110 protein-coding genes, 1 tRNA gene and 2 pseudogenes (2 of these 113 cut by a window edge) are annotated in these 114,052 nt (G+C 68.1%); 55 read left to right on the top strand and 58 right to left on the bottom strand.

The features are described from left to right. The 3 genes from ACIA8G_RS27225 to ACIA8G_RS27215 form a co-directional block, all read right to left on the bottom strand. Positions 1–852 carry the 5' portion of a hypothetical protein gene (locus ACIA8G_RS27225; RefSeq protein WP_396421496.1) on the bottom strand. Its footprint begins 168 nt before the window's first position, so only the first 852 of its 1,020 coding nucleotides appear in the window; it begins with the start codon at positions 850–852; its stop codon lies off the left edge, out of view. A gap of 14 nt (positions 853–866) precedes the next feature. After that, a complete protein-coding gene (locus ACIA8G_RS27220) occupies positions 867–1,367 on the bottom strand; it encodes a hypothetical protein (RefSeq protein ID WP_396421495.1) in 501 nt (166 codons plus the stop codon). A gap of 176 nt (positions 1,368–1,543) precedes the next feature. Next, positions 1,544–2,041 (bottom strand): NUDIX domain-containing protein, encoded by a 498-nt coding sequence (locus ACIA8G_RS27215; protein WP_396421494.1) that lies wholly within the window; start codon positions 2,039–2,041, stop codon positions 1,544–1,546. An 82-nt stretch (positions 2,042–2,123) separates the two neighbouring features. Here ACIA8G_RS27215 and ACIA8G_RS27210 point away from each other — a divergent pair, with 82 nt between their 5' ends. Together ACIA8G_RS27210 and ACIA8G_RS27205 are read left to right on the top strand one after the other, a co-directional pair. Next, positions 2,124–3,497, top strand: coding sequence for an amidohydrolase family protein (locus ACIA8G_RS27210; RefSeq protein WP_396421493.1), 1,374 nt, complete (start codon positions 2,124–2,126; stop codon positions 3,495–3,497). A gap of 152 nt (positions 3,498–3,649) precedes the next feature. Next, the gene (locus ACIA8G_RS27205) at positions 3,650–4,483 is read left to right on the top strand and encodes a family 16 glycosylhydrolase (protein WP_396421492.1); all 834 of its coding nucleotides are present in this window, start codon (positions 3,650–3,652) and stop codon (positions 4,481–4,483) included. 81 nt (positions 4,484–4,564) lie between these two features. On the opposite strand, the gene ACIA8G_RS27200 is transcribed toward ACIA8G_RS27205, so the two are convergent. Both ACIA8G_RS27200 and ACIA8G_RS27195 read right to left on the bottom strand, forming a co-directional pair. Then, the gene (locus ACIA8G_RS27200) at positions 4,565–5,461 is read right to left on the bottom strand and encodes a dienelactone hydrolase family protein (RefSeq protein WP_396421491.1); all 897 of its coding nucleotides are present in this window, start codon (positions 5,459–5,461) and stop codon (positions 4,565–4,567) included. A gap of 279 nt (positions 5,462–5,740) precedes the next feature. Further along, a complete protein-coding gene (locus ACIA8G_RS27195; protein WP_396421490.1) occupies positions 5,741–6,352 on the bottom strand; it encodes a TetR/AcrR family transcriptional regulator in 612 nt (203 codons plus the stop codon). Between the two features lie 40 nt (positions 6,353–6,392). On the opposite strand from ACIA8G_RS27195, the gene ACIA8G_RS27190 reads away from it, so the two are divergent. Further along, positions 6,393–7,355: an aldo/keto reductase gene (locus ACIA8G_RS27190; protein WP_396421489.1), complete on the top strand. Its 963-nt coding sequence runs from the start codon at positions 6,393–6,395 to the stop codon at positions 7,353–7,355. 10 nt (positions 7,356–7,365) lie between these two features. Here the strand turns inward: ACIA8G_RS27190 and ACIA8G_RS27185 are convergent, their stop codons facing one another. After that, positions 7,366–8,571: an amidohydrolase family protein gene (locus tag ACIA8G_RS27185; RefSeq protein WP_396421488.1), complete on the bottom strand. Its 1,206-nt coding sequence runs from the start codon at positions 8,569–8,571 to the stop codon at positions 7,366–7,368. Positions 8,572–8,633: 62 nt separating this feature from the next. Here ACIA8G_RS27185 and ACIA8G_RS27180 point away from each other — a divergent pair, with 62 nt between their 5' ends. The 4 genes from ACIA8G_RS27180 (at position 8,634) to ACIA8G_RS27165 (ending at position 12,588) form a co-directional block, all read left to right on the top strand. After that, entirely contained in the window at positions 8,634–9,122 is a 489-nt protein-coding gene (locus ACIA8G_RS27180; protein ID WP_396421487.1) for a MarR family winged helix-turn-helix transcriptional regulator, read from the top strand. Positions 9,123–9,215: 93 nt separating this feature from the next. Continuing rightward, complete coding sequence (locus ACIA8G_RS27175) at positions 9,216–11,015, top strand: sigma-70 family RNA polymerase sigma factor (RefSeq protein WP_396421486.1); 1,800 nt, start codon at positions 9,216–9,218, stop codon at positions 11,013–11,015. A gap of 47 nt (positions 11,016–11,062) precedes the next feature. Continuing rightward, positions 11,063–12,070 (top strand): DUF1996 domain-containing protein, encoded by a 1,008-nt coding sequence (locus ACIA8G_RS27170; RefSeq protein ID WP_396421485.1) that lies wholly within the window; start codon positions 11,063–11,065, stop codon positions 12,068–12,070. Continuing rightward, positions 12,070–12,588: a DUF305 domain-containing protein gene (locus ACIA8G_RS27165; RefSeq protein WP_396421484.1), complete on the top strand. Its 519-nt coding sequence runs from the start codon at positions 12,070–12,072 to the stop codon at positions 12,586–12,588. The genes ACIA8G_RS27170 and ACIA8G_RS27165 overlap by 1 nt, the downstream gene beginning before the upstream one ends. Before the next feature lie 6 nt (positions 12,589–12,594). Here ACIA8G_RS27165 and ACIA8G_RS27160 read toward each other — a convergent pair whose 3' ends face one another. Beyond that, positions 12,595–13,329 carry a type 1 glutamine amidotransferase domain-containing protein gene (locus ACIA8G_RS27160; RefSeq protein WP_396421483.1) on the bottom strand — a complete coding sequence of 245 codons (735 nt, stop codon included), beginning with the start codon at positions 13,327–13,329 and terminating at the stop codon, positions 12,595–12,597. A gap of 145 nt (positions 13,330–13,474) precedes the next feature. Between ACIA8G_RS27160 and ACIA8G_RS27155 the strand changes: the two genes are divergently transcribed. Then, on the top strand, positions 13,475–13,774 hold the full coding sequence (locus tag ACIA8G_RS27155; protein ID WP_396421482.1) for a sigma factor: 300 nt from the start codon (positions 13,475–13,477) through the stop codon (positions 13,772–13,774). Here the strand turns inward: ACIA8G_RS27155 and ACIA8G_RS27150 are convergent. After that, on the bottom strand, positions 13,683–14,303 hold the full coding sequence (locus tag ACIA8G_RS27150; protein WP_396421481.1) for a response regulator transcription factor: 621 nt from the start codon (positions 14,301–14,303) through the stop codon (positions 13,683–13,685). The two genes, ACIA8G_RS27155 and ACIA8G_RS27150, sit on opposite strands and share 92 nt — an antisense overlap. Positions 14,304–14,415: 112 nt before the next feature. Further along, positions 14,416–14,685: a hypothetical protein gene (locus ACIA8G_RS27145; protein WP_396421480.1), complete on the bottom strand. Its 270-nt coding sequence runs from the start codon at positions 14,683–14,685 to the stop codon at positions 14,416–14,418. Positions 14,686–14,801: 116 nt separating this feature from the next. Between ACIA8G_RS27145 and ACIA8G_RS27140 the strand changes: the two genes are divergently transcribed. Further along, complete coding sequence (locus tag ACIA8G_RS27140; protein ID WP_396421479.1) at positions 14,802–15,419, top strand: LuxR C-terminal-related transcriptional regulator; 618 nt, start codon at positions 14,802–14,804, stop codon at positions 15,417–15,419. Between the two features lie 14 nt (positions 15,420–15,433). Here ACIA8G_RS27140 and ACIA8G_RS27135 read toward each other — a convergent pair whose 3' ends face one another. After that, entirely contained in the window at positions 15,434–18,250 is a 2,817-nt protein-coding gene (locus tag ACIA8G_RS27135; RefSeq protein ID WP_396421478.1) for a BTAD domain-containing putative transcriptional regulator, read from the bottom strand. Between the two features lie 222 nt (positions 18,251–18,472). Between ACIA8G_RS27135 and ACIA8G_RS27130 the strand changes: the two genes are divergently transcribed. The 3 genes from ACIA8G_RS27130 to ACIA8G_RS27120 are packed head-to-tail and all read left to right on the top strand — an operon-like array spanning position 18,473 to position 21,841. After that, a complete protein-coding gene (locus ACIA8G_RS27130) occupies positions 18,473–19,747 on the top strand; it encodes a glycosyltransferase (protein ID WP_396421477.1) in 1,275 nt (424 codons plus the stop codon). Then, complete coding sequence (locus ACIA8G_RS27125; protein WP_396421476.1) at positions 19,744–20,970, top strand: MFS transporter; 1,227 nt, start codon at positions 19,744–19,746, stop codon at positions 20,968–20,970. Before ACIA8G_RS27130 ends, ACIA8G_RS27125 begins: the two co-directional genes overlap by 4 nt. A gap of 1 nt (position 20,971) precedes the next feature. Continuing rightward, positions 20,972–21,841 (top strand): SGNH/GDSL hydrolase family protein, encoded by an 870-nt coding sequence (locus ACIA8G_RS27120; protein ID WP_396421475.1) that lies wholly within the window; start codon positions 20,972–20,974, stop codon positions 21,839–21,841. Between the two features lie 10 nt (positions 21,842–21,851). On the opposite strand, the gene ACIA8G_RS27115 is transcribed toward ACIA8G_RS27120, so the two are convergent. Next, on the bottom strand, positions 21,852–22,385 hold the full coding sequence (locus ACIA8G_RS27115) for a hypothetical protein (RefSeq protein ID WP_396421474.1): 534 nt from the start codon (positions 22,383–22,385) through the stop codon (positions 21,852–21,854). An 81-nt stretch (positions 22,386–22,466) separates the two neighbouring features. Between ACIA8G_RS27115 and ACIA8G_RS27110 the strand changes: the two genes are divergently transcribed. Together ACIA8G_RS27110 and ACIA8G_RS27105 are read left to right on the top strand one after the other, a co-directional pair. Then, positions 22,467–23,345 (top strand): ABC transporter ATP-binding protein, encoded by an 879-nt coding sequence (locus ACIA8G_RS27110; protein WP_396421473.1) that lies wholly within the window; start codon positions 22,467–22,469, stop codon positions 23,343–23,345. Next, entirely contained in the window at positions 23,342–24,172 is an 831-nt protein-coding gene (locus tag ACIA8G_RS27105; protein WP_396421472.1) for a hypothetical protein, read from the top strand. Before ACIA8G_RS27110 ends, ACIA8G_RS27105 begins: the two co-directional genes overlap by 4 nt. A 10-nt stretch (positions 24,173–24,182) precedes the next feature. Here ACIA8G_RS27105 and ACIA8G_RS27100 read toward each other — a convergent pair whose 3' ends face one another. After that, a complete protein-coding gene (locus ACIA8G_RS27100) occupies positions 24,183–24,830 on the bottom strand; it encodes a hypothetical protein (protein ID WP_396421471.1) in 648 nt (215 codons plus the stop codon). An 80-nt stretch (positions 24,831–24,910) separates the two neighbouring features. Continuing rightward, entirely contained in the window at positions 24,911–25,393 is a 483-nt protein-coding gene (locus tag ACIA8G_RS27095; protein ID WP_396421470.1) for a DUF6346 domain-containing protein, read from the bottom strand. A 438-nt stretch (positions 25,394–25,831) separates the two neighbouring features. On the opposite strand from ACIA8G_RS27095, the gene ACIA8G_RS27090 reads away from it, so the two are divergent. Then, positions 25,832–28,336 carry a CBM35 domain-containing protein gene (locus ACIA8G_RS27090; RefSeq protein WP_396421469.1) on the top strand — a complete coding sequence of 835 codons (2,505 nt, stop codon included), beginning with the start codon at positions 25,832–25,834 and terminating at the stop codon, positions 28,334–28,336. A 70-nt stretch (positions 28,337–28,406) separates the two neighbouring features. Here the strand turns inward: ACIA8G_RS27090 and ACIA8G_RS27085 are convergent, their stop codons facing one another. Further along, a complete protein-coding gene (locus ACIA8G_RS27085; RefSeq protein WP_396421764.1) occupies positions 28,407–29,039 on the bottom strand; it encodes a MerR family transcriptional regulator in 633 nt (210 codons plus the stop codon). A gap of 134 nt (positions 29,040–29,173) precedes the next feature. Between ACIA8G_RS27085 and ACIA8G_RS27080 the strand changes: the two genes are divergently transcribed. The 6 genes from ACIA8G_RS27080 to ACIA8G_RS27055 all read left to right on the top strand — a co-directional run bounded on the left by ACIA8G_RS27080 (position 29,174) and on the right by ACIA8G_RS27055 (position 36,244). Continuing rightward, positions 29,174–30,139 carry a hypothetical protein gene (locus ACIA8G_RS27080; protein WP_396421468.1) on the top strand — a complete coding sequence of 322 codons (966 nt, stop codon included), beginning with the start codon at positions 29,174–29,176 and terminating at the stop codon, positions 30,137–30,139. Positions 30,140–30,148: 9 nt separating this feature from the next. Further along, complete coding sequence (locus tag ACIA8G_RS27075; RefSeq protein WP_396421467.1) at positions 30,149–30,334, top strand: hypothetical protein; 186 nt, start codon at positions 30,149–30,151, stop codon at positions 30,332–30,334. A gap of 168 nt (positions 30,335–30,502) precedes the next feature. After that, positions 30,503–32,809, top strand: coding sequence for an ATP-binding protein (locus ACIA8G_RS27070; RefSeq protein WP_396421466.1), 2,307 nt, complete (start codon positions 30,503–30,505; stop codon positions 32,807–32,809). Positions 32,810–32,977: 168 nt separating this feature from the next. Continuing rightward, positions 32,978–34,231, top strand: coding sequence for a helix-turn-helix domain-containing protein (locus ACIA8G_RS27065; RefSeq protein WP_396421465.1), 1,254 nt, complete (start codon positions 32,978–32,980; stop codon positions 34,229–34,231). Positions 34,232–34,407: 176 nt separating this feature from the next. Then, positions 34,408–35,139 (top strand): IclR family transcriptional regulator, encoded by a 732-nt coding sequence (locus tag ACIA8G_RS27060; protein WP_396421464.1) that lies wholly within the window; start codon positions 34,408–34,410, stop codon positions 35,137–35,139. Positions 35,140–35,185: 46 nt separating this feature from the next. Further along, a complete protein-coding gene (locus ACIA8G_RS27055; protein ID WP_396421463.1) occupies positions 35,186–36,244 on the top strand; it encodes a hypothetical protein in 1,059 nt (352 codons plus the stop codon). A 40-nt stretch (positions 36,245–36,284) separates the two neighbouring features. On the opposite strand, the gene fdxA is transcribed toward ACIA8G_RS27055, so the two are convergent. Both fdxA and ACIA8G_RS27045 read right to left on the bottom strand, forming a co-directional pair. Further along, the gene (gene fdxA / locus ACIA8G_RS27050; protein ID WP_396421462.1) at positions 36,285–36,614 is read right to left on the bottom strand and encodes a ferredoxin; all 330 of its coding nucleotides are present in this window, start codon (positions 36,612–36,614) and stop codon (positions 36,285–36,287) included. A 16-nt stretch (positions 36,615–36,630) separates the two neighbouring features. Further along, the gene (locus ACIA8G_RS27045; protein WP_396421461.1) at positions 36,631–37,662 is read right to left on the bottom strand and encodes a polyprenyl synthetase family protein; all 1,032 of its coding nucleotides are present in this window, start codon (positions 37,660–37,662) and stop codon (positions 36,631–36,633) included. A gap of 284 nt (positions 37,663–37,946) precedes the next feature. On the opposite strand from ACIA8G_RS27045, the gene ACIA8G_RS27040 reads away from it, so the two are divergent. The 3 genes from ACIA8G_RS27040 to ACIA8G_RS27030 all read left to right on the top strand — a co-directional run bounded on the left by ACIA8G_RS27040 (position 37,947) and on the right by ACIA8G_RS27030 (position 43,226). Further along, positions 37,947–39,371 (top strand): cytochrome P450, encoded by a 1,425-nt coding sequence (locus tag ACIA8G_RS27040; protein ID WP_396421460.1) that lies wholly within the window; start codon positions 37,947–37,949, stop codon positions 39,369–39,371. 165 nt (positions 39,372–39,536) lie between these two features. Then, the gene (locus ACIA8G_RS27035) at positions 39,537–40,739 is read left to right on the top strand and encodes a cytochrome P450 (protein ID WP_396421459.1); all 1,203 of its coding nucleotides are present in this window, start codon (positions 39,537–39,539) and stop codon (positions 40,737–40,739) included. Between the two features lie 267 nt (positions 40,740–41,006). Beyond that, positions 41,007–43,226, top strand: coding sequence for an ATP-binding protein (locus ACIA8G_RS27030; RefSeq protein WP_396421458.1), 2,220 nt, complete (start codon positions 41,007–41,009; stop codon positions 43,224–43,226). Positions 43,227–43,232: 6 nt separating this feature from the next. On the opposite strand, the gene ACIA8G_RS27025 is transcribed toward ACIA8G_RS27030, so the two are convergent. Together ACIA8G_RS27025 and ACIA8G_RS27020 are read right to left on the bottom strand one after the other, a co-directional pair. Beyond that, positions 43,233–43,832: a hypothetical protein gene (locus tag ACIA8G_RS27025; protein WP_396421457.1), complete on the bottom strand. Its 600-nt coding sequence runs from the start codon at positions 43,830–43,832 to the stop codon at positions 43,233–43,235. 103 nt (positions 43,833–43,935) lie between these two features. Then, positions 43,936–44,370 carry an SRPBCC family protein gene (locus ACIA8G_RS27020; protein ID WP_396421456.1) on the bottom strand — a complete coding sequence of 145 codons (435 nt, stop codon included), beginning with the start codon at positions 44,368–44,370 and terminating at the stop codon, positions 43,936–43,938. A 116-nt stretch (positions 44,371–44,486) separates the two neighbouring features. Here ACIA8G_RS27020 and ACIA8G_RS27015 point away from each other — a divergent pair, with 116 nt between their 5' ends. The 4 genes from ACIA8G_RS27015 to ACIA8G_RS27000 all read left to right on the top strand — a co-directional run bounded on the left by ACIA8G_RS27015 (position 44,487) and on the right by ACIA8G_RS27000 (position 46,427). Then, a complete protein-coding gene (locus ACIA8G_RS27015; protein WP_396421455.1) occupies positions 44,487–44,852 on the top strand; it encodes a hypothetical protein in 366 nt (121 codons plus the stop codon). Then, positions 44,849–45,736 (top strand): WXG100 family type VII secretion target, encoded by an 888-nt coding sequence (locus ACIA8G_RS27010; RefSeq protein WP_396421454.1) that lies wholly within the window; start codon positions 44,849–44,851, stop codon positions 45,734–45,736. The genes ACIA8G_RS27015 and ACIA8G_RS27010 overlap by 4 nt, the downstream gene beginning before the upstream one ends. After that, the gene (locus tag ACIA8G_RS27005) at positions 45,733–46,176 is read left to right on the top strand and encodes a hypothetical protein (RefSeq protein WP_396421453.1); all 444 of its coding nucleotides are present in this window, start codon (positions 45,733–45,735) and stop codon (positions 46,174–46,176) included. The genes ACIA8G_RS27010 and ACIA8G_RS27005 overlap by 4 nt, the downstream gene beginning before the upstream one ends. Before the next feature lie 101 nt (positions 46,177–46,277). Continuing rightward, entirely contained in the window at positions 46,278–46,427 is a 150-nt protein-coding gene (locus tag ACIA8G_RS27000) for a hypothetical protein (RefSeq protein ID WP_396421452.1), read from the top strand. Positions 46,428–46,438: 11 nt separating this feature from the next. Here the strand turns inward: ACIA8G_RS27000 and ACIA8G_RS26995 are convergent, their stop codons facing one another. Together ACIA8G_RS26995 and ACIA8G_RS26990 are read right to left on the bottom strand one after the other, a co-directional pair. After that, a complete protein-coding gene (locus tag ACIA8G_RS26995) occupies positions 46,439–47,935 on the bottom strand; it encodes a hypothetical protein (RefSeq protein ID WP_396421451.1) in 1,497 nt (498 codons plus the stop codon). Positions 47,936–48,066: 131 nt separating this feature from the next. Beyond that, positions 48,067–48,957: a LysR family transcriptional regulator gene (locus tag ACIA8G_RS26990; RefSeq protein WP_396421450.1), complete on the bottom strand. Its 891-nt coding sequence runs from the start codon at positions 48,955–48,957 to the stop codon at positions 48,067–48,069. A 303-nt stretch (positions 48,958–49,260) separates the two neighbouring features. Between ACIA8G_RS26990 and ACIA8G_RS26985 the strand changes: the two genes are divergently transcribed. Then, on the top strand, positions 49,261–54,993 hold the full coding sequence (locus tag ACIA8G_RS26985) for an amino acid adenylation domain-containing protein (RefSeq protein ID WP_396421449.1): 5,733 nt from the start codon (positions 49,261–49,263) through the stop codon (positions 54,991–54,993). Between the two features lie 434 nt (positions 54,994–55,427). On the opposite strand, the gene ACIA8G_RS26980 is transcribed toward ACIA8G_RS26985, so the two are convergent. From ACIA8G_RS26980 to ACIA8G_RS26955, 6 genes are all read right to left on the bottom strand, one after another. Continuing rightward, on the bottom strand, positions 55,428–56,390 hold the full coding sequence (locus tag ACIA8G_RS26980) for an aldo/keto reductase (RefSeq protein ID WP_396421448.1): 963 nt from the start codon (positions 56,388–56,390) through the stop codon (positions 55,428–55,430). Next, entirely contained in the window at positions 56,362–58,044 is a 1,683-nt protein-coding gene (locus ACIA8G_RS26975) for a putative PEP-binding protein (RefSeq protein WP_396421447.1), read from the bottom strand. The genes ACIA8G_RS26980 and ACIA8G_RS26975 overlap by 29 nt, the downstream gene beginning before the upstream one ends. Beyond that, positions 58,041–58,685 carry a dihydroxyacetone kinase subunit DhaL gene (gene dhaL / locus ACIA8G_RS26970; protein ID WP_396421446.1) on the bottom strand — a complete coding sequence of 215 codons (645 nt, stop codon included), beginning with the start codon at positions 58,683–58,685 and terminating at the stop codon, positions 58,041–58,043. Before dhaL ends, ACIA8G_RS26975 begins: the two co-directional genes overlap by 4 nt. 62 nt (positions 58,686–58,747) lie before the next feature. Further along, positions 58,748–59,746, bottom strand: a complete 999-nt coding sequence (gene dhaK, locus ACIA8G_RS26965; RefSeq protein ID WP_396421445.1) for a dihydroxyacetone kinase subunit DhaK — start codon at positions 59,744–59,746, stop codon at positions 58,748–58,750. Beyond that, positions 59,743–60,498, bottom strand: coding sequence for an MIP/aquaporin family protein (locus ACIA8G_RS26960; RefSeq protein ID WP_396421444.1), 756 nt, complete (start codon positions 60,496–60,498; stop codon positions 59,743–59,745). The genes dhaK and ACIA8G_RS26960 overlap by 4 nt, the downstream gene beginning before the upstream one ends. 128 nt (positions 60,499–60,626) lie before the next feature. Further along, complete coding sequence (locus ACIA8G_RS26955; RefSeq protein WP_396421443.1) at positions 60,627–61,412, bottom strand: IclR family transcriptional regulator; 786 nt, start codon at positions 61,410–61,412, stop codon at positions 60,627–60,629. A 42-nt stretch (positions 61,413–61,454) separates the two neighbouring features. On the opposite strand from ACIA8G_RS26955, the gene dhaM reads away from it, so the two are divergent. Then, entirely contained in the window at positions 61,455–61,844 is a 390-nt protein-coding gene (gene dhaM, locus ACIA8G_RS26950; protein ID WP_396421442.1) for a dihydroxyacetone kinase phosphoryl donor subunit DhaM, read from the top strand. Beyond that, on the top strand, positions 61,828–62,118 hold the full coding sequence (locus tag ACIA8G_RS26945) for an HPr family phosphocarrier protein (RefSeq protein WP_396421441.1): 291 nt from the start codon (positions 61,828–61,830) through the stop codon (positions 62,116–62,118). The genes dhaM and ACIA8G_RS26945 overlap by 17 nt, the downstream gene beginning before the upstream one ends. Positions 62,119–63,379: 1,261 nt before the next feature. Here ACIA8G_RS26945 and ACIA8G_RS26940 read toward each other — a convergent pair. From ACIA8G_RS26940 to ACIA8G_RS26925, 4 genes and pseudogenes are all read right to left on the bottom strand, one after another. Continuing rightward, positions 63,380–63,733 (bottom strand): VOC family protein, encoded by a 354-nt coding sequence (locus ACIA8G_RS26940; RefSeq protein ID WP_396421440.1) that lies wholly within the window; start codon positions 63,731–63,733, stop codon positions 63,380–63,382. A 457-nt stretch (positions 63,734–64,190) separates the two neighbouring features. Continuing rightward, a complete protein-coding gene (locus ACIA8G_RS26935) occupies positions 64,191–65,150 on the bottom strand; it encodes a hypothetical protein (protein WP_396421439.1) in 960 nt (319 codons plus the stop codon). 78 nt (positions 65,151–65,228) lie between these two features. Next, positions 65,229–65,300: pseudogene (locus tag ACIA8G_RS26930) on the bottom strand (hypothetical protein); the annotation flags it as partial. A gap of 31 nt (positions 65,301–65,331) precedes the next feature. Beyond that, positions 65,332–65,862, bottom strand: a pseudogene (locus ACIA8G_RS26925) (transposase family protein); the annotation flags it as partial. Positions 65,863–66,335: 473 nt separating this feature from the next. Here ACIA8G_RS26925 and ACIA8G_RS26920 point away from each other — a divergent pair. Then, positions 66,336–66,818: a hypothetical protein gene (locus tag ACIA8G_RS26920; protein WP_396421438.1), complete on the top strand. Its 483-nt coding sequence runs from the start codon at positions 66,336–66,338 to the stop codon at positions 66,816–66,818. A 19-nt stretch (positions 66,819–66,837) separates the two neighbouring features. After that, entirely contained in the window at positions 66,838–68,085 is a 1,248-nt protein-coding gene (locus ACIA8G_RS26915; protein ID WP_396421437.1) for a hypothetical protein, read from the top strand. Here the strand turns inward: ACIA8G_RS26915 and ACIA8G_RS26910 are convergent. The 3 genes from ACIA8G_RS26910 to ACIA8G_RS26900 all read right to left on the bottom strand — a co-directional run bounded on the left by ACIA8G_RS26910 (position 68,019) and on the right by ACIA8G_RS26900 (position 71,479). Further along, complete coding sequence (locus ACIA8G_RS26910; RefSeq protein ID WP_396421436.1) at positions 68,019–70,091, bottom strand: NB-ARC domain-containing protein; 2,073 nt, start codon at positions 70,089–70,091, stop codon at positions 68,019–68,021. The two genes, ACIA8G_RS26915 and ACIA8G_RS26910, sit on opposite strands and share 67 nt — an antisense overlap. A 77-nt stretch (positions 70,092–70,168) precedes the next feature. Next, complete coding sequence (locus tag ACIA8G_RS26905; protein ID WP_396421435.1) at positions 70,169–70,603, bottom strand: hypothetical protein; 435 nt, start codon at positions 70,601–70,603, stop codon at positions 70,169–70,171. Between the two features lie 237 nt (positions 70,604–70,840). Beyond that, positions 70,841–71,479: a tyrosine-type recombinase/integrase gene (locus ACIA8G_RS26900; RefSeq protein ID WP_396421434.1), complete on the bottom strand. Its 639-nt coding sequence runs from the start codon at positions 71,477–71,479 to the stop codon at positions 70,841–70,843. A 917-nt stretch (positions 71,480–72,396) separates the two neighbouring features. Between ACIA8G_RS26900 and ACIA8G_RS26895 the strand changes: the two genes are divergently transcribed. The 3 genes from ACIA8G_RS26895 (at position 72,397) to ACIA8G_RS26885 (ending at position 73,998) form a co-directional block, all read left to right on the top strand. Further along, a complete protein-coding gene (locus tag ACIA8G_RS26895) occupies positions 72,397–72,774 on the top strand; it encodes a hypothetical protein (RefSeq protein WP_396421433.1) in 378 nt (125 codons plus the stop codon). A 114-nt stretch (positions 72,775–72,888) separates the two neighbouring features. Then, complete coding sequence (locus ACIA8G_RS26890; RefSeq protein WP_396421432.1) at positions 72,889–73,383, top strand: hypothetical protein; 495 nt, start codon at positions 72,889–72,891, stop codon at positions 73,381–73,383. A 117-nt stretch (positions 73,384–73,500) separates the two neighbouring features. Next, a complete protein-coding gene (locus ACIA8G_RS26885) occupies positions 73,501–73,998 on the top strand; it encodes a hypothetical protein (protein ID WP_396421431.1) in 498 nt (165 codons plus the stop codon). Positions 73,999–74,411: 413 nt separating this feature from the next. Here ACIA8G_RS26885 and ACIA8G_RS26880 read toward each other — a convergent pair whose 3' ends face one another. Then, positions 74,412–75,563, bottom strand: coding sequence for a hypothetical protein (locus ACIA8G_RS26880; RefSeq protein WP_396421430.1), 1,152 nt, complete (start codon positions 75,561–75,563; stop codon positions 74,412–74,414). Positions 75,564–76,614: 1,051 nt separating this feature from the next. Between ACIA8G_RS26880 and ACIA8G_RS26875 the strand changes: the two genes are divergently transcribed. Further along, positions 76,615–77,463 carry a hypothetical protein gene (locus ACIA8G_RS26875; protein WP_396421429.1) on the top strand — a complete coding sequence of 283 codons (849 nt, stop codon included), beginning with the start codon at positions 76,615–76,617 and terminating at the stop codon, positions 77,461–77,463. A 474-nt stretch (positions 77,464–77,937) separates the two neighbouring features. Continuing rightward, complete coding sequence (locus tag ACIA8G_RS26870; RefSeq protein WP_396421428.1) at positions 77,938–78,153, top strand: hypothetical protein; 216 nt, start codon at positions 77,938–77,940, stop codon at positions 78,151–78,153. Positions 78,154–78,796: 643 nt separating this feature from the next. Here the strand turns inward: ACIA8G_RS26870 and ACIA8G_RS26865 are convergent. The 6 genes from ACIA8G_RS26865 to ACIA8G_RS26840 form a co-directional block, all read right to left on the bottom strand. Further along, positions 78,797–79,222, bottom strand: a complete 426-nt coding sequence (locus ACIA8G_RS26865; RefSeq protein WP_396421427.1) for a hypothetical protein — start codon at positions 79,220–79,222, stop codon at positions 78,797–78,799. A gap of 240 nt (positions 79,223–79,462) precedes the next feature. Then, complete coding sequence (locus ACIA8G_RS26860) at positions 79,463–79,858, bottom strand: YbaB/EbfC family nucleoid-associated protein (protein ID WP_396421426.1); 396 nt, start codon at positions 79,856–79,858, stop codon at positions 79,463–79,465. A 7-nt stretch (positions 79,859–79,865) separates the two neighbouring features. Then, on the bottom strand, positions 79,866–80,321 hold the full coding sequence (locus tag ACIA8G_RS26855) for a hypothetical protein (RefSeq protein ID WP_396421425.1): 456 nt from the start codon (positions 80,319–80,321) through the stop codon (positions 79,866–79,868). Further along, on the bottom strand, positions 80,318–81,757 hold the full coding sequence (locus ACIA8G_RS26850; protein ID WP_396421424.1) for a hypothetical protein: 1,440 nt from the start codon (positions 81,755–81,757) through the stop codon (positions 80,318–80,320). The genes ACIA8G_RS26855 and ACIA8G_RS26850 overlap by 4 nt, the downstream gene beginning before the upstream one ends. Continuing rightward, positions 81,757–82,551 (bottom strand): hypothetical protein, encoded by a 795-nt coding sequence (locus tag ACIA8G_RS26845; protein WP_396421423.1) that lies wholly within the window; start codon positions 82,549–82,551, stop codon positions 81,757–81,759. The genes ACIA8G_RS26850 and ACIA8G_RS26845 overlap by 1 nt, the downstream gene beginning before the upstream one ends. Then, positions 82,548–83,066, bottom strand: a complete 519-nt coding sequence (locus ACIA8G_RS26840) for a hypothetical protein (RefSeq protein ID WP_396421422.1) — start codon at positions 83,064–83,066, stop codon at positions 82,548–82,550. The genes ACIA8G_RS26845 and ACIA8G_RS26840 overlap by 4 nt, the downstream gene beginning before the upstream one ends. 236 nt (positions 83,067–83,302) lie before the next feature. Between ACIA8G_RS26840 and ACIA8G_RS26835 the strand changes: the two genes are divergently transcribed. Next, complete coding sequence (locus ACIA8G_RS26835) at positions 83,303–83,659, top strand: Arm DNA-binding domain-containing protein (RefSeq protein ID WP_396421421.1); 357 nt, start codon at positions 83,303–83,305, stop codon at positions 83,657–83,659. Between the two features lie 213 nt (positions 83,660–83,872). Next, positions 83,873–84,274, top strand: a complete 402-nt coding sequence (locus tag ACIA8G_RS26830; RefSeq protein WP_396421420.1) for a hypothetical protein — start codon at positions 83,873–83,875, stop codon at positions 84,272–84,274. A gap of 82 nt (positions 84,275–84,356) precedes the next feature. Here ACIA8G_RS26830 and ACIA8G_RS26825 read toward each other — a convergent pair. The 11 genes from ACIA8G_RS26825 to ACIA8G_RS26775 form a co-directional block, all read right to left on the bottom strand. After that, positions 84,357–84,430: transfer RNA gene (locus ACIA8G_RS26825), tRNA-Pro, on the bottom strand. 173 nt (positions 84,431–84,603) lie between these two features. Then, positions 84,604–85,716 (bottom strand): sensor histidine kinase, encoded by a 1,113-nt coding sequence (locus tag ACIA8G_RS26820; RefSeq protein ID WP_396421419.1) that lies wholly within the window; start codon positions 85,714–85,716, stop codon positions 84,604–84,606. Next, a complete protein-coding gene (locus ACIA8G_RS26815; protein ID WP_396421418.1) occupies positions 85,713–86,345 on the bottom strand; it encodes a response regulator in 633 nt (210 codons plus the stop codon). Before ACIA8G_RS26815 ends, ACIA8G_RS26820 begins: the two co-directional genes overlap by 4 nt. 42 nt (positions 86,346–86,387) lie before the next feature. Next, positions 86,388–87,809 (bottom strand): ribosome biogenesis GTPase Der, encoded by a 1,422-nt coding sequence (gene der, locus ACIA8G_RS26810; RefSeq protein ID WP_396421417.1) that lies wholly within the window; start codon positions 87,807–87,809, stop codon positions 86,388–86,390. Next, positions 87,806–88,438, bottom strand: a complete 633-nt coding sequence (locus ACIA8G_RS26805; protein WP_396421416.1) for a lysophospholipid acyltransferase family protein — start codon at positions 88,436–88,438, stop codon at positions 87,806–87,808. The genes der and ACIA8G_RS26805 overlap by 4 nt, the downstream gene beginning before the upstream one ends. Then, entirely contained in the window at positions 88,435–89,121 is a 687-nt protein-coding gene (gene cmk, locus ACIA8G_RS26800; protein WP_396421763.1) for a (d)CMP kinase, read from the bottom strand. Before cmk ends, ACIA8G_RS26805 begins: the two co-directional genes overlap by 4 nt. Positions 89,122–89,250: 129 nt before the next feature. Then, positions 89,251–89,613 (bottom strand): chorismate mutase, encoded by a 363-nt coding sequence (gene aroH / locus ACIA8G_RS26795; protein WP_396421415.1) that lies wholly within the window; start codon positions 89,611–89,613, stop codon positions 89,251–89,253. A 45-nt stretch (positions 89,614–89,658) separates the two neighbouring features. Then, a complete protein-coding gene (locus ACIA8G_RS26790) occupies positions 89,659–89,991 on the bottom strand; it encodes an STAS domain-containing protein (RefSeq protein WP_396421414.1) in 333 nt (110 codons plus the stop codon). 8 nt (positions 89,992–89,999) lie between these two features. Beyond that, positions 90,000–90,746 carry an ATP-binding protein gene (locus tag ACIA8G_RS26785; RefSeq protein WP_396421413.1) on the bottom strand — a complete coding sequence of 249 codons (747 nt, stop codon included), beginning with the start codon at positions 90,744–90,746 and terminating at the stop codon, positions 90,000–90,002. Next, entirely contained in the window at positions 90,746–91,636 is an 891-nt protein-coding gene (locus ACIA8G_RS26780) for a hypothetical protein (protein WP_396421412.1), read from the bottom strand. Before ACIA8G_RS26780 ends, ACIA8G_RS26785 begins: the two co-directional genes overlap by 1 nt. A 152-nt stretch (positions 91,637–91,788) precedes the next feature. Further along, positions 91,789–92,889, bottom strand: a complete 1,101-nt coding sequence (locus ACIA8G_RS26775; protein ID WP_396421411.1) for a DUF1015 family protein — start codon at positions 92,887–92,889, stop codon at positions 91,789–91,791. Between the two features lie 18 nt (positions 92,890–92,907). Between ACIA8G_RS26775 and ACIA8G_RS26770 the strand changes: the two genes are divergently transcribed. From ACIA8G_RS26770 to ACIA8G_RS26730, 9 genes are all read left to right on the top strand, one after another. Continuing rightward, positions 92,908–93,381: a cation:proton antiporter regulatory subunit gene (locus ACIA8G_RS26770; protein ID WP_204766773.1), complete on the top strand. Its 474-nt coding sequence runs from the start codon at positions 92,908–92,910 to the stop codon at positions 93,379–93,381. 26 nt (positions 93,382–93,407) lie between these two features. Next, positions 93,408–94,559: a cation:proton antiporter gene (locus tag ACIA8G_RS26765; RefSeq protein ID WP_396421409.1), complete on the top strand. Its 1,152-nt coding sequence runs from the start codon at positions 93,408–93,410 to the stop codon at positions 94,557–94,559. Between the two features lie 326 nt (positions 94,560–94,885). Next, positions 94,886–96,040, top strand: coding sequence for a S8 family serine peptidase (locus tag ACIA8G_RS26760; protein WP_396421408.1), 1,155 nt, complete (start codon positions 94,886–94,888; stop codon positions 96,038–96,040). After that, positions 96,041–96,259 (top strand): hypothetical protein, encoded by a 219-nt coding sequence (locus tag ACIA8G_RS26755; RefSeq protein WP_396421407.1) that lies wholly within the window; start codon positions 96,041–96,043, stop codon positions 96,257–96,259. A gap of 94 nt (positions 96,260–96,353) precedes the next feature. After that, a complete protein-coding gene (locus ACIA8G_RS26750; protein ID WP_396421406.1) occupies positions 96,354–96,776 on the top strand; it encodes a DUF6319 family protein in 423 nt (140 codons plus the stop codon). 298 nt (positions 96,777–97,074) lie between these two features. Beyond that, positions 97,075–99,693: a LuxR C-terminal-related transcriptional regulator gene (locus ACIA8G_RS26745; protein WP_396421405.1), complete on the top strand. Its 2,619-nt coding sequence runs from the start codon at positions 97,075–97,077 to the stop codon at positions 99,691–99,693. Between the two features lie 326 nt (positions 99,694–100,019). Then, on the top strand, positions 100,020–100,643 hold the full coding sequence (locus ACIA8G_RS26740; RefSeq protein WP_396421404.1) for a LuxR C-terminal-related transcriptional regulator: 624 nt from the start codon (positions 100,020–100,022) through the stop codon (positions 100,641–100,643). 407 nt (positions 100,644–101,050) lie between these two features. Continuing rightward, positions 101,051–101,572 (top strand): hypothetical protein, encoded by a 522-nt coding sequence (locus tag ACIA8G_RS26735; protein ID WP_396421403.1) that lies wholly within the window; start codon positions 101,051–101,053, stop codon positions 101,570–101,572. 208 nt (positions 101,573–101,780) lie between these two features. Beyond that, complete coding sequence (locus ACIA8G_RS26730) at positions 101,781–102,092, top strand: hypothetical protein (protein WP_396421402.1); 312 nt, start codon at positions 101,781–101,783, stop codon at positions 102,090–102,092. On the opposite strand, the gene ACIA8G_RS26725 is transcribed toward ACIA8G_RS26730, so the two are convergent. After that, positions 102,089–103,060, bottom strand: a complete 972-nt coding sequence (locus ACIA8G_RS26725; RefSeq protein WP_396421401.1) for a zinc-binding alcohol dehydrogenase family protein — start codon at positions 103,058–103,060, stop codon at positions 102,089–102,091. The two genes, ACIA8G_RS26730 and ACIA8G_RS26725, sit on opposite strands and share 4 nt — an antisense overlap. Position 103,061: 1 nt before the next feature. Next, positions 103,062–103,862, bottom strand: a complete 801-nt coding sequence (locus ACIA8G_RS26720; protein ID WP_396421400.1) for an SDR family NAD(P)-dependent oxidoreductase — start codon at positions 103,860–103,862, stop codon at positions 103,062–103,064. Positions 103,863–104,001: 139 nt separating this feature from the next. On the opposite strand from ACIA8G_RS26720, the gene ACIA8G_RS26715 reads away from it, so the two are divergent. Together ACIA8G_RS26715 and ACIA8G_RS26710 are read left to right on the top strand one after the other, a co-directional pair. Then, positions 104,002–104,754 carry an SDR family oxidoreductase gene (locus tag ACIA8G_RS26715; protein WP_396421399.1) on the top strand — a complete coding sequence of 251 codons (753 nt, stop codon included), beginning with the start codon at positions 104,002–104,004 and terminating at the stop codon, positions 104,752–104,754. Between the two features lie 2 nt (positions 104,755–104,756). Then, positions 104,757–105,209, top strand: coding sequence for a MaoC family dehydratase (locus tag ACIA8G_RS26710; RefSeq protein WP_396421398.1), 453 nt, complete (start codon positions 104,757–104,759; stop codon positions 105,207–105,209). Between the two features lie 3 nt (positions 105,210–105,212). Here the strand turns inward: ACIA8G_RS26710 and ACIA8G_RS26705 are convergent, their stop codons facing one another. Further along, entirely contained in the window at positions 105,213–105,779 is a 567-nt protein-coding gene (locus ACIA8G_RS26705) for a TetR/AcrR family transcriptional regulator (RefSeq protein ID WP_396421397.1), read from the bottom strand. Positions 105,780–105,818: 39 nt separating this feature from the next. On the opposite strand from ACIA8G_RS26705, the gene ACIA8G_RS26700 reads away from it, so the two are divergent. Further along, entirely contained in the window at positions 105,819–106,868 is a 1,050-nt protein-coding gene (locus tag ACIA8G_RS26700; protein ID WP_396421396.1) for a DUF2855 family protein, read from the top strand. A gap of 19 nt (positions 106,869–106,887) precedes the next feature. Here ACIA8G_RS26700 and ACIA8G_RS26695 read toward each other — a convergent pair whose 3' ends face one another. Both ACIA8G_RS26695 and ACIA8G_RS26690 read right to left on the bottom strand, forming a co-directional pair. Continuing rightward, complete coding sequence (locus ACIA8G_RS26695) at positions 106,888–107,994, bottom strand: glycosyltransferase family 4 protein (RefSeq protein WP_396421395.1); 1,107 nt, start codon at positions 107,992–107,994, stop codon at positions 106,888–106,890. Continuing rightward, positions 107,967–109,124, bottom strand: a complete 1,158-nt coding sequence (locus ACIA8G_RS26690) for a lipopolysaccharide biosynthesis protein (RefSeq protein WP_396421394.1) — start codon at positions 109,122–109,124, stop codon at positions 107,967–107,969. The genes ACIA8G_RS26695 and ACIA8G_RS26690 overlap by 28 nt, the downstream gene beginning before the upstream one ends. Positions 109,125–109,290: 166 nt before the next feature. Here ACIA8G_RS26690 and ACIA8G_RS26685 point away from each other — a divergent pair, with 166 nt between their 5' ends. Genes ACIA8G_RS26685 through ACIA8G_RS26675 form a run of 3 tightly spaced genes read left to right on the top strand, consistent with a single transcriptional unit; the run spans position 109,291 to position 113,443 of the window. Beyond that, positions 109,291–112,056, top strand: coding sequence for an arabinosyltransferase domain-containing protein (locus tag ACIA8G_RS26685; RefSeq protein WP_396421393.1), 2,766 nt, complete (start codon positions 109,291–109,293; stop codon positions 112,054–112,056). After that, entirely contained in the window at positions 112,053–112,556 is a 504-nt protein-coding gene (locus ACIA8G_RS26680) for a phosphatase PAP2 family protein (RefSeq protein ID WP_396421392.1), read from the top strand. The genes ACIA8G_RS26685 and ACIA8G_RS26680 overlap by 4 nt, the downstream gene beginning before the upstream one ends. After that, entirely contained in the window at positions 112,553–113,443 is an 891-nt protein-coding gene (locus ACIA8G_RS26675; RefSeq protein ID WP_396421391.1) for a decaprenyl-phosphate phosphoribosyltransferase, read from the top strand. The genes ACIA8G_RS26680 and ACIA8G_RS26675 overlap by 4 nt, the downstream gene beginning before the upstream one ends. Here ACIA8G_RS26675 and ACIA8G_RS26670 read toward each other — a convergent pair whose 3' ends face one another. Together ACIA8G_RS26670 and ACIA8G_RS26665 are read right to left on the bottom strand one after the other, a co-directional pair. Then, positions 113,444–113,629: a DUF397 domain-containing protein gene (locus ACIA8G_RS26670; RefSeq protein ID WP_396421390.1), complete on the bottom strand. Its 186-nt coding sequence runs from the start codon at positions 113,627–113,629 to the stop codon at positions 113,444–113,446. Positions 113,630–113,637: 8 nt separating this feature from the next. After that, positions 113,638–114,052, bottom strand: partial view of a helix-turn-helix domain-containing protein gene (locus ACIA8G_RS26665; protein WP_396421389.1) — the 3' portion only. The gene runs 398 nt beyond the window's last position; the window shows 415 of its 813 coding nt (coding positions 399–813); its start codon lies beyond the right edge, outside the window; its stop codon occupies positions 113,638–113,640.

The following is a 114,052-nucleotide window of genomic DNA, read 5'->3' as shown; positions in this document are numbered from 1 at the left end:
CGACCGCAGTTCGGCCTGCGACCGGGCCAGATGCGTCGCGGCGGCGTGCATCTCGGCGCGAGCCCGCCTGCTCACGACCAGCCGGTGCGGCGCGAGCCGCGCCCGCCGGACCACGTGCGCCATCGTGTGCAACGAGGTCTGCGCGGACTGGTAGGCGATGTGTGCGGTGTCGGCGCACTGGTATGACTCGCGGTGGAACACGCGGACGGCGTGAAACTCGACCTCGGAGTCACGCCCCGCCTTCTTCGGCCTGCTCGGGCGTCCTGGCGGACCGGAGGCGCGCAGCTTCACCAGGCGCGCCTGCACTTGCTCGGCCTGGCGGCGCACCCGTTCGTTCTCGGCACGAACACGGCGCAACGCGCGATCGCTCTCCGCGGCCGCGGCACGCACTTCCGCGACGGTGACCCGGTTCGGGCGGCGATCCCACAGCACGATCGCGACGAGCGCGGCAAGACCGGTCAGCGCCGCGCCGACCAGCAGGGGCATCCCGTCTTCAACGACCTGATCGCCGGGTACGGCGGGTTCCATCCGCACGAAGGTGAAGGCGTTCATGGCTCCGAGCAGCACCACGCCGCGGACCAGGAACCCCCACCACCTCTTCAGCAGTGGTGATCCACCACGAAGCCGGCCGTTCCTGCGCAGCGCGGATCGGACCAGCAGCACGCTCAGCGGCAACGAACCGGTCGCGGCCCATTGCCACTCCGACAGGTGGGTCGTGTGCGCCGGCAGCCCGTTGACCACGATGTGCGCCGCGACAGCCGGTGCCACCAGCAGCAGCGTCAGCGGCAGCGCGAAGAACACGGCGAGCAGCGCGAGACCGCACCCACCGCACCCGTTGGAGTTGCGAGCCATGACTCAGCCCGCCGTCAGCGGCGCCGCCTGCCGGAGGCACGTGCTAGAGCGGCCGCGCCGGACCCGTTGAGCACCTTGTCGATGACGTCCGCGACGCCGCCGGTGAGGTCGGAGTGGTGCTGCACGAGCATCGTGGTGAAGTGCCCGGTCAGGTCGATGTACGCGCGGCGTTCCGCCAGCGCCAGTCCCGGTTTGACGGTCTCGCGCTGCATGTTGACCATGCACTCGCGCAGCGCCGACGCGCTCTTGCCGGCGTTGCCCAGCTCCTTCTGCAACTGGCGCAACGTCGAGGTGGACTCCCGGCGGCGCTGGTCCAGCACCGCCAGCTTGACCTCTTTGTCGTCCGCGACGCGAGCCTTCTCCAGGTTGATCCGGCTCATCTCGGTGACCAGCGCGTACGACTCGGCTACGCACCGGCCCGCGGGACCGAGCGGACTCAACGAGTCGGCGATGCGCGACACCGCCTCGCTGAACCTGACGTGGTTGCCCTCCACGCTGACCAGACCCTCCGGCACACCGACCACCTTTCAGGTTCTCCGCCGCGTCGGATGTCGTGCGGGGAGACTCGGTTCACGGCACGTTCATCCCACCGGCCGCGCGGGGCGTTACAGCGGGCGCCGAGGTGCCGATTTTCGCTGGTGGCGACCGCTATTTTTATCCACAATGGACTGTGCGATCTGCCTGGCGGGCCTCAGCGCGCTGCCAACCGGCGCAGGTACGCGCGGATGCGTTCGCGGTCCTCGGGGAACACGCTCTCCCACGTCTCGTCCAGGTCGACCCACTTCGACGGCTGGCCGGTCTCCCCGCCGAGCGGCATCTGACGGCTGACGACGGCGCCATAGGACAGGCTCAGCGTCGGCGCCCAGTCGGCACGGAACGAGCGGACAGCGACCGCGGCCGGCACCGGCAGTAGTTCGCCCACCACTCCGGCCTCCTCCTCGAGCTCACGGGCCGCAGCCGCCCTCGGCGTCTCGCCTGGCTCGACCGTGCCGCCAGGCGGGACCCACCCGCGCCACCGGTGCCGCACGAGCAGAACGTGGCGGTAGGCCGGGTCCGTGACCCAGACCTCGGCCGCGAGAGGCTCCACCAGCGTCGGACGGGCGCGCAGCCACGCCTGGGCGTCGTCGAACTCCATCGCGGCAACGCGCGCATCGGCGACCGCCGCCGCCATGGTCACCTCGTCGATCACCTGGCCCAGCCTATGCGCCGAGAACGGACCATAAGACCGGCCCAGCGCCCACAACGAGAAGGTTGCCGATACCGTCCCACGCGTGGCAAAACGACTGTTCGTGCTGACGTTGGCGCTGGTCATCGGCAGTGTGTTCCTCGTGAGGATGGGCCGGAACGACGGAGACGAGGCAGCCGCCGCCGGAAGAACGTTGATCCGCAACGCCTCCATGGTGCTCACGATGGACCCCGCCCTGGGCACGCTGGAGAACGCCGACGTGCTGATCGACGGCGACCGCATCGCCGCGGTCGGCCGGGGGATGAACGCCGGCGACGCCAGGGTGATCGACGGCCGGGGCAAGATCGTGCTGCCGGGCTTCGTGGACCTGCACACGCATCTGTGGCAGTCCCTGATCCGGGGCTGTGCCACGGACAAGGAGCTCAACGGCTGGCTCGGCGGCTGCGTCCTGCCGTTGCAGGGCTCACCGGTGAACGGCGCGGACGCCTACGCGGGCACCCGCCTGTCGACCCTGGACGCGATCTCCACCGGCGTGACGACGGTGACGGACTGGTCCCACGCGTTCAACCCGGACTTCGCCCGCGGCAACCTGCGGGCCCTGCAGGACTCCAGGCAGCGGTTCGTCTTCGCCTTCATGGCGGGCAAAGACGAGTGGATCGCCCCAGAGGTGCGCCGGATCAAGAAAGACGTGATCGACGCGAACCCGTTGGCACACCTGATGATCGGCACGCACCCGGCGAGCTGGAACGTCGCGAACGTGGAGGCGTCGGAAAAGCTGGCGAAAGAGCTGGGCGTGCCGTTGAACGTGCACCTGCTGGAGTCCAAAGCGGATCCGGCAACGGACCAGATGGGTGTGCTGCGACGAGCAGGAGCCCTGCGCCCCGGACTGCTGGCCAACCACGTGGTCCACGCGACGGACGCGGAACTGGACGAGCTCGCGGCGAACGACGTCCGCATCGCACACAACCCGCTTTCCAACATGCGCCTCGCATCCGGCGTGGCGAAGGTGCCGGACATGAAGGCCCGCAACATGAAGGTGGGCATCGGCCTCGACGGCGGCACGAACGACACGTCCGACATGTTCAACGACATGCGGGCCGCGGTCGGCCTGCAGCGGGCGCAGTCCACCGATCCGGCCCGCTACCCCACACCCGCGGACGTGCTGCGGATGGCGACGCTGGGCGGAGCGGAGGCGCTGGGACTGGAGAAGGAGATCGGTTCGCTGACTCCGGGGAAGAAGGCGGACCTGCAGGTGATCGACACGCAGGCGCTCAACTTCGCCCCCAGGGTGGACTGGGCCAGTCAGCTGGTCTTCAACACGCAGCCGGTGAACGTGCAGTGGGTGTTCGTGAACGGTGTGGCGCTGAAGAAGGACGGAAAGGTCGTCGGAGACACCGGCCGCGTGCTCGCGGACGCACAGGCAGCGGCGGACAGGGTGAAGTCGTACCTGGGCCGGTAAAAAGACCGGAACACCGCGGCCGTGAGAGCGCTCTTGCCCTCAATGGTCTAGTCCAGGCATACTTTTGTTCCCCGTCGCAACAAACCGTGTCCTGGACGCGAGCGCCGGTTCGCGTGCAGTGCACCACCAGTGCGCGAAGTGAGGTGACAACGATGTCGAACCGCTTCTCCCGCCTCGTGGTGATCACCGCGATGGCGTTGGTGACCGCGCCCGTCGCGGTAAGCCCCGCGAGTGGCGCTCCAGATGTCGGAACCCAGGCGATCACGTTCGCCGACGAGTTCAACGGTCCTGCCGGAACTCCGGTCGACGGCAACAAGTGGCGTGTCGAGACCGGCAACAACGGCGGCAACAACCGCGAATACCAGTACTACACGACCCGCACCCAGAACGTTGCCATGGACGGTCAGGGCAACCTGGTCATCACCGCCCGCCGGGAGAACCCGGGCAACTACAACTGCTGGTACGGCCGCTGCCAGTACACCTCGGCCCGGCTGAACACCTCAGGGAAGTTCAGCCAGACCTACGGCCACTTCGAGATCCGCATGAAGATGTCGCACGGCCAGGGCATGTGGCCCGCCTTCTGGATGATGGGCACCACCGGCGGCGGCTGGCCGAACAACGGCGAGATCGACGTCATGGAGAACATCGGCCGCGAACCGAACACGGTGCACGGCACGATCCACGGACCCGGCTACTCGGGCGCGGGCGGCATCGGCGCGGGCTTCACCGGCCCGCGGTTCGCCGACGGCTTCCACACGTTCCGGCTGGACTGGGCGCCGAACTCCCTGGTGTGGTCGGTGGACAACAGGGTCTTCCAGCGCCGCACCCCTGCCGATCTCGGTGGCAGGCAATGGGTCTTCAACAACCGGCCGTTCTACATGTTGCTCAACCTGGCTGTCGGCGGTGACTGGCCGGGCGCCCCGAACGCGGGCACACCGATGCCGAACACCATCGTGATCGACTACGTCCGGGTGACCACGCTCTGACGGCACGTGCCCCGGTGGCTCGTCGCCACCGGGGCACTCACGGGTTTCTCAAGCCAGGCAAGCATTTCCGGCCGACGGTGACTAGTGACGGCCGTCCGCAGCGTCGAACCAGTTCAGTGTTCTGCGCCAGGCCTCCGTCGCGCCGTGCGGGTTGAAACGCAGTCCGGTGTCGTTGAAGAAGGCGTGATCGGCCTCGGTGAACGTCAGGAGTTCGTGCTTCAGCCTCGCCGCTTCCAAAGCTGCCTTGGCCGCGGGCCGGGTGGCGTTGACCCTGGCGTCGAGTCCGCCGTACACCCCGAGCACGTCGGCACGGGAGCCCTGGAAGTTCCCGCCTTCGGGGAACGGCCCGTAGTAGGCGGCACCCGCGGCCAGGCGCGGCTCGTCCGAGGTGAGCAGGCGCCACACCATGTTGCCGCCGAAGCAGTAGCCGACCGCGCACAGCTTCTTGCCGCGCACGCGACTCTTGAGCTCGGTCAGGGCGGCTTTCATGTCCGCCACGAAGCGTTCCGGCGGGATCCGCGACAGCGCGGCCGCCACCTCGGCCTCACCGGGGAACGACCCGGTGCCGCCCTCCTCGGACAGCAGGTCGAGCGCCAGCGCGGAGTACCCGCTGGCGGCGAATCGCCCGGCGACCGCGCGGATGTGCTCGTTCAGCCCGCGGTTCTCGTGGATGACCAGCACGCCGCCACGGGGTTTTGCCGCGGCCGCCCACGCGGCCATCAGTGGTACGCGAGGTCCCTCGAAGGTGATCGACTCACGAGGGACGGGAGCCCAGTTCGTCTCGGACGGGGAACGCCCGCTGGTCTCCGGCTCGGCGGCCACGGCGCTACCGGAGGCGAACGTGGCCAGCAGCCCGCTCGCCGCCGCACCGGTCACCCCGAGCAGGCCGAGGCGGCGGATCGCTTCCCGCCTGTTGATGATGCCGTCGACGAGGTCCTCCGCGACCTCTTCGGCGAGATACCGCTGAATCTCCGTCATGGCTACTCCCAACAGACCCTGCGAGAGTGGCACCGGCCGGTGGCCGGCAGCCCACGGTGGCGCGGACGAGCATAGACCTCCCGGCCGACCACAAGCTGTCTGTTCGCTGTCGACCTGCCTGCCGCACTGCCTGACCAAGCGCCTTTGGTAGCATCAATTTAGAACGCGGTTTCAGTTTCTTCGACACGAAGTTCCGCGTTCGAAAGAGGCTTCTGAGGACAGGCTGAGCAGCGGGAGGCGCAGGTGAAACGCGGCTCTATCCAAGGACGCCGGCGTGGATCAGGCCGGGACGCGCCCGCGCAGCAGGATGTCGGCGACACCCTCGACCTGGGCAAGCGCCTCGGAGAAGGCGATTCTTCCGGTGGACATGCGCTTGATCGCGTCCCACAGCACGCAGTTGAGCGCGAGCCGCACCTGGAAGACCTCGTCGTGAGGCACACCGATCAGCAGGTCGTCGAACGCGGCGGACTGGGCGTTCTCGCTCTGCTCCACGAACCGGTACACGTCCGGATCGGACGACGCCAGCATCTGCATCATGACCATGGCCATGCCGGGGGCGCGGTCGAACGCCCGCAACGCACCCCGCAGGAAGTCTTTGACCAGCAGAAGCGCGTCACCGGCGGCGTCGCTGTTGGACGCCAGGATCCGGCGCGTGACCGTGCCCTGCCACTCCAGCATCGCGGCCGCCAGGAGGTGGTCCTTCGACTGGAAGTACCGGTACACGGTGCCCAGCGCCACCCCGGACCGCTCGGTCACCTCGCGCATCTGGATCGACGCCGAGCCAGACTCGGTGACGAGCTTGATCACGGTCTCGATGAGCCGGGCGCGGCGTGCGAGCTGACGGCTCGTCATCACCTCGACCGGCAACGGAACCGGTGAATCTGCTTTCACAACGATGAACCTACCGCACCCCAGCCGAAGGACTGTTCCCATGCAGCACAGGACACTTGGTCAGCAGGGCCTGACCGCGTCGGCGATCGGCTACGGCGCGATGGGCGTCTCCATGGCCTACGGCCCCAGCGACGAACAGGGTGGCATCAAGGCCATCCAGCGCGCCCACGATCTCGGCGTGACGTTCTTCGACACCGCCGAGCTGTACGGCTGGGGTGACAACGAGAAGGTCGTCGGCCGGGCCGTCGCGGGCTTCCGCGACGAGGTCGTGATCGCGACGAAGTTCGGCTTCACCCGTCAGGGCGGCCTCGACAGCCGCCCCGAGCACATCCGCGACGTCGCCGACGCCAGCCTTCGCCACCTCGGCGTCGACCACATCGACGTTCTCTACCAGCACCGCGTGGACCCCGCCGTGCCCATCGAAGACGTCGCGGGCGCCGTGAAGGACCTGATCGACGCCGGCAAGGTCACCTACTTCGGCCTGAGCGAGGCCGGCCCGCAGACCCTGCGCCGCGCCCACGCCGTCCAGCCGGTCTCCGTGCTGCAGACCGAATACTCCCTGTTCGAACGCGACGTCGAGCACCTGTTCCCCACCCTGCGGGAACTCGGCATCGGCTTCGTCGCCTACTCCCCGCTCGGCCGCGGCTTCCTCACCGGCACCGCCAGGCCCGCCGCCGAGTACGACCCACCGGACATGCGCGTCTACGACCCCCGCTGGCGGCCGGGCAACTTCGAGAAGAACCTCGAAGCCGTCCGGCGCCTGCGAGAACTCGCCGCCACCAGGGACATCACCGTCGCGCAACTGGCCCTGGCCTGGCTGCTCAGCCGTGACGAACACATCGTGCCCATCCCCGGCACCCGCAACATCGACCGGGTCGAGGAGAACACCCGCGCAGGAGACATCACCCTGACCGAAGCCGACCTCGCCACCATCCACGAGATCCTGCCCACGGGCGGATTCGGTGCCCGCTACATGGATTCGCTGATGCCCACCTGGACCTGAGGCGGGTGAACTACAGGCGGCTCACCAGGCTGGCCGCCGTCGCCCGGACAGCACCGGCCACGTCCTGCTGACGCACCTCGGCACCGCCGACGAACACCTTCTCGACGTTGCCGGGGTGCGCCGCCGTGACGACCGCCGCGACCGGATCGTGGGTGCCGACGAGGTTGATGTCGTTCGCCCGCAACACCACCAGGTCCGCGTGCTTGCCCACGCCGAGCGACCCGATCCGGTCCGCCATGCCGGCCGCCGCCGCGCCCTCGATGGTCGCCATCCGCAGCACGTCGGCGGGAGTCACGTGCACACCCTCGCTCATGTGCGCCGACAGCAGGGTCGCTCGCATGACCGAGAACATGTCCCCCGCCACCGCCGTCACGGTGTCCGTGGCGAGACCGGTCAGCACGCCCAGACCGCGGGTGCGGCGCACCATCGGCCCGCCGTGGCCCATCAGCGCCTCCAGCCCCGGTGCGATCGACACGCCCGCACCGGCCTCGGCGACCAGCTCGAGCTCGCCGTCAGGAAGCCCGTTGCCATGCACGAACGTGATCTCCGAGTGGAGCAGCCCCCGTTCCCGCAACGCCGTCATCGGCTTCTCCTGCCCGGCGATGTGCACCATCACCCGCAGCCCGAGCGACGAGGCGAGCCGCCACACCTCCTCGACGACGGCCATGTCGGAGAACGACGGCCCGAGCGGCGCCAGCGCGACCTCGACCACCCCACCGGCCAGCGCCGCGGCACGCGTCACGTCCTCGGCCACCATCCCCGATGCCTCGACCGGCTGTCCGTACCCGTGCATCGCCCGCACACCCGACGCGCGCAGCCCCCGCACCGCCGCCTCGGCGTGCTCGAAGGTCGGCGAGAACGAGTAGTCCAGCACCGTGGTGACCCCGGACGCGAGGCACTCCAGCCCACCGGCGAGGTTGCCGATCTCCAGGTCCTCTGGCGTGAGCACCCGCTGAATCGGCCAGAGCAGCTTGTCCAGGTACTCCCTCAGCGTCATGTCGGCGCAGAACGACCGCATCAGCCCCTGCCACAGGTGCCGGTGCGTGTCGACGAAGCCCGGCAGCACGATCCGGTCCGTGCAGTCGATCACGGTCCCCGCGGTCAGCCCGGCCCCCACCGCGGCGATCCTGCCGTCCGAGATCAGCACGTCCGTGCCCGGCCGGATCGTCACCGGGTCGGTGTCGATCACCAGCGCGTTGCGCAGCACCACGTCCACGGCATCCCCCTCGCTTGAAAGCTTTCTTAAAAGCTATCACGATGTGCAATACCCTCCGACCTGTGACGGATCGAGTGGATGACCTGATGACCAAGTGGCGGGCGGAGCTGCCGGAAGTCCTCGTCGACAGCACGGAGTTCGGCAAGCGGGTGATCCTGCTGGCCGCCGCCCTCAGCGAGGCCACCCGCGTCACGGTGTCCGGGTTCGACCTGACCGGCGCGGACTTCGACGTGCTCGCCGCCCTGCGCCGCAACGGCAAGCCCTACCGGCTCAAGGCGAACGAGCTCAGCCGCTCCCTGCTGCTGTCGACCGGCGGCACCAGCAACGTGGTCAACCGCCTCGTGAGCCGCGGACTGGTCGAGCGCGAACCCGACGAGTCCGACGGTCGCAGCACCTACGTGCGCCTCACGCCGCGCGGCAAGTCACTGGCCGAAGAAGTCACGCTGACGAACACCAAGGCCCACGAGAAGGTCCTCTCCGCCATCCCCGCCGACCTGCTGGAACGGGCCACGACCGCGATGCGCGAGGTGTTCGCCCACCTGCCGGAATAGGCCGGGCAAAAGCCGGCCAAGTATTTTGTGTTATCGCCGGGCGCCGGGGACATCTCCTGGTCAGACAACCCTGGACCGGCAAGTGAGGTGGGCATGGCGGCACCCGAGGAACCCGGCGTCGCGACGGTGGTGGCCGCGCGCGACGGCGACCAGCGCGCGCTCGACGACCTGGTGACCGGGTACCTGCCCCTCGTCTACAACATCGTGGGACATGCGCTCGGCGGTCACGCGGACACCGACGACGTGGTCCAGGAGACCATGCTCCGGGCCGTGGACGGTCTGGCCGCACTGCGCGATCCCGCCGGGTTCCGGTCGTGGCTCGTCGTGATCGCGATGAACCAGATCCGGCAGCGCCATCGCGAACGTCAACGCGTGCCGATCACCGGTCCGGTGCCCGACGACGTCGCCGATCCCGGCGCGGACTTCGTCGACCTCACGATCATGCGCCTGCACCTGTCGGGGCAGCGCCGCGAAGTCGTCGCGGCCACCCGGTGGCTCAGCGAGGACGAGCGCGAGCTGCTGTCCCTGTGGTGGCTGGAGGCGGCCGGGCGGCTGACCCGAATCGAGGTCGCCAACGCGCTCGAGCTGACCCCGCAGCACACCGCCGTCCGCGTGCAACGGGTGAAGGCCCAGCTCGACGCCGCGCGCATCGTCGTCCGGACGTTGGAGAGCACGCCGCGCTGTCCCGAGCTGGCCGACGTCCTCGCGGACTGGGACGGCGATCCCAGTCCGTTGTGGCGCAAGCGGATCGCCCGGCACAGCCGCAGCTGCGTCCGATGCGAACGGTGCGGGTACGACCTCGCGGCCGTCGAAGGACTGATCGCCCGGCTCCCACTGGTGCCGCTGCCCGCCGCGTTCGGATTCGAGCACCCCGCGCTCATCGGCTCGCAGGCGACCGTCTCCCCCGCCGCCGCGAGCAGCAAGTTCGGCCTGTTCCTCAAGGGTTCGCTGGCGAAACCCCTCGCCGCCGCCGCAGCCGCGGTAGTGGCCGCAGGCATCGTCGTGGCGGTGCTGCCCTCGGGCGAGGAGCCGCGCGCACAAGCGATCACCGTCACCACCCAGAGCACGATCACACCTGCTCCCCCGTCGTCGGCCCCTTCCTCGGCACAGCCAACGTCAACGTCGGCGTCCCCCACTGCCGCGCCCGCGATTCCCGTTGCGGCGCCGGCGAAGAAGGGCGTCAGCACCTGGAACTTCGACGGCGTGGGCAAGGCGCTCACCGACGTCCGGGCGGGGTGGTACTACAACTGGGCCGCGCACCCCGACGGCATCGCCACGCCGCCGAACGTCGAGTTCGTGCCGATGATCTGGGGCACGAAGTTCACCGACGACGCGACCCTCGCCCGCGCGAAGGCGAACGGCAAGGTGCTCCTCGGCTTCAACGAACCGGACTTCCCCAGCCAGGCGAACATGACGCCCGAACAGGCGCTCGACCTGTGGCCGAAGCTGGCGGCAACCGGGCTGCGACTCGGCAGCCCGAGCGTCGGGCACAGCGGCGACAAAGCCGGCGGCTGGCTGGACCGGTTCATGACCGGTGCGGCACAACGCGGTCTGCGCGTCGACTTCATCACGTTGCACTGGTACGGCTCGGACTTCAGCGAAGCAGCCGTCGGCCACCTGAAGAACTACCTCGACGCGGTGCACGCGCGGTACGGCAAACCGGTGTGGCTCACCGAATACTCGCTCATCGACTTCTCCAGCGGCACGCCGCGCTACCCGACCCAGGCACAACTCGCGGCCTTCGCCCGCGGCTCCAGCGCGATGCTGGAAAGACTCCCGTACGTCGAGCGCTACGCCTGGTTCGCCCTGCCCGCAGACAAGCCTGGCACCGGGCTCTACGCCCCCGGCGGCACCCCGAACCAGGCAGGCCAGGCCTACCGCGACGCGGGCTGAGTTCCCCCGCCCCAGTCCTGTTCCCCCTTGTCCGAAAGGACTTTGCCATGCCCAACGTCCTCCCCACGCGGTGGCGTATTCGCATCGCCGTGCTAGCCGCGGTCGGCATCGCCGCCTCCGCCGTGACCGCGAACGCGATGATCTCCGGCCCCGAGCCGGATCTGCTCTCGTCGACCACGATCACGACCACGAGCTCGGCCTCCTCGTCCGAGGCAACGAGTGACACGACCGTCCCGCCCCCGTCGGCCAGCACGCCCGTGCCAACGGAAGAAACCAAGGCCGCGGTGCCGCCGAACGCGGTGCGCGTGGCCGAGTTCGTCGCCGAGTGCCCGTTCACACACCGGCTGCCGGACGACCCGATCGTCTTCCCGAAGCTCGCCGGTGTCTCCCACCTGCACAGCTTCTTCGGCAACGTCTCCACCAACGCCCAGTCGGACATCAACACCCTGAGCAAGGCGAGCAGCACGTGCAGCCCCAAGGTCGATCTCTCGTCCTACTGGGTGCCCACGCTCCTGGTCGACGGCAAGCCGGTGGAGCCGACCGGCACGACCTTCTACTACCTCGGCGAGGGTGTGCGCCCCGACGTGACCGCGCGCATCCAGCCGCTGCCGTACGGACTGCGGGTGGTCGCGGGCAACGCCAAAGCCACCGCACCGGACGCCAGCACGATGTCACGCTGGTCGTGCCTGCACGCCGGTCACGTCGGGGCCTCCAAGGACTTCGTGAACTGCCCGGCGGGCACGATGATGGAGTCCTATCTGGACTTCCCGCAGTGCTGGAACGGCAAGGACCTCGACTCCGCGGACCACAAGAGCCACATGTCCTATCCGGTCGACGGCGGCTGTCCCGCAACCCACCCCGTGCCCGTGCCGAAGCTGCGCCAGGTGCTGCGCTACCCGGTGAGCGGCGACCCGGCGCGGTTCAAACTCTCGTCCGGCCCGGGGTACACGATGCACGGCGACTTCTTCAACGCCTGGCCGCAGGCCGAGATGGCACGACGGGTGCGCGACTGCATCAACCCGATCATCAAGTGCGGGCCGGACGGCCGACCCTAGTGAGGATCCTCGCCGCAATCCTCGCCGGCGCGGCGGCCCTGGCGGTGGCGACGGGCTGCGGCACGGCGCCACCGGCCGAGCCGACCACCACCGACCTGACCGCCACCGACCTCGCCTTCCTGGACCTGGTGATCCCTCAGAACGAGTCCGCGCTGGCCGCGATCGCCTTGGCAGCGGGCAAACCCGGCTCCACGCTGCGCCAGGTCGAGGCCGGCTACCGGGAAGAACTGGTACAGGCCGAAGAACTGCTCGCCAAGGCAGGCAGACAGGAGAGCGACCAGCACGACGGCCACGACATGCCCGGCATGATCACGGCCGCCGAGCTGAAGGCGATCGAAGACGCCCAAGGCACCGACTTCGACCGGCAGCTGAAGGCGTTGCTGCGCACCCAGTTCGAGGAAGCACGCACCGTCGCCCGCGCGGAACTCTCGTCCGGCACAAGCAAACCGGTGCTCGAACTGGCCTCACGCATCGACCGCACCCGAGCGGAGTTCTCGGCACTCCTGGACGCTTCGTGATCCGCACTACGACCCGAGCAACCCGGCAAACGCCTTGGCGAACAGGTAAGCATCCCCAGGCCACCGCGCCGACACGTAGTTACCATCCCGCACAACGAACGCCGGCGTGTCATCGCTGGCCGTGCCACGACGAGAAAGCTCGACCGGCCCGCGCTCGAACACCGCCCCAGCCGCCATCACCTCGTCCTGCACGTAGGCGGGATAGGTCCGGTAGTACCGGCCACGCCGCCAAGCAGTGAGAAAGTAGGCCGTCCGTTCCATGTACTTGGGCAGACACGTCGTCCGTCGCCCAGCGAGCAGGCTACGGCCCGTTTCCCGGTCCGCAGACCGAGCCAGCACCAGCACGCCATGGCAGATGGCACCCACCGGCCGGCCCAGCGCCCAGAACCGGGCCACCTTGTCCTGCAACACGGCCGAACCCAGATACTGGCGCATCCCGGGTGCGTGACCCCCTGGCAGCACAAGCCCGTCATACTCCGCAGGCTCGACCGCCGCCCACGCGATGGGCGCGCGGTACTCCGCGGCCTCGGTGAGCTGCGAGTAGAAACGCTTGGGCTCCGCCTCCGCGCCCAGCTGTCCGAAAAGGACACCGGTGAGAAGAAGGGGATCGGCCTGCGCCGGACGAGAGCCGTGCTCGGTCGCGAACACCACCTCGTGGCCGGCATCGGTCAGCACACGCCACGGCACAGCGACCTCGGTGACGTCGAAGTCGCGATCAGGCAATGGAATCAGGACTCGCATGAGACCCGATCATTCCCCAACATCCGCCCAGAAGGACCGCGGACTGGCGCCGATCGGGCAAAGTCTTGCGTCCAACGCGGCCGCCGGCCTGTTTCCGCGACCAGTGATGGCACTCTGAGCCCCAGCTGATCGAGGAGGCAGGCAGGTGAACGTGCGCGACGAGGCACTGGTCAGATCGCTTTACGAACTGCACGGCAGAGCCCTGCTCTCGTACGCGATGCGGCTTTCCCAGAACCGCCGGCTGGCCGAGGACGTGGTGCAGGAGACGCTGGTCAGGGCGTGGCGGCAGCCGCACTCGCTCGGCGACAGCAAGGCGTCCGCGCGAGCTCAGCTGCTCACCATGGCGCGGACCATCACAGGGCACCGAGGCGCATCGCGAACGCGACCGCGTGGGCGCGATTCTGCAGTTCCAACCGGCTCAGCAGCCGCTGCACGATGTTCTTGATGGTGCGCTCGGAGTAAGCGAGGCTGGCCGCGATCTCCGCGGTGTCGAGCCCGTCGGCGATCAGTGAGAGCACGTCCCGCTCCCGAGTGGACAGCAAGGCCGAGCCCGGCGCCTTCGGGTGCAGCGTCCCCGCCGCCGACCGTTCGAGCTGGGTCATCAGACGGGTGATCAGATCGTGCCTGGTGTGACGTCCCGCCAGCGCCTGATCCATCGCGGCGCCCAGGCTGGCGGCGTCCACCGCCGACCGGGACAACACCGAGACGACCCGGCACTTCACGATCTTCACCAGATCGTCCCCGGTCAGCCTGTCCGCGACGAGGACGATCACCGCGGACGACGACCGCGCCACGCGGGACATGAGGTCGTGCGAGTCGTCGTCGACGTCCTTCGCCACGACGACGGCCACCCGCGCCTCCAGCAGTCCGTCCGCGGGCAGCACCCGGTATCCCGGTTCCGCCCGCAGCAGGTGCTCGACCCCGAACACGATCAAGGGGTCCGTCGAGCAGACGGCGACTGTTGCCTGTTCCACGCTGGTTCCTCACGACACTGCGTCGACTGCCGAAGAGACCAGGGTGACCGAGCGCCCTTTCCGAAGTCTGTCCGCGCGTTTCAGTTGGCGAACAGGCGCAGGACAAGCACGTTCAGTTCGCTGGCAGAGACGGGTGCGGTTCCACCTGCTGCGCCGCTTCCAGCGAACGGATGGCGAGCACGACGTGATCCCTGAAGCAGGGCGAATCGGGCTCACGCAGCGCCTCGACGGACGCGCTGAGGCCGGCCAGGAGGTACAGGTCGGCAGGCTCGTTCGCCTGGTCCAGCTGGTCGCAGCGCTCGGCGAGCACGTCGGCCAGCACGCCGGCGAGCAGGCGCAGCGGATCGACCGGTCCGACGAAGGTCACGAATGGTGGTGGCATGTCCGTCCTCCTGCCACCACCGTGCTTGAGCAGCACAACGAGCGCCATAGAACCGCGCGAGCTGTGTCCTTTCAGCCCCACGATCTGTGCGTGCGGGGCAACCAGGAGAAGAAGACATGCAGACCACACGAGTGTCAGTGCACGCGCCCGACCCGATCACCCACGCGGGGCTGACCGCGTTCCTCGGCTCACGACCCGAGTTCACCACCGGAGAACCGGCGGGCGGGTGCGACGTCGCGGTGCTGGCGGCCGATCGGGTCACCGCCGAGGTGCTGACAGTGCTGCGCCAGTGGTACGACGACATCAGGGTGCCGGTCGTGCTGATCATCGACGACCTCTCCGACAGCGACCTGCTGACCCTGGTCGAGTGCAAGGTGGTCGGCCTGCTGCACCGCCGTGCGATGACCGGTGACCGGCTCGTCTCGGCCCTGCTCACCGCCGCCCGCGGCGGCGGGATCATGCCGCCGGACCTGCTCGGCGAACTGCTGCGGCACGTCGAGCGCCTGCACCGCGAAGTGCTGGCACCTCGTGGCCTCAAGGCGGCCGGGTTGAGCACCAGAGAGATCGAACTCCTGCGCCTGATCGCCGACGGCTGGGACACCAACGACATCGCCGTGAAGCTCCGCTACTCCGAGCGCACCGTCAAGAAGATGATCTACACGATGACCAGCAGGCTGAACCTCCGCAACCGGGCGCACGCCGTCGCCTACGCGTTGCGCTCAGGCAGCATCTGAGTGACCCATCACGATCAGATCAGCGCAGCCAGCGGCGTGGCATCAGGCCGTTCGGGCAACAGCCCCAACAGATCCCCGAGCCCCTCCGAGCCGCGCAGCAACGCGTGCAACGCAGCCAGATGCACCGGATCGGCGATCTGCTTCGCCGCCTGCACCGCCTCATCGAGCCACAACAACCCGTCCAGTGCGACCAAGTGAGCGGCGGCCACAGCAGTGCGAACCGGGCCGGCCCGCCCGGCCACCTCGCGGAAACAAAGAACCGCCGCCTCAGCCCGGCCCTGGCGCAGCAGAAGCAGCCCGAGCAGGTTCGCCGCCGCCGCACCGAGGTCATCGGCGGCGAGCTCACGTGCCTGCGCGCGGACCCGGTCGAGCCGGGTGGCCGCGGCGACAGGATCGTCGGCGAGGTCGAGGTAGGCGAGCCGCAGCTCGGCGTAGCCGCACTTGACCGGGGCGAACGAGGCGCGCGCGACGTCACGGGCCCGCGTCCACCTCGCACGGGCCTGCTCGCGGTGCCCGCTGAGCTCCTCGGCGTCACCGAGCCGCAGGTGGGAGTAGACGATGCCGAACGGGTCGCCGAGCGCCTCGAAGAACCGCAGGTTCGACGTCGCCGCCTCGACGGCCGCGGCCAGGTCGCCGTTGCGGCGGTGCTGTTCCGACCACAGGGCGTCGAGCACGCCGCGCACCCACGGCTCGTCGTCCAGGCCGGCGATGGCCGCTTCGGCTTCCTCCAGCACCTCCTGCGCCTCGGCACCCGGTCGTTCGTAGACGGCGACCGCCGCCACCGACGGCAACGCGATCCGCACGGCAGCGGGGTTCTCGCGGTAGAGGTCGCGGACGCGTTGCACGGACCGCCACGGATCCGGGTGCGCGCCCGACATCAGGCCGAGATAACCGTGCCAGCCCAGCACGATGGCGAGCGGCTGGTCGAAGCCGGGGACCGGTGCGGCGTCAAAGCATTCCACCGCGCGGCCGAGCCAGTGCGTGCCCTCCGCCTCGCGGCCGCTGATGTGCCAGAAATAGCCGAGCCGGCTGTGCAGGATGATCGCTTTGGCACCCTCGCCGCGGTCCAGCAGCCAGGCCGTGACGGCCCGCAGGTTCGGCAGCTCGGGCAGCATCCTGACCATCAGCTCGTGCTGCCGCGGTCCGGTGAGGCCGACGTCCACCTCGTGTGCCAACGCCAGCATCGCCTCGGCGTGCCGGGCGCGGAACACGCTGGTGTCCGTGGTCGACTCGGCGTAGCCGCGCACGGTGTCCAGCAACCGGAACCGGTCATCGGGGCCGGGAACGACGAGCGACTTGTCGACGAGTTGCGCGAGCAGGCCGACGGTGGCGCCGCACACCCGTTCGGCGTCGGCGAAAGTGCACCCGTCGCGGAAGACCGAAAGCCCGGCGAAGACGGCTTTCTCCTCCGGCGTCAGCAGATCGTGGCTCCAGGCCAGCACCGTGCGCAGCGAGTGGTGCCGGGCGGGCGCGTGCCGGGAGACGTTCGCGAGATCGTCCAGTTTGGACTCGATCTGGCGCAGCGAGAACAACCGCGTGCCCGCCGCGGCCAGTTCGAGCGCGAGCGGCAACCGGTCGAGCCGGTCGCAGAGCTGCGCCAGCACCTCGTCGTCGGGTACCGACGGCGCGCGGTCGCGGAAGAGCCGCACCGCCTCCTCCAGCGCGAGCGGCTGCAACGACGCCACGCGCTCGCCCTCGACGTTGAGCGGCTCACGGCTGGTGGCGAGCACGGTCAGCCGCTCGCACCGGCCGAGCAGCAGGCGGATCCCGGCGGCCGCGTCGTCGATGACGTGCTCGCAGTTGTCCAGCACCAGCAGCACTTCCCGGTCCCGCAGGTACGACAGCAGCCGGTCGCCCTCCTCGAACCCCAGCGTGGTCGCGATCGCGTCCAGCACGCTCGCGTCACGGGCGAGCGGCGCCAGCTCGACCAGCCACGCCCCGTCGCGGTAGTGGTCGCGCAGCTGGTGGCCGAGCTCGCTCGCGGTCCGCGTCTTGCCGACGCCACCGGGTCCGGTGAGGGTGACCAGGCGGTGCTCGGCGAGGAGCCCTCGAACGCCGGCCAGATCCGCGTCGCGGCCTATCAGCGTGCCGATCGGATGCGGCAGATTCCCGGTCGGGCGACCGGGATCATCGCGCAGCAGTTCCAGGTGCAGAGCGGCGATGTCGGGCGCGGGATCGGCACCAAGCTCGTCCGCGAGCCGTTCGCGCAGCTCCGCGGACACGGCCAGGGCTTCCGACCTGCGGCCGGACCGGAGCAGCGCGGTCATGAGCTGGCCGCTGAACCGCTCCCGCAACGGGTGCGCCGCAACCAGTCCGGTCAGCTCCGGCACCAGCGCCTGGTCGTGGCCCAGCGCGAGTTCGGCGTCCACCAACGTCTCCAGCGCGGTGAGCCGCACCTCGTCCAGCCGCGCCAGCCACGACTCGGCGAAGTCGTAGCGCACCGGCTCCTGCCACAACGCGAGCGCAGCGCGAATCACCCGCGCGGCCTCTTCGTACTGCTTCCCGGCCGCAAGTCGCTGTCCGCGTTCGCATTCTTCGACGAACACGTCGGCGTCGACCTCACCGGGCTCGGCGACCAACCGATATCCGCCGTGCTGCGACACCAGCCGTTGTTGCGGCAGCGCGGCCCGCAGCTTGGCGATCTGCACGTGCAGCGCGTTCGCCGGGTCCTTGGCGCTCTGCCCCGTTTCGAACAGCCGCTGCGGGCTCACCACACCGGGCCGCGCGAGCAACAGCATCGCGAGGATGGCGCGGGCCCGGCCGCCAGGTAGCGCGACGGGCACGCCGTCGTCGTCGCGCACCTCGACCGGTCCGAGCAGCTGGAAACGCATGCGCCGCAGTCTCTCATGAGAGCGCTCTGACCAACGTTCTCACCGATGCCGATTGAGACGGGAACTGGCGTGTTCCTCGAAGCACCCCAACTCGCCCTCGAATCGGGAACTTCCGGGCAACCCTGCGGAAACGCCCGGCCGCAGCGCCCTCGCCGACGTGATGGTGGAAAGACACCGCCGAGCCAGACCCTCGGCACACCAACACACCCTGAGAAGGAACACATGGCAGGCACCGCAGACCTCTTGTTCGCCACCATGCCCGTACCCGGCCACGTGGTGCCGCTCCTCCCGATCGCCCGCGCTCTCACCGCCCGCGGCCATCGGGTGCGCTGGTACACCGGGCGTGTCTTCGCCGACCGGATCACTGCGGTCGGCGCCGAGTTCGTCGCGATGGATCCGTCGATCGACCACAACGGACGCAACGTCGACGAGCTCTTCCCGCAACGGGTGAAGCTCAAGGGTGTCGCGAAGTTGCGGTACGACATGAACGCGGTGTTCCTCGACCCGATTCCCACCCAGGTCACCGGCCTTCAGCGCGTCCTGGCCGAGCGGCCGGCCGACCTCGTGCTGCACGACACCGCGTTCGTCGGGGCGGCCCTGCTCGAGCCGCTCGGCGGGCCGCGGGCGGTCAGCGTCGGGGTGACGCCGATGATGCTGCCCGCGCCGGACGTGCCGCCGTTCGGACCAGGCCTCAAACCAGGCAGCGGACCCCTCGCCAAGGTGCGGGACCGGGCCGTGCAGTTCCTGCTCGACAACGTGGTGTTCAAACCGGTGCAGGAGCACCGCGACCGGATTCTCGCCGCCCTGAACCTCCCGAAGGGCGAACGCGGCCTCGCGTCCGTGTCCGCGCATCTCCACCTGCAGAACGGTGTGCGCAGCCTGGAACACCCGCGCAAGCACATGCCGGCGCAGGTCGAGTTCGTCGGCGCGCTCGTGGACCCGGTCACCGGCGCCCCGTTGCCGCCCTGGTGGGACCGGATGATCGGGCGAGGCCGGCCGGTCGTGCACGTCACGCAGGGCACGGTCGCCGACACGGACCTCGGTCAGCTGGTGCTGCCGACGATCCGGGCGCTCGCGGACGAGGACGTCACGGTGGTCGCGAGCACCGGCTCGCACGCGGTGGGATCGTTGCCCGCCAACGCTTTCACCGCACCGTTCCTGCCGTACGACCGGCTGCTCCCGGTGACCTCGGTGATGGTGACGAACGGCGGCTTCGGCGGTGTGCAGCTGGCGCTCGCGCAGGGTGTGCCGCTGGTCGTCGCGGGGATGACCGAGGACAAGCCCGAGGTCGCCGCACGGGTCGAGCGCTCCGGTGCCGGGCTGAACCTGCGCACGTCCACTCCGTCCGAGAAGGCGATTCGCAAGGCGGTGCGCAAGGTTCTCGACGGCGAGACGTTCCGCTGGCGGGCGGAGCGGCTGGCCGTGGAATACAGCGGCCACGACGCGGGTGCCCTCAGCGCGGACCACGTCGAGCGTCTGGTGGGTGTGCGCGCATGAGGCTCGTGCTGGGCGTGATCGTGTCCTCGACCGGGCTCACGATCGGGCAGCTGGTGCCGATCCAGCTGCTGCTCCTGTTGCGCGTCGACCAGCTGACCGACAATCCGGCGCCCGTGCTGGGCCTCGTGACCGGTGTCGGCGCGGCGGTCGCGCTGGTGCTCAACCCGGTCGTCGGCCGGATCACCGACGCCACCGCGATGCGGTTCGGCAAGCGCCGCACGTGGTTGCTGTTCGGTGCGTTGACGACCAGCCTCGCTCTCACCGCGCTCGGACCGGCGGACGAGGTGTGGCAGGTCGTCGTGCTGTGGAGCCTGGTGCAGGCGCTCGGCAACTTCCAGGCCGTGGCCACGTCCGCGCTCTTCGCCGACCAGGTCGAGGAGTCGAAACTCGGGCGGGTGTCAGGCCTCAACAGCCTGCCGATGCTGCTCAGCCCGGTGATCGGGCTGCCGCTGGTCGGGTTGCTGCCGCCGGGATCGGCGCAGCAGTGGTACCTGATCGCCGGTGTCGTCGCGGTCGCCGGGCTGTTCGCGGTGTTCCTGATCCGCGACACCCCCGCGGTGACCCGGCCGAAGATCCCGTTCTCCCAGACGTTCTGGCTCAGCCCGCGCAAGCACCCGGCGTTCGCCGCCGCGTGGTTGCTGCGGTTCCTGACGACGTGCAGCCTCGCCACGATCGCGCTCAGCGGCGCGTTCCTGGCCGAGAAGTTCGACTTCACCCCGGAACGCACCACCGAGGCGATCACGCAGATCGTGCTGTTGTCGACGATCATCATCGTGATCGTCGGCATCGGCTCCGGCTATCTGACCGACCGGATCCGCAAGCAGAAGCCGGTGCTCGCGCTCTCGACCGCGTTGTGCGCGGCCGGATCGATGTTCGTGGCGCTGGTACCGACCTACGAGCTGGTGCTCGTGGGCGTGGCGGTGCAGTCGGTCGGGATCGGCGCGTTCCTCGCGATCGACTTCGCGTTGTGCGTGCGGTTGCTGCCGAACCCGGCGAACGCGGGCAAGGACCTCGCGATCTTCGGGCTGGCCGCGACGCTGCCGCAGTCACTGGTCCCGCTCGCCGCACCGATCCTGTTGCCACTGGGCGGGTTCACGCTCTTCTACGGCCTGTTCGCGGCCGCCGCGCTGGCCGGGTTGCCGGCCCTGCGGAAGATCCCCGAACTGGACCGGATCGAAGCCCCGGCCGTCCTGAACCATCACGCATCCACTGTTGGGAACTGAAATGAAGAGAACTCTGACTGTCGTGTTCGCTGTCCTGGCCACGCTGGGGAGCGCTCCCGCAGCGCAGGCCACCCCGCGTGCGTCGCTCGTCCTGCTCGGCGACTCGTACGCATCGGGCACCGGCGCCGGCGCCTACCAGGACGGCACCGCCGGCAACTGCTGGCGCAGCACCAATTCCTATGGCGAACTGGTCGCCGACCAGCTCCGCACGCAGGGCCGGCTCCGGTCGTTCGTCAACGCGAGCTGCAGCGGCGCCACCACCGCCGACCTGTCCCGTCCGTTCAAAAACCGCCCCGCCCAGCTGGACTCCCTGCGGCGCAACACCAATCTCGTCCTGCTCACCGCGGGCACCAACGACATCGGCTACGCCACCTATGGCGGCCAGTGCATCCAGTCCGACTGCACCGGCGCCCCCACCCAGGCCGTCCTCGCCAAGCTCCCCCAGATGCGCGGCAACGTGACCGGCCTGCTGACCGAGATCCGCAAGCGCAGCCCGTACGCCCGCGTCATCGTCGTGGGCTACGGACGCCAGGTGTCCACTTCGGACAACCCTCCCGGCGCCACCCTCGACCCGGTGTGCGGCAACGGCATCCTCACCGCCGCGGAACGCCGTGAGGGCAACGAGGTGACCGAGGGCCTCGACGCCACCCTGCGTCTCGCCGTGGCCGACGCCCGGCGCAAGTACGTGAACGTCACGTACGCCAGCCCCTTCGACCGGCCTGACCTGTTCGACGGTCACGCGTTGTGCGAGGCAGGGTCGCCGTTCCTGCGGGGGTTCGACGCACTCGCGCCGGGGCAGGAGGGACCGGAAGCGGTGTTCCACCCGAACCAGCAGGGCCAGGCAGCACTGGCGGCCCTCGTCCGGGCCTGAGGCCGCGGGGTCAGACGTCCGCCGGACGCGGCCAGCCAGGCACGGGTGCCGGGTCGTACTTGCCGTCGGTGTCGCAGACGTACGAGCCGGCGGTGAGCACTTCGGCACCATCCGGCTGCCACGCACGACAACCGCCCAGGAGGTCCCAGATCACGACAAGACCTGGTTCGTAGCTGATCTCCACGACCTGCGGGTGATCAGTCCACTCGACCCTCATCGGTCCGCGATCCGGCGGGATGTCCCCCTGGCCCCAAGGCTCCCACAGGGTGCTCAGCTCGGCCTCGGTGGCGTTGTGAATCCAGAACTCGCTCACGGTGCTCTCACCGGGAAGCGGCGCATCGGCGGCGGAGTCCACCACCACGATGCGCCCGCCCGGCGGGGTCGACAGCGAGATCCACCCGCTGCCGATGGTCAGGTCGGCGAACCCCGACCACGTCCAGTCGACCACGATGTCCTGGCCGGGCACCAGCGAGCGGCGCAGGTCCGCCTGCTCGGCGATGATCTCCACGGGTGACTCGTGATCGTTGGTGAGCGTGAACCTCATCTGCCCGACGTTACCGGGAATCGCCGGGGCCAAACGCCGATTCAGCCCGCGACGGACAGTGACTACCGCTACGGTGGGTAGGTGCTCACAGCGTGGGGGCTGACCAAGGCCTATGAAGGCCGCACCGTCGTTGATCAGGTGGGCTTCGAGCTCCAGCCCGGCACCGTGACGGCCTTTCTCGGGCCCAACGGTGCCGGCAAGTCGACGACCCTGCGGATGATCACCGGACTGACCCGGCCGGACCGCGGCCAGGCGATGATCGCGGGCCGCGCGTTCACCGCGTGGCCCAACCCGTCCCACGTGGCCGGCGTGCTCCTCGACGCGGCCGCCGTCCACCCAGGACGCAGCGGCCGAGGCCATCTGCGCATGGCAGCGACACTTTCCGGCGTGCCCGGCCGCCGCGCGGACGAGGTGCTGGAGATGCTGGGCCTGGCCGACGCGGCCACCCGCAAGATCGGCAAGTACAGCCTCGGCATGCGGCAGCGCCTCGGCATCGCCCACGCCCTGCTCACCAACCCGCCGCTGCTGGTGCTCGACGAGCCCATCAACGGTCTCGACCCGGAGGGCATCCGCGCGGTGCGCAACCTGTTGCGGGGACACGCCGCCAAAGGCGGCACCGTGCTGCTGTCGAGCCACGTCCTGTCCGAAGTGGACCAGACAGCCGACCGGGTGCTGGTGATCGGCAACGGCCGCATCGTCGCCGACGGCCCGCTGGCCAGCCTGACCACGTCCTCCCGCTCCCTGGTGCGCGCCAAGGACATGAACCGCCTGGCCGAGTCCCTGCAGCGGGGCGGCATCGCCATCCAGCCGGCACCGGACGGCTTCATCGCCGCGCACGCCCCGGTCGAGCAGGTCTCGACCGTCACCTTCAGCGCGGGCATCCCGCTGCTGGGCCTGCGCGAAGAGCAGATGAGCCTCGAAGACCTGTTCTTCCGTCTCACCAGTGGAGGCAGGCCATGACCCCCGGCTACCCGCCCCAGACCGTCCATCCAGGACAGCCCGTCCAGCACCACAACCACCCGCCCGCCGTGGTCAACGCCCCGTGGGCAGCCCGCGCGGCCCAGGGTTCGCCGTTCTGGCGGCTCGTGGCGGTCGAGCTGCGCAAGCTCGTCGGCACCCGGTCGGACAAGCTCGTGCTGGCCTTCTCCCCGATCTTCCTGATCGGCCTGATGATGCTGTTCACGCTCCCGCAGACGAACCTGTCGAGCGCGGGCAAGCAGATCAGCCCACTGCTGATCGTGGTCCAGCTCGGCCTGCTGCTGGTCTTCTCCACCGTGATCAAGCTGGTCGCGGGCGAGTGGCAGTACAAGAGCGTGCAGCCCACGTTGCTGGTGCAGCCCTCCCGAATGCGCTACTTCCTGGCCCAGGGCACGGTTCTCGCCGGCGTGTGGCTGGTGTGCTCGCTGTTCACGTTCATCGCGTTCCCGATCCTGATCAAGACCGCCGCGAACGGGAACAACCAGAACTACCTGCTGGGCATGCGACCGGGCTGGGTGCTAGGCGTGACCATGCTGGCCACCGCGCTGGTGCTGCTCACCGCGCTGATCGTCTCGCTGCTCGTCCCGAACACGGGCGGCTCGCTGACGGTGTTCTTCATCGTGGTGCCGATGCTGGCCGTCGCCCGGCTGAGCCTGCCGGAGGTCTTCGGCCTGATCTACCCGCTCGAACCCGCCTGGCACCTGGCAGGACAGGGCACGGGCTGGGTGCAGACGATCTCCGCGTCACTCCTCTGGCTGACCCTGCTCGGCATCGCACTGCTCCGGCTCCAGCGCCGCGACGCCGGCTGACCGCCCGCGCTCAGCGGGCCCGGCTGCCACCGTTCTCGTCGATCAGCGGCAACACCTTCTCCGCCGCCTCCGTGGCCCTGGGGCAGAAGTCCCGCAGTGCCCGGTCGATCGGCTGGTCGACGTCCTGGTCGCGCAGCCCGTCGGCCTCCTCGAAGTTCATCGAGGCCTCGACCTCGAACGGAAGCTCGGAACCGGTGTCCACCGTGACGGTGCAATGGTCGTTCACCTCGCCGGTGACCATCGTGGTCGCGTAGTAGCGCTCCAGCAGGATCGACCGCTGAAAGTAGTGAGGGGTGACGCGATCGCCGTTCCAGGCGTCGACGAAGTGCTGGGCCTTCGACTTCCGCCCGGCACCAGGACTGAACAGCCTGATGGCGAGGACACCCCAGTCCTCCCGCGCGAGGCAGCTGCCGCCCATACCGGTGACCGGCTTCTTCGCCAGGCCGAGCAGCGACTGCAGGTTCGGCGGCAAGGTCTCGCACGTGCTGTCGAAGACCTCTGGCCGAGCGAGGTTGAAGTCGAGGTTGTCGTACGCGATGGCCTGCGGATCCAGCTTCGGCCCCGGCGAGCCCATCGGCGGCTCCGGCGGAGCGGTGCAGGCCGTGAGGGCCGCGATGGTGGCCAGGAGTGCGGTGAAGCGAGTCGCGCGCGTGCCCATGTAGATCAGTTCAGCACATCCGGGATGTTCGCGTGCCGATTTGGGGCAGGTCACCAGGTGCACGACCGGGTGACCTGTGGTCAGGACGCGGGTGGCTCGTACCGGATGGGCACACGACGCTTGCGCCGCCCGCGGTCAGGCCACACCAAGCGCGCGATGCCGGCCCACGCGATGATGAAGACGACCGCGAAGACGAACGTGCACAACCAGCCCAGGAAGACCTGGGACCGCACGTCCGGCTCCAGCGACCTGCCCCGCCGCGTGGTGTGGACGCCGTACTCCTTGCCGACGTCCTCGGGCGCGAGCCAGCCCGTCACGGTCGACGTGCTGGTCGCTCCGCCCGACCTGACCCGGATCGCGGCCTCGCACTCGTAGTAGTAGCCGAAGCCCCGCCACGCCACCGGGCCATGGCGTTCGCAGGACCGGGCTACCGCCACCAGTGTGGCCTTCTGCAGGTCGCCGGGCTCGATCCTGTCCCAGAAGTGGTTGAAGATCGTCGCGCCGAGCAGGTAGCCGAGGAACGGGATGATCAGGGCGACGAGGACGCGGCGGAGAACGTGCACTCGCCGCGTTCCTCCTTCTTCTCGTCCTCCCGCAGTTCGCGCCAGGACTTCCAACCCACGTCCCAGGGTCGCCTGTTGCTCAACGCGACCAGAGGCTAGCGGACCGCGGTACTCCGCACAGGCTAACCGCGCCATTCGGCCGTTCAGGTGACAGAACGTTCAGCGTTGAGTCGGTCTCGCAACTGCTCGTCCCGGCTGCGTGTTTCGCGCCTCAGGCGGTGACGGCACGTCAACCTTGGTACAGGTCCGGCGCGTCCACGGACAGGGAAGTAGCCCAACGGCAGGAACGAGGTCGCGCTCCCACCAACCGACAATTGTTGCGCAGAGACTCGAAACAAAACACCCCGAGACGCGACAGAACTGTCTTGCGAAGGACGATCGGGCAGACTTCCGGACAACTCCTTGTCGTGATCGCGTGGTCACATTACGTTGCGGTACATGGGCTTCGTGCGCAAGCTGTTTGTGACATCGGTGGCCGTGGTGATGATCGGCGCTGTCGTCACGGAAGTCGAACCACCGGTGGTCACCGCGGCAGCCGCCGGAGCGACCGCCTCCGTGTCGGCGGACGGCACGTTCACCGTCACCTTCTCCCAGCCGTCGCAGAGATTCGGCGGCCGGGTGAGCGGGCCGGTGAGCGGGATCTCGCAGGCGTCCGGCACCGACCGGATCGGCAGGTACACGGAGATCAGGTTCGCCTACTCCGGCCGCACCGCGGGCATCCGGACCTACCCCGGCACCTCGGTGGTGCTGTTCACCACCACCTACGGCGGACCGAACACGGACGCGTTCCCCACCTTCACGACCTACCCGCGCCTGCCGTACCAGCAGACGTACACGAACTGCTTTGGCCGCAGCCAGTTCAACACCACGACGAACGCGGGCGACAGCCCATGGCTGTCCTTCGACGGCAACGCGGAGGGCTTCCTGCTCTCGCCCGCGTCCCACTTTCCGGTCGCCCGTACGTGGCGCGCCGGAGAAGGCGCTCTCGCGTCGGGTATCGATCCGGCGATCAGCACGGTTCCCGCCGGGACGACGCAGCAGACCCTGCTCGTCGCGAGCCGCGGGATCAACGCGGCGTATCGCACCTGGGGATCGGCGTTGACCGCGCTGCACGGCAAAACCCGGCCCGCCAACGACGCGGACGTCACCCTGAACAAGCTCGGCTACTGGACCGACAACGGCGCCACGTACTACTACCGCTACGACCAGAACCTCGGCTATGCGGGAACATTGCGAGAGGTCAAGAAGAGCTGGGAGGCCAAGGGCATCCCGATGGGATACCTGCAGCTGGACTCGTGGTTCTACCCCAAGGGGCCCAACGCGCGGTGGGAGGACAAGGCCGGCGGCGCATACCGCTACGAGGCCTCACCCGAGCTGTTTCCCGGCGGACTGCGGACGTTCGCGGATCAACTGGGCGCACCGCTGGTCACCCACGGGCGGTGGATCGACCCGGCGAGCCCGTACAACGCGGAGTACGCCAACTCCGGCAAGGTCGTCACGGATCCGGCGTTCTGGGACGACCGGATGCGGTACCTGGCCGCGAACCGGGTGGCGACCTACGAGCAGGATTGGCTGTGCAGCAACGCGCAGCCGGCGTACAACCTCACCGACCGGGACGCCTACCTGGACAACATGGCGCGAGCGGCGGCCAGGCACGGACTGACGGTGCAGTACTGCATGCCGTTGCCGAGGGACATCCTGCAGCAGTCCAAGTACTCCAACGTGACCACCACCAGGGTGTCGGAGGACCGGTTCGAGCGAGGCAAGTGGGATCCGGCCCTGTACGGCTCGCAACTGGCCGCGGCGGTAGGAACCTGGCCGTGGTTCGACGTGATGGCGAGCACCGAGACCAGGAACGTCGTCCTGGCGACACTCAGCGCGGGGCCGGTGGGGGTCGGCGATCCGATCGGCGGTGAGAGCGCTCCCAACCTGGTGAAGGTGGCACGACCTGACGGCGTGATCGTGAAGCCCGACGCGCCGCTCACGCCGACGGACGCCACGTATGTCGGCGAGGCGGCGGGGAGGAAGCCTGGGATGGTGGCGGCGACGTACACCGACCACGGGCCACGACGGACCGCGTACGTCTACGCCTACGGCCGCGATGTTCCGATTCCCACGCCGGAGACCGTTTATCAGGCCGAGGACGCGAAGGTGTCCGGTCCGACGTTCAGCACGGAGTACGCCGGCTACACCGGGCGCGGCTACGTCGATTTCCAGCACGACAGCGGCGACTACGTCGAATGGACGGTGCAAGCACCCGAGGAAGGCACCTACACGCTGCTCTTCCGTTACGCCAACGGGGGAGGCCACGAGCGAGCCGGTGACGTCGCCGTCAACGGCACGAGCACCGGGCAGCCGCGGTTCGCGGCATCCGGTGGATGGTCGGACTGGGTGGCCGAGTCGGCGGTGGTGCGGCTGCGAGCCGGGGCGAACACCGTTCGCCTGAGCGCGACCGGCTCCGGTGGCGGCAACATCGACTACCTGGGCGTGAGCGCCGGGGTGGTGAATCCTGGTGGGCGGCAAGATGTTTCGTTCACGCCGAGCACGCTCGGGGTCAACGGTCCGGCCTACGTCTACGACTACTTCGCGGGTACGGGCCGGGTGGTCGCGCCAGGCCAGAGCTACACCGACGCACTTGACCGGACCGGTAGCTACTACGTCGTCGCACCGATCAACCAGATGGGCATCGCCTTCCTCGGTGATCAGGGGAAGTTCGTGTCGATGGGGCGCAAGCGGGTCACCGAGGCGACCGGCAGCCTGTACTCGGCGTCCTTCGCGACGGGCGAGCGGGAGGTCACCATGCACGGCTACGCCGAACGCCCGGTGGCGGTGCAGGCCGTCAACGGTGGTGTGAGCGGCCTGACGTACGACCCGGTCAGCCGCCGGTTCTCCTTCCGGGTCAGCCCGGGGAAGTCCGCGACAGCCTCGTTCATGATCAGGTGACAACCGGAACATCCTGTGTGGACAGGCGGCCGATCACGGTCGCCTGTCCACACGCGCGAGCAGCCCGTAGTCAGGTGCCCGGCTCGTCCGCGGCGTAGAGCTTCCTCGATTCGTGCTGCTGCCCGAGCTTGCGCAGAGAACTGAACAACGCGTCCCCCAGCACGGTGCCGACCACCGCATGCTCCACAATGGACTCGTTAGTGGTCAGGTTCCGCAACGTGGCGATGTCCAGTTGCGCGACCTGGGCGGCAAGCCGGACGTAGCCGTCGAATTCCTCGAGCAGGCCACCGTGCCCGATCGCCCGGAACGTGCACAGCACGCCGATGATCGCCTCGGTGGACTTGTCGTCCGGGTCGACGACCCAGTCGACCTGCTTGGCAGCCTGCTCCAGCAGAGCCAGGGCCCACGCGCGGTCTTCGTCGTCAGCCTGGCTTTTCAGCGTGATCAGGCTGCTGTGCGCCACATCCAGGATGTCGATGGTGCGCGCCTGGGAATCGATGGCCCGCGCGACGTCGCGGACTTCCGCGACGGAGAGGCCGCCGATGTCGAGGAGTGCCCGGACCAGCTTGAGCCGCCGCACGTGGGTGTCGTCGTAGCGCGCCTGGTTCGGGCTGGTGTGCTCACCGGGCGGCAGGATGCCTTCGCGCAGGTAGTACCTGATCGTCGGAATGGCGACGCCCGACGCCTTGCTCAGTTCCGCCATGCGCACGCGCGCTCTCTCCTCACTGCGACCCCCACTCGGTGATCAGGTCAATCTACCCCGTTGCTTGCAGGCGAGTTATGGATAGTCTAACTTCTCACTATCGATAGTTCCACTACTCGTTTAGGCAGGTACCCATGAGCAGGTTGTTCGAGTTGCGCCAGCGCGTTCGCGGTTGGCATCGGCCGATGCTGGCGGTCGCGGTCGTCATGGCAGGGCTGGCCGTCGCGTCGGTCGTCGGGCTTCTCGTGGACCAGCGGGTGCTGCTCGGCGCGCCGATCTGGCTCAAGCCGTTCAAGTTCGCCGTGTCCAACGCGATCTACGCCGTGACCTGGTCCTGGCTCTTCTCCCTGCTCAAGAACAACCGCAGGATCGCCAACGTCACCACCAACGTGCTGGTCGCGATCATCTACATCGAGTTCGTGCTGATCCTGATCCAGGTCCTGCGCGGACGACCCAGCCACTTCAACTTCTCCACCCCCGCGGACTCGATCATCTACACGACCATGGCCATCTCGATCGGCGTGCTGTGGACCGGCGCGCTGATCCTCACGATCCTCGTGCTCCGCGCACCGATCGCCGACGCCGCCCAGCGCTGGGCACTGCGCCTCGGGGTCGGGATCTCCCTGGTCGGCATCAGTCTGGGCGCGCTCATGGTCACGCCCACGTCGTCGCAGGTGAACTCGATGAGCAACGGCACCTTCAACGGCATGGTCGGCGCCCACACCGTCGGCACCGAAGACGGCGGCCCCACCATGCCCCTCACCGGCTGGAGCACCACCGGCGGCGACCTCCGCATCCCCCACTTCGTCGGCATGCACGCCCTGCAAGCACTCCCGATCGTGCTCGCACTGCTCACCCTGCTCGCCACCCGCATCCCGCTGCTGGGGTTCGCCGCGATCCGCGCCCGCCTGATCATCGTCACCGCCGCCGGCTACGCAGGCCTCGTCGCCCTCGTCACCTGGCAAGCCGAACGCGGCCAATCACTCATCCACCCGGACGCGCTCACCCTGACCGCCCTGGGGGTGCTGATCGTCGGCGTGGCCATCGGGACGGCTTTCTCACTGACCCGGCCCGTGACGGCAGTGATCCAGTCCACGTAGCGTCGGTTCATGAGCAAAGGACTGTCGATCGGACTCGGTATCGTGCTGGTCCTCATCGGCGCGGTGTGGACCACTCAGGGCCTGGGTTATCTGGAGGGCAGCTTCATGACCGGCGAGAAGCTGTGGACCGCGATCGGACTGCTCAGCGTCGGCAGCGGACTGGCGCTGGCTGTCACCGGAGCGCGGAAGAAGTGACGCGGTTCCGCTCGGCGGATTTGCCGAGCGGACCGGTTTCCGCGCCTGGGCCGTTTGGGTGGCAGGAAGACGCATACGGGCGTGTCGGAGGCGCCCTGACCTACGCTCGTGCCGATTCCACGACAGTGGTGGTAAGCGACACCGGCACGGACACGGGGCATCGATCCCATGAGAGACCAGCGAACGCGACCGTCGCTGCCCTTGCTCGCCCGGACGACGCGCTTCATCGGGCGGACGGCTGAGCTGACGAGCCTGCGGACGGTGCTGACGACCGCCCGGTTGATCACGCTGACCGGTCCGGGCGGAGTGGGCAAGTCACGGTTGGCGCTCGAGGCCGCCTGCCAGGCGAACGTGGACGGGGTCGTGCTGGTACGCCTGGACACCGTCAGCGATCCGGGCCAGGTGGCGGCGGTGACGGCGGAGGCGCTCGGCCTGGGCAACACCGCGGGTGAACCGATGACGGCGATCATCGCTCACCTTCGTGACAAGAACCTCTTGCTGCTGCTGGACTCCTGCGAGAACGCCGTACCGGAGTGCGGCCACCTCGTCCGCACGGTGCTGGCGGCCGCGCCCGATGTCCGCGTCCTGGCCACCAGCCAGCGGCCGCTCGGTCAGCCGGACGAACTGGTGTCGCCGGTCGGGCCGTTACCGGTGCCCGCGATCCGCCGGCTGGCGGAGGCGAGGAACCTGGACGTGGTCAAGCTGTTCGCCGACCGGGCGCAGGCGCTGGTGCCCGGATTCGCGATCACGGACGACAACTGGAGGAAGCTCGTCGAGCTCTGCCGGCGTCTTGACGGCATCCCGCTGGCCGTCGAGCTGGCCGCGGCGTGGTTGCGGGTCGTGCCGCTGGACGAGGTTCTGTCCAGAATGGACGACCGGTTCGAGTTGCTGGTCCGCGGCACCAGGGACGGGCCGCCGCGGCAACGGTCGCTGCGTGCTGCGGTGAAGTGGAGCTTCGATCTGTGCGAGGAGCCCGAAAAGCTGCTCTGGTCCTGGCTTTCGGTGTTCCGCGGGACGTTCGACCTGGCCGCGGCGGAGGCGGTCTGCGCAGGCGAAGGCATCCGGCCGGTGGACGTACCACAACTGATGGCCGAACTGGTGGAAAAGTCCATTGTGGTCACGGAGAACGGCGCCACCGGCAAGCGTTATCGGCTGCTGGACGCACTTCGCGAGTACGGCGGAAATCTGCTGCATGAGTCCCACATGGACGCTGAACTGTCCGTGCGGCACGTCGAGTACTACACGCGGGTGGCGGAACGCGAGGAAGCCAAGTCGTGGCGCGGCGAGGACGAGCTCGGCGCGTTCGACAAGATCCACGCCGAGTTGGCGAACATGCGAGCGGCGTTGGAGTACTGCGCGGACACGCCGGGACAGGAGGCGGCCGGCCTGCGACTGGCCGTGCTGCTGCACTTCTACTGGCTGCCCTCGTGCCGTGCGGAAGGGCGGCGCTGGGTGATCAGGGCACTCGCCCGCAATCCCGGACCCGGCCGTGACCGGGCGATGGGGTTGTGGATGTCCAGCATGCTCGCCGCCGGTACGGGAGAACCGCCCGATCCGGAGCCCGCGCGGCAGGCCGCGGCGTGGGCGGTGGACAACCACGACGAGCGGGTGCTCGCGCACGCACTGATCACCCTCGCCAAATGTGCGTCCCAGCAAGGCGATCAGGAGGCCGCGCTGGCGTTCGCCGAGGACGCCGCCGCGTCGTTCGCCGCCGAGAGCACGGGCACCTCCGGACACCTGCTCAGCCTGGCGATGGCCGGCCAGGCGCAGATCTGGCTCGGCCACGTCGATGCCGGGATCATCACCGCGGAACGGGCTCTGGCCCTGATCGACGGTCAGGCCGGCGAGCGGCGGGTCCGTGCCTACGTACTGCTGGTGCACGGACTCGGTCACCTGTTCGCCGGGGATCTGCCCCACGCCGAGGCGAGCCTGCACCAGGCGTTGCGGGTGGCGGACCGGTTCCGCGACCGGTTCTGCGCGGCGCTGCTGCTCGAACTGCTCGCCTGGGTCGCGGCCGACCTGGGGCAGAACCCGTGGGCTGCCGAGCTTCTGGGCATGAGCGGGCGACTGTGGTCGCAGCTGGGTGAGGCCCGGCTGTTCCGCGCCGAGCCGCTGATGCGGCGACGCGACCGCCACGAGCAACGCCTCAAGGTCGCGCTGGGCGAGGCCGGGTACGAGGCGGCGGTGCGCAGGGGAATCGACCACGACGACAACCTCGGCGCGGTGGTGCGACGCGCTCTGAGTGGCCCCAGGTCCAAGGCCGGTCGGGTGGCACGGTCCCCGTCTCCGCTCACGGAGCGTGAACGGCAGGTGGCCGCCCTGACGGCCGAAGGGATGACGAACCGGGAGATAGCCGCCGTGCTGGGTATCGCCCAGCGCACAGCGGAGACGCACGTAGACCGCATCCTGCGCAAACTCGGTCTGACATCACGTACTCAGCTCGCCGCCTGGCTGTCGGCGGACAAAGCCGGTTGAGACGGTGTACGTATCCGTACGCAATCTACGTTGTCTGACTGATTGTCACTCCCTGTCGACTGACCGACGCTGGGGTACGACCCAGCACGGCAGCCGGCGAGGGGAGCAGGCGGTGATGGTCGAGCAGAGACTGGCCGGGGTGTTCGCCGTACCAGGAGAGTTGGCGTGATGCCCGATCCGAACGACGTGGTCACGAGCCTGCCCGGCGCGGCGCCCGGCACACGTACCGGAATCCGGCCGGATCTGGGCCACCGGCTGGCACTTCGTCGGCGCCAGCACGGCCTGTCCCGCAGAGTCGTGGCCAACCTGGTCGGCCGCAGCGAGGAGTGGTTGCGGCAGATCGAACGCGGCCAACGCCGGCTGGACAGCATCGAGGTCCTGCTGCACCTGGCCCGCGTCCTGCACATCGACGATCTCGGCGACTTCCTCGGCTGGGACAACGCGACCATGGTCACGTCGCGCACGACTTCGCTCACCGCGCAGATGCACGACGTGCTGCTGGACATCCCGTTGCCGGGATCGGTCCCGGCACCCGCCGACACCACGCCGCTGTCCTTGTCCCAGTTGGGAAGCGAGCTCTCCCTCGCCTGGGGGCTGTGGCGGAAGTCCTCCCACCGGCACGCGGAACTCGCCGCGGTCCTGCCCAGCCTGTTGTCACGGCTGCGGATCACCTGGGGCGCGGGAGAACACCGGCCCGAACTGGTGACCCTGCTGGTCCGCGCGCTGGGACTGGCCAGGTACCACGCGCACAGCCTCGGTGACGAGCATCTGGCCTGGGTCGCCGCGGAGCAGTGCCTGTCCGTGGCGCTGAAGTCCGGCAGTCTCGTGGAACAGGGGGCGGCGATCGTGCACCGAGCAGCCTCCATGCGTGCCATGCACTACGCCGAGCGCGCCCGAAAGCTGGCCGTCGAGGCCGCGGACTGTCTGACCGAGCCCGGGCATCTGCCGGTTCGCGGTGCATTGCTGTTGCAGGCCGCCGAAGCCGCAGCGGACACCAACGAACGCCTTGAGGCAGACCGGTTGCTGGACCTCGCCCGCGAAGGCGCGGCGGAACTGGGACACGACAGCACGACCGACCTCATCCACTTCGGCCCGTTCGAGGTCGGCATCCGGGAAGTGCGGATCGCGATGCGGCTGGGCCGCCTGGACCAGGCACTGCGCCTGGCCCGTGAGCTTTCCCTGCCACCGGATCTGCCCATCGACAGACGCGTCGGTCATCTCGTCACGATGGCGTACGGCTACACGCAGGTGCGTGATGACGTGGCCGCGGTGTTCGCGCTCAACCGGGCCGCCGAGCTGTCTCCTGACGACCTGCGGCTCAACCAGTTCGCCCGGAGCGCGATCCAGCGCCTGGCACAACGCAGGCACCTGCTCATCGCCGACGACATCAACAGGCTGAGCGCCATCGCCTGCGTCTCCTGACCGCACCCCAAAAAAGCTCGGTTCACTCGAACTGGTGCTTGCTATCGGCGCGCATGTCTTGGCGTCCAACAAAAGTTGGACACCACCGGCAGACAAGACAGGTGCCGCAACTGGGCGTGTGCCACCGGCAGTGACCGGCTGTGACGATTCCAACGCGTTCAGTACGGAGGTGCGGCATGGTCATCCAAAGACCGATCAAGTCGGTCAAGTCGGTCAACCGGGCACTCCTGGTGCTGTCGGAGTTGCAGAGCGCCGAGAGCCCGATGCGGCTCACCGAGCTCAGCAGAAGGCTCGGGCTGGCGAAGTCGACCACTCACCGGATGTTGTCCACCCTGTTGTCATCCGGCCTGGTCCTGCGGCTCGGCAGCTACTACCGGCCGGCCCAGATCACCGCGGCGACGCAGCCGGCGGACGACGCACGGCGGCTGCTGATGCGGCGGCTGGCCCCGTTCCTCGGGGACCTGCTGATCCGCACCGGGTTGTCGGCGAGCCTGGCGGTGCTGGACGAGACGGAGGTCGAGTTCGTGCACCAGGTCTACAGCCACAACGACATTCCGTCCCCGAGTGACGGTTCCGGCCGCTCCCCCGCCTGGCAGACGGCGGCGGGCCGGGTGCTGCTCGCGTTCGACAGGCTCGCCACCCGGCAGGTCGTGCAGCAGATGGCGCTGCCCGCCGACGAGGTGATCGAGCTGCTCGCCGAACTCGCCCGCATTCGGCAGCAACGGTTCTCGGAGGTGCGCAATCCGCGCGGCACGACCTGCGTCGCCGTGCTGTTGCGCCTTCCCCAGCTGCCCGCCACCGCACTGGTGCTCCGTGGCCTCAGCAGTCAGGTCGACCTGGATCGGGCCTTGCTCTGGCTGCGGCGGGTATCGGACGCCGCGACGCGCGACGCACTGCGCGCGGCATGACCCCCAACTCCCCCACCAGATTGGAACTCCTCACGTGGAGGATGTCATGACTATCCAAGACACAACCCTGCTCTGGTGTCCGCTCCCGCCGGGAATCCATCCCGCCTGGCGGCAGTGGGAGCGCAACACCATCGAGTGGCTGGAGAGTTTCGCGCTGGACGACGAGCAACGGGAGCGGGGCCGGCTTCGCGGCATCATCGCGGGCGAGCTCGCCGCCAGGACGATCCTCACCTCCGACGACCCACCGGGCGCGCAGTTCTCCACCGACAGCCTGATGTGGCTGTTCGCGTTCGACGACGCCTACTGCGACGAGGGCAGGTACAGCCACAACCCGGCGTCGATGGCGATCCTCGTCGCGGAGATGGGCCGCATCGCGGAGACCGGGCGGACGGACTCGGAGAGCCCCCTCGCCCGCGCGCTGGCGGAACTGCGGCGGCGCCTGGACATCCTGGCGAGCCCGGCGCAGACCGCGCGCTGGGTGCACGCCATGAAGGGCTATCTCAGTTATCAGGTCTGGGAGGCGGCGTACCGCAGCACCAGCACGCTGCCGACGCTGGACGAGTACGCGGTGGCGCGGATTCGCAACGGCAGCATGGAAGTCTGCGCGATGACGCTGGACATCGCCGAGGGATACGAGGTTCCCCCGGACGAGATCGACCGCCCCGCCGTCATGGCGCTCACCGAGATGGCGTGCTCGCTCGTCGGGTGGGACAACGACATCGCGTCGTACTACAAGGAACACAAGCGCAGCGGAGACCGGATCAACCTCGTCGACGTGATCGCCAACCAGAACGGCACGACCCCCGCCGACGCGCTGCCGTCGGTGATCGCGCTGCGCGACGCGGTGCTCGCCCGCTTCCTCGAGCTGCGCGACGACGTGGAGACCCTGGTCGGTCCTGACACCAGGCGCTACATCGGCGGTCTGTCGGCGTGGATCCGGGGAAACCTCGACTGGAGCGCGAACACGGCTCGCTATCGCCGGCCCGACGGCCCGACCGTCGCGGTGGTCGACGAGCTCGAGCACGGCCTCCAGGAGTACCTGCGGCCACCCGGTATCGCGTGGTGGTGGGCCGGTGAGCTGACCCTGGTCCCGGCCACCGCCTGACAAGGGCGCGCCCGGCGGTATCTCCGCCGGGCGCGCCCTTTCAGCTGTGGCTGTTGTGGCGCAAGGGAAGCGCGGTGATCACAGCCGGATCGCCGGCGGTCTTGCCGACGTTGCTCGCGCCGCCCGGCGAGCCGAGCTCGGCGAAGAAGTCGGCGTTGGCCTTGGTGTAGCCCGCCCACTGGCCGGGAACGTCGTCCTCGTAGTAGATGGCCTCCACCGGGCAGACCGGCTCGCAGGCACCGCAGTCGACGCACTCGTCGGGGTGGATGTAGAGCATGCGGTCACCCTCGTAGATGCAGTCGACCGGGCACTCCTCGACACAGGCCTTGTCGAAGACGTCGACACAGGGTTCGGCGATCACGTAGGTCACAGCTGTCTGTCCTGACTCAGTGGTTGCGCTTGACGACGAGGCTGGCCAGCTCGACGAGCCCGGCACGTGCGCCGTCCGCACACCCGGCCTTGTCGAGACACACCACGGCCTTGGACATCTCCTCGTCGGCCGCCCGCTGGGCCCAGTCCCGGCCACCGGCGTCCACGACGAGGGCGCGAGCCTGGTCGACGTCGACCGGCCCCTCGGCCGCGTACACGCGGGCAAGCTCCTCGCCCGCAGAGGTTTCTGAGGCGAGCGCGAAGGCCACCGGCAAGGACTTCTTGCGCCGCAGGAGATCCGCGCCGGCCGGTTTGCCGGTGACCGCGGTGTCGCCGAAGATGCCCAGCAGGTCGTCGACGAGCTGGAAGGCCATCCCGAGGTGAAGGCCGAAGCCGCGCAACAGGTTCACCTTCGCGACGCCGGCGTCACCGGCCAGCGCGCCCAGCGCGCAGGACGCGCCGAGCAACGACGCCGTCTTGCCCCGCACCATCTGCTGGCACTCGGCCAGTCCCACCTGTGCGCGGGTCTCGAAGGCGACATCGGCGTACTGACCGTCGCAGAGCGCGATGACGCTGTTGTTGAGCCACTGGACAGCCGGTGCCGTCCAGCGCGCACCGCCGTCCGCCAGGACCTCGCTGGCCAGTGCCACCATCGCGTCCCCGGCCAGGATCGCCGGTGAGACACCGAAAACAGTCCACGCGGTGGGCCGGTGCCTGCGGGTCCGGTCACCGTCCATCACGTCGTCGTGCAGCAACGAGAAGTTGTGCACCAGCTCGACCGCCACCGCGGCCGACGTGGCCGCACGCGCCGATCCACCCACGGCCTCGGCGGCCAGCAGGACGAGGGCGGGCCGGATGGCCTTGCCCGCGTTGGCCTTCGTCGGTTGCTCGTCGGCGTCCCACCAGCCGAAGTGGTAGCCGGCTATCCGCCGCAGCAGCGCGGGCAGCCGGTCCACCGCCGCCCGGAGCTCGCCGTCGATCATGTTCCGGCTCCACGTCAGGAGGTCGAGGGCAGTTGACGCCTGTGGTGCGATCGGATCCGCGGTCACGCGTTCACCTTCTTTTGAACAGTCGGGCGAAGTAGTGGCAGGTAGGCACGAGCGACTGTTTTCGACGGCGCTTCCGATTGCCGTCACAACATCAATACAGCGCCGAATGTCGTTCCTAGCAAGGTGCGTTCCGCTATCCGGAACTCGGCGTGCCAGAGCGCCGATCTGCCCACCCAGCAGCGTTTTTGCCACGCTGCGGAACAGTCGTGGACATCGTCATGCTTCCTGACAGACTGAGGTCGCCCCACCGTGACCAGCGGTTTAATCACCACGCGAGGGATTACATGTCGACCAAGTCAGCTATTCCGTTGGCCCCAGGATCGCTGCCGTTGCTCGGACACACGATCCAGCTTCTCCGAAATCCGCTGAGTTTTCTCGAGCAGCACCACAGCAGTGAAGGCATCGTGCACCTGCGCTTGGGGCCGTCCCACATCTATCTCGTCGCCAGCCCTGAGCTCGTCCGGACGATGCTGGTCAGCAACAAGCAGAGCTTCGACAAGGGCGGCGCGTTCGTCGACGCGATCCGCATTCTCATCGGCAACGGCGTGGGTACCTGCTCGAACGACGAGCACCGGCGTCAGCGCCCGATGCTGAACCCGGCCTTCCACCGGGACAGGGTCGCCGAGTACGGGACGATCATGCAGTCCTGCGCCGTGGAGATGGCGAGCCGGTGGGTCGACGGCACGACGGTCGACGTCATCGCGAACGCACGCGAGTTGTCGACCCGCATCATCTACCGCACGCTCTTCAACACGAAGGCGGGCAAGGAGACCGCGGAGGACGTCGAACGGTCGCTGCCGATCCTGTTCGACGGTCTCTTCCGCCGCATGATCCTTCCCCCTCTGCTCAACAAGATTCCCACCCGCGCCAACCGCCGGTTCGAGGCGGCGAAGAAGCGGGTGAGCGACGCCGTCTACCGGTCGATCGCCGAGAACCGGGCCAAGCCGGAAGGCACCGGCGACCTGTTGTCGGACCTGGTCCGCGCCCGCGACAAGGAAGGGCAGGCGCTCACCGACCTCGAGGTGCACGACCAGGTCATGACCATCTTCTTCGCCGGCACCGAGACCACGGCCGACGCGCTGGGGTGGCAGTTCTACCAGCTGTCCCAGAACCCCGACGCCCAGGACCGGCTCTACGCCGAGCTGTGCGACGTGCTCGGCGACCGCGACGCGACCGTCGCCGACCTGCCGAACCTGCCGTACCTGTACCGCCTCGTCACGGAGTCGCTGCGCATCAGTGCGCCCTCCTGGCTGCTGAGCCGGATGGCGAGCGCGGACACAGTCCTTGGCGGGTACACGATTCCGCGCGGGGCGAACATCCTCTTCAGCGCGTATTGCATGCACCGCATGGAAGATCTCTACGCCGACCCGCGCACGTTCGATCCGGACCGCTGGCTGCCCGAGCGGACCGATCGCCGGCAACGGGACCTGTACATGCCGTTCGGTGCCGGCACGAGGAAGTGCATCGGTGACAACTACGCGTTCACCGAGTTGTCGCTGTCCATGGCGGCCGTGATCAAGCGGTGGCGGCTCACGCTGGTGGGTGACGAGCACACCAAACCCATCCTCCGGGTGAGCCTGAGCCCTTCCGCGCTCTCCATGGTGGTCGAGCGCCGCGCGCCTGCGCCGCCCCGGTCGCCCGACGGTCAGCGTTCCCACCAGGACGCCACCAACGGGAGCTGCCCGGTGAGCCACACGCCGACCGGCTGACTGCAGTGATCGACTGACCGACTGCCACGCACCCAGCTCGGCGACCCACCAGGGCGTCGAGCTGGGTTCGTGTGTCCACAGTGGATCGATCGAGAGTTGTTGGCACCAAAGTGATTCCGGTGCTCAACACTTGCTCTGCATCGGCTGTCGTGCTTGTATCGCATCATGGCGACCGCGTTCGATCCAGAGCGGCAGTTCGATCACCTCGACCCCACGCTGGCCCAGCGGTTCAACGAGGATCTCGCCGCCAGGCGGCAGCGTTGTCCTGTTGAGCACAGCGACAACTACGGTGGCTTCTGGGCCGTCTACACCCACGACGCGGTACTGGCAGTCGCCTCGGACCCGCACACCTTCAGCAACTCCCAGGGCATCGACCTGCCGCGCTTCGTCGAGAACATCCGGCAGCCGCCGGTCGACTACGACCCGCCGGAGCACGGGCAGTACCGGAAGGTGATCCAGCGGCTGTTCACCCGGCAGGCCGTCGCGGGCTACGAGGACGTGCTGCGCGAGCTCACCGCCACGAGGATCGCCGAGCTCATGACAGCCGGGACGGCCGACCTCGTGCCGGGACTCGCCCGCTACCTGCCTCCGATCGCGATCGCCATCGTCCTCGGCCTGCCCCCGGAGGACGGCGAGCGGTTCGTCACGTGGACCACGAACCTGCTCATCACGGCCGCCACCGGCGACCAGGAAGCCAACCAGGCCATCGCCGCCGAGCTTCGGGCCTACCTGGCCGGGCACCTCGAACGGCAACGGCTCGCGGGAGACGACACCGTCATCAACTCGATCGCGCAGGGATCGGTGGAAGGGCGGCCGCTGACCGAGGACGAGCAGCTCGGCATGCTGCAGGCACTGGTCATCGCCGGGCACGAGACCACAGTCGCGAGCGTGGGCACGTTGCTGTACAACCTGGCCGTCGTGGACGGGCTCCGCGACGAGATCGTGCGCGACCCCGCGGCGTTGCCGAAGGCCGTCGACGAGTGTCTGCGCATGGAGGCTCCGGTGGTCGCCATCAAACGCACGGTCGTCGGCGAGGCCGAGATCGCCGGCCGGCGGCTGCGCGACGGCGACCGCGTGCTGATGGTGCTCAGCGCCACAGGCCGTGACGAGGCGGTCTTCGACCGGCCGGACGAGTTCGTCTGGAACCGCGAGAGGAACCCGCACCTGGCGTTCGGCTACGGCGTCCACCGCTGCGTCGGCGAGCACCTGGCCAGGCTCGAGATGCGGGTGGTGGCCGAGGAGGTCCTCCGCCTGGCGCCGGACTTCCACGTCGAGCCGGGCTTCACTCCACAATGGACAGAGGGCAGGCTGACGCGCAGCCCGGCATCGTTGCCGGTCGTCTTCAGCCGCGACGGAGCGGGGGGCTGAGCGGGTCGGCGCGAGGGCCGGGACGTCGGTGCGCGGTTGCGGGCCAGACCGGTTGTTTCCGGTTCGGCGACCGGGAGATACGCTCAGGCCATGTACGAGGAGTATCGGGCTAGCATGTATCCGTAATCAGGAATGGATGCGTGAACCATGGTCCCGAGCCCGCCGCTGAGCGCGTCCAACCAGCAGCCGAGCCAGCGGTTGCGTGCCGAGGCAACTAGTTTCGTCGGCAGGAGCGCCGAACTCGCTGACGCTCGCACCCTCCTGGCGATGGCCAGGCTGCTGACGCTGGTCGGGCCCGCCGGAGTGGGCAAGACCAGGCTGGCGCTGCGGATGACGCGCCAGCTGGCGCGCGGCTTCGCCGACGGCATCTACTTCATCGAGCTCGACTCCGTGCGCGACCCCGGCCTGCTCGTTTCGACGATCGCGACCGAGCTCGGCCTGCGCGACCTGCCGGACGAGCCGCTCGGCAAGATCGTCGACTTCCTGCAGCACAAGACGATGTTGCTGGTGCTGGACAACTGCGAGCACCTCGTCGACGCGTGCGCGGCGGTCATCGCCGGCATCCTCGCCGGCGCGCCGGGCGTCCGGGTGCTCACCACGAGCAGGCAGGTGCTCGGCGTCACGGGTGAGCATCTGCTGCCCGTGCCCCCGCTCTCGGTGCCGGCGGAGGGATCGGACGCCGACAGCGACGCGGTTACCCTGCTGACCCACCGCGTAGCCGCGGTCGACCAGGGCTTCGAGCTCGGACCGGCCAACCGTGCCGCGGTCGCGGGAATCTGCCGCAGGCTGGACGGCATGCCGCTCGCGATCGAGCTGGTGGCGGCGTGGTTCCGGGTGCTCGCACCACAGGAGATCCTCGAGCACCTCGACGACAGGTTCCGCCTGCTGGACGCCCGCACCGAGTCGCGACCGTCCCGCCAGCGGACGCTGTCGGCCGCACTGGACTGGAGCTACGGCCTGTGCAGTCCCGCCGAAAAGGCCATGTGGGCCCGGTTGTCGGTGTTCAGCGGCGGCTTCACGCTCGCCGCCGCCGAAGGGGTGGGGATCCCCGCCGAGCTGTCCGACGGGCGCCGACTGCTCGAGCTGATCGCCGATCTCGTGGACAAGTCGATCATCGTCCGGGACGACGACCGCTCGCTCGCGCGGTACCGAATGCTGGAGACGGTCCGCGAGTACGGCTTGACGAAGCTCGTGCAGACCGACGCGGAACATCGGGTCCGGCTGCTTCACCGCGACTACTTCCTCGCGATGGCCGAGGACTTCAACCCGAAGTGGATGGGGCCGCGACAGGTGGAGGTGGCCGCGGCGACGCGTCGTGAGCTCGCCAACCTCCGTGCCGCGCTGGCCTTCAGCCTCGCGCACCCCGAAGAAGCCGTGACCGGTGCGCGCCTAGCGTTCCTGCTGGGCTCCTTCTGGACCACCTGCGGGTACCTCGGTGAGGCCCGGCGATGGCTGGACTGCTTCATCGAGGTCCCGCGCCTGCCCGACAACATCCGGGTGGAGGCGCTCTTCGTCCACAGCTTCGCACTGGTCGCACTGGGAGAGCGGGAAGCGGCCGTCATCCCGGCCGCCGAAGCCGTCATGGTGGCCGGTTGCCTGCAGAACGACTACCTGCTCGGCGTGGCGCTGCTGGCTCAGGGCGGCGCCGCCTTCGTCGGTGACGACCTGGCCCGTGCCGACCAGATCTACACGAAGTCCGAGGAGTTGCTGATCAGGTCTGGCCGGGTGGATCTCAAGATCCTCATGTGTTACTCGGCCCATGCGATGGTGGTCGCCTTCGCCGGTGACGTGGTGCGCGCGGCGGAGCTGGCGCGCAGGTCCATCGAGATCGCCGACGGGGCCGGCGAGCAGTGGACGAAGAGCTACGCCACCTACGCGCTGGCGCTGGCCGAGTGGCAGCAAGGCCACCACAGCGAGGCCGCGAAGTACGCCGGCCAGTGCATCGAGATCAAGCACATCTTCAGTGACACCATCGGGCTCGCCATGGCCGTCGAGCTGCTGGCGTGGATCGCGGCATCGGCCGACGACGGTGAGCGCGCGGCCCGGCTGCTCGGTGCGGCGAGCCAGATCTGGCGGTACGGCGGCGGCAAGGCCATGCTCGACTCGCAGAACTGGTTGGTACCGCACGACAACTGCGTCGAGCAGGCCAAGCACCTGCTGGGTGAACGCCGATTCCGGGCGGTGTTCACCGAAGGGCAGGCCATGAGCCCCGACGTGAACGCGGCGGTCGACGTCGCCCTCGACCGCGAGCACTGCGTTCCCGTACCGGCCGGCACGCCGTCGGCGCCGGGAGACGTGCTGACCAAACGCGAGTACCAGATCGCCGAACTGGTCGCCGACGGCGCGAGCAACAAGGAGATCGCCGCGAGGCTCGTGATCTCGCCGCGCACGGTCGCCACCCACGTGCAGAACATCATGGGAAAGCTCGGTTTCACGTCCCGCATCCAGGTCGCGACCTGGATCACCCAGCTCCGCAACCGGACCTGATCGGCATCAGCTCGAAGCCGAGCGACCAGCACCGACTGCCTGCGCGGCGAGCTTCTGCCCGTCGAGCAGACCAGCCACGACCGTGCCCCACAACACCGCCGCACCACCGAACCCGGGCACCAACCGCCACGCCCACTCCAGCCCGGCCGCGCCGAGCCCGACCGCGAGCACACCCACACCGCAGAGCAACGCCGCCAGCAGCAGATACCGGTTGGAACCGAAGAGCTTCGCGAACGGCGCGAAGTGCGCGCCGACGACAAAAAGCACCCAGGCCGGCACCGCCTGCGGCAGATCGAGCACCGTCAGCAGCCGCGACCCCGCGAAGATCGCGACCACCATGAGCAGCACCGCGAGCCCGTACGTCCGGCCGAACGGGCTGTCCGCACGCCCGCCGCCGGGAGGCAACTGCCCCGAGAACCGGCCGAACCGGAACACCCAGCCCGCCAGGCCCACGGCGATCACCACACCCAGCACCACCAACACGGTCCCACCGCCGGAAACCGCGGCCACACCGGAGAACCACCATCCGGCGCCGAAACCCACGCCGATCAACGACGTGATCATCAGCGTGATCACGTGGCCCTTGGTGAACTGCTCGTCGGTCACTGTCGCCCCTCTACCGTAAGTCCACACGCGACTGAAGCGCCGACGGCCATCCTCCCCAACACCGCTGACAACTTCCTGACACGTCCGAGAGCAGCGCGCCCGACTACAAGTGTTCGATGCAGTCCTTCAGCCTCGCCAGGTCCGCCGTGATGCTCTTGCGCACCTGACGTGCCATCAACGGGGTGGCCCAACCGAAGAACCGGCCTGGCGACCCACTGGCCCGGATCGCGACGAGCGTGCCGTCCGGGTTGTCAGCCAACTCGTACCGCACAGTCATCGGAAACGGCCGGTCGACCTTCATCTCCACCAGCCGGTCCGCTTCGTGCTCGGTGACCACGTAGCCGTAGACGAACTCACGGCCGAGGAACCGAGCGGTGCGCTCGACGGTCGCGCCCTTCGTGAGCGGACCCGGTCGCGCCGGCCTGCTGGAGGTGATGCCACCGGTCCACTCGAGGTCGTGGGCCGGGTCGAACATGAACGCGGCGACCTCACCACGTGGCCGGTGCACAAGCACCTCAGGCCGAACGTCAACCGACATCTGTCACCTCCACGTCCAGTCTGAACCCCTGCCTCCATCACCGCACAGGACCCGGCCGTGATTCGAATTGCCTATTGGGCCAAATGCGACGGAACCGCACATTGGGCCCAGACGTCATGACCGCCATGGGAGAAGCGTTCCACGTCGTGCCAGATGAGCTGCGCGGCTACAGCGGGCTCCTCGAACGTCAGGCCGAGCACTTCCTGAGGATCCGCGAGCACGCGATCCTCAAGGGTGGGGACACGTCCGGATTCACCGGACTGCTGTCGCTGCTGGACCCCGTCGTAACCGGGGTCGCGCAGCTCTACGGCGAGACGCTGGACGCCGCCAACAAGAAGATGAGCCAGGACGCCGAGTCGTTGGTCAAGGCGGCCCACGCCTACGAAAAGGCGGACGAGGTAGCGGTCTGCCTGATCGACACCGCGGGCGGCAAGTCCGAGCCCCCGTCCTGGCTCGAGCGCTTCCTGGGGGTGGGCGAATGAACGGCGGAGTCTGCAACGGCTACCAGGACATTGAAGATCCGAATGTCGCACTGCGCGCCACACCCGACAACCGCCCCGGCCGGCAGACCGTCAAGGAGCTGATCGAGGCCGCCGGCTGGAAGATCCAGGGCGTCAACTGGATCTACCAACAGGTGACCGGCGACGACCTGGTGCGAGACCTGGTCATGCCCCTGGCAGGCGACTTCGAGAAGATCGACGCGAACGCCGCCGCCTGGGACCGAGTCGCCAAGGCGCTGGACAACGTGCGGCACAACGTGAACAACGGCATCGAGGAACTCGCGCCGAACTGGGACGGCGGCGCCGCGCAAAGCTTCGAGAACCGCATGCGCCGCACGTGGACCACAGCGATCGAGTGGGACTCGCAGGTAGCGAAGTTCATCGGCGACCGCTTCAAGAACATGGCGAGCTCCTGCCGTTCGGCCGCGAAGCTGGCGCTGACCCTGCTCGACAAGATCTGCGACAAGCTGATGAAGGCCGCGATGACCGCGTGGATCCCGCTAGTCGGCTGGGGTCGCGCCGTGTGGATGGTCTACGACGTCGTCAACATCGTCGACCAGGTGCGCAAACTGATCCAGTCCATGCAGACCCTGATCGAGGGCGTCCAGAGCATGATCAACGGCATCAAGCTGATGGGCACCGCACTGGCCAGGATCCCGGACGTGCGGGACGTCAACGACTTCTTCGACGTGGTCGACACGTGGCAGGACGGCACGGAGAAGCTGGGTGACGGCACAGCCGCCGTGGGCAGCGGCGCGTGGGGCATGGCCAAGGGCGGGTACAAGGCGCACGACAAGTACAAGGACGCGCTGAAGACAGATCGCTGGAAGGACAACGGTTCTTCGAGTTCAGGCGGTGAGGAATGACGTTCCCGTACGACAGCGCGCGCCAGCAGTTGCAGGCGTGGCAACAGGATCTGGACGCCAAGGGCTCGCGGCTGGAGCAGGTGGCTCTCGAAGCGTCCAAGGCGCAGACCCGCGGCGCCGACCTCTCCCCCGCGGACATCGCCGCGATCGAGAAGTTCGCCTGCTCGAAGGACGCGCCGAACGCGCTGAAAGACCTGCAGCGCAAGGTAGACGCGGACGAGATGTCCTGGCGTGACATCTCGTCCGGCAAGGCCGTCAACGATCCCGACGTGCAACGCGCGATGCAGACCAGCATGCCGTCGCTGAAGCGGGCGTACACGGCGATCAAGGAAGGCCAGAACCTCGACGAGATCGTCGCGGCGGGTCAGCAGCGTCCTAGGCCTTCGCGGGGCGACTTCGACGACGATGCGCCGAGCGACTTCACCGAGGACGCCTTCTAGCCGTCAGCGCCCCCGTCCCCTCCCCGCCCGCGGTGGTTGGAAACCAAATGATGCAGCGATCGAACGTTTGTCGCCGGGGGAAGTTCTTCTTCGTCATCACCATGTCGGAGACGAAGGACGGCCTGTGGGTCAGCGCGGACCCCTGTTTCAAGGTGCCGCTGGACTCCGCGCCCGCCGAGCTCGGGGCCATCGTGGCCAAGTCGCTGGAGCAGCGAGCACATCGGAGAGGCGGCCGCGTGACCACGATCTGAACGCACTGTGGTCACGCGCCGCAGACGCCTGCCAGCTGCTTCACCTGGTCGCAATATGTGCCGCCAGCAAGCGGCTCGGTGATGACGCCATCGGCGAGCTTGATGGTGGCGACCTGGCCCACTTTCGGTGCTGGTTTCGCACCGGTCCAGTCGTGCAGCTGCACCGAGGTGACCGTGATGGTCGCGGTCGCCGCGCCTGGGCTTCCCTGTGGGTTGGACAGCGTGAACGTGAGGTCGATGACCGCCCTGCAGCACCCATCATTCACGTGCTCGGTGGCTTTGCCGTCCGCGGTGATGGTCAGGCTCCGCGTGTGCCCGATCCATTGGCCCGCGAAGGCCGAGAGGCTCAGAGCCGGCTTCTCTCGAACAACCTCGACGCGGTAGATGCTGTTGCCGTTGAACTGGTCGACGATCGCGTTCCACTGGCTGTTGAAGAACGCGACGATCGGGCCCGCCACCATGACGGGTGCCAGCAACAGTCCCTTGTAGCCGAACGCGTCCATGATCTGCTTGGCGTCGAGGCAGCCCGAGATCATCGCTCCACTGCCTTTGCCCAGAGCGTCGAGACAGGACTTGCTCTGAAGCATCTTGTTGAACGTGTCGACAGCCTTGATGCCAGATCCGGCGCCGAAGCGGGTGAGGATCTGCAGGAGTGCCGTGACACCGGTCTGCAGGGCGTAGAGCGACTGACCGATCGCGTCGGCCTCGGTCGTGATGCGGGCGCTGGTACCGGGTGACAGGTCTGCGTTGAAGGCGACCGTCGCGCCCGGCGCGATGACCGCCTTGTCTCCGGCGATGACGCGGCTCAGCGAGGACAGCTGCCCGTAGTCGATGGCGTTGTCGATGACGTCCATGCCCCGGTGGGAGGCGAGCAGCGGGTAGCGGCGGTTGTTCGTCACCTTGAGGATCCGATGGCCGGCGTTGTCGGCTCCGAGGCACCAGAACAAGGTGTCCTTCGAGTCTGAAGTGACGGAGTACCCGTCACCCCGCGCGCGCTGTTCGTTGTCACACGTCGGCTTGTCCGCGGTCTGGGTCAAGCCTCCGGTCAGGCCATCGATGAAGTCGCGCTTGAACGCGTCGATCGCCTTGCCCAGGTCGAACCCGAGCAAGCCGAACTCGCTGAAGTGGTCCGTGGTGAACGAGACCGAGGCGCGGTCCTGGGCGACGGTCGCCGGCAGGTACTCCCACTCGCCGGCGCTCGTCTGTCTCCTCGCGACGACGACAACGTCGCCTTCCAGGACCGGGTTCTGCAAACGGATCGTGGCGGTTGCAGGCGACGGCAACGGGCCGGAGGGGCTCAGCTCGTAGAGGTTCGAGAGGAAGTGCACCTCCGGCGTCGGCGCAGTAGCTGCGCCAAGGTCTCGCGTCGTGACTTCGACACCGGGAGCAACGACCTCGAGCACTGCCGCTGGAGCAGCTGGCGGAGGTGTAGCCGCACAGCCGCTCAACGCGAGCAGGACGCACAGCGCAATCGCCGAGCGGCGCCGGAAGTTGACGGTTCCCACCACGGCGTCCCTCCACTCGGCGACTGAGGTCTCTGGTTATGGCGGCGAGCCACGAACCCGTTACATGTGTCCCCGCGGCACGGAATTTCCGGAGTTCTTGCGCGACATCGCAAGCGGACGGTCGAACCTGCCGATCAGAGCTCGGCCGCCACCTCGGCCAGACGCTGCCGCAACCACTGATGGGCGGGGAGGTAGATGAAGTGCGGGTGCCAGAACATGGCCAGTGACAGCTTCGGCACCTCGGTGGTCTGCGTGACCTCCCGCAACCCCAGGGCGGGACCCAGGTTCTCGAACAGCCGTCGCTGGGTCAACGTGATCAGGTCGGTGCCGGCGACCATCTGCAACGCCAGGGTGAAGCTGTTCACCGCGATCATGGTCGGCTGCCGGAGAAGTTGCTCGTTCAGCTTCACCTCGGACACCACCCTTCGGCCCCCGGCGCCGAACACGTGCACCCCTGGGGTGGTGGCGAGCGCCTCACCGGTCAGCGGTTCGGGCACGGCGGTGTTGTCCTGGTCCGCGACGACGATGAACTCGTCCTCGAAGAGCAACTGGTGCGGATAGGTCATCAGCTCATCGGTCTGCAACTGCAACGGCCAGATCAACAGATCGCATTGCCTCGAGCGGACCATGTCGACCAGGTCGGCGCGCAGCGGCTCGATGATCACCTTCATGCCCGGCGCTTCGGTGGCCAGCCCGCGCAACGCCGGCCGCAGCAGGATGGTGGCCGCGTAGTCGCTGGCCACGATGGTGAACGTGCGTTGGTCGGTACCCGGATCGAACGTCTGGCCCGTCGTGAGGACCTCTCTGGCGGAGAACAGCGCCGACCGCAACGGCCCCAGCATCGACTCGGCCAGCGGCGTGAGCACCATGGTGCGACCCTCACGCACCAACAGCGGGTCGTCGAAGTGACGGCGCAGCCTCGCCAGCGTCGCGCTCATGGTCGGCTGCGACACCTGGAACCGCTCGGCCGCCTTCGTCACGTTGCGCTCCAGCAAAAGCGCGTGCAGCGGGATCAACAGGTTCATGTCCAGCCTGTCCCAGTTGATTGCCAATGCCGTGTGCTTCCCCTCCAGCGCGAGCGCGGCAAAGAAACTGCCGCACCTTCCCTGCTCCTAACGCTACAGCAACGAATCACGGCTCAGCGTCCAGGTCGACACGACCACAACACTGACAGTTCACGCAGCTCAAGGCATGTATAGACGCGCGCGATGCCCCTCATATGAAGTGCCTTGCTTCCGGATCTCAAATTCCGCATTAACGTCATAACCAGTAATTGATCACCCTTGGTCCGTCGCCGAGGTCGATACCACGAAACCCCCGTGCGACGTATGAGTAATTCATTGGAGAAATCGATGTTCGACGATGAATCAGTCTCACTTCCGCTCACGAGCGCGCAGACGGGCGTCTGGTACGCACACCAACTCGACATGACGAAGGTGAGCTACAACATCGCCGAGGCCGTGGAGATCAAGGGCTCGCTCGATGTCGGCCTGTTCAGGACGGCGATGAAGAGACTGGTCGCCGAAGCAGAGTGCCTCCGCACTCGGTTCATCGACACCCCCGGGGGTGTGCGACAGGTCGTTCAGCCAGATCTCGAGTGGACGCTGACCTGTGCCGACCTGCGCGAGAAGCCGGACACAGCCGATGAACGGATCCAGGCGATCCTGAAGCGGCCGTTCGACCTCGAGCGCGGACCGATGTTCTCCTACTCACTGCTGCGTTTGGACGATGAACGCCATCTGTGGGTCCACGCTTACCACCACATCATCGCCGACGCGTTCACCGCGGCCATGTTCGCTCGCCGAGCCGGCGAGATCTACAGTTCGCTGGCCGCGGGTGAGCTGGTCGGTGAGTCGCCGTTCCGTCCGCTCGCCACTCTCGTGGCCGCCGATGTCGACTACCGGGCCTCGGAGAAGTTCCAGCGCGATCGCGAGTTCTGGCGCGCGTACACCGCTGACCTGCCCGAACCTGTGAGCCTGTCGCGCCGTCCCGCCGCGCCGGTCCAGCTCCCCGTTCACAGCACGTCCGTCCTGTCCGAGAGCGTCACGGTCAAGCTCGCCGCCATGGCCACCACGGCGAGGACCTCACCGATCGTGGTCATCGTCGGCGCGATGGCGGCGTTCCTGCGGCGGATGACGGGCAAGGCGGACCAGGTGCTGGGTCTACCGGTGACCGCACGCACGACTTCCGCCACTCGCGAGGCTCCTGGCATGTCCGCGAACGTCGTTCCGGTGCGGCTCGCACTGGACCCCGCGATGTCGGTCGCCGAGCTGTTCAAGCAGGTGTCCGCGCGCATCAAAGAGGTGCTGCCGCACCAACGTTACGGGTACGCGAACATGCGGAGGGACAACGACTCGTTGGAGGAGCAGCTGTTCAGCAGCCGCGCCAACGTCATGCGGTTCACCTACGACGTGAAGTTCGGCGAGTGCGTCACGAAGGCGCACTACGTGTCCGGCGCGGTCTCAGATGACCTGTCGTTGATCGTCTACGACCGGGGTGAGGGCAGCGGGCTCGAGATCACGATCGACGCCAATCCCGCGCTGTACACGGAAAACGACGTCGCCGCGCTCGACCAGCGCCTGCAGAGGTTCCTGGCGCAGTTCGTCGACCTGGGCGACGCTCCGATCGGAAGCGCTGACGTGCTCAGTGACGCGGAGTCCACACGGCTTCTGGACACCTGGAACGGCCGCACGAGCGACGCACCGCCGACCACGCTTCCCGCGGTGTTCGCCGTACCAGCGGCCGCCACGCCCGAATCCGAGGCGGTGAGCTGTGCGGAGGACAGGATCACCTACCGGCAACTGGACGAGCAGTCGAACAGGCTGGCCCGCCTGCTGATCGCCAAAGGCGTAGGTACCGGAGACATCGTCGCGCTGGGCTTTCCCCGGTCCGTCGAGATGATCGTGACGATGCTCGCGGTCGCCAAGTCCGGCGCCGCGTACTTGCCGATCGACATCTCCTACCCCGCGGACCGCATCCAGTACCTGCTCGACGACGCGAAGCCGGTGGTGGTGCTGGGTGAACTGCCGGACGCGCTCAAGAACACGGCTGAGAACCTCGCACAGTTCGCGACGACGGCGATCACCGACGAGGAACGGGTGCGGCCACTACGGCCGGAAGATCCCGCCTACGTCATCTACACCTCCGGCTCGACGGGGCAGCCCAAGGGCGTGCTGGTCTCCCACCACAGCGTCACCCGCCTCTTCAGCGCCACCGAGAAGCAGTATGGATTTCGCTCAGACGACGTGTGGACGATGTTCCACTCGTACTCGTTCGACTTCTCCGTGTGGGAGATCTGGGGCGCACTCCTGCATGGAGCCAGGCTTGTCGTCGTGCCACACGCCGTCACCCGATCCGCCCCGGACTTCCTGCGGCTGCTGGCCGATGAGCGCGTGACCATGCTCAGCCAGACGCCGTCCGCGTTCTACCAGTTGGCCGAGGCCGACCGGCAGGACCCACAGCTGGGTGACCGGCTGACGTTGCGAGCCGTCACGTTCGGCGGCGAGGCTCTCGACCTCACCCGGCTGAAAGGGTGGTACGAAAGGCACTCCGAGACCTCGCCGTTGCTCGTGAACATGTACGGCATCACAGAGACGACGGTGCACGTCACCCAGCTCGCATTGGGCGCAGCGGACTGCGAGTCCGGTGCGGGAAGTCTGATCGGCTGCGCGATCGACGACCTGCGGGTGTACCTGCTCGACGAGACGCTGGCACTCGTGCCTCAGGGTTCGGTCGGCGAGATGTACGTGGCAGGCCCAGGTGTCGCGATCGGGTACCTCAACAGGCCGGAGCTGACGGCCCAGCGGTTCGTCGACTGCCCGTTCGGCTCGCATGGCGAACGCATGTACCGCAGTGGGGATCTCGCGTACTGGTCCGACGACGGCAGTCTCGTGTACCTCGGCCGCGCCGACGACCAGGTGAAGATCCGGGGCTTCCGGATCGAGCTCGGCGAAGTGGAGGCCGCGGTCGCCCAGGCACCCGGTATCGCGCAGGCCGTCGTCGTGGTGCGCGACGACCGGCTCGTCGGCTACGTCGTACCGGAAGGCGGGCGAACCCCGGACGCGCAGGAGATCCGCGCGTTCGTCGCCGAGACGCTGCCGGAACACATGGTGCCGGCAGCGGTCGTCGTGCTCGAGCGGATGCCGTTGACCCGCAACGGAAAAGCCGACCGGCGCGCCCTGCCCGCACCGGACTACTCAGCCGCTTCGGACACTACCCGCACACCCCGCACCGACCAGGAACGCCTGCTGTGCGGTGTGTTCGCCGAAGTCCTCGGTCTCGGTGACGTCGGCGTGGAGGACAACTTCTTCGCGCTGGGCGGGGACAGCATCATCGCGATCCAGGTCGTATCACGCGCGAGGGCGGCCGGGCTGCGGATCTCAGCGCGCGACATGTTCGTGCACCGCACGGTAGAGGCACTCGCCTCGATTGCTGAGCAGATCGACGAGGTGCGCGCGGTAGAGCCCGCAGAGTCCGCGGAGACCAGTGACGTGCCGTTGACGCCGATCATCCGCTGGCTGGCCGGCCAGGGCGGTCCGATCGATGGCCACCACCAGTGGATGTTGTTGCGCACACCGTCCGAAATGGATGAAAGCCGCCTCGCTGAACTGTTGCAGGCCTTGGTGGACTGCCACGAGATGCTGCGCGTCCGGCTCACGCTCGACGGCGGCGAGTGGCAGCTGACCGTGGCGGATCAGGGCTCGATCCCCTTGCTGCGCGTGGACGACGCCCCGAACTCCTATCGAGCTGCGGCGGTGGCGGAGCTCGACCCGACCACCGGTGCCGTCGCCAGGGCTGTGTGGCGGCCAGGAGCACCAGGCTTTCCCGGTGAGCTTCTGCTCGTGGTGCACCATCTCGCCGTGGACGGAGTGTCGTGGCGCATCATCGCGTCCGATCTCGCTCACCTGTGGGAGACGGGCACCTCCACACTGCCCCAGCCAGCCACGTCGTTCCGGCGCTGGGCGGCAGCGCTGGCGCGGACGGACCGGACGCCGGAACTCCAGTGGTGGCAGGAGGTCCTGACCGTCCCCGATCCCGTCCTCGGCGCGCCCACCGGTGACACCGGCCGGGATCAGCTCTCGGTCGAGCTGCCGCCGTCCGCCACCACAAGGCTCCTGACGAACGTGCCGGAGGCGTTCCGCGCCGGGGTGGACGAGGTGCTGCTGACCGGCACCGCCATAGCGGTCAACCAGTGGCGCGGCACGCCGGGCGCTCCCGTGCTGCTGGACGTCGAGCAGCACGGCCGAGTCGAGGACGCGGTGCCGAACGCAGACCTGACGCGCACGGTGGGCTGGTTCACCGATCTGCACCCGGTAGCGCTCACGCCGGAGCACCGGTTCGCCGCCTCGGTCAAGGCCGTCCGCGAACAGCTGCGCGCGGTGCCTGCCGACGGCCTCGGCTACGGGCTTCTCCGCCACGGCACCGCATCCGCCGCGTTCGCCGACCTGCCCACACCGCAGATCCTGGTCAACTACCTCGGCCGGTTCGGTCTCACCGGAGGCGAATTCGCACCGGCGGGCACCGACTCCTTCGGCGGCGCGGCCGACAACCGCGCGACGCCCTCGCACACCGTCGAACTGAACGTGCTCACCGAGGAGACGCCGGCCGGCACCGTGCTCACCGCGCACTGGTCGTGGGATCGGTCGAAGCTGCCCACCGCGGAAGTGGAACGCCTGGCCCAGATGTGGCGGGAAGCGGTCCTTCTTCTCGCCGAGCTCACCGCGGACGCCGGCGGCCACACTCCGTCAGACTTCCCGCTCGTGCGGCTCGACCAGGGCGAGGTCGAGGAGATCGAGTCGGCTTACCCGGACGTCGTGGACATCCTGCCGGTGACGCCTCTCCAGCAGGAGATGCTCGGCCACACGGCCCGCGCGACGAGCGGCAACGACGTCTACAACGTCCAGGTAGTCCTGGATCTCGAAGGCGACGTCGATCCGGCCGCTCTGCGCCGTGCGGGACAACGTCTCGTCGACCGGCACGCGGCGTTGAGGGCATGCTTCCCGCGGCAAGACCTGCAGGTCGTGGTCGAGCAGGCGAATGTGCCTTGGCAGCGCACGGATCTGTCCGGCATGAACGCGGGTGCACGCACGTCCGCGCTCGACGCGATGTTCACCGCCGACCGCGCGCAACGGTTCGACCTCACAGATCCACCTCTCGTGCGCTACCACCTGTTCAGGACTGCGCAGGAGCGGCACGCGTTCGTGTTGACCGTGCATCACGCCGTGGTCGACGGATGGTCGTTGTCCCTGCTGCTGGAAGAACTGTTCAGCCTGTACGCAGATGAGGAGCTGCCGGCGCGAGCGCCGTCGATCGCGCACCACCTCCGCTGGCTCAGCGAGCAGGACACCGCCGAGGCGGCACAGGTGTGGTCGCAGCTGCTGGAAGGCGCCCCATCCGCGATGATCTCGCCGTGGACTCCCGCAGACGCGGACCTGTTGCCCAAGTCGACCGCCGCGCACCTCTCCCCCGACCTGACCGATGACCTGCGGACCCTGGCACGCATGCACGACGTCACGCTAGGCACGCTCGTCCGGGCCGCATGGGCGGCCACTCTGCACGACCTGACGGGCGCTGATGACATCGTGTTCGCCGCGACCGTCGCCGGCCGCTCGCCCGAAGTGCCCGCGATGGCGGAAATCGTCGGCCTGCACACCAACCTCGTACCGGTCCGCGCTCAGCGCCGGCCCGCCGAGACAGTGCTCGACCTGGCAAAGCGGTCGCAGCAACAACAGACCGAGACGTACGCGCACCAGCACCACGACTGGCGTGCCGGGCAGCGCGCTCCGTTCTCTGCGCACATGGTCTTCCACAACTACCCGCTGAACGACGAGTCGTTGTCCCGGATGGGCGCGGTGTCAGTGCGGGGGGCGGACGTCCGGGACGGCACGCACTATCCGCTGTCCCTGGTCGCCCGTCTCGACCGCGACTCTTTGGCGGTGCGGATCGACTACCGGCCGGATGTGTGGAGTGAGGAGAATGCGGACAGCATCCTGACGAACCTGCTGAAGCACCTGCGCCATGTCGCGCTGACGTCGGCCACGCGGTCTCAGCTTGCCGTGTAAGCGAGTGAGCCGTCCTGGTTGATCATAGAAGCGGCCCTTGGTCCGTGTTCCTCGTCGATGCGGGGATCATCAGCCAAGGGCCGCGTGATCGGTGTTCGTGGATGTGGCAACCTGGTGGGAGTCCGGGGATGTGAGCCCGATCTGTGCTGATCGCGACCCTTCTCGCCATGAGCGTGCCCTTCGTCCCGGCTCCCGCCACCGCACACACCGAGCGGTGGCAACGAGTTGGCACGGGGATCACCGTCAGCGGCCTCGGCGTGCCCGACGACCTCGGAGGCCACGCCGAGGCGCTCTCCGTGATGGACAACAAGAAGCCGCACCAAGAAGTCCTACCAATAGCTATCGCGTCCTGTGCCAGTAGTCACTCAATTAGTCACTCCCCGGCACCGCGGGTGGACAAGGAGTCTGCGATTCGGCGGTAGCAACCGCAGTGGTCAGCTCCAGGTCAGCGCGCCGCGCTCGGACCAGTACTCTGCCGCGGGCATCGCCAGCAGGGCGAGCTGGTGCAGATCCCGTTCGGTCAGACACACGGTTGCGGCGCGCAGGTTGCGCGACAACTGGTCAGTGCCGGCGGGTCCCAATAGGACGGTATCGGCCCAAGGGCGGGACAGCGCGGCGGCGATGGCGACGGCGTCCGGGCCTACGCCGTGCCGCTCGGCGATCTCGAGCAGCAGGGCCGGAGGTTCGACCGCCAGCCGGCCGTTGGCCAGGACCTCCTTGATCAGCACGTGAACACCGTTGCGGTGGGCTTGGGTCAAAGCCGGACCGGCTGAGGGCTCCAACAGGTTCCACGTCGACTGGACGGCGGTGAACACCGGTTGCCCCGCCACCTGCAGAGCCAGTCCGCGCTCGATGGTCTCCGCCTGTGCGGGACCGGATGTCGAGAAGCCCACCCGCACGCCCTGCGCAGTCAGCCCCGCCAACGCCTCCAGCAGAGGCTGATCGGCGAACACCGAACTGTCCGAGGTCAGCGAATGCACCTGGTACAAGGCGATTCGTCCACCGAGCAGTGCCCTGCTCTCAGACCACTGCTCGGTGAACCGGCTGAGTGAGTGCTCCTTGATCTCGTGCACGTCTACGTCAAGCTGCCAGCCGCCGACGTAGGTGTAGCCCCACTTGCTGGACACCGTCAGGTCCGGCACGTCCCGGCCGGCCAGCCATCCGGCGAGGAACGCCTCGGCCAGACCGTAGGAGCGTGCCACGTCGACCCGACGGATGCCTGCGGCGTAGGCGGCGTCGAGGACCTGGTGGCACCGGTCCCGCATCGCGTCCACGGTGCGTGCCTCCGGCAATGCGGCGTCACGCCCGAGGTTGATGTAGGCGGGCCGGCCCACCGCCGCGAGGCCGAGGCCCAGTCTCGGTGTGTGGTCAGGGAAGTCGCGGGGTGCAGTGTTCACGGACGACGTCCCAGACCTGTTCCGCGGTGGTGAGAGTGAGGGCGTGGTGCGCGATGTTCGCGCACGTCGTGTGGTCGAGGCGGCGGATGATCGCGCGCACCTGGTCCAGGTGGGCCGGCGCCGTCGACAGCACGTCGCAGTCGAGACCGACCAGTAGCGGCACGACAAGCGGGTGCGCGGCGGCGTCGCCGCACACGGACACGCGTTGGCGTTGGCGGTGTGCCGCGGCAATGGTGTCGGCGATGGCGCGCAACACCGCCGGGTGCGCGGCCAGTTGCGGTGTCAGGGCGGGATCGCGGCGATCCAGTCCCAGGATCTGACCGGTGAGGTCGTTGCTGCCGATGGACAGGAAGTCGGCGCGGGCGGCGATGTCGTCGGCGGCGGCAACGGCTTCGGGGAGTTCGATCATCGCGCCCAGCGGTGGTGGCGCGACGCCGAGGTCGTGCGCGACGCGGTTGAGGATGTGGCGGCACGCGTCCAGTTCACCCGGAGTCGCCACCATCGGGATCATGATGCGGACGTCACAGCCGCCGGCGGTGACCAGGACGGCCCGGAACTGACGGGCGAACGCGTCGGGATCGGCGAGCATGAGCGGCAGGCCCCTGCCCAGCCGGCCGGCTCTGCCCCTGGACAGGAACGGCGGCAGCTTGTCGTCGGCGTAGTCGAGGGTGCGCACGGTGACCGGTCGCCCCGCCAGTGCCTGCAGAACGGGCCGGAGGACGGTGCCGTGCTGGGCTTCGCTGGGCCATTCCTCGGCATCGAGGAACGGGAGTTCGGTGCGCAGGAGACCGACCCCGTCGGCGTTCGCGGTGACTGCGGCGCGAGCATCGATTGCGGTCGCGACGTTGGCGCGTAACGTGATCGTGTGGCCGTCTTGTGTCTGCGCGGGCAGATGCCGTTCCGTGGCAAGGGCTTCCCGGCGTTGCCGGGCGGCGCGCATCGCCTCGCCCGCGGCGGCCTGCTCGGCCGGGTTCGGGTTGATGACGATCTTGCCGCGCACGCCGTCGACGGCCACGGGTGCGCCGTCGGCGTGGTCGAGCACGGCGGCATCGACGCCGACGAGCAGCGGGATGCCCAGCGAACGCGCCACGATCGCGGCGTGGGAGTTGAAGCCGCCGGTGACGGAGACGGCCGCGGCCACCGTGCCGGCTCGCTCGAGCAGATCGGCCGCGCCGATCTCGCCGGCCATCAGAACGACCGGGCCCTCGGGGTCATGGCCGTGGTCGTGGCCGTGCAGCCGGGCGATCACGCGTTTGCCGACCTGGCGGACGTCGGCCGCTCGTTCGGCGAGCGTCGGATCGGGTAACGCCGCCAGCACCGCGGCGTGGTGGTCCACCGCCCGCTGTACGGCCAGCGCGAGTGGCAGGCTGCTCTCGGCGTGCTGGACGGCCAGCGCCCGCAGGTCGGTGTCCATCGCCAGATAGCTGATGACTTCGAGGATGTCGGCGTCCTCCGCGCGGTCGTCCGCCCGCAGTCGCTCCGATGTGGACAGCAGGTCGGCCGCGACGCCCTGGAAGGCCTCGGTGATCTGCGTGGCGGGATTACCCATGCCGTTCCAAGGAAGTGCGGTGGGTAGCGGGCGGTCGGTGCGGTGCAGCACGCCGACGGCGGTGCCGGGGCTGGCCGCGCGCCCGCTGAAGCGCAGCTGGTTCACCGGGCGGCCACCACCCCGGCCAGCGCGGTGAAGATCAACGCAGTGGAGGTCGCCCCGGGATCCTGGTGGCCGATGCTCCTGGGACCCAGGTAGGACGCGCGGCCCTTGCGGGCCTGCAGCGGGATGGTGGAGTGTGCACCCTCCTCAGCGGCCTTGGCGGCGTCCGCGGCTGCCGTGGCCAGGTCTGCGCCGCGGAAGACGGCCTCCTCCAGCGCGGAGACCGCTGGTGCGAGCGCGTCCAGCATGGTCTTGTCACCGAGGGTGGCCGCACCGAGTTGGGTGACGGCGGCCATTGCGGCGTGCAAGGCCGAGATGAGCTGCGGCGGCGACGCCGTCGATTCGTCCAGCACCTTGCCGGCGGCACGGAAGGCGCTGCCGTACAACGGACCGGAAGCACCGCCCACAGTGGACATGAGCGTGGTGCCGGTCTTGACCAGGACGTCGCCGACGGTGCCCGGCTCGAAGTCCTCGAGCGCGGCCAGGACAGCGGTGAAGCCGCGGGACATGTTGGCACCGTGGTCGGCGTCGCCGATGGCGGCGTCGAGCTGGGTGAGCTGGTCGCGGTGCTTCTCGACAGCCGTGGCGATGGCCCGGATCCACGCGCTGACCATGGCTGTGTCCACCGTGTCCACCGTGTCCACCGGATCCTCCTCGAATCGGACGGCAATGCCGCCATCGTGCCCGGTGGGCTGATGGTGCGCCATCAGCTGCCCCACCGCAGCCCCGCCGTCGCGACCGGCGCCGCCCACAGGTCGAGCATCTCGTCATCGGCCCTGCAGACGGTGATCGACACACCCGCCATGTCCAGGCTGGTCACGTAGTTGCCGACCAGGCTCGCGCCGATGTGCACCTCCTGCGCCGCGAGCACCGCGGCGACTTCGGCCGCCACGACGTAGAGCTCGATGAGCGGGGTGCCGCCCAGCCCGTTGATCATCACGATGGTCTTGTCGCCGGCGGTCAGCGGCTGGTCACTCAGGATCGCGTCCATCGCGAGGGCCACGAGTTCCTTGGCAGGCTTGAGCTTCCCGCGGCTGCGGCCGGGCTCGCCGTGGATGCCCACGCCGATCTCGATCTCGTCCTCTGGCAGGTCGAAGCCGGGGCGCCCGGCCGACGGCGTAGTGCAGGCGGTGAGGGCGATGGCGAACGACCGGGAAGCAGCGTTGACCTGCTCCGCCATCTCGGCCACCTTGTCCAGGTCCGCACCCCTGTCGGCGAGCGCGCCGGCGATCTTCTCCACGAACACTGTCGCGCCGGTGCCGCGCCGACCCGCGGTCCACGTGGAGTCCTGCACGGCCACGTCGTCGTCGACCAGCACGGTACGCACCGTGATGCCCTCGTCCGCGGCGAGTTCGGCGGCGAGCTGGAAGTTCATCACGTCGCCCGTGTAGTTCTTGACCACGAACAACACCCCCGCGCCACCGTCGACGGCCTTGGCCGCGGCCAGGATCTGATCGGGCACCGGGGACGTGAAGACCTCGCCGGGCACCGCGGCGTCGAGCATGCCGGAGCCGACGAACCCTCCGTGCAGCGGCTCGTGACCGGAGCCGCCTCCTGACAGCAGCGCGACCTTCCCCGCTCTGGGTGCGTCGGCGCGGACGATGATCCGGTTGCCGGAGTCCACCTTCAGCTCCGGGTGGAACGCAGCGATGCCGGCGAGTGCGTCGGTCAGCACCGACTCGGGTGTGTTGATGAGCTTCTTCACGACAGGACTCCTTCGGCCTGGATCGGCGCCGGCTGGTCGGCGGCGCGCCGCGTGGTGGCGATGAGGTGGTAGACGGCCGCGGCGGCGAGCCCGCCCGCGATCTCGGCGGCCAGGTACACGGGCAACTGTTCCCAGTGGACGGTGCCGCCGAACAAGCCTCCGGTGAGCATCGGCCCGAACGTGCGGGCCGGGTTGATCGAGGCGCCGGTGGCCGGAGCGATCGGGATGATGATCGCGAAGACGGCGAGTCCGATGGCCACACCCGCGAAACCCTGCGGTGCCCGCTGGTCGATCGCGCCGAACACCACCAGCACCAACAGGAACGTGCCGATCGCCTCCGCGGTGAACGCCTGGCCCGCACCGACGTCGGCGCTGTAGGAGGCGATGCCGAGCCCGACGTCGACAGCCTTGTGGCCGAGGACGCCGACGATGGCGAACGCGCCCAGCGTCGCGCCCACGAGCTGCGCGGCGAGGTAGCCGGGTACCTGCCGCCACGGCATCCGCCCGCTCGCGGCCAGCGCGAGCGTGACCGCCGGGTTGATCTGGCAACCGGAAACGTGCCCGATCGTGTGGACCATCGCGATCACTGCGGTCGCGAAGGCCAGGGAGATCATGCCCAGCTGGGCCATGGTGAACGGGGCGTCGCCGCCCACGATCAAGGTTGCCGGAACGGATCCGACACCGATGAAGACCAGCGTCGCGGTGCCGAGCACCTCGGCGATCAATGCCTGGGGGAATGAGTTGTCAGCCATGGCACGCCCGCGACAGTGCGGGCGCTCACCTCCTCAGCGGGGAACAGAGTCCATCGTGCTGAACAGCGTTCGTTATTACTGAACGAGAGGAAGGTAAGCGTGGCCCAGGTCACTGTCAAGAGGCTCGGTCAGGCGAGTGCGCGGGCGAGCGGAGCGCGACCCGCCCCCAGCTCACGGGACAACTGACGGGCCACTTCCCGCACCTGGACGGCCAGGTCCTGGTTCTGCCCGTCCGCCAGCAGCCGCTCGACCGGGCCGACCACCCCGATCGCGCCGACCAGCCCCGAGCGGTCGAACACGGGCGCGGCGATCCCCGCGTCGCCGAGCGTGGACTCCTGGTTCTCCAGCGCGTAGCCGACCGATCGCACCTGTTCCAGCTGGCCGTTCAGGGTGTCCGCCTCGGAGATGCTGTGGCCGGTCAGCGGCGGCAGTGGCCTCGCGAGGAGCCCCGTCTGCCGTTCCGCCGGCAGGAACGCCACGATCGCCTTGCCCAGTGCACAGGTGTGCCACGGGATGCTCGCTCCGACCTCGAGGATCTGCACCGCGCCCTCCGGCCGGAACGCGTGATGCACAACGAGCGCGTGGTCGTCGGTGAGCACGGCGACCCAGACAGCCTCGTTGGCGCGCGCGGCCAGGAGATCAGCCCAGGTCAGAGACCTCATCCGCAGCTCGTGCGTCTCCAGGAACGCGTTGCCGAGCGAGAGCACCCCCGGCCCCAGCACGTATTTGCCGGTCTGGCGGTCCTGCGCGACCAGCCCCTCGGCCTCCAACGTGCGCAGCAGCGCGTGCACCGTGGGCTTGGCGATCCCGATGCGGTCGGCCAGTTCGGCCAGGCCCAGCCGCGGACCGCTCGCGCTCAGCAGTCGCAGAATCTGCACCGCCCGCTGCACTGACTGGACCACGACCAACCCCATTCGGTATTGCTGAACACCGTTCAGCATGACAGCATCTCGTTCATGCAACCTGTTGGGATCGTACTCGTGTCGCACAGCGCGGAGCTGGCATCCGGGCTGAGCGCGTTGCTCGACCAGCTCGGCGTCCAGCCGGGCTCGGTGATCGCCGCCGGCGGCACGGCCGACGGCCGGATCGGCACCAGCTACGACGCGATCGCCGCGGCCGTGAAGGCCGCCGACCAGGGCCGCGGCGTTGTCGTCCTGCCCGACCTCGGCAGCTCGGTCATCACCGCCCGCGCAGTGCTGGACGATCACGCCCAGGCTGACGTGGTGCTGGTGGACGCCCCGTTCGTTGAGGGCGCCGTAGCCGCGGCCGTCACGGCCGCCTGCGGCGCCGATCTCGCCGCTGTCACGACCGCCGCGCAGGAGGCCCGCCATGCCACCAAGCTCTGAAACGTCCGTGCACACCGGCGACACGGCCGAGATCGATGTCGTGCTACCCGCGCACCTGCACGCACGCCCCGCAGGCAGGCTGGCCAGAGCGGCGGCGCAACTAGGCTGCGGACTGGAGATCACACACGAGGGCCGGACGGTTGATGCGACAGGGATCCTCGCCGTCATGAGCCTTGGCGCCACTGCCGGCGCCACCGTCACCGTCCGCGCTCACGGCGACGGCGCCCACGACGCCGTGACCGAGATCTGCCAGCTGTTGCGCACGATCGACTGACCGGCCGGCAGGTTCTTTCGGCACTGGCTGAGGTCGCCGACAACGACAACATCTCGGCGATCCCTGACAAGGGCGAACCTCCGGACGTTCCTGGAGAGCTCCGACGTCACCACGCAGAACAAACTGTCTCGCGCCGGTGGGCAGTCCGGGAGGTCGCCCGCCCTTCCACAGCTGTGGCCAGGAGCAAATCCATCGGCCTCCGGGCCACCCTTCAACAGGCGGGCGAACACGCGAAGAAGAAGCCCTGGCCTGGCCCGCCGACCAGATCCAGCGTCAGAGCGGCGATGCTGCAAGCGGTTGGCGGTGATGTCGCGCGGCGGTGATTCGCGGCCGGACGTAGGCACCTCTCGGCACGTCCAGCCCGGCCCTCACGGTCGGCGGCCTGCTCGGCCTACGCCACCTGCCCCAGGTCCTTCGCCGGCCGCGCATCCCGCACCCACGACCGCGACGTCTCATGCGAGACGCCCGTCGCCTCTTGCCTGCAGAAGGAACATCCTCTGCTGATCGCCGTGTCAGAGCTTTGTCAGCGCCATGTCCGAGCCCCTTGTCCAAAGGCACTGCGCTCGCGCCCCACTGCCAGAACAAAGGGAACAACCATGTCCAAAACAGCCACTGTCGCGGCCCTCGCCGTGCCCGTCCTCGTAGGCGCCACCGAACCGCGCAGGCCTCCTACGTCAGCGACGGTCACACCGACCAACGGTGTGGGTGACCCGCTAACCCCTGGCCGCTGAATTGCACCTCCCGTAACAAGCCGCACGCACACGATTCCCAGCGCCGGACCGACGCCGTGGCCGGGCTTGACCGAATGGAAAGAAACACACCGCTGAGCAGGGTCAACGGTCCCACGACGTCCGTGGACGTGCACCGCCGTGTCAGGCGATTGTCACTCAGTCAGTCGCTCAGTCAATGTTCCAAACCGTCCACTATGGACAGTGCTTGGGCACCCCTGGCTGAACCGGCCACGGGATCACACGCGACACCGCGCGACATCGCGTCTACTCCTGCTTGAGCGGACGCCAAGAGCGACTCTCTGGCCCCTTCGCGCGCAAGGTCGCCCACGACATCAGACGGCCGACGATGCTCACGAGCCCTGCGGTGCGCGTGACCAATGAAGTGACCGCGTTTGTCCGTCGGTCGTGACCGCTCTGCCTGCGGTCACGGTGGGTGTGTTCGCGGCATGTGACCGCAGGGGTCAGGATGGCCGGCATCGACCGGTGTTCTGGGACACCCGTCGCCCCGTCGACTGTGGGGATCCGACGCCTCAGTCTGGGCCGATCACGCAGAACTCATTGCCTGCCGGGTCTTGGAGGACCCGTGTCGTCCACTCGCCGGCCTCTGTGATCGTGAGGGAAGTCGCGCCGGCAGCGATCATCTCGTCGACCATCGGCGCCGCGTGTTCGACAAACAGGTCAAGGTGCGTTCGGCCCTTCGTGGTCTTCGCTTCGGGAACCCTCTGGAAGGTCAGGTGCGGCGGCCCGTCGGCGCCGCTGGGCCGGTCGATCGTGACGTAGGGCCCGCCTCCACGGTCCGGACGTCGCACGTAGCCGAGGAACCTCTCCCAGAAGGCGGCCACCTGATCGGGGTCTGGGCAGTCGATGGTGATGCCGATCTTCATATGTAGCCTCTCGATTGCGTCAAGCGGCGGTTGCGTGCGGTGTGAGGATGCGTGGTGCTCCAGATGAGGAGCCCTGACAGCCACACCGCCGAGTGCGGTCACTTCTCACCAACATTGATCATGCCCTTGATCGGCAAGTGCGGCTACAACTCACGAACATTCGGCGGTCAGGTCTCGCGGACAAAACCACTCCCGAAACGCACGGCGCAAACTCCCCCCGCCGCTCCCTGTCCAGAAGACGCGAAGCGTCGCAGTCAGCCCTAGATCGTGCCCGTGATGCAGGAGGGTGCAACGACGATGGACCGGCTGAGCCGTCCGATGGATCTCGCCGTGCATCTCGATCGATGACCCTCGCATGTAGGTGCGGTCGCCGAGTTCGCGCTGTCGCGTGGCTCCCGCAGCTGCGGTTCACAGCTCTTCTGCCGGCACACACGGGGCTATCCGGATGCGAGGTCAGCTAGAGCACGGCGTTGAACAGAAGGGTGGAGAGCCTATCGACTGGGCTCGTGTCGAAGCGGATCCGAAGCCTCAGATAAGCCTCGGGATAGCCACCTCGTTTCGTGCTGACAAAATCGTACTCAGGTGTGTTGGTCAGACTCGGGGTCGCGCCCACCAACCAGCGGCTTTCCGGCAGGAAGACAAACGCTCGAGCGGGCACGAACGTGAAGGCATTCGAGCCGTCGAGAGCCATCCGCACCATGTCGGATTCTTGGATGCGACCCAGCATCCCACCGATCTGAGGGGAGAGGCCTGAGGCTGCGGCGCCCGGTCGCTTGACCTCCAGGCCGACGGCGATCGTCCAATAGAGAGTCTTCGCCTGGTCACCGAGGATCAGGGGCGAGACGTAGGCGCAGTCGATCCACTCATCCCAGTCGTACTGCGCCGCCCGATCGACCGTCGCTAATGTGGGTATCTCCGCACCTTCCTCACGTGGAGTGGATAGCCAGAAGTTGGTAGCCCGCCGAGGTGCACCAAATTTTCCGATTAGGTTCAGATCTGCCGCGTGCGCGTCGATCAGCCCGCCGGACGAGGTGGTCAGCCGAGCGTTGAGCTCGTGCACCTGCCCGTTGGCGATAATGCGCAGGTCCTCGTGCAGCTTCACGTGATTGAGCGCGTACCGCTGGAAGAGCAGGCCGTTGAACAGACCCTCACGTCCCACTCCGGGCTTGGCGTTGATGCGCGGCAGGTTGCTCAGCACGCCCGAGGGATTCGACGCCACCAGGTCTACATAGATCCGCGCCACATCCGACGGTGATGCGTTCAGATGCTTCCAGAACGGGATGCGGTCGCCAGTTGTGCGGGCCTCCTTCTGCAGGAACTCAGCGACGAGCAGGGTGACGGACGCCAGCACCGAGCGCGAGGCCGCTGTGCCAAGGGTCTGCCCTGGCACAGCGAGCGCGCGCAGTTTCGCAACCATGTCGCCTTCGCGACCGCGGACTCGGGTGAGGACGCGCCAGTTTTTGAGGGTGGCGATGCCGCGTTCGACGAGGCATCGGATGGCGGAGTGGGCGCGGTTGGCGGTGCGTCGGCCTGGGGTGAACTCGTTTTTGTAGCGGCGGTAGGGCAGGTGGAACGCCGGCGCCGGCGCCGGCGCCGATGTAGCCGCGGTCGGCGACGAGTTGCAGGCCGGCCTGGCGGCAGGTGTCGAGGATGTTGTGGGTGCGGGCGGCGGTGAGGTCGTAGACCGAGCCGGGCAGTCCGTCGGAGATCCAGGCGAGGCGGCCGTAGGGATCGGTGAGCACCTGCAGGGTGATGCCGTGGTGGCGGACTTTGACGCTGTAGCAGGCTTTCAGGCGGTCACGGTCACCGCTGCGGTCGATGCGGATGACGGTGCCGTCGAGCAGCGCGTAGTTGGAGAACGATCCGGCGAGCCGGGTGACGGTCTGGGCGAGGCTGGGTGCGCGTGCGGCGAGCAGGTCGGTGGTCTCGCGGATGTAGCGGTAGGCGGTGGCCAGGCCGACGCCGAACCCGGTGGCGAGACGCTGGTAGGTGTCGCCGTTGCGTAAATGCGCGAGTACGAGCAGGGCTTGGCGGTTGCTGGGCAGGCGCCGCCAGCGGGACCCGATGCTGGTGCGGTGGCGGCGGATCAGCCGTGCGACGTAGTCCAGGGTGCGACTGGACAACGTCATCGCGGATGGATAGAACAGCATGCGAAGCCCTTGGTGTGACTTGTTGATCGTGGTTGACGACCTGTCTACCAAGGGCTTCATCCATGCCTGGGCCCGCCCCACCTGCAAGATCAGGATGGAAAACGCTCACCACCAACCGAGGACCCGGAGTGGCTTTCGACCTCAGCGGCGGCGGTACGAGCAAATCGACATTCAAAGACCGTCATGAGGGCCGCGCAGACGCAAGCGCTCCACGGTCACCAATCAACGCCTCGTGGCACCTGGCGGTTCCGACCACTGGCGGTCGACGCCTGGGTCCTGGGCGAAAGCTCAATTGCAGCGTGTGGATGTACCAAAGCCGGACGGCCACGCCGTCGACGGTGATCGGCCCACTCTTGCACCCGAAACGCACCTCCCTTCTCCCGACCGCAGGTGACGACGCGCACTCCCGATCGGTCACCCACTCACGGGAGGGATAGTTATGATCGTCGATCGTGTTCACCGCACGGCCGACGGCCGTTCCTGATGCCGCCGTCGATCCCGTGTGGACCACGCGGCAACCCGAACGAACGGTGCTCGGTGTGGTGCACAACGTCACCTCCGCGACCAGGCTCTTCGACGTACTGCCCTTGCTGGCGACAGACCATCGTGTCGAGGTGATCTTCGCTTGCACGGGCTCGTCCCCGTTCGCGATGGATGTCGACCCGCACCTCGACAGGAATCGAGTGCGCCAGGTCGGATGGCCGGAGCTCGCGGAGCGTCGGATCGATCTCACGATATCGACAAGTCACGGCGGTCCCCTTCACGAGCTGGACAGCCCTATTGTCATTTTGCCTCACGGAATGGGGTACAATAAATACTTGAACCCGGAAACCCGGAAACCCGGAAACCCGGAAACCCGGAAACCCGGAAACCCGGAAACCCGGAAACCCGGAAACCCGGAAACCCGGAAACCCGGTATTCGGTCTGGCGCCTGAGTGGCTGCTGTCAGAGGGCGTGCCGATCGCCTCGTCGCTGGTGTTCTCGCACGATGAGCAGGTTGAGCGACTGAGACGCTCCTGTCCGGCGGCACTGGACGTGGCCGTTGTCGCGGGTGATCCGTGTTTCGACCGGATGCTCGCGAGTGTGCCGCTGCGCCGCACGTATCGCGACGCGTTCGGTCTGCGGCCGGGACAACAACTGGTGTTCGTCTCGTCCAGTTGGGGTCCGGAGTCGCTGTACGGCACTGCGCCGACGTTGGTGCGCGATCTGCGCGATGAACTGCCTCTGGACGAATTCGCGGTCGTGGTTGCCTTGCACCCCAACATCTGGGCGCACCACTCCCCCTGGCAGATCGAGATGTGGCTCGACGACTGCCGTCGTCGTGGGGTCGTGCTCGTTCCTCCGGAGGAGGGCTGGCGCGCCGGATTGATCGCGTCCGATCTGGTGATCGGCGATCACGGCTCAGTGACGTTCTACGGCGCCGCGTTGGGTAAGCCGACGTTGCTGGCCGCATGGCCGGAGGACGCCGTCGACCCTGCATCCCCGGTCGGCATGTTCATCGCCGCGGCGGATCGGCTCGACCCTAGTCGGCCGTTGGGCGAGCAGGTGCGCGCCGCGATCGAGCGTGGCCGGACCCACGAGGAGATCACGAGGTTCACGACGTCGGTGCCAGGTGAGGCGGCACGGCTGCTTCGCACGGAGTTCTACCGCCTGCTCGATCTACCGGAGCCCGAAACACCCGCCCTGACCCGCGTCATTCCCCTGCCTGAACTGTCGCTGCGACCTCCGGTCGCCGAGATTGTGCGGGCGGACCTGTGGATTTCCGATGATCAGCTGGGTGTTGCCGTGGTGCGGTATGCCGCGGACGTGGCGCCGTTGCCGGCGGGCGCGGGATTGATGGTCAGCACCGACGAACCCTGCTCGACCCAGTTGGAGCTGGCCGACATCGTCGTGCACGACCAACCCGGCGACGCGCACGGCTGGATCGCCGACACCCTCGACGCGTTTCCGGGTGCCGTGCTCGCCACCATGCCCGTCAACGAGACCACCTGGGTGGTGGGCACGCGGGACGCCGGATTCGTGGAGTTCACGTCGGCGGGCGGTGACGGCAGGGTCTGGTCGGTCGTCGTGCTGGCCTGGTTGCGGGAAGGCCGGCGGATCGCCGACTTCCCTGCTCTTGTTCGCCTGCAAGCAGGTCAGACCAATTCGGCCAGCCTTTGCCGGGTCGCCAGCGCGGAGTGGATCAGCCCACGCTCCTCGTAGATCGTCAACGCCTCGCGGTACAGCTCGACGGCCACGTCGAGGTCGGTCTCGAGTTGCGCCAGTGCTTCCACGATCTCCGCCCGATCAGCCTGGTGGTTGTGTTCAGTCGCCATGGCGAGTGCTTCCCGCAGCCGCGGACCACCTTCGGCGCCGAGCTTCCGTCCTTGCCACAGCAGCACTTTCGCCAAGTTCTGCGGCTCAGGCACAGTTAGCGACCGGAACCCCTCGTAGGCTCGCTCCAGCAACACCAGCGCCTGTTCAGCCGATTCAGGCTTGGCGCCATGCAGGCACGCCAGGGCAACACGACGCGGGTCTCGGGTCGTCTCCGCCAGCTCCAGGTTGCGCCTCAACCACGACGCCGCTTGGGTGAGATCACCGCCGTCGAACGCAGCGAGGCCGGCGCCTTCCAGTGCCGTGGCAACCAGTTCCACACCGCCCACCGCCTCCGCGAGCCGGATTGCCACGGTGCACGAGTCGACTGCATCGTGGAACCGACCGAGACTCCGATACGCGAAACCCTGCTGCACCAGCAGGAAAGCCTTCATCCGGTCGTCGTGCAGGTGCTCCGCGGCGCGAAGGCCGAGTGCGTGGGTGGCCACCAGATCGTCGGCGTATTTCTCCGTCAGGAACAACCACCACTGCGAGACGCACAACCGCAGGACGGACTCGAGCTCACCGAGATCGAACGCGACAGTCACCGCTGCACGCAGGTTGACCCGCTCGGCCCGCAGCCACGCGCCGGGATCGGCCGAAGCAGGATGCGCACCATCCACAACGGACTCGGGGAGGAACTCGGCTCGCCACGACCGTGGTGGCAACAACTTGGTGGCCGCGGTGACCGCTCCTGTCACATACCACCCGATCATCGAACGTGCAGCGGCAAGACGGTGTGCTGCATCATCGACGGCGTCGGCGACCAGACGCGCGTGCTCGTGCACCAGCTTGTGGACGGTCAGCCTGCCCGTGCGAGGTTGGTCGATCGTTCGCGTGTCCCGAAGTTCACGGATCACCGGCCGCAAGTCCGCCTCAGAGAGCCCCATCGCGGCCGCCAGCACCGCCACGGACAGGTCATCGACGTACGGATGAAGCCCCATTGCCCGGTAGCAGCGCTGGCCGAGGCGGCTGAGCCTGCGGTATCCGGCGTCGAACACGGTGCCCAGCGACGGCTCGCCGCCCACGGTCACCCGCGTGATCCCGATCGCCGGATCCTTCAGCTCATCCAGCAGTTCCGCCAACGGCAGGTCCGATGACTCCGCGAGTAGTACCCCCACCACGCACAGCGCGGCAGGCAGGCCCGCGCACAGGGCGATCAAGGCGTCACGAGCGGAGATTTCACCATCGACGCGGCTCCCGGCGAAGGTGCGCAGCAGTTCGACGGCCATCTCGGCCTCGAGCGGCTCGACGTCCACGAGAGCAGCGTTGTGCTGCAGCAGGGTGCCGAATGCCCCGTGACCGGTGACGACGACCAGCGAGGCGCCCTTGCCCGGTAGCAGCGCGCGCACCTGGGCGGGCGTCACGGCATCGTCGAGCATCACCTGGAAGGATTTGCCGTGGGTCAATGATCGGAACAGGTTGGCCCGTGCCTCAAGATCCGCGGGAATCTGCGCGCGGTCGACCCCGAGCGCGCCCAGGAACCCGGCCAGCACCTCGCTCGGTGCACTCACCTGATCGGTCCACGCACCAAGGTTCGCGTAGAGCTGCCCATCGGGGAAACGATCCGCACGGTCGTGCAGCCAATGCACAGCAACCGTCGTCTTCCCACTACCGCGCTGGCCTCGCAACACTCTGATCACCGGGCCCTCGGTGCTCACCGCGGCCAATGCCTCGTCGAGTGCACGGAGTGTCCGCTTCTGGTTGACCAGCTTCGTGATCGCTCCGGGCAGCTGGCGTGGCCGCGGCAACCGCATCTGCGAACCGTGGAAGTGGATCTCACCGGCAGAGCCGGCCTGAACGACGTTGCCCGCCGATCCATCCACCATGTTCGTCACGTCGGGCTCGCCCGCCATGCCGCGCCTCCCACGCTCCGGCAAAGATCGATCCAGTCAGCCTATCGGTCGCGTGACGACGGTGGCACGCGTTGTGATCATTCGCTGGTGAGGTCGTTGCGCATGAGGTCGCGCATGGTGCGGACAGCGTGGTGGAACTCCTCGTCTGCCTCTTTGATCACCGGAGCGGTCGCCGGATTGCTCAACACAAGCTCAGCCCACCGTTCTCCAGAGTCGAGCACAGCCGTGAGCGCCCTGTCGGCGAGTTCGGGTGCGTTCAGCTCGATGTACGCGGCAGCGTCGCGGAGTGCGGCCAATGCCGCTTCGCTGGTGCCGGCGGCAGAACGCAGGGCAGGGCGCAGGGCTCGTGCCGCGACCAGGAACTTCGCATAGGTGTCCTCACGGTTCTGCTGGTGGCGTTCCTCGCGCTTGGCGCGTCGTTCGATTTCGGCGAGACGGAAGGCGCGCATCGTGTTGAGCCACTGGGCGCCAAGCGCGCCGAAGACACTCAATACGGCCACGAGCATCGTCACCCAGATCGGAGTCACGTGAGCACGGTACCGATTCCGTGATCACGTCGTCGGATGCCAGGTACGGTGAGCTGAAGTTGAGTGTCGCCACCGGTGCGCATGGACGCCAGTCAGTCCTGCGGAGAGTCCGCGGCGCTTGATCATGATCTTTATGCCGTTGGGCTTCAGCGGCTTGCCGCCGCGGTCGGCGAGCCACAGGTCGGGTAGTTCGGCGCCCTTGTGCTTCGCACGAACGCGAAGCTAACGGCTGATCGCTCGCGCGGTCTTGGGCCCATAGCGCACGCGGCGGTCCTTATTGCCCTTGCCGTGGTAGTGCACCGAGTCGGTGTCCTGGTTGAGGTCCTCAAGGCTGAGGTTGCCGACTTCGGACAGGCGGGCACCGGTGTTGTAGTAGAGCCGGATGATCGCCTCGTCGCGGAGCTGCACGAAGTCCTTGCCCTTGCAGGTGCCGAGGACCTTCTTGATGTCGTCGTCACGGATGACGGCGATGAGCTTCTTCTGCGGCTTTGGCTGCTTCACCCGCTCCATCGGCGATCGGTCGATGTCCTGCTCATCCAGCTCGAGCCACTTGAAGAACTGCTGCAGCCCCTTGTGCTTGTTCAGCGCCGTCGCACCCGAACGAGTCTCGATCATCCACGCCTGGAAGAACTCGATGTGCGCACGAGTCACCTCGCACGGGTCGTCGGCGGCGTCATCGGCCTCCAGGTCGGGCGAGTACTCGGCCAGGTACCGCGCGAGCTGAGCGGCAGCCAGGAGGTAGTTGTAACGAGTGGTCTCTGGATGACTCGCGGATCGCAAGGTGCGGTCCCAATCACGCAGATAGCCCGTCCAGGTCTTGGAGAGACCGTTTGAGAGCTTGTTCAGGTCAAGAAGAGGCATTGTGAAAGCCCTCCGAGTAAAGGGGTCGATGAGCGGCGTGCTCGACCCGGCAGAACTCGGCAAGATCACAAAAAGAGGGTCCTCGCAGTATCTGACCTGCGAGGACCCTCTAGGCCGTCGGGACGACAGGATTTGAACCTGCGACCCCTTGACCCCCAGATCGGGCTTACGGGCCGCTGATCTGCAAAAACAGGCACTTTTGGACGCAGTTCGGCGCACTTGACTGCGAATCAATGGCGTTTGCGATCATTTCGCGGTTACCCAAGATCCGCTCCTTCGTTTGCCGCCAACGCTTCCACGGCGCAAAGTCGTCGCCCGCTGGCGACGGACAGCTCGAGACGCAGGGAACGCGGGATTGTGTGCAGGTGATTCGTCCTTACCGAGGGATTGGAATGGCACGCTAGTAGGTGTCGTCGATGGCAGCGCCAGCGTTCCTCCCGAGGTTCGGGAGCTTGATTGCTTCTTTCGGTTCTTTCCGCCGACACTTCTTCGCCACACCCCTGTGGTTCACTTCCGGCGGCTGCACTGAGCCGCACGGCAAGCCAGGAACAGTCTACGCCTACCCTCCGCTGGTCATCGACCATTTGTAACGGTTGAATACGCGAGTCAATATTGTGTAACAGGACGGAGTGTATGACCGACGTTCAAGGCAGTGAGACCCACGGTCACCTGCTTGAATATGACCGCGCGCCGAGCGGCAGTCGCCCCCTCGGCGTCACTGAATGAGAACCTGCGAGATATCTCCGCACGCCTGGTTGATGTCCCATCGCCTGCAGACTCGGATTTAAGATCTTCGACAGGAAAATTCATGATCGGCCTGAAAATTGCATACAGGAAAAGTAGACCATGAAGGGTAAATCAGCTCAGCGCAGTGGCGAGCCACTCCCCGGAAGACCGAAGCCTGCAGAAGCAGGGCCGTGAAGGGCTTTGCCCGCCGGCGCACCGTCCGGTGTGCCGCGATCATCGCGCTGATCGCTGCCGTCGAGCTGGGATCCGCGGGATTCGCGATCGGCGTGGCGGCGTCAGCCGGGTTGAGCCTGGCCTCGACGGTGACGGTGTCGATCGAGGGCGCCGTCGGCACCTGGGCAGCCGAACCCGCCCAGTCCAGCGCCGCGGCACCGACGACGACCAACACCACCACCCAAGCCCCGGCGGCGCCACCTAATCCGGCCCCAGACCAGTCGATCGTCCCCACCACGCCGTCCACGCTCGAGACGACACCGTCCGCACCGGCCGGTACCACGCCCGTCGACGCGCCATCCGGTTCCAGCGAGCCGGAACCCACGACTCCCTGACCGCCGAGGGCGTCCGCGCACCATCGCGCCGCCCGCGTTCACAACCGGCACAGCTTTCCGCCACCCGACGGCCTTCCGGCCACCAGGTTTCTGTCCCACATGAGGAGAACCGCCATGCATGTCAGCAAGAAAGCCAAGTCAGTGCTCGTCATCGCCTCCATCGCCACGATCCTGGGCGCCGGCGGCTTGGCCATTGCCGCGTTCGTCCAGGAGAGCACTGCTGGCGGCGTGTCAGGCTCGGCTGAGGCGATGGTTCCCGCCACTGTGACCGGCGCGCAGACCGGCACCCTGCTGCCCGGCGAAAAGGCCTACGTCACGCTCACCCTGTCCAACCCGAACGCCAATGTGAAGATCAGGCTGATGAGCGTGGCCCCAGGCGAGGTCGTGGTCGACAGCGTCACCAACCCCGCCGACACGGCCTACTGCCACGGCCAGATCGAACTGTCTGCCGCCGGCGCGGACCCCCTCCTGCCGACACTGGCCGTGAGTGAAGCCAACTTCCCGTACAAGCTCACCGACGCCGTGAAACTCAAGGATGACACCGACATCCGCTGCCAGGCCATGACCTACCACACCACCTGGACTGCCCAGTTCCAGGCCGTCCGCTAGATCTAGTACCAACCCCGCTGATCGACGTCCGAAGCAGGAGTCACCAACGACAACCACGAGACCCCCGGCCTCGTGGTTGTCGCACCACCCCAACTAGCTACTAGGAGGGAGAAACCCATGCACACCAACAGGAACAGCAAACCCGTACTGCTCGTCCACACCGTCATGTGCGCCGCAGTGGCCGTCAGCGCCTTCGCGATCGCCGCGTTCGTCCAGCACAGCACCGCGAACAGCGCAGCCGGTTCACCCGAGTCGGTCACCCGCGCCACAGTTCCTGGCACACAGATCGGCGTCCTGCTGCCCGGTGAGACGGCGTATATCACCCTCTCGCTGACGAACCCGCACGCCAACGTGCAAGCCAAACTACAGCCCATCTCCGCTGGTGACGTCGTCATCGACACCGTCGCCAACCCTGCCGACAGGGCCTACTGCCACGGCCAGATCGAACTGTCCACCGTCGGCGCGGACCGCGATCTGCCAACCCTCGCGAAGCACGAGACCAACCACCCGTACAAAATGATCGATGCCGTGAAACTCAAGGCCGACACCGACTTCCGCTGCCAGGGCATGACCTACCACACCACGTGGTTCGTCCACCTCAAGGCCATCCACTAAGAGACCCTGACTCGACGACGTGTCTGTTGAGTCGTCGGCAGATCATGACAACCCCTGCTGAGGAAGCCTGGGCGAGATCGTCGCGGATGTCCACAACGGATGCACAAGCGGCGAAGCAGTGCCGCAGCGCGATGATCCTGCACTGGAACTGATGGAACCGCCAAGCTCGCGCTCGATAATTCCACCGCACCCGTCCTGCGCCGGGGCTCACTCCATGACCACATCGACAGCAGTGGTTTGCCATACTGACAAATGGCGTGCGGGTCCCCGGTCTCGGGTCTGGCGCCGTGATGTTTGACCGGATCGGGACCTTCAGGACGCCCAGGCCGCGCTCGTGTCCACTAAGGACAGCGGCACATCATCGGTGTCGCCGACGTGCGCCGCTGCCCGTTGATACCCGATGCTCCTGTTGGTCAGCAGGTGCAGATGCCGCCGTTGTTGACTCCGGCGACGCCGTTGCCGCCTGCGAGCCCGCTGGCGCCGGACGGGGTGGCGATGGTGTCGGCCGCGTCGTTGATGGTTCCTGAGTTCCCGAGACCACCGGCACCTGCGGCACCGCCGATGCCACCGGGACCGCCGGGGCCGCTGCAGCCGGTGCCACCGTTACCGCCGCCGGCACCGTTACCGCCCTTGCCGCCAGTAGCGGTGATGTTGTCGATGCCAGTACCGCCGGTGAGGGTGCCGGAGTTTCCGATCCCACCTGCGCCACCGGCACCGCCTACGCCACCGGCGCCGCCAGGCTGAACGGCCGCCGAGCCGTTGCCGCCCTTGCCGCCGACGCCACCGTTACCGCCGGGCCCGCCGTTGGCCTTGAGCGTGTCGACGCCGGCACCGCCGCTGATGGTCCCGGTGTTCCCGATCCCACCGGCACCGCCGGCACCCCCGACACCGCCTGCGCCGCCTCCGTGACCGCAGCCACCGACGCCTCCAGCCGCACCGGTACCACCGGCACCACCGTTGGCGGTGATGTTGTCGAGCCCGGGATCGCCGACGTCGCCGGTGAAGGTGCCGGAGTTCCCGACGCCTCCGGCCGCACCAGCGCCACCGATGCCTCCAGCACCCGCACCGCCGGCGACGAGGCCGCTGTTACCGCCAAGGCCACCGAGACCGCCGTTGCCGCCCCGGCCCGCGGTGAGGGTGACGGTGTCGCTGCCGGCGCCACCGGTGATGTTCCCGGCGTTACCGACGCCACCGATCCCGCCGACGCCGCCGTTACCACCGGCACCACCGGCACCGCTGGCGAATCCGAGCCCGCCTTGGCCGCCGTTACCACCGTTACCTCCGGCGCCACCGATGACGGTGATGCTGTCCGTGCCCGCACCGCCGTCGATGACGCCGGTGGTCCCGACGCCGTTGCCGCCGACGTTTCCGGCTCCGCCGTTGCCACCGGCACTGCCCGCAGGGGTGCCCGCAGTGCCGTTGGCTCCAGCGGGGCCGTTGGTGCCTGCGGTACCGGCGACGCCGGTGACGTTGATCGTGTCGTTACCGGCGAGGCCGTTCACGGTGCCGTTCACTGCACCGCCGGTGATGGTGATGATGTTGTTCCCGCTGGTGCCGTTCAGCACTTGACCGGCGGGGATCCCTGCGGTGCAGGTGAAGTTGGCGCCGCTTTGGGTGCACCCCGGCGGGAGCGCCCACGCTTGCGTTGGAACCAGGAGTACAAATCCCGCCGCGGTGCCCAAGCCGATCAGGGCCCGGCCTGCCCGGCCTGCTGTGCTGATGCGTGCTGTCGATCTCATGATCAACCTTCCACCCGTGGGACGGGTCCGGGGCTGCTGCCGCGGACCTGCGAGGTGGTGTGATGACCGGGGTCTGGGGTCACTGCCCGGTGCCGCATACGTGAGGGCACCGGATCAACCAACACCCTCGACATGGCCAAGCCTTCGCGCCCTCAACGAGGCTGGCAATGCAAACCGTGGCCGGTCACCCGCACGTGAGACCAGATTCCCGCCGATGCCAGCAGTAACGGGGCCAGCCGTAACTGCCTGTCACGTCCGATTATAACGTGACCACTCACATGCCAAATGCATGAACATTCAAATTGAACAGGCTAAACCCGCTGCGGCGCGAATATGAGGACGGTCGCCGTTGATCAACCATGAGCTCACGGTGATCTCGACGCGACCTGGCCACCAACACGGTCTGCGAAATTCGGCCCGGCCTCCACGATCGGGCGTTCCGCGACGCCCGGCAGGTCCGTTCGACCAAATCGGGTCCACGCGGAGACGGCTATCAGGCAGCGCTGATCATCTAGCGATCTTAGCTGGTCACGGTAGCCGATAGCAGCCCAGGACCCCGGCTGTGCGCGCGTTGAGCGCAGGTGTGTTGAGAGAGGGTGGACTTGATCGCGAACACGTCCCACGTCGACCGTCACTCCTGATTGAATGACAGATCCTCACGTCACCTTGATGTTGCCACCCACGTGGCATCGAATAGTGCACGTGGGCTTCTAACATGAATGCCCTACCTCGCGACAATGGGCCATTTGGGGTGTCGAGTATGCATACTATCCACATGGGAGTAGGGTGCGGGTTGTTGCCCAGGACCCCGGTAGCGCAGAAAGATGCGAACCGGGGTCCTTTTTGTGCACGATTATGTTTCAGGACAGAAGGCGTCATGCAAAAGTTCCGCACGACCATTCGCGCGATGCTCGGTGCCACCGTGGTGGTAGGCGCCATGGCCGTCGTCGCCCCCGCAGCGCAGGCCATCACCATCCCCGTGGCGTGCAGCGAGAACGCGCTCGTCGCGGCGGTGAACCTCGCCAACTCCACCGCTGCCGCCGACACCCTCGCCCTGGCGGGCGGTTGCACCTACGGCCTGACCACCGCCCACGGCGGGCCGACGACCGGGCTGCCGGTCATCACCACGCAGATGGAACTGATCGGCCCGGCGACCATCACCCGCACGTCGCTGCTGCTGTTCCGCATCTTCGAGGTCAGCCCCACCGGCAACCTCACCCTCACCACCGCGGTCACGGTCACCAACGGCAGCGTCGTCGGTAACGGTGGCGGCATTCTCAACCACGGCGCGGCAACCTTGACCAACAGCAGCCTGAGCGGAAACCTGGCCACGCTCAACGGCGGTGGCCTGGCCAACGCCGACACCCCCACCGGTACCGCCCCCGCCGCCACGTTCACCAGGAGCCCGGTGACCGACAACATCGCGCTGCTGGACGGCGGCGGAATCTACAACGGCCTGCGCGGCACGCTGACCACCACCGGTGTCACCGGCGGCCCGATGCTCGTCGGCCGCAACACCGGATCACGCGGAGGCGGCATCGCCGCGGTCAACTCGGACACGACCACCATGACCCAGACGGCCGTGACGACCAACGTCGCCGTGCTGACCGCGGGCGGCGTCTACCGCCAGGGCGGCACCATGACCAACAACAACTCACCGATCAGCGGGAATCTGACGAACAACTGCCTCGGCAGCGTCCCCGCCGTGCCCAGCTGCACCGGATAGGCACATCCAGAACGACGCTGTGGGCCTCCCCGAACGGGAAGGCCCACAGCCACACGCAGAACCACGAGCAGGCGCTGCCTGCGAGCGACTGGTGAGACAGCTACTGGACCCGGCGTTCGACTTCTCGAGCGGCACACGGTGGCTAGCAGCACGGTGGCGCAGTAGTACTGCAGGTTTGCGTAGAGCGCGCGGTGTTCGTCGTCGGTTGGCTCGCCGCACGGATATGAACGCCCTTCGTTCCACGAACCCAGGAACTCATCAGCGATCAACTGTCTTGTGTGGACACGGCGCGCACCGGAACTCAATACGCCCACATGGGTCCACTTCGCAGGGCTGCTGAGCGAACATCGCAGCCTCGCGACGAGGCAACGATGCGGGCCGACGAAGGGATTGTCACCTGACACAATGATCTTGATTCCGGCATTCGCTCCACCGCCCATGCGATGCCCAGGCGGTGTGGGCGATGCTGGTGACGTGGTCGACATCGTCGGCGACGATCCCGACAGTGCGGTGGCGTTGTTCGCAGGGATCTGGGTGCACGAACAGCCCACGCCTGGCAGCACGTACGAAGGCGACCTGGTTCTGCGTCTCTCCCCCGCCGATCACACCAACCCTCTGTCCCGGCCTAACACCGCCGATGTCGAGATGCTGCTGGCCTACAAGGGCAGTACGACGACTTATGCAAAGTGAGCTACGGCGAAAGATGATGTTGACGGCCGCACGGCAAGAACGACCGCGGAGCTCGCACCACATCGACGTGGCTCGGCGGAATCGGGATCGCCTGATCACGAGCGATCCCCTGACGTTGGCGCCGCGCCTACGGCAGGTTGAACTGGAAGGACCTCCGCAGTCCGATCGAGTGAGATCCGGTACTCAACGACCAGACGCCCCTTCGGAAAACCGCTGGTAGGGTCTGTTCCCATCTGCTGTGTGCCCTGCCGGGGATTCAAACCTGCGCACATCGCGGCAACGCCGACAACTGCAACATGATCACCGGATGCAGTGAGCCTGCGCGCTGATGAGTAGGCCCAACTACGCGAGCGGCCCTGCACGTGAAGTACGGCCACCAGCGAGATGCATCAACTCTCCGGATGGGATCTCTTGCGGGAAAGTCGCCGCAGTTCAGGCCAGTACGGACCAGCTTGGGTACAGGGCGCCACTTCGAGGCGTCCGCAAGACTCTACCTCCAGCAAGCAGCACGTCGCAGCCTGGAGATGGGGCCCGGTTACCTGCTGACGCCTTCGTCATGGCCCCGAATTCCCTCCTCGCCTCAGCCGCGACCCTTGATTGGGTTGGATTGAGTTGCGCGCAACTCCACGAGGTTCAGCGCCAGTCACCTCGTAGGCCTCGGCCCGTACTTCTCCAACCCGACCTTCGGCGACACGCCAATATCGCCATGACCGATCGACTTGGCCGCGCCCATTCCACCCTTTGCCGGCGGGTTGTCCGAGGAGTAAACGACGTACTGAAACGACATGTGGTCCTCCCGGTCGTACGCCGTGCTCAGCCAGTAGTCGCGGTTCGCGATGTCCTCCAGCCTTTCCCAGACTTCGGCCGTGGCGGACTCCGCGCGGACAATGACATCGAGATCGATCTGCTGCCCCGAGTCGATGCCATGCACGTAGACGTAACTCGCGTCGACTACCTCAGCCTGCGCCTTCCAGTCCGCCACGATCTTCTTGCAGAGCTCGTCCACGTCCTCGTAGTACTGCACGAAGAGATTGCACCCGGACAGCAGCCCAACCAGCAGCACAACCACGCCCACCACACCGGCCACACGCCTTGCCGCGCTCACTCCACTCCCCTCCCACTTCACGTGACAGTTCGGCGTCTACCCCGGTCGCCTCGAGTAACGGGGCTTGCGCGGTCGCGGGACCTACGGATGGACTCTGATCGAGCTGTCCCGCGCCCCGCAGCGTGACTCTGATCGACTCCGGTTCCGAAGGTGACCGCCGTGCGGTTCGCGGCAGTACGTGGACACTCGCCCGCTACGCAACCACTACGGTCGCCGGTAGATCGAGTTGTCACTGAAGTCATCGTCCTCGACCGGCTTCTGCTTCCGCGGTTCAGGAGTACCGAACGCAGGTACCGACACATCGGTGTCGAGCCGTCCTGCTTGTCCGCCGACTGCGTTCCAGAACTCGCCGAGCACGTTGGCCGCGGCACCTTCCCTCGCCTGCCGCACCAACACCATGAGCCTCGCGGCGAGCTCCGGGTTCTGTGCGATCTTGAGGTCGAGCAGGGCACCGTTCGGCGCCACCGTCACGGTCAGCGCCTTGTCCTCGGAGGTGACGGTCTGCCCCGCCTCCTCCAGGTTGCGGCGGAACGCGACCGCGTTGCGCTGCAGTTCCGCGGTCTTGGCCTCGAAATCGGCCAGCCACTCATCCGGAGTCATCGTCCGCTCACCTCGTCGTCGCTCTCGGGCCGTACTTCTCTTCGGGAGATCCGGAACCCTGGCCGAGCCCGCCCTGGTAGATCACCGGTCCGGGCGTCGCCGAACCGCCGCCGAGCGCGCTGCCCTCGGAGTGGACCGCGAGGTTCACCTTGACGTCGCTCGACGAGGTCTTCTGCCAGAAGTTCTTTCGGGCGACCTCCTGCAACTGGCCGATCACCTTGTCCTTGTCGACATCCCCGCGGATCGTGACGTCGAGGTACATGACCTGTCCCTGATCCAGCCCATGGCGGTACTCGTACGTCGCATCGACAACCTCCGGCATCTCCTTCCAGTCGGCGACCGTCTGCTTGCCGAAGCTGTCCACGCCCTCGTAGTACTGCTCGGTGACATTGCACCCGGCCAGCAAGCCCACCACCACGGCGAGCAGGCTGCCCAGCACGACCGAACGCAGTGCGGTGCTCACTTCACTCCCTCACGCGTCACCTGATAGGTCCTCATTTGCGACGCCGGCCCGCCCTGGGTGAAGGCATCCGTGCTGTCTAGGAACCTTCGGACTGAAGGATCCGAACTCTGGTCGAGTTGTCCCGCGACCGCGACGTAGTTGCGGTCGACGCGCTGGTTCTGCGGTTGGTCGGGGTTCTCCCGGTAGCCGCCGATGCTGTGGTTTTCGCCGACGGTGCCGGTCTGGTTCTCAAAGGTGACCGTCGTGCGATTCGCGGTGTTCGGGTTATCGCTGGCATCGAGATGCGGAACGATGTCGCCCTTGTTCTCCAACGACAGCATCTGCACGTTGCCGGGAATGTCGATGCGGCCGACCGGCGAGCCGGCGGTGACCACGTGCGTCACGTTGTAACCGCTCGCGACGAGGCCGTTGGTCGACTGGGCAGCGACGATACCGCCCTGGCTGTGGCCGACCAGCATCACCGGAACACCGGATCCCTGAGCACCGGCATCACGCAGCGCCTGCTCGATGCCCTGCTGCAGAACGGTGTTGTTGCCTGCCATCGCGTCAATGTTGACGCCTGAGTCGTTGGAGCTCTTAGGATCCCACGGCGCATTCCAGTCCTTGGTGCCGGGAACGTCCACGACGTAACCAGTCACGTTTCCGTTGGCGTCCTTGATGATTCGTACATCGATGTTGCTCGGTTCCTTGTTGGTGGGGCTGTTGCGTTCGTCGAGACCCAGCAGAATGTCACGCAGGTTGTGCGGTCCCGTGTCGTGATAGGTATGGAGGTACTTGGTGTCCGCTGTGCCGTCCGTATAGGTCGCGGCGAGCAGGTCCAACGTGGACGCCAGATCAACCGGTACGCCGAGCGACGAGAGCATGCCGGGCGACATGCCTATCAGGGTGTCGACCATGCCGGGGTGATCGACCAGCCACTTCTGCCAGTCGCCGTCGTAGTTGGCGTACACATCCGCGGCGATCGCGGTACCTGTCGCGAGTCCAGCGGCGACAACACCACCTGGTGCCGAAGCGACAGCGAGACCTGCCATCCATCGTGAGGCGTCGAGTCCTTTGGCGGCGAGCTCGTCCGCAGCCTCGTAAGCCAATTTCGTGGCGCGCAGGGCGTCACCGCGCAAGCCGATGGCCGCGGACGTGGCGGTGAGACCGGTCGGCCCGTCGAGCGCCATGGCCATGGCCGCCTCGAACTTCGCCACCCCGGACGGATTCAGCAGCGCTGAGGCCAGCACGTCAGGCTCAGCGAGGAACTTGTGCCCGGCCAGCGCGGTCTTGAGCGCGTCACCGGCAACCTCATCGGTGAGGACGCTCATCGCTACGAGATCGTCACTCTTGGCCCGGAACCCGCCGGCACCACCGCCGACCTGGATGTCGGCGACAGGGGCGATCCCTACGTTGCGGCCCACCGGTTTATCGGGCACTACGACGTCATCGGGCACTACAGAGCTCCTGCCACAGCCGGGGCAACCCACGTGCCCAGATCCTCGCGAGCAACTGGCTCCAGCCGAACCATCCGACGGCCTGAACCATCTGGCTCCGGTTCGAGGCCGCTCCAGCCACCATCGGTGTGCACCCAGCTGATCTGAGACGTCATCCCGTTGCGGCCGACGACGAGACACTGCAACGCCCCGTCAGTCTCGGTCGCCACCTGCTGAGCGAACGCAGCCTCGCTGCCGGACAACCTCAGCGTGGCGACGACAGCGGCTGGTCCTCCAGGGTCGGCATCGCGGAACAGCCGGGCAGCACCCATCTCCTGCAACGCCGCCAACGGCAGCCGACCGCGCAACGGCGTCGGTTCGGGTCCTCCCCCACCGAGACGTGCCGCAACACTGGATTCGACGTCCACTTCCTTTGGTGGAACGGCCCGGATCAGCTCCTTACCCAAATCCGCCGACGCGAACATCGACATCTCCACCGCACCGTCCCCCAACTCGAACAGCGACGCGCCCAACGGCCCGGAGATCGTGTGCATGCTGTGCAGACCCTTGTCGCCGATCGCCGCGACCGTGTCCAGCACGACCATCGGCAACGCCAGGATCTCGAGGTTCTTCTCCACCGACCGATGAACTTCGCCGCCCACGCCGTCCACCACCCGCTTCTTGATCAACCCTGCCTCGGCAGGACCGATGTCCGCCGAAGGCATCCAGGCCGGTGGCAGCTCGACGCCGGTGCGTTCGACCAAGTAGGCGAGCTCACCTGCGGCCAGTACCAGCCGGTGCGGTGCCGGGGTCACGCGGGCACTCCCTGTCCGCGCAGGTACTCGCCAGCCTCGAGCCACGCCCTGTAACCTGCGGGCGGCAGGTTGTCCGGCCCCCACTTCCACCCGGTCCACGGCGGCTGCGGAGGCGACGGCGGCTGGCCGCCGCCGAAACCCAGCGCATCCGCGACACCGTTCGCGATATCCCGTGCTGCCTGGTTGAAGGCATCAACCGCACGGTTGAACCTGTCGATCGCGCTGGTGAACCAGCCCACGACGGCCTCGGAGATCTTCTTGATCATCGCGATCAACTCTCGGACCTCCTGCGCGTGCTTGCGCAGCAGCGCGGCAGCTTCGGTCAGCCCGTCCGCGGCTTTCTCCAGCTGCCGCTTGTCCCCACCGACCGTCTCCCGGCACCGCTCGGCTGCGATCGAGTGCCACTCCATCTTCCGCGCGTCGTCGTCGAGCTTCTTGGCACGATCACGCACGCCATCAGCGCGTTTCACGATCTCGCCCGCGATCCGGTCCAGCTCGTCCGGGTTCCCGTACATGTCTCCGCCCCTCACTCACGGCGAGCGAATCATGACAGGGGGTGAATGCACTCGCTCTTCGCCCGAAGATGCGTGCTTCTACTTAGCGAGCACGGTCGGTTGTCATGGTCACAAGTGGCATTCGCCAGACCAGCAACGATGCAGCTCGTGGTCGCGTGGTGGTCGCACCCGACCCATGCTCCGGTCCTGCGCTGCTCACCAGGAGCAGACGAGCAAGGAGACCGGAGGAACTCGTCATGAAGAATCCGAACCGTGGTCGCGTCTACCGCCGTTGTGCTTGCCGCGGCGCCGACGGCCGCCAGCTTGGCGCCCGCTGCCCGAAGCTGACCAACCGCAAGCATGGAGCCTGGACCTACGCCGTCGATCTACCGACGCTCGACGGTAAGCGTCGAACACGACGCCGCAGGGGCTTCGCGACCAAGGCAGACGCTCAAGTCGCAATGAGCAAGGTGCTCAAGTACGAGCGCATCGTCATCGTCATCGACGATCGACAGACCGTCGCCGACTACCTCGTGAGTTGGTTGCGCACCAAGGCATCGACGCTCAAGCCGACCACTATGGCCAACTACCACGCATACATCCACAAGACCTGATCCCGCACATCGGATTGATCAGAGTCGAAGATCTCTCCCACCAACGCGTCGTTCTCTATGTCCGCAACCAACTGGAGGCCGGCCGCGGACACATCACATTGCGCCGCTGTCTCGCGACACTGTCCAGTGCACTGGGCGACGTCGTACGGCAGCACCGCCTGCCGTACGACGCGGCCAAATATGTCTGGCACCCGATCTACGAAGTACGCCGGAGTGTTGGTCGCCCGCCGAGGCCGCGAAATTCCTCAAGTACTGCGCTGTCCACAACGAACCGCTGACCAACCTATTCGAATTGATCATCGGCACCGGTATGCGCAAGGCGAGGCACTCGCACTGCACTGGGCCGACATCCCCCTCGACGAACACGTGCTCTCCGTGCTCCAGACGTTGTCCAACATCAACAACTCCACGCCGGTCTTCACGACCCTCAAGATCAAGAGCAGCCTCGCTTGGGTCGGACTCTCCAACCGGGTTGTCTCCGTACGCCAGAACCAAGCCGAGCGCCATTCGACCTTGTCGACAACAACGGAGATCTACGGCCACCTGCTCCGGCACGTCGCACTCGACGCGGTGAAGGCGATCGAGACGGCATTGAAAGAAGCTGAGGCGGCGTAGCGCGACCACTTGGCGACCACAATCGGGCAAAAACGACACCAGCGGGCCTACCTCGAAAGGTAAACCCGCTGGTCATTGGCCGTCGGGACGACAGGATTTGAACCTGCGACCCCTTGACCCCCAGTCAAGTGCGCTACCAAACTGCGCCACGTCCCGGCCACACTCCCGGTCTCCCGGCGTGCAGAAAGAATCCTACCCCACCCGGATCAGAGATCAAAAACGACCCCCGCCACAGGGCAAGAGCTGCGGAAATACAGCGGGGACCCGAAGTTCGGGTCCCCGCGTCCCTCGGTCCGACCGATCCCCCGATCCTCGACCGACAGGGAGAACTATGCGTTGGCGGCGTCCCGTTCACCACCGCCGAAAGTCGAGTCTTGTCCGTCAACCTTCGACTTACCGGGCGGTAAGACGGCGCTGACGCTGAAGCCGCCGTCCGCGCGGTACGAGGTCGTCAGCGTGCCGCCTGCCAGCCGCACGCGTTCGGACAGGCCGTGCAGGCCGGCGCCTCCGCGGTCGCCCAGCGGCGGCAGGTCGCCTGGGCCGTTCACCACCGAGACGCGCACGGGTGCGGAGCGGTCCACGGTTACCGTCACGGGGGCGCCTGGCGCGTGTTTCGTCACGTTGGTCAGGGCCTCCTGGACCACGCGGAACAGGGCTCGGGAGACGGCTGGTGACAGCGCCGCATCGCCGGTCTCCGAGAGCGTCACGGACACGCCTGCCACGCGGGCGCGGTCGATCAACTCGCCCAGCGACGGATATGACGTGTCGGAGTTCAGCAGGCCCAGGGCGGCGCGCATTTCCGACAGGGATTCCTTTGCCAGGGCCCGCAAACGCAAAGCCGTATCTCGCACGGAAGGATCAGCGGCGGTGGCGGCCAGGGCGGCCGATTCCACGGCTATCAGGGTGGCGTGGTGGCCTACGGCGTCGTGGATCTCGCGGGCGATTCGGGCTCGTTCGGCGGCACGGGCGGAGGTTTCCTGGGCTTCCAGTTCTGCGGCCCGGGCTCTGCGGGTTTCGTACAGGGACCGGGTCAGTTCCTTGCGGGTGGTGACCAGCGCGCCCAGGGCGGTGGGGGCGGCGGCCAGACCGAAGGCGAAAGCCGTGGCCAGCAACAACGTTCCTATCGGGATCGACTGGGTCAGCAGTACCGGGGCGATCGACGCCACGGTCATCACGACCACCCAGAAGAGCTGGATCGGGATCGACTTCTCCTTGCGGCCCAAGCGGAACTGGGCCACGAGGGCAGGCGCCCAGCCCAGGCCGCCGGCTACGGCTGGGACGCACAGCAGGGATGCCAGCCACGGCCAGCGCAGGCGCACGGAGAGCAGCAGGGAGGCCGCCACCGCGGTCCACAGGGACCAGGTGAACGGGCGGTCCTGGGTCAGCAGGACGACGCCTGTGGTGATGCCGACGGTCAGGATTTCGCGAACGACCGGCTTCACCACACACCGACCTGGTGGGCGACCAGGGCCGCCTGCACCCGGTTTTCCACGCCCAGCTTGGTGAGGACGGTGGAGACGTAGCTCTTCACCGTGGCCTCGGACAGGCACAGCTGGTCGGCGATCGCGTGGTTCGAGCGGCCGCCGGCTACCAGTTCCAGGACCTGGCGTTCGCGGGCCGAAAGGGAGTCGAGTTGGCGGTTCGCCCGGAAGCCGCGGAGCCGTGGGAGCAGGCGGGCGGTGATGCGCGGGTCCAGGACTGCGCCGCCCGCGGCCAGGTCCACGACAGCGCGGACCAGGGTCTCGGGTTCGGCGTCCTTCAGCAGGAAGCCTTGAGCGCCCAGGTCCAGGGCCGTTGCCACGTAGTCGTCCAGGTCGAACGTCGTCAGCACGGCGATGGCGGGCGGGGTCGCCCAGGTTCTCAACCTGCGCACCGCCTCCAGGCCGTCCACGCCCGGCATCTGCACGTCGACCAGTACGACGTCGGGCAGATGCGCCAGGGTCACGTCGACGAGTTCGGCGCCGTCGGCTGCCTCGCCGACCACCTCGACCCGTCCGTCGGCTTCCAGGAGGACTTTCAGGCCCCGCCGCAGCAGGGCCTCGTCGTCGGCTAGCACCACTCGTACGGCCACGAACCCAACCAACCGCACCCCATGCGAAAGAGCAACCAGAGGTTACTTCTTGGCGGCGCCCGCCTTCTTCTTCTCGCGCACGCGCACGGAGATGCGGACCGGGCTGCCCTCGAAGCCGAACTCCTCGCGGAGCTTGCGCTCGATGAACCGGCGGTACGACGCCTCCAGGAAACCGGTCGTGAACAGCACGAACGTCGGCGGCCTGGTCGAGGCCTGGGTCGCGAACAGCACCTTGGGCTGTTTGCCGCCACGCACCGGCGGCGGGGTCGCGGAGATCAGCTCAGTGAGCCACTGGTTGAGCCGGCCGGTCGGGACGCGAGTGTCCCACGAGTTCAGCGCGGTGCGCAGGGCCGGAGCCAGCTTGTGCACGGCGCGGCCGGTCAGCGCGGAGATGTTGACCTTGTCCGCCCACGGCACGCGGACCAGGCCGCGTTCGAGTTCGCGGATCATCTCGTTGCGGCGGTCCTCGTCGACGAGGTCCCACTTGTTGAACGCCAGCACGCACGCGCGGCCCGACTCGACCACCATCGTGAGCACGCGGAGGTCCTGTTCGGACAACGGCTCGTGCGCGTCCAGCAGCACGATCGCGACCTCGGCCGACTCGATCGCGCCCTTGGTGCGCAGCGAGGCGTAGTACTCGGCGCCGCTCTCGAACTTCACCCGCTTGCGCAGGCCTGCGGTGTCGACGAAGCGCCACACCTCGCCGTCCAGCTCGACCAGCGAGTCGACCGGGTCGACGGTGGTGCCCGCCACCGAGTCGACCACCGCGCGCTGCTCGCCGGTCAGCCGGTTGAGCAACGACGACTTGCCGACGTTCGGCTTGCCGACCAGTGCGACGCGCCGGGGGCCGCTGTTGCCCGACCCGAAGTCGTCGCGCGGGGTCTCCGGCAGCTTCGAAAGGATCACGTCGAGCAGGTCGCCGGAGCCGCGGCCGTGCAGGCCCGACACCGGGAACGGCTCGCCGAGGCCCAGCGACCACAGCGACGCGACGTCCGCCATCAGGCGCTCGTCGTCCACCTTGGACGCACACAGGATCACCGGCTTCTTGGAGCGGCGCAGCACCTTCGCGACGGCCTCCTCGGTCGTCGTCGCGCCCACCGACGCGTCCACGACCACGAGGATCACGTCCGCGGTCGCCATCGCGAGCTCGGCCTGCGCTGCCACGGCGCCCTGCAGGCCCTGCGCGTCCGGCTCCCAGCCGCCCGTGTCGACCACGGTGAACTTGCGGCCGTTCCACAACGCGTCGTACGCCACGCGGTCACGCGTCACGCCCGGCACGTCCTGCACGACGGCCTCTCGGCGGCCGATGATGCGGTTGACCAGTGTGGACTTGCCGACGTTCGGCCGCCCGACCACCGCGAGCACCGGTTGCGGCGGAGCGGCGTCCTCACCGTCCTCCGAGTCGAGGTCGCCGAAGGCTGACCAGTCGGCCTCGTCCTCCCAGGTGCCGTCCAGGTCCGTCATCGTCTTCCCTCACTCATGCGTTGTCCATCAAGTTCGGCGACCAGTGTCGCCAGGCGGTCGCGCACCTGCTCGGTGGCAACGCCGAGAGCCGCCCGCCCCTTCCCTTCCGGGAGGTGGAACGGCTCACCGATCATCACGTCGACCCGCGGCCGCCAGCCCTTGGCCTGGTACGTCCCGCGGCATGCGACCGGCAGCACGACGGCGCCACCGGCCTTGGCCAGCCACGCCGCGCCGTTCTGGGCGCTCGCCACGTCGCCCTCACCACGCGTGCCCTCGGGAAAGATCCCGACCACGCCACCCGCCTTGAGGACGGACAACGCGCTGGTCAGCGCCGTGCGGTCGGCTTCTCCGCGCTTGACGGGAATCTGCCCGATCTTGCCCAGCAGGGTGCCCGCGATGCCGCTGAACATCTCCTGCTTGATCAGGAACGTCACGCGGCGCGGCAGCACACCGAACAGGATCGGCCCATCGGCCATCGAGCTGTGGTTGGCGACGACGACCACGCCGCCGGTCAAGGGTACGCGGTCACGGCCGTGCACCCGAATCCGGAACTGCCAGGCGTACGGCACCCGCGCGATCCACCTGCCGAGGTCGAACAGCCACGGCAGGGTGCCGTCGGGAACGCTCACCCGGTCACCCTCAGCCCGCGCCGCTCCACCAGGGCCAGCAGCGCGGCGATGGTGCCCGCGAGATCGAGCTCCGTGTTGTCCACCTCGACCGCGTCGTCCGCGGCCTTCAACGGTGACACCGCGCGCGACGAGTCGTAGTTGTCGCGGCGCTGCACGTCCTTGAGCACAGCGTCCACAGTGGACTCACGGCCGGCCGCGTTGTCCTGCTTGGTCCGCCGCTGCGCCCGCGCGTCCGCCGACGCCGTCAGGTAGACCTTCAGCGGAGCGTCGGGCGACACGACGGTGCCGATGTCACGCCCTTCGACGACGATGCCGCCCACGTGGTCGACGGCGTCCGCGATGATCGCGCGCTGCTGCGCGACGAGCAGCTCCCGCACGTGCCTGGCCGCCGACACCGGCGACACGGCCAGCGTCACCTCGGGCCCGCGGATCTCTGCCGACACGTCGTCACCGTCGAGCGAGATGCCCGGCTTCTGCGGGTCCGTGCCGACCACGAGCTTCGCGTTGTCCGCGACCTCGGCGACCTTGACCTCGTCCTTCGGGTCCACGCCCGCCCGCAGCACCGCCACCGTGATCGCCCGGTACATCGAGCCGGTGTCGAGGTAGCGCGCGTCCAGCGCCATCGCGAGGCGCTTGGCGACCGTGGACTTGCCGGTGCCGGACGGACCATCGAGTGCCACCACACCGCGCAACTGCCCCTGGCCCACCACAGCTCCCTCCGAGACGCCCACGGCTCTCATTGTGCCTGGTGCGGACGCTCACACCGCAGGCGGGACGTCTTCGGTGAGCAGCCGCGGCGATCAGCGCCGCGGTCAGTGGTTGAGATCGGTCCGCAACGCCGCCGCCCCACGCAGGTAGACGTGCTTGACCGACGACCGCGGCAGCTCCGTCTCCACGTGCGCCAGCAGCCGGATCACGCGCGGCATCGCACCCGGCACCGCGATCTCGGTGGCGGACAGCAGCGGCACGTCCGAGAGGCCGGCCAGGCGCGCGGCGTAGGCGGGGAACTCGGACGTCAGGTCGGGTGTGGCGGTGAGCACGACGCTGATCAGGTCGTCCGGGGACAACGCGTTGCGCTCCATGACCTCGCGCACCAGCTCGGCCGTGGCCTCCAGCAGCAGCTCGCGCGAGTCCGCGTCGATCTGCGTGGCTCCTCTGATCGCTCGTACCGCCATGCCATCGACACTAGCGCGGTCCGGCCGCGGACGCCCGCACCGTCCTCATAGGACTGTCTTGGCGTCCACGACGATGTTGGGGTACCGCAGGGTGAGTCCGAGCAGGTTGACGACATAGGCGGCCCACCCGCCGCCGAGCAGCACGAGCCGCCGCGGTCCCAGCAGGTTCGCCGTCTCGATCAGCACGTGCACGCCGCTCGACCCGATGAACGTCAGCTGCCTGAAGTCGATCACCACGTCCCCGGCACCGTCCCCGAACGCGCACGCCAACGCCAGCTCGGACCGCAGCAACTCGCTGGTGCTCAGGTCGACCTCACCGGTGAGCGTCACCACCGCGCCGCGGCGACTCACCTCCAGCAGGCCAGGTTCGGGTTCCATCGTGCGCCTCACGGGTCTGGAGACAGCAGGTCGCGCACCGCCGCGAGCACACGCAGTGGGTGCGCCGGTTTCGGTATGTAAGCATCGGCAACTCGAGTGGCCGGCTCGATCGCCGAAACGGCTACAACCGGCACTCCGAACGTCCGCGCGACGGCCGCGAACCTCGTCCCCTCACCATGAGACGTCAGCAGGTCCACGATCGCCAGCGCGGGCGGCGTCTCCAGCGCCGACTCGGCCTCGCCGATCGTCGTCACGAGCGTCACCTCGAAGCCTTCGGCGTGCAGGAACGAGGCCAGCGCCTGGCCGGAGAACCGGTCGCCGTCCACGAGCAGCACGCGCGGGCGTCCCGGTGGCGCGGGCAGCTCCGGGACGCCCGCGCGCGACCAGACCCGCACGAGCGCACTCACGACCGTGCCGGGCCAGGTCGGTTTGCCGGGCCGCACCTGCACCTCGTCGGCGATGCCGAACAGCAGCCGCAGCCCGAGCGGGCGGACCGCGTCGGCCACGCCCAGGTCGAACACCCCGTCGTCCTCGATCGTCAGCAGCACCGCGTGGTCACGCGGCTCCCACGTCACCCCCACGATCGACGCACCCGCGCGTTGCACCGCGTTGTCGGCGGCCTCGGCCACCGCGAGCAGCACGTCACGCGCGTCGTCGACGTTCAGCCCGGACTCACCGGCGAGTTCCCGCACGAAGGCCCGGATCTCGGGCAACGAGCCCGGGATCGCCGGAAACCAGCGGGTCTGCGCGCTCATCACGCCGCGTGCGACGGAGCCGCCAGCAATGGCGTGATGAGCTCCCTCAGCCTGGTAGCGCTGCGTCTGCCCGCTTCGTCGTGCAACGGCTCGAGCTTCTTGCGCGTGCGGGCGGACATGATGTCGCCGGCCTGTTCGACGGCCAGGACCCCGACCGCCGCCGCCTCGTCCACGTCACCTTCCACGAGGTGGTTGAGCGACAACGCGATGAGCGCGAACGACCGGCTGCGTGCCATGTCGTCGCGATATCCCGCCACCGCCTGGCGCAACGACGCGATCGCCGGCCGTGCGTAACTCTGGTCGACCGTGCTCGCGAGAGCGGTGTAGACGACACCGGTGATGCCGGCGAGGTCGTTCACGTCGAAGAACGCCGCCCACGGCGGGGCATCGTCCACGTCCGCGCGGGCGAACTCGTCGTGTGCGCGCCCCAGCAACGCCAGCGCGGCCACCCGCTGCCCCAGTTCGGCGTAGCACCACGCCTGGTTCGCGGCGAGGATCGCGTTCGTGTGGTGGCTCGTCGCGACGAGCCCGGCGAGCCGGAACATGCCGAGCGCCTCGGCGGGCCCACCGTGGTGCAGGTGGACCCGCCCCATCCGATAGCGGATGTTCGCCACCAGGTCCCCACCCTGGGCGAAGTTCAGGGCGAGGTGGAAGTGGCGGTGCGCCGACCCTCCGAGCCCGGCGTCGAAGGCGGTCCACCCGGCGAGCGAGTGCAGTTCCGCGATGGCGCACCGGAAATCACGGCGTACCGCGTCATTTGCCGAATGCGCGAACGCCTTGTCACACCACGACAACAAGGCCTGCACCTGGGTGCGGCACGCCCATCCGCCGTAGCGGTAGTCGACCGCTCGCAGCGCGGAGGTCATCGCCCTCAGGTGCTTGACGTGCACAAGTCCAATCTTGGATTGAGGCGGCGGTAACGAGGGTGACGCGTCGTGGCGCATCTGTAGTTCTCCATGGCGGGCTCGGGGGGACCGTGCAGATGAGTCTGTTCCCGAGGCCGACCGGCAAACAGGGCCGAACGAATCCGCCCGGCAGGGCCCTACGGGGTGAGGTCGGCCAGCAAAAGCCCGCTGCGCGGCTTGGGAGTGAAGTAAGTGCTCTTTCGGGGCATTTTCCTGCCCGACAGCACTTCCTCCATCGGCACCGGCGCGATCAGCAGGACCGCCTCCGCCTCGACGGACGGGTCCACCGCCGGCCGCACGCACGGGCTCTCCGGGTCCAGCCCCAGCGCCTCGCCCAGCAGGAGCGACTCCACCACGGCGTGGTCGATCCCTTGCCCCGCAGGCAGTTCGACCCGCAGCACCTCGTCCGCGCACCGCACCACGACCACGCCAGGCGCAGGATCGACGACGTACGGCAACGGCGACACCCTCAGCCCGACCCGCCGCCACGCCGTCACCAGATCGGACGCACCCAAGCCGGTACCCACGATCGCCCGGTGGATCGGCCCGACCCGCAGCCCCGGCCCGGACGTGACCAGCGCCAGCAGTCCGGACAGGCCCGCCGACCGCGCCGCCGCGACCCGGTGGTTGCCGTCCGCCACGAGCAACGGATGCGCGCCCGCCGCCTCCAGGAACGCGTCCTGCAGCGATCCCGGCCCGACCAGCCACACCCAGTGCCGCCGCCCGCCCGAGTCCACAAGCGACACCGCGGGCTCCTCGGTCATGCCGAGCACCAACGAGGTCAGCCCGTCGTGGAGCGTGATCGGGATGAGCATCGCCGCACTCGTGGCGATGCCGAGCGACGCCAGCACCTGGCCGCGTTCGGCGACAACGTCCGGGTAGACGTCCTCGGTGTGCGCGATGGCGTCCGGGTCGACCAGGCACAGCAGCCCGCACGCGGTGCCGTCCGGTCCGTCCACCCGGTACGGCGCGACGACGTCGGTCACCTCCCGGTACGCCCGCCTGACCAGCACCGCGAGCTCGGCACGGGCGTGCGGCAGCGCGTCCAGCAGGCCTGTTCCCGCCGCCAGCGCGGCCGGCGTGCGGTGCGGGTGCTGGACGGCGAGCAACGTGCCGTGCGGCGCTCTGGCGAGCGCCCCGATCACCTGACCGGGTTCGGCGAACTCGTCGACGTCCGGGCCGGGCACGCGGTCGCGCACCACCCACCCGCGCCGTACTGGGCGTACTCGCAGAGACATCCACGTATCATGATCCCTGTGAACGTAGAGATCACGCCCTTGCCGGGAATCGGGACGCGCCAGGACTTCATGATCCGCGCCGGCCGGCGCGTCGGGGTGATCACCTATCGGGACGGCCGGTTCGAGCTGATCCTGTCCAAAGCGTCGGATCCGGACTCCTGCGCCGCCTCGATACCCCTCTCGCCGGAAGAGGCGAACACGCTCGCGGGCCTGCTCGGCGCGCCGCAGCTCGTCGCCCACCTGCGCGAGGAGCACCGCGACATCACCGGCATCACGACGCGTCAGCTGCCGGTCACGGCGTTCGCGAACCACACGCTCGGTGAGACCGCCCTGCGCACCAGGACCGGTGCGTCCATCGTGGCCGTCGTGCGCTCGGGCAACGCGCATCCGTCGCCGGGCCCCGACTTCATCTTCGAGAACGGTGACCTCGCGGTCGTCGTCGGTACCGCGGAGGGCCTCGACGCCGCCGCTGAGATCCTCCACGGCGGTTAATCACAGTGCACGAGACAACAATCGCCATGATCCAGCTTGGCGCGGTGTTCTTCGGCCTGGGGCTGCTCGGCCGCGTCGCTCGCCGGATCGGCATCTCGCCCATCCCGCTCTACCTCCTCGGCGGGCTCGCGTTCGGCGTCGGCGGTTTCGTTCCTTTACAAGGCATTCAGGAGTTCACGCACCTCGCCAGTGAGATCGGCGTGGTGCTGCTGCTCCTGCTGCTGGGTCTCGAGTACTCGGCCTCCGAACTCACCACGGGGCTGAAGAAGTCCTGGATGGCGGGTGTGCTGGACCTCGTGCTGAACGCGGCACCGGGCGCGATCGCGGCGTTGCTGCTCGGGTGGGGCACGGTCGGCGCGCTGGCGATGGCCGGCGTCACCTACATCTCGTCGTCGGGCATCGTCGCGAAGGTGCTCGGCGACCTGGGCCGGCTCGGTAACCGCGAGACGCCGGTCGTGCTGTCGGTGCTGGTGTTCGAGGACCTGGCGATGGCCGTGTACCTGCCGGTGCTGACCGCGGTGCTGGCGGGTGTGAGCTTCCTCGGCGGACTCACCTCGGTCGGCATCTCGCTGCTCGCGATCACCGTGGTCCTGGTGGTGGCGTTGAAGTACGGCCGGTTCATCTCGGCCATTGTGGACAGTCCGGACCACGAGGTGTTCCTGCTCAAGCTCCTCGGCTCGGCGTTGCTGGTGGCCGGCATCGCCTCGCAGCTGCAGGTGTCCGCGGCGGTCGGCGCGTTCCTGCTCGGCATCGCCATCTCCGGGTCGACCGCCGAGAACGCCACGCGCCTGCTGGAACCGCTGCGAGACCTGTTCGCCGCCATGTTCTTCGTCGTGTTCGGACTCAACACCGACCCGAACTCGATTCCACCCGTTCTTGGAATCGCCGTGGCGCTGGCCGCGGTGACCACGCTGACGAAGATCTTCACGGGCTGGTGGGCGGCACGCCGTCAGGGCATCGGGAAGATGGGACGCATGCGTGCTGGTGTGGCGCTTGTGGCACGTGGTGAGTTCTCCATCGTCATCGCCGGGCTGGCGGTCGCCTCCGGTCAGGTGCACTCCGACCTGGCGGCCCTCGCGACCGCGTACGTGCTGCTGATGGCGATCCTGGGGCCGATCGCGGCCAAGTACGTTGAGCCGATCGGAGAATTCTTCCAACGCCGCGGGCAGACTGTGTGACACGGCGAGAAGTCTCGTGCCGCCTTGGCAGCACGAGACTTCCTCACCGCAAGACAAGAGCTGCTGACCTCAGAGCATGGCCTCGGCGTCCCAGACCTGAACCAGCAGCTTCTCGGCCTCGGTTCACCATCGAAGGTAGGGACGCCGTCACACGCCCGGCCAGGTAGTCAGGACCTAAGGGCAAGCATGTAGGTCATGAGGGCAACCGTCTGCAGCATTGGGCCGATCGGGGATATCTTGCGCCCGAAACGGCCGATGGACTGAAACGAGTGCCCCGTGCGGACGACTCTCTAGTAGGGCTAGACGGAGAGTAGGGGCGAAACGTCATGACCGAACCCGCGGAAGTGGAGACCACTGGGCGGTTCCTGGTGCTGCTGCAGGAAGACGCCATCGATGAGGGGGTGGCCGAGCTCGGCGCGATCGCCGGGTTCGACCCGAACACAGGTGATATCGGCTCGGACACCATGCAGGTGTTCCCCGAACTCGGCGTCGCGGTGGTGTCGGGGGATCCGAACCTGCTGGCCGAGCTGAACGGTGCCGCGGACCGGCCCGGCCCGGTGCAGATCGTCGAACCGGAACGCGTGGTGCACGCGTTCGACGCCGCACGTGCCGAGGAGAAGGAAGCCGCGGCCGACGAGTCCGTGCTGACCTGGGGCCTGCAGGCGGTCGGCGCGGACGTCAGCACGGCGACCGGCAAGGGCGTCAAGCTCGCCGTGCTGGACACCGGCTGGGAGAAGAACCACCCGGACTTCGAGGGCCGCGCGATCACCACGAAGTCGTTCATCACCGGTGAGGACGTGCAGGACGGCCACGGCCACGGCACGCACTGCATCGGCACGTCCGCGGGCCCGCGCAAGCCCGCCACGCTGCCCGGCTACGGCGTGGCGTTCGAGGCGGAGATCTTCGCGGGCAAGGTGCTGTCGAACGCGGGCTCCGGCTCCGACGGCGGCATCCTCGCGGGCATCGACTGGGCCGTGGCCAACGGCTGCGCGATCATCTCGATGTCGCTGGGCGCGGACGTGCCGGCCGGCACGCCGTACTCGCAGATCTACGAGACCGTGGCGCAGCGCGCGATGGCCAAGGGCACGCTGATCATCGCGGCCGCAGGCAACGCGTCGACGCGCCCGGCCCGCGTCGCGCCGGTGGGCCACCCCGCCCGCTGCCCGTCCATCATCGCCGTGGCCGCGATCGACGTGAACCGCGCGATCGCGTCGTTCTCCTCCGGCTCGGCGGACAAGATCGGCCAGATCGACGTGTGCGCTCCGGGCGTGGACGTCTACTCGTCGTTCAAGCTGCCGGAGAAGTACCGGCGCCTGCGCGGCACGTCGATGGCGACCCCGCACGTGGCCGGCGTCGCCGTCCTGATCGCGGAGAGGACCGGCGCCCGCGGCTACGAGCTGTGGGCACGTCTGGCCGGCACGGCGCTGCGGCTGCCGCTGCCGTCCACCGACATCGGCACCGGGCTCGTCCAGGCGCCCTAGATGTCGGCGGTCGACCAGGTGATGGTCTCCGTGACCGAGGGCAGTCTCCCGCGGGTGCTCGACGACCTGCGGGAGGCCGGCCTGGTGGTGGACACGGTGCTGGAGGCGCTGGGCGTCGTCACCGGCACCGCGGAGGTCCGGGCGATCCCGGCGCTGCTCGCCGTTCCGGGTGTGATGGACGTGGAACGGCAGTGGCGCGTGCAGCTTCCTCCGTACTGACTAGGCTCTGCTGCGACCCCCACCGCGATCGATCGAACACGTGTTCTATGATTGTGCGCGGGGTCACGTCGTTGCGGAGAGAGGAAACCTGATCGTGTCGGACACGCTCACCGAGGTGCAGGCAGTCGAGGAGACCGTCGTGGAGGAGACTCCGGCGGCGTCGGCCCCCGAGGTCGAGGCTCCCAAGACCGAGGCCGTCAAGGCCGAGAAGCCGAAGCCCGCCCGCGCCAAGAGCACGGCGAAGAAGACTCGCACCGTCGAGCTCACGCTCACGGTGACCGGCACCGCCGAAGGTGAATGGCAGGCCGACCTGGTCCACGGCACGCAGCGTGTCGTGTCGGGCCTGGTCATCCCCGCCATCGCCGTGGCGAAGGCGGCCAAGGAGCTGCACGTGGACATCGCGGAGGGCATCGAGTCGGTGCTCGAGGCGGCGCGCGACCAGCACCGCACCCGCATGGAGGAGCTCGAGGCCGAACTGGCCAAGGTGAAGGCCCAGCTGGCTGAGCTTTCCGAGTAACACCAGCGCGAACTGGAAGGGGCGGCCCGCTTCGGCGGACCGCCCCTTCTCGCATGCGACGAAGGTCTGCTGGAACAGCGCCGGTTGTCCTACCTTTGGCTGATTCTCAACCCGTCGCGAAGCGGATGTCCGAGCGCAACGTCCGCGCTAGCTTCGTCCTCGCCAAGCAACATCCCCCGCGACGAAGGTCGGCAACATGTCCGCACCGGCCGTCGAGTCCACATGCGACACACAGTCACTGTCGCATGTAGATGAACTAGAAACTTTGTTGTCTGTGGTCGCAGTAGGCGGAGGGGTCGTGGAGGAACGCGGATCCGGTGAAGACCCCGGCGACGGGCCGAGGCCGGATGCGGCGGCTCAGGCGGGCGCCTATGCGGACCGGCTGGCGGAGCTGGCGGTCGCGGCGCTGAGGGCGGACAAGCCCGAGGATCAGGCGGCGGTGTTGCTGGAGGCGCAGCGGGTGGCGGCGTGGGGGTTGCGCCAGGCGGTCTCCCATGCGCGAGTGTCGGGGTTGAGCTGGCGGGATCTGGCCGGAGCTCTGCGGGTGCCGGCAGCGTCGCTGCACCGGAAGTACCAGGCAGGCGGTGGGCTGTTCCCCGGTGGCGATTCGTCGGAGTGTCCGATCGCGTCGCGGGAGCTCGCTGGTGCGGACACCGGGAGTCGCGGGCTCTGCGAGGTGTCGCGGGGATTGCCGGAGTTGCCGTTGGACCTGTTCGTCGGGAGGGACTGCGAGGTCGCTGATCTGTCCCGGGCGGTGCGGCGCCACCGGCTCGTGACCGTGACGGGCCCTGTGGGGGTGGGGAAGACGCGGTTGGCGTTGGAGATCGCCCACCAGAGCGGTGCGTTGTTCCGCGGCGGGGTGTTCTGGGCACCGCTGATCGGTGTGGCCCCGCATTCCGACGCGCAGTCGATCGCCGCGGCCGTCACCGCGGCAGTGCAGATCGGTGCGCAACACGTACCGCTCGGCGCGGCGTTGGAACGGCTGACGTCGAGCGGTGCCGTGCTGTTGATCGTGGACAACTGTGAGCACGTCGTCAGCGGCAGCGGTGAGCTACTGCACGATCTGCTGGCGGCGCATCCGCTGGTGACGGTCCTGGCGACCAGCCGCGCAGCCCTGGACGTGCCCGGTGAGGCACAGTTCCGCCTGGAGCCGTTGCCGGTCGTTCCCGCTGATCCCGCCGATCCGCAGCGGGCCGGTTCCGCTGCCGCCCGGCTCTTCACAGACCGGGCCCGCCTCGCCGCACACGACGTTTGCCTGGCAGGCCACGAACGGGTCATCGCCGAGATGTGCAACGCCCTCGACGGGATGCCCTTGGCCATCGAACTCGCCGCCAGACAGTGCGCGGTGATGCCGGTGACCGCGTTGCCCGTGCACATCGGCCGTCAATTGGATCTGGCGGCGTCCCGGCCGGGCGCGCACCGTCTCCACAAAGGGTTGCGTGCCGCGATCGCGTGGAGCTACGACCTGCTGGATCCGGTGGAACAAGCCCTGTTCCGGAGATTGGCCCTGCTACCTGACGGTGCCACCGATCTCACCGCGGTCGCGCTCAGTCGCGGCCTGGGCCTGGATCGGGCCGGTGTCTGGGCTGTCCTGAGCACGCTCACCGCCAAGTCCATGCTCACGCCGGGCAACACCGAACCGGTCCGCTTCGGCATGCTCACCGCGATCCGCGAGTACGGCCGGGAGCGACTCGACGCGCACGGCGAAACCCTTGAGGTGACCGAACTTCTCGTCGACTGGCTGACCACCTGTGCCGACAGCTATCTCGACGAGCTGCACGTCGACAACGGAGAAGCTTTCGCGGAGGCAGCTGCCTTTCAGTTCGCCGCGGACACGGCGCGCCGAGGGCATGATCCGCGGTATCCGAAGCTCGCCCTCTGGCTCGCCTGCACGATGCTGGGCAACGGAAATCTGGACGGGGGCAGGAGAGTGCTCGCTTCTCTGCTCGAACCAGGAGACCTGCCGCCAGAGGCCGAAGCACGGGCGCACGCAACGATGGCGTGGGCGCAGGTGTTTCTGGGCGACACCGCCGCGGCGATCGAACACGCCGGGCGCGCCCAGGCCATCGCGCTCGCCGAGTGCGGCCCGCTCATCCAGGCCCACGCCAGGATGGCCATGGCCATGGCGGTGTGCAGTGACCCCGCTCAGGCGTTGAGTCATGCTCTGGAGCTGACGTCGTTCCTCCGCGCGAAGGGGCTGACCGCGCTACTACCGCGTGCGTTGAACAACGTGGCCTGGTTCCTGCTCACCAACGGCCAGGTCGAGGAAGCGGTGGTCGCCGCGGACGAGATCCTCGCCTTGGGCGAGGATGCGCTGGATGCCCCGGAACATCACACCGTGGGATCCGTTGCCCTTGCTACCGGCGACCTCCAACGGGCCTCGGCCCACCTGGTCCTCGGCCTGGCGAACAGCGGCAGCCCCGTGCGCCGGACACAACTGGTCGAAGGCCTGGCCTGCGTTGCCGCCGCACAGAACAGACCCGAGCGCGCGCTCCAGCTGTTCGCCGGCGCCGCCGCGCAGCGAGAACGCCTGGGATTCGCGAACGAAGAATGGTTCGAAAAACAGATCGCCGCGGCACACGCCTTTGCCCTGACCCAGGTGACTCCGTGCGAGGCGGCTACCGCGGACAAGGCCGGAGCTCGCCTCAGCGTCGACCAACTCGTCAGCCTTGCCCGCGAGGACCCCTCCACCGTGCCGGGACCGGAGACGCCGCTGACCGAACGTGAAACCGCTATCGCCGTTCTGGTCGCTCGCGGCTACACGACCAAACAGATCGCCGCCCGGCTGAAGTTCGCCCCGAGCACAGTCGGGGCCTACATCGCCAACAGCCGCGCCAAACTCGGGCTCGCCAATCGCGCCGAACTCGCCGCCTGGACAGTCCGCCACCACCCCGAACTCCTCAGCGACGGGCCCTGACCTGGAGTGGGCGGCTACCGAGTCTGCGCGTCTCAGTCTGAGACGCCGGCGCTTCCTCGATCGACACCAGGACTCGTCGAACGCGGGGCCCGTCAAGCCCAGTGAGCTGGGATTTATCACTGTCGGCCACATTCTGATCGCAGCACGCGATCAGCGGGAAACTCTGATCAAATCACCATGTAAATGGTGACCGGGGCGTTCATAGACTCTGATCAGAAGGAAATCTGAACACAAAGGCGCTGCACCAGGCAGGCCCCGCGTTCGGGGAGTCGTTGCCTCATGTCAGTTGCCCTTTTGGCGGCTTGGCTCGAATCGGAGAGAACCTCGTGGAGACACTTCGCATCTCGGTCCACGCACCGGATCCGCTCGCCTCGGCGGGCCTCATCAGCATGCTGGAGGCACAGGACGGAAGCCAGGTCGTGGCGGGCATCGACGCGGAAGGTGTCGATGTCCGGGTGGTGGTGACCGACGAGCTGAGCACGGACCTGTTGTGCGTGCTGCGCCAGGCCGCCAAGCACGAGCGAGTTCCCGTTGTACTGGTGGTGACCAAGTTGCAGGAGGCGCAACTGCTGGCCGCCGTCGAATGCCGGGTGGTGGCGGTCCTCCCCAGAGCCGCCGCCACCTCCGAACGGCTGTTGCACAGCATTCGTGCCGCCGCAGCGGGTGGTGGTGTGCTGCCTCCGCCGCTACTGGGTGAGGTGCTGCAGCACGTGCAGCGTCTCCAGCGCGAGCTGTTGGTACCCAAGGGAATGGACGCCGCGGGACTCAGCCCGCGTGAGATCGATGTCCTGCGGATGGTGGCGGATGGCTGGGACACCGCGCAGATCGCGGTCAAGCTCTGCTACTCCGAGCGCACGGTGAAGAACGTGCTCTCCGCGCTCACCCAGCGACTGAAGGTGCGCAACAGACCGCACGCGGTGGCATACGCCCTGCGCACCGGAATGATCTGAGCAATCCTGCAACGCCTCCGGCTGGTGACGGCAGCAGGCCCCCCGCAGCGAGAGTGAGCACGAGGTCGCCGACGCAGCCACCTTCGTGGTAGCTCGCCAATGGCGCTCCCAGTACAGTGGTCCAGGATTTGTTAAGTCTGCTCCCAATTGAGTCTCCATCCGGCTGAGACCCGAACGGGACGTCGCACAGCGCAACTTTGCCCCTGGAACCGCATCTGTTGCCCGAAAGGGCACCTTCCCGGTCCAACCGGCCGATCATCGGCGTCAGGGCGTCTGTCCACAGTAGATGGAAGACACGCAGAAGGCCTGCCTCAACGGGAAATGAGAGCCTCAAGCAGAGCAACCCGTCGCGGTGGGACACGTCTTTTCGGATGACAACCTCACACCTTCCTCGGAGGAGGTCTCCAGTGCGCACCACTGTGGCCCGATCGATCGCCGTTGGTCTGACGCTTGCCGCGGGCACCTTGCTTTCGGCCTGCTCTGGACAAACCAGTGCCGGTCCGCCGACGCAAACGTCCACGCCGACCACGACCTCAGGCACGGCTTCCGCTACCCCCACCGCGAAGTCCACCGCGAAGTCCACGCCGCCCCAGCAGAGCCAGGTCGCAACGGGCAAGCCCCAGCAGGGCACGAAAACGTCCAGCGGCAAATCCGTCAACTGCAGCGCGAACGGTGGCGGCAAGGTCGGCCCGGCGGGCGGCAAGCAGGTCGATCTGATCGCCGAGGCCACCCAGGCGGGCACGGTGGGATGCACCGAGGCCTTCAACGTGATCTCCGACTACTACCGTGACGCCCCGACCAAGGCCGAGGGCACCGCCCGCGTTCTGGTGGTCCAAGGCTGGACCTGCATGGCCGACACCGGCGCGCAGGGCTCTGGGGCCATCGGTTGCGGCAAGGGAGGACTGTCGTTCCACACAGGACAGTCCTGATGGTGTCACTCGGTAGTTCGGGCAACTTCCTCGGACGCTGGAGGCTCACCGCGCTCGCCTTGTCGGCAGCTCTGGTCACCACGACGACAGCCGTCGCACTCGCGGAGGAACCGGACACGCCCAGGGCGGGGAAACGCGACCACAGCATCACGCTGATCACGGGTGACCGGGTGGACGTGGCAGGCGAGCGGGCCGGGCGAAGGTGCCGGTGCGCACCTACACCGAGAACAACCGCCGGCACGCGGTGCCTGTCGACGCACAAACGTTGGCAGGGAAAGGAAACCTCGACACGATGCTGTTCGACGTCACGTCGCTGGCCGAGTTCGGGTACGACGCCGCGCGCCGCACGACGGTGCTGGTGATCGTGCAGCAGACGCAAGAAATCGGGCAGCGTCTGGAAGTCGCCGCGTGGTGGCGGTGGACCAGCTCGGTCCGGCGCGACAGAGCGAAAGGGCACGCGGGGAGCTTTCGTGCGCTAGGAGTGCACGAAAGCTCCCCGCGTGCCGTCAGAAACGGCTAGCGCGACGGGTCGAGCACCAGCTTGCCGGCGGTCTTGCGCGCCCGCAGGTCCTCGTGCGCCTGCCGGATCTCGCCGAGCCCGTACTCGCCGCCGGGAACGGCCTTGAGCTTCCCGTCGAGAACGAGCTGGAACAGCTCCGCCATCGCTCGATGCGCCAACGTCCCGTGCTCGGCGTCGCGCACCCTCAGGGCGTGCGGCAGCCACATACCCGCAACGGTCGTGGAGTGCACGAGCAGTGCCCCGAGATCGACCGGCTTCGGCCTCTCTCGCGAGGCCATGCCATAAAACGCAAGGCGCCCAAACGGAGCCAGCGCGACCAACGACTGGTCAGTGGTAGCACCCCCGGTCATGTCCAGCACGATGTCGACCCGGCGACCACCGTTCGCCTCCATCAGGGCCGCCGTCATGTCCTCGGCACGCGAGTCGATCGCCACGTCCGCGCCGAGGTCCAGCGCCAGCTTCCGCTTGTCGTCCGACGATGCCGTGGCGATGACCCGCCCGGCGCCCCACAGCTTGGCCAGCTGCACCGCGATCGTGCCGACACCACCGGCGGCGGCGTGCACGACGACCGACTCACCGGGCTCCAGGTGAGTCGACTTCCGCAGCAGCAGCCACGCCGTGGCACCCTGCACGACCAACGACAGCGCGGTCAGGTCGTCCACGCCGTCCGGCACGTCGAACGTCGTCAGCGCGGGCGCGACGGCTTTTTCCGCGTACCCGCCGGAGTTCTTCGTCAGCGCGACGACGCGACGTCCGTCCTCGGTGGTACCGGCGACTTCACCGCCGGGCACCAGCGGCAGGCTCATCTTGGCCAGGTAGGAGTTCTCCGCCTGGTGCGTGTCGGCGTAGTTGAGGCCGGCGCGGCTGACGTTGATCAGCACCTCGCCCTCGGCCGGCACCGGGTCGGGCAGCTCCACCTGCTGGAGCACCTCGGGCCCGCCGAACTCGGTGATCTGGATGGCACGCACGTCAGCTCTCCTTGAGCACGATGGAAACGGGGTCCTTGTGGGCGGCTTCGACACGCGAGCCGTCCGCGGCGCGAGGCCCTGGCGGGTTGCGGAAGCCGAACGGCTCCGACGGCCGGCCGGACTGCACGAACCAGGCCTCACCGGTGCCGGAACCCTCCACAATGGACATGAAGGCGTCCACCACGGCCGACACCGGCAGGATCGGCATGCCGATGTCCTCCAGCGTCGAGCGCAGCGGCGTGATGATGTTGGTGTCGGCGAACGCGGGACACAGCGCGTTCACGCGCACGTCGGAGTAGGCGCCGCCCAGCGAGCGCACGAGGCCGACGACAGCGGCCTTGTTGGCGCCGTAGACGGGGTCGCCCGGCATCGGCATGAGACCGGCCATCGAGGCCGTGGCGATGATCTGACCGCCACGCTCGCGCAACGCGGGCAGAGCGGCGTGCACGCCGTAGACGACGCCGTCGAGGTTGATGGCCATCGCACGGCGGTACGTCTCGACGTCGAAGTCGTCGCCCAACGAGCAGCCGGTGCCGATCCCGGCGTTCAGGAACGCGATGTCCAGGCCGCCGAACTCTCGCACGGCCACCGCGACCGCCTCCGCGGAGTCCTCCTGCGAGGTCACGTCGCAGCGCACGAACACGCCGCCAACCTCGTCGGCCACGACTTTGCCCTGGTCAGCGTCGATGTCGGCGATCACCAGGCGCGCCCCGCGCTCCGCGAGACGGCGGGCGGACGCGGCACCGATGCCGTTGGATCCGCCGGTGATGAGCGCGACCTTGCCGGTGAGTTCCACGGGCACCTGCCTCCTTGGCGACGACGACTGGTCGACATTCCGACCAGTCGGTATGGTCGTCCGCACAGCGCTGGACGTCAAGCGGACTGATAGGTACGTTACTAAGCGCTTGCTTAGCTCACCATCCCCCAATGAAGGAGGACCCGTGGCCGACAGGGTTGCGATCGTCACCGGCGCGGCTCGTGGCATCGGTGCCGCGGTCGCGCAGCGTCTCGCCGCGGACGGCCTGGCCGTCGCGTTGCTCGACCTCGACGAGCAGGGTGTGCTCGACGGCGCCGACAAGATCGTCGCGGGCGGTGGGCGCGCCATCGGCCTGAAGGTCGACGTCTCCGACGAGGAGCAGGTCAACGCCGCGGTCGCGAAGGTCGCCGAGCAGCTCGGCGCACCGACAGTGCTGGTCAACAACGCCGGCGTGCTGCGCGACAACCTGCTGTTCAAGATGAGCGCGAGCGACTGGGACACGGTCATGAACGTGCACCTGCGCGGCGCGTTCCTGATGAGCAAGGCCGTGCAGGCCTACCAGACGAAGGAAGGCTTCGGCCGCGTCGTCAACCTGTCGTCCACGTCGGCTCTCGGCAACCGCGGCCAGGCCAACTACTCCGCCGCCAAGGCCGGTCTGCAGGGCTTCACCAAGACCCTCGCGATCGAGCTCGGCAAGTTCGGCGTCACGGTCAACGCGATCGCGCCCGGTTTCATCGCCACCGAGATGACCAAGGCGACCGCCGAGCGCATGAAGATCTCGTTCGAGGACCTGCTCAACGGCGCCGCGCAGACGATCCCGGTCGCGCGCGTCGGCCAGCCCGAGGACATCGCGCACACCGCGTCGTTCCTCGTCAGCGAGGGCGCCGGATTCGTGTCCGGCCAGGTCATCTACGTCGCCGGCGGACCGAAGGACTGAGCATGCGCGCATTCGAGAACATCGACGAGCTGGTCGCCGCCAAGGGCGAGCACCTCGGTTTCGGCGAGTGGCACGAGGTCACGCAGGAGCAGGTCAACCTGTTCGCCGACGCGACGCTGGACCACCAGTGGATCCACATCGACGTCGAGAAGGCCAAGAAGGGCCCGTTCGGCGGCCCGGTGGCGCACGGCTACCTGACGCTGTCGCTGGTGCCGTTCCTCGTGCGCGACATCTACACCGTCAAGAACATCAAGATGGGCGTGAACTACGGCAGCAACAAGGTCCGCTTCCCGCAGCCGGTGCTCGTCGGCGCGCGCGTGCGGGCCGGCGTCGAACTGCTGGACATCACGGACATCGCGCTGGGCAAGCAGCTCGTGACCAAGGTCGTCATCGAGATCGACGGCGGCGACAAGCCCGCCTGCGTGGCCGAGATCGTCAGCGTGATCGTGCCCTAGTGGTCAGGCGCTGAGGCTGTGGATCAAAAGATCCGCATAGTGCTCCGCCAGCCGCCCGGCCGGGATCTCCCCGTCCGGGCGGTACCACGTACCCAGGTGGTGCAGCGATCCGAAGAAGTAGTGCGTCGCGAGGTCGGCGGGCACGTCCGCGCGGAACGTCCCGTCGGCCTGCCCCTCCTCGACCAGCGAGCGGAACTTCTCGTGGTAGCGCCGCCGTTCCGCCCGCACTTCCTTCTGCTTCTCGGCGGACAGGTGGTCGATCGACCGGAAGAACACCTTGGCGGCGTCGAAGTTGTCGACACTCGTGACGATCACGTCGATGGCCGCCTCACGCAGCCGCCCGGTGATCGGCCCGTCACCCGCCGCGATCTTGTCCAGCCGTTCGGTCTGCATGCGCAGCAACCGCCCGTAGATCTCGTGCAGCAGATCGTCCTTCGACCCGAAGTAGTGGTACATCGCGCCTTTGGTGACACCGGCGCGTTCCACTACCTCCTGCACGGCGACGCGTTCGTACCCCTTGTCCGCGAACAGGCGGGTGGCGGCGTCGATCAGTCTTTCAGGCACGGTCACGTCTCGGAGCGTACCTCCCGACCAAGGAGAATCCTGGCAATGATCAGTCGCTGGACCGTCGTCGTCGACCGCGACGACCTCACCAAAACCGAAGTGCTGCACGACGAACTCTCCGCCGAACTCGGCGACTGCGAGATCCTGCTGCGCGTCAGCCACGTCGGCCTCACCGCCAACAACGTCACCTACGGCGTGATCGGCGACATGATCGGCTACTGGCGCTTCTTCCCCGTGGCGGCCGAAGGCCGTGGCGTCATCCCGGTGTGGGGCTTCGCCGACGTCGTCGACTCCACTTTGGACGCCCTGCCTGCCGGCACCCGCGTCTACGGCTATCTGCCGATGGCCAGCCACCTCGTCGTCCGCGCCCGACTCACCTCAGCCGGCTTCGTGGACACGAGCGACCACCGCGCCGACCTGCCGGCCGTGTACAACAGCTACCTCGTGACGTCGCAGGATCCCGCCTACGACGCCGAGATCGAAGACCTCCAGGCCCTGTACCGGCCGCTGTTCCTCACGTCGTTCCTGCTCGCCGACCAACTGGCGGACAACGACTTCTACGGCGCCCGGACCGTCGTGATCTCCTCGGCCTCCAGCAAGACGGCGTTCGGCACCGCGCAGTGTTTGAAAGGTCAGGGCGTGCGGGTGGTGGGCCTCACTTCGCCGCGCAACGTGGAATTCACCACCGGCCTGGGCCTCTACGACACCGTGCTCCCCTACGACGCCGCCGTGGACGTCGAACCGTCGGTGTACCTGGACTTCAGCGGTTCGGCCGACGTGCGCTCAACCCTGCACGACCGGCTCGGCGCATCGCTGGTGAAGGACATCTCGATCGGCCTCACCCACCAGGCCGCGTCGGCGGACCCGCGCACGCAGTTCTTCTTCGCCCCGGACCAGGTCCGCAAGCGCACCGCCGACTGGGGCTCCGACGGCCTGGCTCAGCGCTTCGGCGCGGCCTGGCGTGCCTTCACCGGTCAGGCCGGCGAGTGGGTCGGCGTGGTGCGGCACAGCGGGCCGGACGAGCTGATCGAGGTGTGGCAGGCCGTGCTGGCGGGCAAGACGAACCCCGATACGGCCGACGTGATCACCTTCTGATCAGGCCGGACCAGCCTCTTCACGATCGTCGAGCGTGTTTCTCGAACAGCGCTTCGAAGGCGTCGAGCACGGCCGGGACGCTGAACTTCGTCGCGGCCGTGCCGTCGGAGACCGGCGGCTCGTCGCGCAGCGACTGCAACCCGGCCGTGATCGCGGCCGCGTCACCGGGCGGAACGATGAGCCCGAAACCCGTCTCCCGCACCGGGATGCGTACGCCGGGCAGGTCACTCGCCAGCACCGGCACCCTGGCGAGCATGGCGACGACCTGCACGATGCCGAACGCCTCGAACGCGTTCACCGAAGGGAGCGCGAACACGTCCAGCGAGGCGTAGAAGTCCCCGAGGTCGTCGTCGGGCACGAACCCGAGGAGCTTGATCCGCGGGTCGCCGTCGACGTGCTCCCGCACGCGGGCGATGACGCTGCCCCCGGCGACGTTGCCGAAGTCACCGCCGATCAGCAGCCGCGCGTCCGGGTCCTGCAGCGCGCGAAAACCGTCGACCAGGTGCTCGACGCCCTTCTCCTCCACGATCCGGCCGAGGAACCCGATGTGCAGACCGTCGCCGTCCCTGAACCGCGGGACGCCCTCGGGAACCGGGCGGCACGGCGGCGGCACGGCGGTCATGTGCGGCCGGATCGACGGCCACAGCCGGCTTTCCCGCGCGTAGTCCTCACTCGTCACCGCGACGGCTGCCGCGCGGCGCATCGCCAACCGGCTGGAGGCGTCGATCACCTTGCCCTGCACCGAGTTCACCAGGCCGGGTGGCAGGCTGACGTCGCAGTGGTAGGTCACGACGACCGGGCACTTCGCCAGGGCCGCCACCGGGCCGGCCTCGAGCATCGGCAGGTGGAGGTTGAGCACGTGGGCGTTCGCTGAGGCTTCACGCACCATCGTGACGAACGCCGGGCTGATCACTCCCTTGCCGAACCGGGCGAGCACCGGCGCGCGGCTCACCCGCACGCCGTTGATGGTCTCCTCGTGCGGCAGCGACGGGTCGTGCCGGGTGGTGACCACGCGGACGCGCTTCCCGCGCTCGGCGAGCCCTTCCGCGACGTCCCTCGCGAAGTTGGTCAGGCCCGACACGTACGGCGAGTAGTAGGTCAGGGCGATGACGAGGTCGTCGAGCACAGTTCGCTCTCCTGTCGTGGGGAAATGAGCAGCCGGACTCCGGCGAGCCAGCCGACGAGAGATCCGGCGAGGAAGGCGATCTCCGCGCGCAGCAACAGATCCGGGATGAGGGCGAACGTCACCGCCGCCGTCGCGACGCCGGCCAGCCAGCACCACGCGACCCGGCTGTGCAGAGCGTCCGCCACCAGCGCCTGCGTGGTGACGATCAGCCCGAGGTGGGCGACGACGCCGAGGGCGATCAGAGCCAGATCCACAGAGGACACGACGTAGAGAGCGCCGAAGACGAGTCGCACCAGCCACGGGCCGATCGTGAACGCCACGGCCACGCCCGCGGCACCGGCCACCACGAGCACGATCGCCAGCCGTGTCACGACAGTGCGCATCGGCCGCCCGGTCATCACCGGCAACAGCGCTGTCTGCAACGGAACCGCGACGAACAGCGGGACCCTGGCGAGGAGGAAGGCGGCGAGGAACACGCCGGCCCTGGCACGTTCGCCCGGAGCGGCGACCGCGGTCACCAGCACCGGAATGCCGTTGAGCAACAGCTGCGCACACACGGATCCGACGAGCAACGGTGACACCGCGCGCGCGATGTCACGCACGGGCACCTCGCCCTCTCCCTGCCACCAGAGGCCGGCCAGCACGGGCAGGTGGGCGACCGCGACAGCTGCCACGAGCGTCCACTCGAACTGCGCACTCGTGGTGGCCCCGAGCCATCCGGCGAGCAGCGCGAACACCACGCGCAAGGCGGTGTCGACCACCAGCAGAGCGCCATGCCACGCCAGCTTCCCACTGCCGATCAGCACACCCCGCACCAGGAACTGCCCCGCGGACAGGAAGCACAGCACCACGACGGCCGGGGACACGAAAACCGCCGCCGCACACTCGACGACCGCGATGGCGAGCGCGACCACGGCGGCCGAACGCAGCGCACGAGGACCGAGGCGCGCCAGTTCCTGTTCCACGGGCAGGAAAGCACCGAACCCGACGAGCAGCGCGATCGACCAGAACGCACCGAAGTCGCTGTACTCCGCCGGTGAGACGTTGCGTGCGACAACCGCGAGGTAGGCGTTGACCAGAAGTCCGGACAGGACGACGCACACCCCGACGAAGCTGAGCGCACGGACCATGGGCGGCACGATATCTGCCACGAATTGGCGATTTTCCCGCCCGAAACACAAATCCGGGGTATGGCAACGCAGACGTAGCAAAGCGCGGTCCGCGCGCGCTTCCCGCGTAACGGGCGGTGGCTAGCTTCTGACGCCTCGCCCATCCGAAACCTTAGGACAACGGCGCGTGACGACCGAAACGATTCCGCTCGCCCCCGAAGCACCTGCCACGACCACTCGGCCCGAGTCGAGGAGGAGACGGTTGCTGGCCGTCGCCGTCTGCTCGGGCGCACTCACCGTGCTGTTGTCGGCACTGATGCCGCTCGCGCCCGTGACGATCAACGATCCGACCGTCAACTGGCCGGCGGACGCGTCCGCGCCGCGTTCCTCGATGCTCGCGCTCAGCGCCTACCGTCCATTCGAGATGGACGTGCGGTTCGGCTGCGGAACGGTGCGTGCCGCGCAGGCCGCCGGTGGCGTGGTGTTCGCGACCGTCAACCCGTCCGACCCGGCACGCGGCCTCGTCGTGAAGGCGGAGAACGATCATCTTCTGGTGAGCGGGGTCGCCGCGCTGGACGAGCCGGTGCCTTCTGGCGACTGCATGTACCAGATCCGCGGCGATCGCGACGGCCTGAGCATCCTGCACAACGGCACGGAGATCGGCCGGTCCGCGACCATGCCGGACGTCCACGTGCTGGCGACCTCGGTCACCAGCCTGGACGTTCCCGACCTGTCCGCGCGGATCCGGGTGGACGACCAGTTCAGCACCAGTCCCTCACCGCTGAAGATCGTGCTGATGGTGCTGCTCGCACTGGCCGCGGCGACCGCGTTCACCTGTCTCGTGCTGCTGGACCGGCGCGTGCGGCGTGAGCCGGGGCGGTTCCGGTTGCGGCTGAGTCCTGTCGATCTGGTCGTGCCCGCGGTGATGGTGCTCTGGCTGTTCCTGGCACCCATGTCCGACGACGACGGCTACTACAGCGCGATGGCCAAGAACGTGCCGTTCGAAGGTTACGTCGGCAACTACTACCAGATCCTCAACCAGGGCTTCACGCCGTTCTCCTGGTTCTACTACTTCCTCGCCAAGTGGCAGGTCTTCGGCTTCTCCCCGGTCGTGCTGCGCATCCCGGCACTGCTGTTCGGCCTCGTGACGTGGTTCGCCGCACGTCGTTACGTGTCGGGGAAGTTCAGCGGAGTCGTACTGGGCGCGGCGTTCCTGGCGTGGTGGCTGCCGCTGGACATGGGTGTGCGGCCCGAGGGCGTCGTGACCATGTGCGGCATGCTCACGCTGCTGGCGGTGACGGCCGCGGTCGAGCGGCGGCGACTGGCGTTGCTCGGCGCGGCCGTGGGTGTCGCGGGCATCGGGTTCTTCGCGCACCCCACCGGTTTCACGACGCTGGCCCCACTGCTGGCGGGCCTTCCGTTCGCGTGGAAGCTGCTGACCGAGAACGCGGGCTGGCGCACGGTCGTCGCGAGGACGCTCGCGGTGCTCTCACCCGGCGCGGTCGCGATGATCATGGCGTTCAGCGACGGCAGCCTGCGCGACTTCCTGTACGCGCAGGAGATCTTCAAGAAGATGGCGGGTTCCGAGTCCTGGTACACGGAGTTCGCTCGCTGGATGTTCCTGCTGAACCAGGGCGACGCCATGGCGAACTACGCCAAGCGGGCGCCGGTGCTCGTGTGCGTCGTCGCGCTGGTCTGGTTCGTCGTGCTGGTCACGGCCGCTCGGGCACGCCGGATCGACGTGCCACCGCGGCTCGCGCTGGCGGGCTGGTCGACGATGTTCGCGTTCTTCCTGCTGTGGTTCACGCCCAGCAAGTGGACGCACCACTTCGGCAGTCTCGCCGGCATCGGCTCGGTGTTCATCGCGTTGATGTTGCTCAGCTCGGTGCCGTTGATCCGTGAACTGACCGCGGACCGCCGCGTGCCGGTGCCGGTGCTGCTCGGCGGCATCGTCAGCGTCGTCGCGATGCTCGGGCTGGCCGGGCACGGCGCCAACAAGTGGCCCTACTCGTGGCACCTCGGGCTGCCGCTCGCGGGCGTGCCACCGCACGTGTCGGTGCTCAAGTTCGACAAGCCGTACTGGTGGCTCCTGCTGATCGCGATCGTGGCGTTCGTCCTGCACCGGCGGGGCAAGGGTTCCTACGCCCCGGTCATCGCGATACCGATCGTGGTCGTGATGTTCTTCGCGGCCAGCATCACCTATCTGGTGGGCGGTTTCGCGGTCGCGACCGTGCGCACGCTGGACACCTGGTCGCCGTGGGCGGCGAGCGTCCAGGACCCGCTCGCACGGCGCTGCGTCGCGGCGGACGCGATCGACGTGGCGACACCACGGCCGCTGATCCCGTTGCCGGACAGGTGGTACGCGATCCAGAACGACGAGATCGCGACCGTCGTCACCGGAAAGCCCACACCGGTCACCTACGAATACGCGACGTCGAACGCGCAGGTGCTCAGCACGGGTCAGCTCACCGACGACGTGGACAGCACGCTGCACCGCACCCTCGTGCTGCCACCGGCACCGGCCGGCGCGACGCAGGTGCGGCTCACCGGCGAGGGCCGGTTCACCCCGCCCGCCGCGCAGAAGTACCAGTCGCTGCGGGAGTTCCTGCCGCGCGAGTCGGCCGTCGGCGTGGCGTGGCAGATCGCGTTCCTGTTCCCCTGCCAGCGCCAGCCGCGCATCCAGGACGGTGTGATCGAGCCGATCTCCTACGCCGTGCAGTGGGGTGACACACAGGTGCTCGGCCTGAGCGACGCGACCTGGCAACCCGTGCGCGGCGCGCTGTTCGGCGACGTCCTGTCCTCGCAGGAGGTCACCGCGTTGCCGGCGCGGCTGCGGGACTTCCCCGGCAAGTACCCGATCCAGGTGTACCAGACCAAGCCGCTCTACCAGACCGGTCAGTACACCGTCACCCACAACAGCCAGGCCCGCCTGGGTTGGGAGGGCATCAGATGAGCGATCGCGAAGCGGCGGCACTGGTCGCCGTGCAGACGGCGCTCGCGAGAGGACCTGTGGTGCGTGCGGCCCGCCTGTTGTCGTTCTTCGGTGAGCACAGCGGTGGCTGGCTCGCGCTGGGCGTCGCGGGTGCGGTCCTCGACCGCCGGCGCCGTCCGGAGTGGACGGTCGCGGCCGCCTCCGTGGTGGCCTCGCACGCGGCGTCCATCGCGGTGAAGCGCGTGGTCCGCCGCCGGCGTCCGCACCACGAGGACGTCCAGGTGCTGGCGGGCACGCCGAGCAAGCTGAGCTTCCCGTCTTCACACGCGACCTCCACCACGGCCGCCGCGATCGCCTACGGCGCGCTGACCAACCAGCCGCTGGTGCCGCTTCTGGTGCCTCCGATGGCGATCAGCAGGCTGGTGCTGGGCGTGCACTACCCGACGGACGTGCTGGCGGGCGCGGTGCTGGGTGCCGTGGTGGCACGCGGTGTGCGCCGCATCGTGTGGGGGCGTCGATGACCGTGGCGACCCAGACCCAGCCGTCGGTGTTACGCGGACTGATCAGGACCGCCCGGCCACACCAGTGGACGAAGAACGTCCTCGTGCTGGCCGCCCCGTTCGCGTCGAGCAGGATCACGGAAACGGCCGTGCTGCGCTCGGCCGCGCTGGCGTTCGCGGCGTTCTGCTGCGCGGCCTCGGCGGTGTACCTGATCAACGACGCGAAGGACGCGGACGCCGACCGCGCCCACCCGAAGAAGCGCGACCGGCCGATCGCGGCGGGCATCGTGCCCGTGCCACTCGCCATCACCACGGCCGGAGTGCTGATGGCGGCGTCCCTGGCGATCGGCGCGATGGCGAGCTGGAAGCTGCTCGTGCTCATGGTCGTCTACCTGGGGGTGCAGCTGGGCTACTGCTTCGGCCTGAAGCACCAGCCCGTGCTCGAACTGTGCGTGGTCGCCTCGGGCTTCCTGCTGCGCGGCATCGCGGGCGGTCTGGGCGCGGACATCGTGCCGAGCCAGTGGTTCCTGCTCGTGACGGCGTTCGGGTCGCTGTTCATCGTGGCGGGCAAGCGGTATGCGGAAATCACGCTCTTCCACGACACCGGCGCCGCGATCCGCCACTCGCTGACCAAGTACTCCGCGACCTACCTGCGGTTCGTCTGGGCCACCTCGGCCGCGGTCATGAACATGACGTACGGCCTGTGGGCGTTCGAACTGGGCCAGCGCACCGGCAGCCCGTGGGCCGCCCTGTCCATGGTCCCGTTCGTGATCGCCGTCCTGCGCTACGCCGTCGACGTCGACAGCGGCAAGGCGGGCGCCCCGGACGACGTGGCCCGCTCCGATCGAGTCCTGCAGTCGCTGGGCCTCGCCTGGGTGGTCACCGTCGCCCTCGCCATCTACCTCTGATCAGCCGTCGAGCTCCCCGCCCTTGACGGTGGCGAGGAACGCACCCCAGGCGGGCGCCGCGACAGTGGCGTCCGCCTGGCCCTTCGAGTCACGGATGCGCGCGACGGACCCGTCCAGGGCTATCTCCACGCAGGCGGAGTCCTGTGCGCCGTTACTGCGGCTGCTCTTGCGCCACGCAGCAGACACCTTGATCCCTACCTCCCGGCGGCCAACCTCCCGATCCACTCGGCCGACTCGTCCGGGGTCAGCGCCAGTTTCGAGAGGTGCTTGAAGAGCAGTTTAGTGGCCTTCACCCGCTCGACATCCTCGACGTGCGTGGAGCCTGCCGGATGTTCGACGTAGAGCACCGACATCTCGCCTGGGTAGGCAAAGTCCAAGGCGATGAACGAGCCGTTGTGTCCCTCGTTGATTCCTACCGCGTCCGGTAGCGCTTGCACGGTCACGTTGGGCAGCCACGCTATTTCGTTGATGTGCAGCAACTGCTCGCGGTCCGCGTGCCGGAAAGCGTTCTCGGCGATGACGGCGTAGAACTCAAGCGGATCGTCACCGACCAGACGTTGCTGCCGCCGCATGCGGATCGCGATCTGATCCTCGATCCACTTCCGTGAA

This window comes from Lentzea sp. NPDC051213 (assembly GCF_044455585.1).
Classification (GTDB): domain Bacteria; phylum Actinomycetota; class Actinomycetes; order Mycobacteriales; family Pseudonocardiaceae; genus Lentzea.
Note: the sequence above shows the minus strand (reverse complement) of the source record. Positions and strands in the feature narration are given on the sequence as shown.

What these genes read in the sequence shown, in the direction of transcription:
- ACIA8G_RS27125 (WP_396421476.1), top strand. Translation starts at nt 19,744, where the DNA reads ATGAGGCTCGTGCTGGGCGTGATCGTGTCCTCGACCGGGCTCACGATC.
- ACIA8G_RS27015 (WP_396421455.1), top strand. Translation starts at nt 44,487, where the DNA reads ATGACCGCCATGGGAGAAGCGTTCCACGTCGTGCCAGATGAGCTGCGC.
- ACIA8G_RS26955 (WP_396421443.1), bottom strand. Translation starts at nt 61,412, where the DNA reads ATGGGGTTGGTCGTGGTCCAGTCAGTGCAGCGGGCGGTGCAGATTCTG.
- ACIA8G_RS27080 (WP_396421468.1), top strand. Translation starts at nt 29,174, where the DNA reads ATGAGCAGGTTGTTCGAGTTGCGCCAGCGCGTTCGCGGTTGGCATCGG.
- ACIA8G_RS27000 (WP_396421452.1), top strand. Translation starts at nt 46,278, where the DNA reads ATGTCGGAGACGAAGGACGGCCTGTGGGTCAGCGCGGACCCCTGTTTC.
- ACIA8G_RS27020 (WP_396421456.1), bottom strand. Translation starts at nt 44,370, where the DNA reads ATGTCGGTTGACGTTCGGCCTGAGGTGCTTGTGCACCGGCCACGTGGT.
- ACIA8G_RS27065 (WP_396421465.1), top strand. Translation starts at nt 32,978, where the DNA reads ATGCCCGATCCGAACGACGTGGTCACGAGCCTGCCCGGCGCGGCGCCC.
- ACIA8G_RS26835 (WP_396421421.1), top strand. Translation starts at nt 83,303, where the DNA reads ATGAAGAATCCGAACCGTGGTCGCGTCTACCGCCGTTGTGCTTGCCGC.
- ACIA8G_RS26960 (WP_396421444.1), bottom strand. Translation starts at nt 60,498, where the DNA reads ATGGCTGACAACTCATTCCCCCAGGCATTGATCGCCGAGGTGCTCGGC.
- ACIA8G_RS26940 (WP_396421440.1), bottom strand. Translation starts at nt 63,733, where the DNA reads ATGAAGATCGGCATCACCATCGACTGCCCAGACCCCGATCAGGTGGCC.
- ACIA8G_RS27060 (WP_396421464.1), top strand. Translation starts at nt 34,408, where the DNA reads ATGGTCATCCAAAGACCGATCAAGTCGGTCAAGTCGGTCAACCGGGCA.
- ACIA8G_RS26790 (WP_396421414.1), bottom strand. Translation starts at nt 89,991, where the DNA reads ATGGAACCCGAACCTGGCCTGCTGGAGGTGAGTCGCCGCGGCGCGGTG.
- ACIA8G_RS27190 (WP_396421489.1), top strand. Translation starts at nt 6,393, where the DNA reads ATGCAGCACAGGACACTTGGTCAGCAGGGCCTGACCGCGTCGGCGATC.
- ACIA8G_RS27035 (WP_396421459.1), top strand. Translation starts at nt 39,537, where the DNA reads ATGGCGACCGCGTTCGATCCAGAGCGGCAGTTCGATCACCTCGACCCC.
- ACIA8G_RS27070 (WP_396421466.1), top strand. Translation starts at nt 30,503, where the DNA reads ATGAGAGACCAGCGAACGCGACCGTCGCTGCCCTTGCTCGCCCGGACG.
- ACIA8G_RS27030 (WP_396421458.1), top strand. Translation starts at nt 41,007, where the DNA reads ATGGCCAGGCTGCTGACGCTGGTCGGGCCCGCCGGAGTGGGCAAGACC.
- ACIA8G_RS27040 (WP_396421460.1), top strand. Translation starts at nt 37,947, where the DNA reads ATGTCGACCAAGTCAGCTATTCCGTTGGCCCCAGGATCGCTGCCGTTG.
- ACIA8G_RS27105 (WP_396421472.1), top strand. Translation starts at nt 23,342, where the DNA reads ATGACCCCCGGCTACCCGCCCCAGACCGTCCATCCAGGACAGCCCGTC.
- ACIA8G_RS26760 (WP_396421408.1), top strand. Translation starts at nt 94,886, where the DNA reads ATGACCGAACCCGCGGAAGTGGAGACCACTGGGCGGTTCCTGGTGCTG.
- ACIA8G_RS26755 (WP_396421407.1), top strand. Translation starts at nt 96,041, where the DNA reads ATGTCGGCGGTCGACCAGGTGATGGTCTCCGTGACCGAGGGCAGTCTC.
- ACIA8G_RS26775 (WP_396421411.1), bottom strand. Translation starts at nt 92,889, where the DNA reads ATGTCTCTGCGAGTACGCCCAGTACGGCGCGGGTGGGTGGTGCGCGAC.
- ACIA8G_RS27170 (WP_396421485.1), top strand. Translation starts at nt 11,063, where the DNA reads ATGCCCAACGTCCTCCCCACGCGGTGGCGTATTCGCATCGCCGTGCTA.
- ACIA8G_RS26900 (WP_396421434.1), bottom strand. Translation starts at nt 71,479, where the DNA reads ATGCCTCTTCTTGACCTGAACAAGCTCTCAAACGGTCTCTCCAAGACC.
- ACIA8G_RS26985 (WP_396421449.1), top strand. Translation starts at nt 49,261, where the DNA reads ATGAGTAATTCATTGGAGAAATCGATGTTCGACGATGAATCAGTCTCA.
- ACIA8G_RS26990 (WP_396421450.1), bottom strand. Translation starts at nt 48,957, where the DNA reads ATGAACCTGTTGATCCCGCTGCACGCGCTTTTGCTGGAGCGCAACGTG.
- ACIA8G_RS27100 (WP_396421471.1), bottom strand. Translation starts at nt 24,830, where the DNA reads ATGGGCACGCGCGCGACTCGCTTCACCGCACTCCTGGCCACCATCGCG.
- ACIA8G_RS26840 (WP_396421422.1), bottom strand. Translation starts at nt 83,066, where the DNA reads ATGTACGGGAACCCGGACGAGCTGGACCGGATCGCGGGCGAGATCGTG.
- ACIA8G_RS27075 (WP_396421467.1), top strand. Translation starts at nt 30,149, where the DNA reads ATGAGCAAAGGACTGTCGATCGGACTCGGTATCGTGCTGGTCCTCATC.
- ACIA8G_RS27200 (WP_396421491.1), bottom strand. Translation starts at nt 5,461, where the DNA reads ATGACGGAGATTCAGCGGTATCTCGCCGAAGAGGTCGCGGAGGACCTC.
- ACIA8G_RS26910 (WP_396421436.1), bottom strand. Translation starts at nt 70,091, where the DNA reads ATGGCGGGCGAGCCCGACGTGACGAACATGGTGGATGGATCGGCGGGC.
- ACIA8G_RS26700 (WP_396421396.1), top strand. Translation starts at nt 105,819, where the DNA reads ATGATCAGTCGCTGGACCGTCGTCGTCGACCGCGACGACCTCACCAAA.
- ACIA8G_RS26860 (WP_396421426.1), bottom strand. Translation starts at nt 79,858, where the DNA reads ATGACTCCGGATGAGTGGCTGGCCGATTTCGAGGCCAAGACCGCGGAA.
- ACIA8G_RS27130 (WP_396421477.1), top strand. Translation starts at nt 18,473, where the DNA reads ATGGCAGGCACCGCAGACCTCTTGTTCGCCACCATGCCCGTACCCGGC.
- ACIA8G_RS27090 (WP_396421469.1), top strand. Translation starts at nt 25,832, where the DNA reads ATGGGCTTCGTGCGCAAGCTGTTTGTGACATCGGTGGCCGTGGTGATG.
- ACIA8G_RS26785 (WP_396421413.1), bottom strand. Translation starts at nt 90,746, where the DNA reads ATGAGCGCGCAGACCCGCTGGTTTCCGGCGATCCCGGGCTCGTTGCCC.
- ACIA8G_RS27205 (WP_396421492.1), top strand. Translation starts at nt 3,650, where the DNA reads ATGTCGAACCGCTTCTCCCGCCTCGTGGTGATCACCGCGATGGCGTTG.
- ACIA8G_RS27135 (WP_396421478.1), bottom strand. Translation starts at nt 18,250, where the DNA reads ATGCGTTTCCAGCTGCTCGGACCGGTCGAGGTGCGCGACGACGACGGC.
- ACIA8G_RS27140 (WP_396421479.1), top strand. Translation starts at nt 14,802, where the DNA reads ATGCAGACCACACGAGTGTCAGTGCACGCGCCCGACCCGATCACCCAC.
- ACIA8G_RS27115 (WP_396421474.1), bottom strand. Translation starts at nt 22,385, where the DNA reads ATGAGGTTCACGCTCACCAACGATCACGAGTCACCCGTGGAGATCATC.
- ACIA8G_RS27160 (WP_396421483.1), bottom strand. Translation starts at nt 13,329, where the DNA reads ATGCGAGTCCTGATTCCATTGCCTGATCGCGACTTCGACGTCACCGAG.
- aroH (WP_396421415.1), bottom strand. Translation starts at nt 89,613, where the DNA reads ATGGCGGTACGAGCGATCAGAGGAGCCACGCAGATCGACGCGGACTCG.
- ACIA8G_RS26890 (WP_396421432.1), top strand. Translation starts at nt 72,889, where the DNA reads ATGCATGTCAGCAAGAAAGCCAAGTCAGTGCTCGTCATCGCCTCCATC.
- dhaM (WP_396421442.1), top strand. Translation starts at nt 61,455, where the DNA reads ATGCAACCTGTTGGGATCGTACTCGTGTCGCACAGCGCGGAGCTGGCA.
- ACIA8G_RS27085 (WP_396421764.1), bottom strand. Translation starts at nt 29,039, where the DNA reads ATGGCGGAACTGAGCAAGGCGTCGGGCGTCGCCATTCCGACGATCAGG.
- der (WP_396421417.1), bottom strand. Translation starts at nt 87,809, where the DNA reads ATGACGGACCTGGACGGCACCTGGGAGGACGAGGCCGACTGGTCAGCC.
- ACIA8G_RS27055 (WP_396421463.1), top strand. Translation starts at nt 35,186, where the DNA reads ATGACTATCCAAGACACAACCCTGCTCTGGTGTCCGCTCCCGCCGGGA.
- ACIA8G_RS26680 (WP_396421392.1), top strand. Translation starts at nt 112,053, where the DNA reads ATGAGCGATCGCGAAGCGGCGGCACTGGTCGCCGTGCAGACGGCGCTC.
- ACIA8G_RS26675 (WP_396421391.1), top strand. Translation starts at nt 112,553, where the DNA reads ATGACCGTGGCGACCCAGACCCAGCCGTCGGTGTTACGCGGACTGATC.
- ACIA8G_RS26885 (WP_396421431.1), top strand. Translation starts at nt 73,501, where the DNA reads ATGCACACCAACAGGAACAGCAAACCCGTACTGCTCGTCCACACCGTC.
- ACIA8G_RS26945 (WP_396421441.1), top strand. Translation starts at nt 61,828, where the DNA reads ATGCCACCAAGCTCTGAAACGTCCGTGCACACCGGCGACACGGCCGAG.
- ACIA8G_RS26875 (WP_396421429.1), top strand. Translation starts at nt 76,615, where the DNA reads ATGCAAAAGTTCCGCACGACCATTCGCGCGATGCTCGGTGCCACCGTG.
- ACIA8G_RS26710 (WP_396421398.1), top strand. Translation starts at nt 104,757, where the DNA reads ATGCGCGCATTCGAGAACATCGACGAGCTGGTCGCCGCCAAGGGCGAG.
- ACIA8G_RS26765 (WP_396421409.1), top strand. Translation starts at nt 93,408, where the DNA reads ATGATCCAGCTTGGCGCGGTGTTCTTCGGCCTGGGGCTGCTCGGCCGC.
- ACIA8G_RS27175 (WP_396421486.1), top strand. Translation starts at nt 9,216, where the DNA reads ATGGCGGCACCCGAGGAACCCGGCGTCGCGACGGTGGTGGCCGCGCGC.
- ACIA8G_RS27145 (WP_396421480.1), bottom strand. Translation starts at nt 14,685, where the DNA reads ATGCCACCACCATTCGTGACCTTCGTCGGACCGGTCGATCCGCTGCGC.
- ACIA8G_RS26690 (WP_396421394.1), bottom strand. Translation starts at nt 109,124, where the DNA reads ATGGTCCGTGCGCTCAGCTTCGTCGGGGTGTGCGTCGTCCTGTCCGGA.
- ACIA8G_RS27120 (WP_396421475.1), top strand. Translation starts at nt 20,972, where the DNA reads ATGAAGAGAACTCTGACTGTCGTGTTCGCTGTCCTGGCCACGCTGGGG.
- ACIA8G_RS26935 (WP_396421439.1), bottom strand. Translation starts at nt 65,150, where the DNA reads ATGGTTGCGAAACTGCGCGCGCTCGCTGTGCCAGGGCAGACCCTTGGC.
- ACIA8G_RS27005 (WP_396421453.1), top strand. Translation starts at nt 45,733, where the DNA reads ATGACGTTCCCGTACGACAGCGCGCGCCAGCAGTTGCAGGCGTGGCAA.
- ACIA8G_RS27010 (WP_396421454.1), top strand. Translation starts at nt 44,849, where the DNA reads ATGAACGGCGGAGTCTGCAACGGCTACCAGGACATTGAAGATCCGAAT.